Origin of the sequence: Phenylobacterium sp. (assembly GCF_037968635.1) — a bacterium.
Taxonomy (GTDB): Bacteria; Pseudomonadota; Alphaproteobacteria; order Caulobacterales; family Caulobacteraceae; genus Phenylobacterium.
On the sequence record NZ_JBBKVV010000044.1, the window covers coordinates 1 to 87,543 of the forward strand.

At 67.9% G+C, this 87,543-nt stretch carries 92 protein-coding genes, 1 tRNA gene and 2 pseudogenes; 51 read left to right on the forward strand and 44 right to left on the reverse strand.

The window, feature by feature from the left end:
- The coding region (locus tag AAC997_RS04490) for a response regulator (RefSeq protein ID WP_340644492.1) at window positions 1-226 on the reverse strand (226 nt) is incomplete at its 3' end.
- A 184-nt stretch (window positions 227-410) separates the two neighbouring features.
- Here AAC997_RS04490 and AAC997_RS04495 point away from each other — a divergent pair.
- Window positions 411-2,132: a hypothetical protein gene (locus tag AAC997_RS04495; protein WP_340644493.1), complete on the forward strand. Its 1,722-nt coding sequence runs from the start codon at window positions 411-413 to the stop codon at window positions 2,130-2,132.
- Here the strand turns inward: AAC997_RS04495 and pseC are convergent.
- Both pseC and pseB read right to left on the reverse strand, forming a co-directional pair.
- Entirely contained in the window at window positions 2,129-3,292 is a 1,164-nt protein-coding gene (gene pseC / locus AAC997_RS04500; protein WP_340644494.1) for a UDP-4-amino-4,6-dideoxy-N-acetyl-beta-L-altrosamine transaminase, read from the reverse strand. The two genes, AAC997_RS04495 and pseC, sit on opposite strands and share 4 nt — an antisense overlap.
- Window positions 3,292-4,356, reverse strand: a complete 1,065-nt coding sequence (gene pseB, locus AAC997_RS04505) for a UDP-N-acetylglucosamine 4,6-dehydratase (inverting) (protein ID WP_340644495.1) — start codon at window positions 4,354-4,356, stop codon at window positions 3,292-3,294. Before pseB ends, pseC begins: the two co-directional genes overlap by 1 nt.
- 148 nt (window positions 4,357-4,504) lie before the next feature.
- Between pseB and AAC997_RS04510 the strand changes: the two genes are divergently transcribed.
- Window positions 4,505-4,897 (forward strand): Tat pathway signal protein, encoded by a 393-nt coding sequence (locus AAC997_RS04510; RefSeq protein WP_340644496.1) that lies wholly within the window; start codon window positions 4,505-4,507, stop codon window positions 4,895-4,897.
- Here AAC997_RS04510 and AAC997_RS04515 read toward each other — a convergent pair.
- Both AAC997_RS04515 and AAC997_RS04520 read right to left on the reverse strand, forming a co-directional pair.
- Window positions 4,894-5,202, reverse strand: coding sequence for a 4a-hydroxytetrahydrobiopterin dehydratase (locus AAC997_RS04515; RefSeq protein ID WP_340644497.1), 309 nt, complete (start codon window positions 5,200-5,202; stop codon window positions 4,894-4,896). The two genes, AAC997_RS04510 and AAC997_RS04515, sit on opposite strands and share 4 nt — an antisense overlap.
- Entirely contained in the window at window positions 5,199-5,855 is a 657-nt protein-coding gene (locus AAC997_RS04520) for an HAD-IA family hydrolase (RefSeq protein WP_340644498.1), read from the reverse strand. Before AAC997_RS04520 ends, AAC997_RS04515 begins: the two co-directional genes overlap by 4 nt.
- A 67-nt stretch (window positions 5,856-5,922) precedes the next feature.
- Here AAC997_RS04520 and AAC997_RS04525 point away from each other — a divergent pair, with 67 nt between their 5' ends.
- The 6 genes from AAC997_RS04525 to AAC997_RS04550 all read left to right on the forward strand — a co-directional run bounded on the left by AAC997_RS04525 (window position 5,923) and on the right by AAC997_RS04550 (window position 9,272).
- The gene (locus tag AAC997_RS04525) at window positions 5,923-6,279 is read left to right on the forward strand and encodes a VanZ family protein (protein ID WP_340644499.1); all 357 of its coding nucleotides are present in this window, start codon (window positions 5,923-5,925) and stop codon (window positions 6,277-6,279) included.
- A complete protein-coding gene (locus AAC997_RS04530) occupies window positions 6,276-7,088 on the forward strand; it encodes a heme-dependent oxidative N-demethylase subunit alpha family protein (protein WP_340644500.1) in 813 nt (270 codons plus the stop codon). The genes AAC997_RS04525 and AAC997_RS04530 overlap by 4 nt, the downstream gene beginning before the upstream one ends.
- A 50-nt stretch (window positions 7,089-7,138) precedes the next feature.
- The gene (locus AAC997_RS04535; protein WP_340644501.1) at window positions 7,139-7,774 is read left to right on the forward strand and encodes a hypothetical protein; all 636 of its coding nucleotides are present in this window, start codon (window positions 7,139-7,141) and stop codon (window positions 7,772-7,774) included.
- 64 nt (window positions 7,775-7,838) lie between these two features.
- Window positions 7,839-7,943 carry a hypothetical protein gene (locus AAC997_RS04540; protein WP_249778006.1) on the forward strand — a complete coding sequence of 35 codons (105 nt, stop codon included), beginning with the start codon at window positions 7,839-7,841 and terminating at the stop codon, window positions 7,941-7,943.
- A 285-nt stretch (window positions 7,944-8,228) separates the two neighbouring features.
- Complete coding sequence (locus AAC997_RS04545) at window positions 8,229-8,441, forward strand: hypothetical protein (protein ID WP_340644502.1); 213 nt, start codon at window positions 8,229-8,231, stop codon at window positions 8,439-8,441.
- 54 nt (window positions 8,442-8,495) lie between these two features.
- Entirely contained in the window at window positions 8,496-9,272 is a 777-nt protein-coding gene (locus tag AAC997_RS04550; RefSeq protein WP_340644503.1) for a tyrosine-protein phosphatase, read from the forward strand.
- Between the two features lie 44 nt (window positions 9,273-9,316).
- On the opposite strand, the gene AAC997_RS04555 is transcribed toward AAC997_RS04550, so the two are convergent.
- Entirely contained in the window at window positions 9,317-10,831 is a 1,515-nt protein-coding gene (locus AAC997_RS04555; protein ID WP_340644504.1) for an MFS transporter, read from the reverse strand.
- Window positions 10,832-11,012: 181 nt separating this feature from the next.
- Entirely contained in the window at window positions 11,013-12,038 is a 1,026-nt protein-coding gene (locus tag AAC997_RS04560; protein WP_340644505.1) for an AraC family transcriptional regulator, read from the reverse strand.
- A gap of 162 nt (window positions 12,039-12,200) precedes the next feature.
- Between AAC997_RS04560 and AAC997_RS04565 the strand changes: the two are divergent.
- Together AAC997_RS04565 and AAC997_RS04570 are read left to right on the forward strand one after the other, a co-directional pair.
- A pseudogene (locus tag AAC997_RS04565) lies at window positions 12,201-12,947 on the forward strand (sterol desaturase family protein); the annotation flags it as partial.
- 99 nt (window positions 12,948-13,046) lie between these two features.
- Window positions 13,047-13,382, forward strand: a complete 336-nt coding sequence (locus tag AAC997_RS04570; RefSeq protein ID WP_340644577.1) for a DUF2147 domain-containing protein — start codon at window positions 13,047-13,049, stop codon at window positions 13,380-13,382.
- A 92-nt stretch (window positions 13,383-13,474) separates the two neighbouring features.
- On the opposite strand, the gene AAC997_RS04575 is transcribed toward AAC997_RS04570, so the two are convergent.
- Window positions 13,475-13,551 (reverse strand) — tRNA-Arg (locus AAC997_RS04575).
- A 47-nt stretch (window positions 13,552-13,598) separates the two neighbouring features.
- Complete coding sequence (locus tag AAC997_RS04580; protein WP_340644506.1) at window positions 13,599-14,549, reverse strand: ABC transporter ATP-binding protein; 951 nt, start codon at window positions 14,547-14,549, stop codon at window positions 13,599-13,601.
- 154 nt (window positions 14,550-14,703) lie between these two features.
- Here AAC997_RS04580 and AAC997_RS04585 point away from each other — a divergent pair, with 154 nt between their 5' ends.
- Together AAC997_RS04585 and AAC997_RS04590 are read left to right on the forward strand one after the other, a co-directional pair.
- Complete coding sequence (locus tag AAC997_RS04585) at window positions 14,704-14,952, forward strand: zinc-finger domain-containing protein (RefSeq protein ID WP_340644578.1); 249 nt, start codon at window positions 14,704-14,706, stop codon at window positions 14,950-14,952.
- An 85-nt stretch (window positions 14,953-15,037) separates the two neighbouring features.
- Window positions 15,038-15,835 (forward strand): isocitrate lyase/phosphoenolpyruvate mutase family protein, encoded by a 798-nt coding sequence (locus AAC997_RS04590; RefSeq protein WP_340644507.1) that lies wholly within the window; start codon window positions 15,038-15,040, stop codon window positions 15,833-15,835.
- A gap of 81 nt (window positions 15,836-15,916) precedes the next feature.
- Here the strand turns inward: AAC997_RS04590 and rimM are convergent, their stop codons facing one another.
- The 6 genes from rimM to AAC997_RS04620 form a co-directional block, all read right to left on the reverse strand.
- Window positions 15,917-16,453: a ribosome maturation factor RimM gene (gene rimM, locus AAC997_RS04595; RefSeq protein WP_340644508.1), complete on the reverse strand. Its 537-nt coding sequence runs from the start codon at window positions 16,451-16,453 to the stop codon at window positions 15,917-15,919.
- A gap of 26 nt (window positions 16,454-16,479) precedes the next feature.
- Window positions 16,480-17,034, reverse strand: coding sequence for a 30S ribosomal protein S16 (gene rpsP / locus AAC997_RS04600; RefSeq protein WP_340644509.1), 555 nt, complete (start codon window positions 17,032-17,034; stop codon window positions 16,480-16,482).
- A gap of 19 nt (window positions 17,035-17,053) precedes the next feature.
- On the reverse strand, window positions 17,054-18,589 hold the full coding sequence (gene ffh / locus AAC997_RS04605) for a signal recognition particle protein (protein WP_340644510.1): 1,536 nt from the start codon (window positions 18,587-18,589) through the stop codon (window positions 17,054-17,056).
- Window positions 18,590-18,785: 196 nt separating this feature from the next.
- On the reverse strand, window positions 18,786-20,906 hold the full coding sequence (locus AAC997_RS04610) for a M3 family metallopeptidase (protein ID WP_340644511.1): 2,121 nt from the start codon (window positions 20,904-20,906) through the stop codon (window positions 18,786-18,788).
- Window positions 20,907-20,991: 85 nt separating this feature from the next.
- The gene (locus AAC997_RS04615) at window positions 20,992-21,645 is read right to left on the reverse strand and encodes a TetR/AcrR family transcriptional regulator (protein WP_340644512.1); all 654 of its coding nucleotides are present in this window, start codon (window positions 21,643-21,645) and stop codon (window positions 20,992-20,994) included.
- Window positions 21,646-21,659: 14 nt separating this feature from the next.
- Window positions 21,660-21,923 (reverse strand): hypothetical protein, encoded by a 264-nt coding sequence (locus AAC997_RS04620; protein ID WP_340644513.1) that lies wholly within the window; start codon window positions 21,921-21,923, stop codon window positions 21,660-21,662.
- Window positions 21,924-22,097: 174 nt separating this feature from the next.
- Here AAC997_RS04620 and AAC997_RS04625 point away from each other — a divergent pair, with 174 nt between their 5' ends.
- From AAC997_RS04625 to AAC997_RS04655, 7 genes are all read left to right on the forward strand, one after another.
- On the forward strand, window positions 22,098-22,949 hold the full coding sequence (locus tag AAC997_RS04625) for an aspartate/glutamate racemase family protein (protein WP_340644514.1): 852 nt from the start codon (window positions 22,098-22,100) through the stop codon (window positions 22,947-22,949).
- 13 nt (window positions 22,950-22,962) lie between these two features.
- Window positions 22,963-23,490, forward strand: coding sequence for an SRPBCC family protein (locus AAC997_RS04630; protein WP_340644515.1), 528 nt, complete (start codon window positions 22,963-22,965; stop codon window positions 23,488-23,490).
- 238 nt (window positions 23,491-23,728) lie between these two features.
- A complete protein-coding gene (gene ahpC / locus AAC997_RS04635) occupies window positions 23,729-24,292 on the forward strand; it encodes an alkyl hydroperoxide reductase subunit C (RefSeq protein WP_340644516.1) in 564 nt (187 codons plus the stop codon).
- 81 nt (window positions 24,293-24,373) lie between these two features.
- A complete protein-coding gene (ahpF, locus tag AAC997_RS04640) occupies window positions 24,374-25,957 on the forward strand; it encodes an alkyl hydroperoxide reductase subunit F (RefSeq protein ID WP_340644517.1) in 1,584 nt (527 codons plus the stop codon).
- Window positions 25,958-26,010: 53 nt separating this feature from the next.
- On the forward strand, window positions 26,011-26,907 hold the full coding sequence (locus AAC997_RS04645; RefSeq protein ID WP_340644518.1) for a LysR substrate-binding domain-containing protein: 897 nt from the start codon (window positions 26,011-26,013) through the stop codon (window positions 26,905-26,907).
- 84 nt (window positions 26,908-26,991) lie between these two features.
- Complete coding sequence (locus tag AAC997_RS04650; protein ID WP_340644519.1) at window positions 26,992-27,396, forward strand: host attachment protein; 405 nt, start codon at window positions 26,992-26,994, stop codon at window positions 27,394-27,396.
- 123 nt (window positions 27,397-27,519) lie between these two features.
- The gene (locus tag AAC997_RS04655) at window positions 27,520-28,089 is read left to right on the forward strand and encodes a PadR family transcriptional regulator (protein WP_340644520.1); all 570 of its coding nucleotides are present in this window, start codon (window positions 27,520-27,522) and stop codon (window positions 28,087-28,089) included.
- A gap of 55 nt (window positions 28,090-28,144) precedes the next feature.
- Here the strand turns inward: AAC997_RS04655 and AAC997_RS04660 are convergent, their stop codons facing one another.
- Together AAC997_RS04660 and AAC997_RS04665 are read right to left on the reverse strand one after the other, a co-directional pair.
- On the reverse strand, window positions 28,145-28,669 hold the full coding sequence (locus tag AAC997_RS04660) for a GNAT family N-acetyltransferase (protein WP_340644521.1): 525 nt from the start codon (window positions 28,667-28,669) through the stop codon (window positions 28,145-28,147).
- 2 nt (window positions 28,670-28,671) lie between these two features.
- Window positions 28,672-30,738 carry a prolyl oligopeptidase family serine peptidase gene (locus tag AAC997_RS04665; RefSeq protein WP_340644522.1) on the reverse strand — a complete coding sequence of 689 codons (2,067 nt, stop codon included), beginning with the start codon at window positions 30,736-30,738 and terminating at the stop codon, window positions 28,672-28,674.
- Between the two features lie 81 nt (window positions 30,739-30,819).
- Here AAC997_RS04665 and dapF point away from each other — a divergent pair, with 81 nt between their 5' ends.
- The 4 genes from dapF to AAC997_RS04685 are packed head-to-tail and all read left to right on the forward strand — an operon-like array spanning window position 30,820 to window position 34,165.
- Complete coding sequence (gene dapF, locus AAC997_RS04670; protein ID WP_340644523.1) at window positions 30,820-31,647, forward strand: diaminopimelate epimerase; 828 nt, start codon at window positions 30,820-30,822, stop codon at window positions 31,645-31,647.
- Window positions 31,644-32,912 (forward strand): tRNA (N(6)-L-threonylcarbamoyladenosine(37)-C(2))-methylthiotransferase MtaB, encoded by a 1,269-nt coding sequence (gene mtaB / locus AAC997_RS04675; protein ID WP_340644524.1) that lies wholly within the window; start codon window positions 31,644-31,646, stop codon window positions 32,910-32,912. The genes dapF and mtaB overlap by 4 nt, the downstream gene beginning before the upstream one ends.
- Complete coding sequence (locus tag AAC997_RS04680; RefSeq protein ID WP_340644525.1) at window positions 32,909-33,373, forward strand: GFA family protein; 465 nt, start codon at window positions 32,909-32,911, stop codon at window positions 33,371-33,373. Before mtaB ends, AAC997_RS04680 begins: the two co-directional genes overlap by 4 nt.
- A 33-nt stretch (window positions 33,374-33,406) precedes the next feature.
- Complete coding sequence (locus AAC997_RS04685) at window positions 33,407-34,165, forward strand: hypothetical protein (RefSeq protein WP_340644526.1); 759 nt, start codon at window positions 33,407-33,409, stop codon at window positions 34,163-34,165.
- 4 nt (window positions 34,166-34,169) lie between these two features.
- Here AAC997_RS04685 and AAC997_RS04690 read toward each other — a convergent pair whose 3' ends face one another.
- The gene (locus AAC997_RS04690; RefSeq protein WP_340644527.1) at window positions 34,170-34,799 is read right to left on the reverse strand and encodes a trimeric intracellular cation channel family protein; all 630 of its coding nucleotides are present in this window, start codon (window positions 34,797-34,799) and stop codon (window positions 34,170-34,172) included.
- 46 nt (window positions 34,800-34,845) lie between these two features.
- Here AAC997_RS04690 and ftsY point away from each other — a divergent pair, with 46 nt between their 5' ends.
- The 3 genes from ftsY (at window position 34,846) to AAC997_RS04705 (ending at window position 37,066) form a co-directional block, all read left to right on the forward strand.
- Window positions 34,846-35,781 carry a signal recognition particle-docking protein FtsY gene (gene ftsY / locus AAC997_RS04695; RefSeq protein WP_340644528.1) on the forward strand — a complete coding sequence of 312 codons (936 nt, stop codon included), beginning with the start codon at window positions 34,846-34,848 and terminating at the stop codon, window positions 35,779-35,781.
- The gene (locus AAC997_RS04700) at window positions 35,778-36,365 is read left to right on the forward strand and encodes an inner membrane-spanning protein YciB (RefSeq protein ID WP_340644529.1); all 588 of its coding nucleotides are present in this window, start codon (window positions 35,778-35,780) and stop codon (window positions 36,363-36,365) included. The genes ftsY and AAC997_RS04700 overlap by 4 nt, the downstream gene beginning before the upstream one ends.
- Window positions 36,366-36,451: 86 nt before the next feature.
- Window positions 36,452-37,066: a MarR family winged helix-turn-helix transcriptional regulator gene (locus tag AAC997_RS04705; RefSeq protein WP_340644530.1), complete on the forward strand. Its 615-nt coding sequence runs from the start codon at window positions 36,452-36,454 to the stop codon at window positions 37,064-37,066.
- Between the two features lie 4 nt (window positions 37,067-37,070).
- Here AAC997_RS04705 and AAC997_RS04710 read toward each other — a convergent pair whose 3' ends face one another.
- The 7 genes from AAC997_RS04710 to ccmA all read right to left on the reverse strand — a co-directional run bounded on the left by AAC997_RS04710 (window position 37,071) and on the right by ccmA (window position 40,677).
- Window positions 37,071-37,322, reverse strand: a complete 252-nt coding sequence (locus AAC997_RS04710) for a hypothetical protein (protein ID WP_340644531.1) — start codon at window positions 37,320-37,322, stop codon at window positions 37,071-37,073.
- Window positions 37,323-37,380: 58 nt separating this feature from the next.
- Window positions 37,381-37,896, reverse strand: coding sequence for a DsbE family thiol:disulfide interchange protein (locus tag AAC997_RS04715; protein WP_340644532.1), 516 nt, complete (start codon window positions 37,894-37,896; stop codon window positions 37,381-37,383).
- Window positions 37,893-38,051, reverse strand: coding sequence for a heme exporter protein CcmD (ccmD, locus tag AAC997_RS04720; protein ID WP_340644533.1), 159 nt, complete (start codon window positions 38,049-38,051; stop codon window positions 37,893-37,895). The genes AAC997_RS04715 and ccmD overlap by 4 nt, the downstream gene beginning before the upstream one ends.
- Before the next feature lies 1 nt (window position 38,052).
- Window positions 38,053-38,781, reverse strand: a complete 729-nt coding sequence (ccmC, locus tag AAC997_RS04725; protein ID WP_340644534.1) for a heme ABC transporter permease CcmC — start codon at window positions 38,779-38,781, stop codon at window positions 38,053-38,055.
- Window positions 38,782-38,844: 63 nt separating this feature from the next.
- Window positions 38,845-39,339, reverse strand: coding sequence for a Spy/CpxP family protein refolding chaperone (locus AAC997_RS04730; RefSeq protein ID WP_340644535.1), 495 nt, complete (start codon window positions 39,337-39,339; stop codon window positions 38,845-38,847).
- 73 nt (window positions 39,340-39,412) lie between these two features.
- Window positions 39,413-40,078, reverse strand: coding sequence for a heme exporter protein CcmB (gene ccmB, locus AAC997_RS04735; RefSeq protein WP_340644536.1), 666 nt, complete (start codon window positions 40,076-40,078; stop codon window positions 39,413-39,415).
- A complete protein-coding gene (gene ccmA / locus AAC997_RS04740) occupies window positions 40,075-40,677 on the reverse strand; it encodes a heme ABC exporter ATP-binding protein CcmA (protein ID WP_340644579.1) in 603 nt (200 codons plus the stop codon). Before ccmA ends, ccmB begins: the two co-directional genes overlap by 4 nt.
- A gap of 177 nt (window positions 40,678-40,854) precedes the next feature.
- Here ccmA and acnA point away from each other — a divergent pair, with 177 nt between their 5' ends.
- From acnA to AAC997_RS04755, 3 genes are all read left to right on the forward strand, one after another.
- Complete coding sequence (acnA, locus tag AAC997_RS04745; RefSeq protein ID WP_340644537.1) at window positions 40,855-43,551, forward strand: aconitate hydratase AcnA; 2,697 nt, start codon at window positions 40,855-40,857, stop codon at window positions 43,549-43,551.
- Window positions 43,552-43,643: 92 nt separating this feature from the next.
- Window positions 43,644-44,336, forward strand: coding sequence for a DUF1223 domain-containing protein (locus AAC997_RS04750; protein WP_340644538.1), 693 nt, complete (start codon window positions 43,644-43,646; stop codon window positions 44,334-44,336).
- A gap of 337 nt (window positions 44,337-44,673) precedes the next feature.
- Window positions 44,674-45,009, forward strand: coding sequence for a DUF2794 domain-containing protein (locus tag AAC997_RS04755; protein WP_340644539.1), 336 nt, complete (start codon window positions 44,674-44,676; stop codon window positions 45,007-45,009).
- A gap of 80 nt (window positions 45,010-45,089) precedes the next feature.
- Here the strand turns inward: AAC997_RS04755 and AAC997_RS04760 are convergent, their stop codons facing one another.
- Window positions 45,090-45,833, reverse strand: coding sequence for a Bax inhibitor-1/YccA family protein (locus AAC997_RS04760; RefSeq protein ID WP_340644540.1), 744 nt, complete (start codon window positions 45,831-45,833; stop codon window positions 45,090-45,092).
- 143 nt (window positions 45,834-45,976) lie between these two features.
- On the opposite strand from AAC997_RS04760, the gene thpR reads away from it, so the two are divergent.
- Window positions 45,977-46,513: an RNA 2',3'-cyclic phosphodiesterase gene (thpR, locus tag AAC997_RS04765; RefSeq protein ID WP_340644541.1), complete on the forward strand. Its 537-nt coding sequence runs from the start codon at window positions 45,977-45,979 to the stop codon at window positions 46,511-46,513.
- 2 nt (window positions 46,514-46,515) lie between these two features.
- Here thpR and AAC997_RS04770 read toward each other — a convergent pair whose 3' ends face one another.
- Entirely contained in the window at window positions 46,516-46,899 is a 384-nt protein-coding gene (locus AAC997_RS04770; RefSeq protein ID WP_340644542.1) for a DUF2237 domain-containing protein, read from the reverse strand.
- A 55-nt stretch (window positions 46,900-46,954) separates the two neighbouring features.
- Between AAC997_RS04770 and AAC997_RS04775 the strand changes: the two genes are divergently transcribed.
- Entirely contained in the window at window positions 46,955-47,812 is an 858-nt protein-coding gene (locus tag AAC997_RS04775; RefSeq protein ID WP_340644543.1) for a CoA ester lyase, read from the forward strand.
- Between the two features lie 20 nt (window positions 47,813-47,832).
- Window positions 47,833-48,603 carry a hypothetical protein gene (locus AAC997_RS04780; protein WP_340644544.1) on the forward strand — a complete coding sequence of 257 codons (771 nt, stop codon included), beginning with the start codon at window positions 47,833-47,835 and terminating at the stop codon, window positions 48,601-48,603.
- A 62-nt stretch (window positions 48,604-48,665) separates the two neighbouring features.
- On the opposite strand, the gene AAC997_RS04785 is transcribed toward AAC997_RS04780, so the two are convergent.
- Together AAC997_RS04785 and AAC997_RS04790 are read right to left on the reverse strand one after the other, a co-directional pair.
- Window positions 48,666-49,955 carry a hypothetical protein gene (locus tag AAC997_RS04785; RefSeq protein WP_340644545.1) on the reverse strand — a complete coding sequence of 430 codons (1,290 nt, stop codon included), beginning with the start codon at window positions 49,953-49,955 and terminating at the stop codon, window positions 48,666-48,668.
- A gap of 85 nt (window positions 49,956-50,040) precedes the next feature.
- Window positions 50,041-50,460: an HIT domain-containing protein gene (locus AAC997_RS04790; RefSeq protein WP_340644546.1), complete on the reverse strand. Its 420-nt coding sequence runs from the start codon at window positions 50,458-50,460 to the stop codon at window positions 50,041-50,043.
- Between the two features lie 140 nt (window positions 50,461-50,600).
- Between AAC997_RS04790 and AAC997_RS04795 the strand changes: the two genes are divergently transcribed.
- Window positions 50,601-51,587, forward strand: coding sequence for a malate dehydrogenase (locus tag AAC997_RS04795; RefSeq protein WP_340644547.1), 987 nt, complete (start codon window positions 50,601-50,603; stop codon window positions 51,585-51,587).
- Between the two features lie 112 nt (window positions 51,588-51,699).
- On the opposite strand, the gene AAC997_RS04800 is transcribed toward AAC997_RS04795, so the two are convergent.
- A complete protein-coding gene (locus AAC997_RS04800) occupies window positions 51,700-52,332 on the reverse strand; it encodes a hypothetical protein (RefSeq protein ID WP_340644548.1) in 633 nt (210 codons plus the stop codon).
- A 140-nt stretch (window positions 52,333-52,472) separates the two neighbouring features.
- Between AAC997_RS04800 and AAC997_RS04805 the strand changes: the two genes are divergently transcribed.
- Complete coding sequence (locus tag AAC997_RS04805) at window positions 52,473-53,024, forward strand: GNAT family N-acetyltransferase (RefSeq protein ID WP_340644549.1); 552 nt, start codon at window positions 52,473-52,475, stop codon at window positions 53,022-53,024.
- 53 nt (window positions 53,025-53,077) lie between these two features.
- Here the strand turns inward: AAC997_RS04805 and AAC997_RS04810 are convergent, their stop codons facing one another.
- Window positions 53,078-53,866: a LytTR family DNA-binding domain-containing protein gene (locus AAC997_RS04810; RefSeq protein WP_340644550.1), complete on the reverse strand. Its 789-nt coding sequence runs from the start codon at window positions 53,864-53,866 to the stop codon at window positions 53,078-53,080.
- A gap of 87 nt (window positions 53,867-53,953) precedes the next feature.
- Here AAC997_RS04810 and AAC997_RS04815 point away from each other — a divergent pair, with 87 nt between their 5' ends.
- The 8 genes from AAC997_RS04815 (at window position 53,954) to AAC997_RS04850 (ending at window position 63,717) form a co-directional block, all read left to right on the forward strand.
- Complete coding sequence (locus AAC997_RS04815; protein ID WP_340644551.1) at window positions 53,954-54,505, forward strand: DUF2306 domain-containing protein; 552 nt, start codon at window positions 53,954-53,956, stop codon at window positions 54,503-54,505.
- Window positions 54,506-54,674: 169 nt separating this feature from the next.
- Complete coding sequence (gene sucC, locus AAC997_RS04820) at window positions 54,675-55,874, forward strand: ADP-forming succinate--CoA ligase subunit beta (protein ID WP_340644552.1); 1,200 nt, start codon at window positions 54,675-54,677, stop codon at window positions 55,872-55,874.
- A complete protein-coding gene (sucD, locus tag AAC997_RS04825) occupies window positions 55,874-56,752 on the forward strand; it encodes a succinate--CoA ligase subunit alpha (protein ID WP_340644553.1) in 879 nt (292 codons plus the stop codon). Before sucC ends, sucD begins: the two co-directional genes overlap by 1 nt.
- Window positions 56,753-56,916: 164 nt before the next feature.
- The gene (locus AAC997_RS04830) at window positions 56,917-59,871 is read left to right on the forward strand and encodes a 2-oxoglutarate dehydrogenase E1 component (protein WP_340644554.1); all 2,955 of its coding nucleotides are present in this window, start codon (window positions 56,917-56,919) and stop codon (window positions 59,869-59,871) included.
- Between the two features lie 35 nt (window positions 59,872-59,906).
- Window positions 59,907-61,136 (forward strand): 2-oxoglutarate dehydrogenase complex dihydrolipoyllysine-residue succinyltransferase, encoded by a 1,230-nt coding sequence (gene odhB, locus AAC997_RS04835; RefSeq protein ID WP_340644555.1) that lies wholly within the window; start codon window positions 59,907-59,909, stop codon window positions 61,134-61,136.
- Between the two features lie 58 nt (window positions 61,137-61,194).
- Window positions 61,195-62,592, forward strand: coding sequence for a dihydrolipoyl dehydrogenase (gene lpdA, locus AAC997_RS04840; protein WP_340644556.1), 1,398 nt, complete (start codon window positions 61,195-61,197; stop codon window positions 62,590-62,592).
- On the forward strand, window positions 62,589-63,002 hold the full coding sequence (locus AAC997_RS04845) for a GNAT family N-acetyltransferase (protein ID WP_340644557.1): 414 nt from the start codon (window positions 62,589-62,591) through the stop codon (window positions 63,000-63,002). The genes lpdA and AAC997_RS04845 overlap by 4 nt, the downstream gene beginning before the upstream one ends.
- Before the next feature lie 82 nt (window positions 63,003-63,084).
- Complete coding sequence (locus AAC997_RS04850; protein ID WP_340644558.1) at window positions 63,085-63,717, forward strand: histidine phosphatase family protein; 633 nt, start codon at window positions 63,085-63,087, stop codon at window positions 63,715-63,717.
- Between the two features lie 105 nt (window positions 63,718-63,822).
- On the opposite strand, the gene AAC997_RS04855 is transcribed toward AAC997_RS04850, so the two are convergent.
- From AAC997_RS04855 to fsa, 3 genes are read right to left on the reverse strand one after another with little or no spacing between them, the layout of a single operon-like run.
- Window positions 63,823-64,752, reverse strand: coding sequence for a tyrosine recombinase XerC (locus AAC997_RS04855; RefSeq protein WP_340644559.1), 930 nt, complete (start codon window positions 64,750-64,752; stop codon window positions 63,823-63,825).
- On the reverse strand, window positions 64,737-65,414 hold the full coding sequence (locus AAC997_RS04860) for a DUF484 family protein (RefSeq protein ID WP_340644560.1): 678 nt from the start codon (window positions 65,412-65,414) through the stop codon (window positions 64,737-64,739). Before AAC997_RS04860 ends, AAC997_RS04855 begins: the two co-directional genes overlap by 16 nt.
- A gap of 18 nt (window positions 65,415-65,432) precedes the next feature.
- Window positions 65,433-66,086, reverse strand: a complete 654-nt coding sequence (gene fsa / locus AAC997_RS04865; RefSeq protein ID WP_340644561.1) for a fructose-6-phosphate aldolase — start codon at window positions 66,084-66,086, stop codon at window positions 65,433-65,435.
- Window positions 66,087-66,278: 192 nt separating this feature from the next.
- On the opposite strand from fsa, the pseudogene AAC997_RS04870 reads away from it, so the two are divergent.
- Window positions 66,279-66,371 (forward strand): annotated as a pseudogene (locus AAC997_RS04870) (hypothetical protein); the annotation flags it as partial.
- 89 nt (window positions 66,372-66,460) lie between these two features.
- Window positions 66,461-68,626: a primosomal protein N' gene (locus AAC997_RS04875; RefSeq protein WP_340644562.1), complete on the forward strand. Its 2,166-nt coding sequence runs from the start codon at window positions 66,461-66,463 to the stop codon at window positions 68,624-68,626.
- 60 nt (window positions 68,627-68,686) lie between these two features.
- On the opposite strand, the gene AAC997_RS04880 is transcribed toward AAC997_RS04875, so the two are convergent.
- The 3 genes from AAC997_RS04880 to AAC997_RS04890 form a co-directional block, all read right to left on the reverse strand.
- The gene (locus tag AAC997_RS04880) at window positions 68,687-70,888 is read right to left on the reverse strand and encodes an ATP-binding protein (protein WP_340644563.1); all 2,202 of its coding nucleotides are present in this window, start codon (window positions 70,886-70,888) and stop codon (window positions 68,687-68,689) included.
- Window positions 70,889-71,050: 162 nt separating this feature from the next.
- Window positions 71,051-72,718, reverse strand: a complete 1,668-nt coding sequence (locus AAC997_RS04885; protein WP_340644564.1) for an MDR family MFS transporter — start codon at window positions 72,716-72,718, stop codon at window positions 71,051-71,053.
- 102 nt (window positions 72,719-72,820) lie between these two features.
- Window positions 72,821-73,639, reverse strand: a complete 819-nt coding sequence (locus AAC997_RS04890; RefSeq protein ID WP_340644565.1) for a TerC family protein — start codon at window positions 73,637-73,639, stop codon at window positions 72,821-72,823.
- 565 nt (window positions 73,640-74,204) lie between these two features.
- Here AAC997_RS04890 and AAC997_RS04895 point away from each other — a divergent pair.
- Together AAC997_RS04895 and AAC997_RS04900 are read left to right on the forward strand one after the other, a co-directional pair.
- Window positions 74,205-74,879, forward strand: coding sequence for a CHAP domain-containing protein (locus AAC997_RS04895; protein ID WP_340644566.1), 675 nt, complete (start codon window positions 74,205-74,207; stop codon window positions 74,877-74,879).
- A 147-nt stretch (window positions 74,880-75,026) separates the two neighbouring features.
- Entirely contained in the window at window positions 75,027-76,241 is a 1,215-nt protein-coding gene (locus AAC997_RS04900; RefSeq protein WP_340644567.1) for a pentapeptide repeat-containing protein, read from the forward strand.
- Window positions 76,242-76,419: 178 nt separating this feature from the next.
- Here the strand turns inward: AAC997_RS04900 and AAC997_RS04905 are convergent, their stop codons facing one another.
- Both AAC997_RS04905 and AAC997_RS04910 read right to left on the reverse strand, forming a co-directional pair.
- Entirely contained in the window at window positions 76,420-77,274 is an 855-nt protein-coding gene (locus AAC997_RS04905) for a crotonase/enoyl-CoA hydratase family protein (RefSeq protein WP_340644568.1), read from the reverse strand.
- A gap of 380 nt (window positions 77,275-77,654) precedes the next feature.
- A complete protein-coding gene (locus AAC997_RS04910) occupies window positions 77,655-78,293 on the reverse strand; it encodes a COQ9 family protein (protein WP_340644569.1) in 639 nt (212 codons plus the stop codon).
- A 175-nt stretch (window positions 78,294-78,468) separates the two neighbouring features.
- Between AAC997_RS04910 and rpsU the strand changes: the two genes are divergently transcribed.
- Both rpsU and ftsH read left to right on the forward strand, forming a co-directional pair.
- The gene (rpsU, locus tag AAC997_RS04915) at window positions 78,469-78,708 is read left to right on the forward strand and encodes a 30S ribosomal protein S21 (protein ID WP_215342650.1); all 240 of its coding nucleotides are present in this window, start codon (window positions 78,469-78,471) and stop codon (window positions 78,706-78,708) included.
- Window positions 78,709-78,898: 190 nt separating this feature from the next.
- Window positions 78,899-80,779 (forward strand): ATP-dependent zinc metalloprotease FtsH, encoded by a 1,881-nt coding sequence (gene ftsH, locus AAC997_RS04920; protein WP_340644570.1) that lies wholly within the window; start codon window positions 78,899-78,901, stop codon window positions 80,777-80,779.
- Window positions 80,780-80,856: 77 nt separating this feature from the next.
- Here the strand turns inward: ftsH and AAC997_RS04925 are convergent, their stop codons facing one another.
- Complete coding sequence (locus AAC997_RS04925) at window positions 80,857-81,054, reverse strand: hypothetical protein (protein WP_340644571.1); 198 nt, start codon at window positions 81,052-81,054, stop codon at window positions 80,857-80,859.
- Between the two features lie 331 nt (window positions 81,055-81,385).
- On the opposite strand from AAC997_RS04925, the gene folP reads away from it, so the two are divergent.
- On the forward strand, window positions 81,386-82,162 hold the full coding sequence (gene folP, locus AAC997_RS04930; RefSeq protein WP_340644580.1) for a dihydropteroate synthase: 777 nt from the start codon (window positions 81,386-81,388) through the stop codon (window positions 82,160-82,162).
- A 54-nt stretch (window positions 82,163-82,216) separates the two neighbouring features.
- On the opposite strand, the gene AAC997_RS04935 is transcribed toward folP, so the two are convergent.
- Window positions 82,217-82,969, reverse strand: a complete 753-nt coding sequence (locus tag AAC997_RS04935; protein ID WP_340644572.1) for an SDR family oxidoreductase — start codon at window positions 82,967-82,969, stop codon at window positions 82,217-82,219.
- A 61-nt stretch (window positions 82,970-83,030) separates the two neighbouring features.
- On the opposite strand from AAC997_RS04935, the gene thiD reads away from it, so the two are divergent.
- Window positions 83,031-83,834 (forward strand): bifunctional hydroxymethylpyrimidine kinase/phosphomethylpyrimidine kinase, encoded by an 804-nt coding sequence (thiD, locus tag AAC997_RS04940; RefSeq protein WP_340644573.1) that lies wholly within the window; start codon window positions 83,031-83,033, stop codon window positions 83,832-83,834.
- 47 nt (window positions 83,835-83,881) lie between these two features.
- The gene (locus tag AAC997_RS04945) at window positions 83,882-84,400 is read left to right on the forward strand and encodes a nucleotidyltransferase family protein (protein ID WP_340644581.1); all 519 of its coding nucleotides are present in this window, start codon (window positions 83,882-83,884) and stop codon (window positions 84,398-84,400) included.
- Here AAC997_RS04945 and AAC997_RS04950 read toward each other — a convergent pair.
- The 3 genes from AAC997_RS04950 to AAC997_RS04960 form a co-directional block, all read right to left on the reverse strand.
- Window positions 84,391-84,822 carry a GNAT family N-acetyltransferase gene (locus AAC997_RS04950; protein ID WP_340644574.1) on the reverse strand — a complete coding sequence of 144 codons (432 nt, stop codon included), beginning with the start codon at window positions 84,820-84,822 and terminating at the stop codon, window positions 84,391-84,393. The genes AAC997_RS04945 and AAC997_RS04950 overlap by 10 nt on opposite strands.
- A gap of 50 nt (window positions 84,823-84,872) precedes the next feature.
- Entirely contained in the window at window positions 84,873-86,582 is a 1,710-nt protein-coding gene (locus AAC997_RS04955; protein ID WP_340644575.1) for an ATP-binding protein, read from the reverse strand.
- A gap of 105 nt (window positions 86,583-86,687) precedes the next feature.
- Entirely contained in the window at window positions 86,688-87,287 is a 600-nt protein-coding gene (locus AAC997_RS04960) for a hypothetical protein (protein ID WP_340644576.1), read from the reverse strand.
- Window positions 87,288-87,543 lie beyond the last annotated feature (256 nt).

Below are 87,543 nucleotides of genomic sequence, written 5' to 3' on the forward strand. Positions count from 1 at the left end.
TCACCGGCAGGTCCGATGTCCGGCGCAGGCGGCGCAGCACCTCCATGCCGTCCATGCGGGGCATCTTCACGTCGAGGATGGCGAGGTCCGGCGGATCGTTTTCCAGCGCAGCGAGACCCGCCGCGCCGTCAAAATACGCCTTCACGGTATGGCCGTGGCTTTCGAGGGCGAGGCTGACCGACGTGACGATGTTTTCGTCGTCGTCCACCAGGGTGATCTTGGCCATGATCGGGGATGATTTCCTTGCGAGTGCGTCGGTGAAGCTAGTCGCCCCTCAGCGTGGCCTCAATGGGGCAGGCATGCGGAGAAGCTCCGGCGCAGGTAACGCGTCAGAGGGCCACGGGCGCCCAATCGTCGCAGTAAACTGTTTTTAGGGTTGTTGCGTCACACTGTTCTCTCTTGGGGGAACGATGACCGGCGCACAGGTTCATTACGAGGTCTTCAGCAAGAAGACGCCCAGCAGTGGCTGGGCGCTCGATCTCGCCACGGAGAACCGCGCCACGGCGCTGGCGACCGCCAACGACATGATGAAAGAGGGCAAGGTGGCCGCGGTCCGCGTCACCAAGGAAACTCTCGACGCCGAGACCCGCGAATTCCAGTCGGTGGGCATCCTCAACCTCGGCAACGCCGAGCCGCCGAAGAAGTCCAAGGTCAAGGAAGACAACGATCCGCTCTGCGTCAGCCCGCAGGACCTCTACACCATCCACGCCCGCGACCGGATCGGCCGTCTGCTGGAGGGCTTCCTGGAGCGCAAGGGCGCGACCCCCTTCGAACTGCTGCACCGCGCCGACCTGGTGGAGGAGCTCGAAGCCTCCGGCACCGACCTGCAGCACGCCATCCAGAAGCTGGCCATTCCCGAGGCCCAGGCCCGGGGCCTATCTGTCCATGAGCTGATCCGGGTGTTTCAGAGCCTGGTGGAGCGCGCCATCGAGCGGCTGCTCAAGGACGCCCGCAAGGGCGACCTGCCCAATCTCGACAAGGAAGGCTTCGCCCGCGCCGCCGAGCGCGTGGCCCAGCACCCGGAGCGCGCCTACCTGCTAGGCGCCGGTGTGGCGGTCTCCATCGCGCCCGCGCGCAGCTGGACCGAGAAGGTCACCCGCCTGCTGGACCTGGCCGATTCCGCGCCCCCGGCCGGCCCGCCGCGCGGCCTGGCCCTGGCGGTCATCGAACAGCCCCTGGCCGAGATCCTCGGCTCGAAATCCGGCCTCGACGACATCATCGGCAAGGACCTGGACCTGGGCGCGCGCCTGGCGGCCATGACCCGGCTGGTGGCCTGCGATCCGGTTGAGGCCCTGATGCGCATCGAGCCGTCGGTGCAGCGGATGATGCCGCCGCTGTCGGACACCGCCGAGCGCCTGGCCAAGTGGCTCTCCACCGAGGACTTCGGCGCCGTGCGCCTGGCCATCGCCAAGCGGGTGGTCCGCGAACTCACCGGCCCCCGCCGCCTGCGTCCCGGCGACGCCGCCGGCGAGATCGCGGTCATGCGGGCGCTGGCCATGGCGTTGACCTGCGCGGCCGGGACAATGATCTCCCTGGACGACGTGCAGGAGGCCTTCGTCACCCGTTCACGGATGTTGGTCACCGGCGATTTCGTCGAATCCTATCTGGGAACCAACCAGACCTCCCGCCAGGAGGTCGAGGCCCTGATGTGGCTGGTGGAAAACGTCATCGGCGCGGCCAACAAGCGCCAGGCCGGCCGCTACCTCTCGGCCAATGTCAGCGGGATGCGCTTCGAGAAGGAATTCCGGCTCAGCTCCGACAGCCCCGCCGTGAAACTGGAAGTCCTGGCCAAGCTGCAGAAACAGGCGGCCCGCGCCGGCCTGGCGGCGGAGGACTACGGCCCGATTCAGGCCAAGATCGGCGATGTCGGCGGCCTGGTGGAGGCCGATTCCAAGATCGTCTCCATCGTCGCCAAGTCGTCCCAGGGTCCTGTCCAGCGGCTGATGATCCTGTTGCGCATGGCCATTGGTGACACCGCGCCGACCGGCCCCACCGCCGACCGCGCCCGCGCCGAGGCCTTGAAACTGGTCCGCCGTGACGACACCCGCGCAGAACTGGCCAGAGCCCCGGAACGCATGGGCCAGGTCCGCGAACTGCTGCAGGCCATGACCGCCGTCGCCGCGGCCGCCTAGAGGTTCAGGGTCGCTTTCAGGCCGGCCACGACCCGATCCACATCCTCGTCGGCCATGCCGGGATAGAACGGCAGGGAGAGGCAGGTCTCGTACCAGGCCTGCGCGCCCGGCAGGCTGAGCGGCCCGTATCGTTCGCGGTAATAGGGTTGGCTGTGGACGGGGATGTAGTGGACCTGGGTTCCCACCCCGCGCGCCTTCAACCCGTCCACCACCTGGCGTCGGGTCTTGCCGGTCGCCGGAAAGTCGATCAGGGCCACCATCAGATGCAGGACCGGGTCGCTCCAGTCGGGCCGGGCGGCGGGCGTCACCAGGGGGGCCAGCGGTTTCAAGGCTTCCAGGTAGCGGGCGGCCAAGGCCCTGCGTCGGGCGGCGAACCGGTCGAGCTTGGCGAGTTGCGAGAGGCCCAGCGCGCAGAGGATGTCTGGCAGGCGGTAGTTGAAGCCCGGCTCGGCCATCTCGTAGATCCAGGGATCGGCCTCCGCCGGGCGCATCATGCCGTGGCTGCGCAGGGTCTTCAGGCGCTGGGCCAGGGCGTCGTCATTGGTGGTGACCATGCCGCCCTCGCCGGTGGCGATGGTCTTGACCGGGTGGAAGGAGAAGGTGGCCATGGCCGCGTGGCGCCCGTCGCCCACCCGCTCGGCTGTATTGCCGAAGGTCATGGTGGAGCCCAGGGCATGGGGAGCGTCCTCCACCAGCACCGCTCCGGCGTCCCGCGCCAACGCGGCCAGGGCCGGCAGCTCGGCGGTGTCGCCGCGCAGGTGAACCGGCAGGACGGCGCGCAGCCGGCGATCCCCGACCCGGCTGATCGCCTCGGCCAAGGTGTCTGGCGTCATCAGTCCGGTCAGAGGATCGACGTCGGCGAACACCACCTCGGCGCCGACATAGCGGGCGCAGTTGGCGGTGGCGAGAAAGGTGATGGAGGGGGCGATGCAGACCTCGCCGGGCTGCACGTCCAGGGCCAGCATGGCCAGGTGCAGGGCCGCCGTGCCGTTGGCGCAGGCCACGGCGTGGCGCGCACCGACCTTGTCGGCGAAGGCGGACTCGAACGCCTCCACCAGGGGGCCGGTGGTCAGGAAGTCGCCACGCAGGGCCTCGGCGACGGCGGCGATGTCGTCGTCCTCGATGGTCTGGCGGCCGTAGGGGAGCGCAGACCCCGTCATCAGTCGGTCAGCCTCCGGCGCATGGGCGGGGCCGCCGGGGCGGGATCGTTGATCAACGCCATGAGCCCCTCGCCGCTCAGCCATTCGTCATTGGTGTCGCTGGCGTAGGAGAAACCGTCCGGCGTCAGGGGATGGGTCTTGGCGTAGCTCTCGCGGGTATACTCCACGAAGGCCGGCTCGATGGCGTAGCGGTCGCCGAGGTCTACGGTGGTCCGCGCATCATCCACCGAGATCATCATCTCGTGCAGCTTCTCGCCCGGCCGGATGCCGATCACCTTGATGGGCACGCCCGGCGCCATGGCTTCGGCCAGGGCCGTCATCTTCATCGAAGGAATCTTGGGCACGAAGATCTCCCCGCCGCGCATCAGCGACAGGGACGAAAGCACGAAGTCGACGCCCTGGTTCAGGGTGATCCAGAACCGGGTCATGCGCGGATCGGTGATCGGCAGCTCCGTCGCGCCCCGCGCCAGCAGCCGCTGGAAGACCGGCGCGACCGAGCCCCGCGAGCCAACCACATTGCCGTAGCGGACCACCGAGAACTTGGCGCCGATGTCGCCCGACAGGTTGTTGGCCGCCACGAAGGTCTTGTCCGAGGCCAGCTTGGTGGCGCCGTAAAGGTTGGCCGGGTTGCAGGCCTTGTCGGTGGAGAGCGCGATCACCCGCTGCACCCGGTTGGCCAGACAGGCCCAGACCACGTTCTCCGCGCCCATGATATTGGTGTGGATGCACTCCGAGGGATTGTATTCCGCCGCCGGCACCTGTTTCAGGGCCGCGGCATGGATCACGATGTCGACGCCGCGCAGGGCGAGGGTCAGGCGCTCGCGGTCGCGCACGTCGCCCAGGAAAAAGCGCATGCAGGTGAGTTGGTCGGCCGGGAACTTCTCGGCCAGGTCGGTCTGCATCTCGCTCTGCTTCAGCTCGTCGCGGGAATAGACGATGAGTTTGCGCGGCTTGGCCCGCAGCAGGACGGTCTCGATGAAGCGTTTGCCGAAGGACCCCGTGCCGCCGGTGACCAGGATCACCTTGCCGTCGAGGTCGAGAGAGGTTGGCGCAAAGCGGCCCAAGGGCGTGCTCCTACAAGAGCGGGCGACGAGGAATTGACCACCTCGGTGATCGGTCATGCGAATCTTCGCCGCACTGTCGGCCGCCGCGCGTAAAGAGACCGCTAACCATAATGCGGCACACCGTCACGTTATGGATCGTCGCCGCCTGATGAGTCTCGCCGCCCTCGCCGCCGCCCTGCCGGTGGCCGCCCAAGCGTCGGGAGGCGGGGAGAAGACCGAGAAGAAGAAGGGGGGCGGGCTTTCCTACCTGCAGCTTCCGACCCTGACGGCCACCATCATGCGGGTTGACGGACGGCGCGGCGTGCTCACCGTCGAGACCGGCATCGACCTTCCCGACGCCGACCTGCGCGCCAAGGCTGACCTGCTCGTGCCGCGTTTCCGGGCTGGCTTCGTCCAGGCCCTGCAGATCTACGCCTCGGGCCTCGACCCCGCCAACGCCCCCAATGCCGACTTCATCGCCCGCGAACTGCAGCGCGAGACCGATCGGGTTCTGGGCCGGCCCGGTGGCAAGCTGCTGCTGGGCACCATCCTGGTGAACTAGTTCTTCAGGCCCGCGTGGTGGGCGGCCTCGTCCATGAAGCTGGCGAGCGTCACATCCAGTTCGGTGACGCCGTCAGCGTCGTGGGTCGCCAGAGTCACCTCGACGCGGTTGTAGACATTGAACCACTCCGGATGGTGATCCAGCTTCTCGGCCATCAGCGAAACCCGGGCCATGAAGCCGAAGGCGGTGTTGAAGTCCGGGAACAGGTAGGTCCGGGTGATGGCGTCGCGGTCGGCCCCCAGGGCGTTCCAGCCGGGAAGCTTCGCCAGCGCGGCGGCCGCGCCGATCTTGCCCGGCCGGCTCACGCGGCGACCTCGTCGAAGGTCAGGCCCGTGGCGGCGGCAAGGTCGGCCAGGGTCTGGTCGACATCCACCACCTTGATGGCCTTCATCCCGAGCGCCGCGGCCGGTTTGCAGTTGATGCCCAGGTCGTCGAGATAGACGCAGTTGGCGGGGTCAACCGACAGCGCTTCGCACATCATCAGGTAGATTTTCGGGTCGGGCTTGCGCACACCGGCCTTGGAGCTTTCGATGATGTGGTCGAACAGCGGCATGATCTGACCCATGGCGCCCGGCGGGCGCTGCGTCGCGTCGGGCCCCGGGGAGTGCATGCTGACCATGTTGTTGGTGATGCAACCGACCTTGAAGTGTTGCTTGCAGGCCTTCAGCGCAGCCACCATCCGGGGCCGCACCATGCCCGACAACAGGGGCAGGACGTGGCTGCCGGGGATCGGATGGCCGAGCGCCGTGGATTCCTCCAGGAACAGGGCGTCGAAGCCCTTGGTGTCGATCTCGTTACGCTCGAACAACGCCCAGGCGTTGGTGTCGGGATTGGTGGAATTGACCTTGCGGATCAGGTCCTTGGGGACGCCGTTCTCGCTCTCATAACGGGCGAAGGCCTCGAAGGGCGAGGAGGTGAACACCCCGCCGAAATCCCAAATCACCGCCTCGATCGCCATTATCCGCTCCACCTTGAAATGCGGCGCGACGCTAGAGAGGCGCGGGCGGACGTGCAAGTTAGGGCGCATGTTTCTCGCGTCGTTGCCTCGCCCGCTCCGCCTCGCGCTCTACGCGCTGGCGACCGCTATCCTGCTGGCCATGTGCCTGGTTCCGCAGCAGGACCTGCCCTCGGCCCATATGGGTGACAAGATCGAACACAGCATCGCCTGGTTCGTCCTGACAATGACGGGCCTGCTGCTCTCGCACCATCGGCCGCTGGCGATCGCCGCCTTCGCGATCGGCCTGGGTGTGGCGGTGGAGCTGCTGCAGGCGATCATGGGCTTCGGGCGCCATGGCGACTGGCGCGACCTGGTGGCCGACACCCTCGGCGTCGCGGTGGCGCTGGTGATCTACGCCCTGGTCCGGAGGCTGCGGCGGCGATGAGGCATCGGCCCTGGGAGGAGTCCGCCGACTTCGCCATCGGGCTGGCGCCCATCGAGGAGGCCCGCTGGCTGGAGGGGGGCGAGGCCGATCCCGCCGCTCGGAAGGACCCGCTCTACAGCGAACATCACGACCTGGTCTGGGGCGAAACCGAGGGGTCGCGGCCCGGCCAGTTGGAGGTCGCCGCTCTGCTCGGGGTGACGCCGGGACGCGACCTGCCGCCCCTCTATGCCGCTGCGCGCACGGTGGCCGACGACCTGGTGCTGGTGGAGAAGACGAACGGCCAGTGGCGGGTCAGAGCCATCAGCCTCTCGGCGCCCACCTTCTTCACCGCCCGGGAGGTCCTGGGGCAGGACCTGGCGCACATCCACGCGCCTGTGAACGGGTTCAATGACCGCTTCCTGGCGCGGCTCTTGCGCATCTTCGACGGCCTGCGTCCCGGGCTGATCCTGCAGCGGCGCAACTGGTCGGTGGTGAACTCCGACCAGTCCTTCACGCCCTTCTCCGCCCCGATCCGCGCCGGGATCGGCGAGATCGCGTCGGGCGATGTGGGGCGAGCCTTGTTCACCCGGGTGGAGCGCCAGACGGTGCGTCGGCTGCCGCAGACCGGCGGAGTCCTGTTCACCATCCGGGTCTGGCTGACCCCCTTTCAGGCGCTCACCGAGAGCCCGGAACGGCTGGCGGCCTTCGCGGGGGCCTGGCGCGCGGCGGCCCCGGAGTTCGCCGCCTATAAGGGATTTCACCTCTACGCCGAGTTGGTGGAGGGCTTTCTTCGCGCTCACGGTGAAAGTCACAGCGTTAACGGCGCCTGATCTCCAACGCTGTCTCCGACCCTGGTTTTCGGGCCGCCGGAAGACCTCAAATGCGCCTGCCCTCTCTGATTCCCGCCCTGGCCGTCCTTGCCCTCGCCGCCTGTGATTCCACCGGCGCGCTGAAGATCGCCCAGGCGCCCGCGGCCAAGCCCGCCGACTGCTGCTGCAAGCCGGTCACGACGACCGCCTCCTGCCCGCCGGTGGACGCGCCCACCCCCGTCGCGGCCCAGCCGGCAGCCATGACGCCGGAGCCTGAGCGGGTGGTCCATCGTCCCGCCGCGCCGCATCGGCCCGCGCGGCCCGCCGCTCGCCGCATGGCCCCCGTGCAGCGCGATCATGTCCAGCGGGAATACGCCGAGGTGCGCCAATACGGCGCGGCCCAGCAACGGACCTACGTGGCCGCCCCGGAACCCGTCTATGAGACCTATGTCGAGGTCCCCGACCTCCGCGGCCAGGTCCGCGTGGTGAGCGCCGAGGCGCACGAAACCTACGGCGAACGCTATGCCGAGCAATCGGAGGGCTACGGCTCCGGCGACCACCGCTACGCCGGCGGCTATGAGGCGCGTGGCGGCTACGAACAACGAGGCGGCGGCCGGGGCTGCGGCGGTTGCGCGCCGCGCGAGGCCGCCGGTCGTGACCGCAACGGCTTCCTCACCTGGCCCGGCAAGGTTCCGGCCCGCCCTTGAGGCTGGCCTGACGTTTGCCCTGACCGATCCTCGGTGTCCCACTCGGGGACGGCTGGAGATCAAGATGCGCTCGCCGAACGGCCCCCTCTTCAAACGCTACGAAATCCTCGCGGTGATCCTGTTCCTCACCGCCGCCGCCGCGCTGGCGAGCTTCAACCTGGTCTACTAGGCTTCGGTCTGGTCGGGGGCTCCGGTCGGCGCCTTGATCAGACCGGCGAGACACCCAAGGCCGAGGGCCTCGAACAGGGACGTTTCGTGGCCCGGCGGGTTGATCGTCTTCGTGGCGCCCGGACATGTTGCGTCGCCCAAGTTGGCTATGCGTCAGGCGACCACCCGCCTTTCTGTACAAGGCTTCACGGTTGTCATTGCATTGCAGCAAATGATCCTCATAACCCTGGATATTACAGGGGCGGATCGAGACCCCGTGAGCTTGAGCCATAGTGAGGCGATTTCGATGATCATGACTTCGATGCGTGTGTTCCCCAGCCTGTTCATCGGCCGCCGCGACCTGGTGGAGGCCGTCGCCATCGACCTGGAAAAGACCCCCGGCATCGGCGCGGCCTTTACCTGTGGCGCCTGCGACGAGGTGATCCTCACCGGCCAGGACGCGGCCTCGGCGCGGGAAGTCGTCGTGAAGTGCCGCTGCGGCGAATACAACCAGCTCTAGGCGCGTAGACCGTCACACTTGCCGTCTAGCGTCGTGGGCCTCATGGAGAGGCTCATGACCCACCCCCGTATCCTGCCCCTCGAAGGCGTCGAGAATTTCCGCGACTACGGCGGTTACGCCGTGCGTGGCGGACGCATCGCGGCGGGCCAACTGTTCCGTGCCGCCCACCAGGCCCGCGCCACGCCGGCCGACCTGGCGGCCATGGCGGACCTGAAGCTCGCCACGGTGGTGGACCTGCGCCGTCCCCGCGAGCGGGAAAGTGATCCCAGCCTGCGGCGCCAGGGCTTCGCGGCCCAGGTTATCCAGTGCGACCTGGGCGACCAGGCCGAGGCCCCCCACGTGGCCTTCCTGAGGCAGACCGACCTGACCCCGGAGAGCGCCAGGGCCTTCTTCCTGGACTATTACGCCAAGGCGCCCTTCGAGCCGCGTCACCTGGAGCTGTTCGGGCGCTATTTCGCGGCGCTGGCGGCGGGCGATGGGCCGATCCTGATCCACTGCACGGCGGGCAAGGACCGCACGGGCCTGCTGGCGGCGCTCACCCACCACATCCTGGGGGTCCACGACGACGATATTCGGGACGACTACCTGCTGACCAATGTGGCCGCCCGGGTCGACGCCCGGTTGCCGATGGTCACCGAGGCTCTGGAAAAATCCCTGGGCAAGCGGCCCTCGGAGACGGCGGTGCGCGCCTTTCTGGGGGTCGATGGGGTCTATCTGGACGCCGCCCTTGGCGCGATCCGCGCCCGCGCCGGTTCAGTGGCGGCCTATCTGGCGACGATCGGCGCGCCCGCGGCGGCCTGCGAGGCCATCCGCGCCCGGCTGATCGTCTAGAGCCCAATGGCTTCTCTCGAAGCCTGAATCCGACTCTAAACTTTCTAGGTCACCTCAGAGATCATCCCGTCCGGCTCGGCGCCTGGCTGACCGGCCGGCGCGGCCTTGGCGGCCCGCTCGCGGCGCAGTTCCTTGAGCTGGGCCTGGGTCGCGTCGTAGCTCTGCCGGTTGATCTTGTAGCGGGCATAGAAGAACACAGCGATCAGGCCAGGAATGGCCGCGATGGGCGCGTCCACCAGGGCCAGGTCCATCAGTGTCTGGCGATCCACCTGCCCAGGCTGGGCCTTTTCCGGGAAGGCCACGATGTCCAGGGCGACGCCGGCGAAGAAGTGGCCGATGGCGGCGTCGATCTTGGAGAACAGCGCCCGGGTCGAGTAGAGCACGCCCTCCTGCCGATAGCCGTAGCGGACCTCGTTCTCGTCGGCGATGTCGGCCAGGGCCGACATGACGCTGATGCTCATGATGCTGGCCACACAGGACCCCAGGCCTGTGAAGATGATGATCAGGGGCAGCAGCATCGGCTGTCCCGGTTCGGGGAAGACGCCGAGAATCCGCAGGGTCGGCGCGATGGCCGGGATCGTCGAAAGCAGCACGCAGGTGACGATGATGGCGATCTTCTTGTCGAACCGCCCATGCAGCCGGGCCGCTGTGGCGAAGCCCAGGAAATAGCCGCTGATCGTGCCGATCACGAACCAGCGGATCTGCTCCGAGGTGAACTCCCAGAAGAAGGTGTTCATGTAGAGCCCGAGCCCCTGGCGGATGCCCAGCATCAGGGACAGGAAGAAGTAGGCGATCAGCAGATAGACATAGTTCCGGTTCGAAAACGCGCTGCCCATGTCCTTCAGGAATTCGAAGGGGCTGAAGGCCGGCAGGTCGTCGGGAGTCTTGGGCAACAGCGCGATACGGTCGCGGGTGAACCAGGCCGACGCCAACAGCAGCAGCATGCCTGAGCCCGCCACCGCCATGGCGAAGGGCGTGTAGGCGTGAGGGTTGAGCAGGCCTCGCGGATACTCCGCGGTCTTGTGGAAGAAGAAGGTCAAGGCGACGAAGCTCGTGCCGGCCGCGCCGATCATGCCCAGCAGGTTGTTCCAGCTCATCACCCGGCTGCGCTCGGTATAGTCGCTGGAAAGCTCTCCCCCCAGCGCCAGGTGCGGCACGTGATAGATGGCCATGAACACCCGCAGGGTGACGATGAACCCTGAGAACCAGACAAACAGCCAAAGGTGCGAGAACGCGGCGGGCGGGTTGAACAGGGCCAGGATGCAGAGCGCCACGGGCAAGGGGGCCAGATACATATAGGGGTGCCGGCGGCCCAGCTTGCCGCGGGTGCGGTCCGACAGCGAGCCGACGATGGGATCGGCGAAACCGTCCAGCACCAGGCTGACGGTGATGGCCAGACCCGCCAGGGTGGCCGGCAGGCCCAGGACCTGATTGTAGTAGAACATGGCGTAGCCGCCGACAGCGGCGAGGGTGATGCTCTCGGCTGTGGCGCCGAGGCCGAAGAAGAATTTGGTGCGAAGAGGTACGCGTGCGCCGGGAATCTGCGCCGAGCTGGCCATTATGGTTTCCTACAAAATGAACGCCGGTCGTAACGCCGGATGAATTCACCCATCAGTGGGGGCGGCGTGCAGAGTGTCAATCGGCCCCGACGTCAGGCGCCGGCCGGTGGTCGAAGATTGGCATCCTCCGCCCGGGAATCTGATTCACAGGACGTGATGGGAGCGCCGGGCCGTTGCGAGATCAGCTTTGCGCCTGCACGCGCCAGTCTGACGGCGTGGCGCCCGTCGCGGCCTTGAATGCGCGGTTGAATGGCCCGAGCGAGGCGAAGCCGACTTCGTAGGCGATGCTGGAAACGGGTTTCAGGGCGTGATCGGCGTCGGCCAGCGCAGTCTTCGCGGCATGGACCCGGCGTTCGTTCAGATAGGCGCTGAAGTTTCGGTAGCCGAGCTCGGTGTTGATGAGGCGGCGCAGCCGGTGCTCCGGCGCGCCGACCTGAGTGGCGAGATCGAACATCGTCAGGGCCTCTGTGCGCCAGGTTTCTTCCTCGTCCATGGCCCTGTTCAGGCGCGCAAGCAGGGCGCGGTCCGCCGCATTCTTGCGCGGCGCCGACGCACGGGGCGCGGACTGCAGGAGATCGCTGTTCACGCTGAGGAAAACCGCCATGCCCGACAGGCTCAAGAGCAATAGCGCCGTGGCGCCGACGGGCGCGAGCTCAGGCATCGGCCGCCAGAGCATCTGGGTGACTTCAAGCAGCACCACCATCAGGCCGTAGCCCGCCGCGCTGGCCAGCATCGGCCCCCGCAACTTCCGACGGCTTTCGACCAGATCGTCCCGCCAGCCCCGCGCGATCACATAGAGCGCGTGTCCAATCATGGCGACGGAGACGATGGAGTAGACCACCCATGCGACATGGCTGAATGGCGGCCAGATCAGAAGCGCCGACAGCGCGAGAATAAGGTTCAGGGCGGCGGGCGCGAACCGGCGCTGGCGCGACCGCGCCTCGTCGGAAAACAGGTCGGTGGCGAAGGCCCAGAAGAGGCCGGCCCCCGTGATCGAGAGCAGCCAGATGACAGGGAAGGCCGCGCCGGTCACCAGCCGCCCGGACGGCGACTGGGTCAGCACGTGACCTGCACAGGATAGGCAGAACAGGACCCCGCTCAGGCGCAACCGCGCCGGGTCGGCCCGACCAAGGCAAAGCGCCAGGCCAAGGAAGCCGCCGACGGCGGCGCCGCGCACCAGAAGTTCGATCGACGCCAGTTCGTCCATGGTTCCTCTTAGAGGCTCGGCGGGCAGGAAAGTCGCCGCCGCAGGCTCGCCGATTTTTGCGGAGCTTCGCCGGAAATGAAATCTCTAGCCGATTTTCGTCCACGGCGAGCGGCGGCGCGGCGGCGAGTTCAGGGATGGGCCATCAAAAAGGAGGCCTATCCCATGTCTAATGTCGAAGAACTCGCCAGCGAGTGGCTGCGCTTACTGAACGGCGACCTGATCCGCTACGCGGTCTTTGCTGTCGCGACCTGGTTTTCGCTCTGGGTCGTGCTTGCGCGGCCATTGGCCGGGCGAAAGCTCAGGGCTGAGCGGCCACCCGCGCGGCGGATGATCGTCGAATTTCTCATCTCCCTCCGGTCCGTGGCGATCTTCTCCACGGTCGCCCTCTCGCTGGCTGTGCTGGATCGGGTCGGCCTGGTTTGGGGGCCCGCGGTCGCCGAAGGGCTGGGGCCGATGTGGTTCTGGGCGTCGCTTGGGTTGATGATTGTGGCGCACGACGCCTGGTTCTACTGGGCGCACCGGCTGATGCATCGGCCGACCCTGTTCCGCATCTTCCATCGCCGACATCACCGGTCGAACAACCCGTCACCGTTCACCGCCTATAGCTTCGATCTGGCTGAAGCGGCGGTGCAGGCCGCCTTCGTCCCGCTTTGGATGCTGGCCACGCCGACGCCGTGGGGCGTGATCGGTCTGTTCATGCTGCACCAGATCTTCCGCAACACCATCGGCCATTCCGGTTATGAACTGTTTCCTGCGCGCCAGGACGGACGGCCGCTGATCCCGTTTTTGACCACGGTCACGCACCACGACCTGCATCATGCGCAGGCGGGCTGGAATTACGGCCTTTACTTCACCTGGTGGGACCGGTGGATGGGCACCGAGCATCCCGAATATCTGGCGCGTTTCGCCAGGGCCGCCGGTCGCATGCCGTCCATGAAGCCGGCGGTGGTCGCGATCCTCGCCCTGTGCCTGGTGGTCGTCGCGCCTGCGCCGTCCCAAGCCCAGACGATGAAGGCGTTTGAGGGCGATTGGGCGGCGGAGGGACTTGGCGGAGTCGTCAGGCTTGGCGCCTGCGCGGACGACGAAACGAAACTTTGCGGGCGCCTGCTCTGGGTCTGGGACAGGAGCCGGGTGAAGGAAGGGATGGTCGGAGCCGAGATCATGAAGGGCTTCGTCTGGCGCGACGGCGCCTGGCGGGGCGGGACGATGGTGAACCCTGTGAATGGCGAGACTCATAAGGGCTCGATCCGGATCGGCACGGGGGCGGCCCGGGTGTCTGGATGCCTCGGGCATTGGTGCGAGAAGCAAGTTTGGAGGGCGCTGGGGCCGCCGCCCGGGCCCTAGGGAGCTTTCACCGCGAGGGGGCTCCCTAGTCTTGGAGGGCCCCCTCCTGCCTCTGAGGTGCGGGAGAGGATTCACTAGGGTGCTGAAAAGAGTGGCGCACCCGACACGATTCGAACGTGTGACCTTTGCCTTCGGAGGGCAACGCTCTATCCAGCTGAGCTACGGGTGCGTTTGACGAAACGCGCTTCTAGCGGAAAGCCGCGCGGAACGAAAGGCTCAGGCGTCGATGGGGGCAGGGGCGGAGGTGAGGGACACGAAAACGTCCTCCAGGTCCGGGTCCTCGGTGGCGATATCCTTGATGTGCAGGCCCGTGGCGCGCACGGCGGCCAGCACCTGCTCCACGCTGGACTGGCCGGTGCGGTAGGAGACGGCGAAGGCCCCGGCGGCGCGCAGCTTTGTGTCGAAGCCCGGCAGGCTGGGGGCCGCGGTCACCGGCTCCTCCGGCGTCACCACGACGTGGCGCATGTCCATGCGGGCCAGCAGGGTCCCGGTGGGCTCGCAGGCCACCACCTGACCGCGGTTGACAATGGCGATCTGGTCGCACAGCTCCTGGGCTTCTTCCAGGTAGTGGGTGGTGAGCACGATGGTCACGCCCTTGCGGTTCAGCTCCACCACATAGGCCCAGAGTTGCTTGCGCAGTTCGACGTCCACGCCCGCAGTGGGTTCGTCGAGGATCAGCACCGGCGGATTGTGGGTCATGGCCTTGGCCACCATCAGCCGGCGCTTCATGCCCCCAGACAGCTGGCGGACATAGGCGTTGGCCTTGTCGCCGAGGCCGAGCGCATTGAGCAGCTCCATGGTCCGGCGCTCGCTGGCGGGCACGCCGTACATGCCGGCCTGGACCTCCAGGCTCTCACGCGGGGTGAAGAAGGGGTCGGCGGCGATCTCCTGCGGCACCACCCCGATGGCGGCGCGTGCGTCGCGGGGCCGCTCGTCGATATCCCGTCCCCAGATGGACACCGTGCCGGAGGTCTTCTTGCAGAGCCCCGCCAGGATGTTGATGAAGGTCGACTTCCCGGCGCCATTGGGTCCCAGCAAGCCAAAGATCGAGCCGCGCGGGATGACCAGGTCGATCCCCTTCAGGGCCTGCATCTCACTTGTCGTCTTGGTGGCGGGATAGGTCTTCACCAGGCCCTTGGCCTCGATGGCGTAGTCGGGAAGGGTCATGCCGGACTTTTCGAAAACAGGCGCGATTGACGCGTAAAGCTATGGTCGCATACCTAGGCCCGCGTGGGCGTATCTCCAAGGCCCGCCGCCGGAGAGTTTGCATATGGCCCGTAAAGCCGTTCCCGTCCCTAACCAGGGCGCCCACGTCGAACCGATGCCCGCCAAGCCGGCCCTGGCCGCCAACCTGCCCGCGCCCGAGGTTGTGGTGGTGCGGACCGGCCGCGTCGCCTGTGACGGCGTCGGCGGAGCCCTGGGCCATCCCCGGGTCTGGCTGGAGATGGGTGAGGCGACTTTCGTCGAGTGCCCCTATTGCGATCGCCGCTTCGTGCTGGCCGCCGGGACCGAAGGCCCCGAGGATGAGCGCCTGGCGCCGGGCGTCTATGAAGGGCCGCACGGGCACTAAGCTTCGGCCGCTGTCAGAGTCCGATATCCGCGAGCATGTCACGGTGACGCTTCCTATATCGTCCGGACGATAGGAGGAGATTCCCATGAGCCAAGCCGCCGCTTTCAAAGCCCTGCACGCCGGTCCCGACATCCTGGTCCTGCCCAACGCCTGGGACGCGGCCAGCGCCGCCATCATGGAGGACGCCGGGGCCAAGGCCGTGGCCACCTCCAGCGCCGCCGTCGCCTGGGCCCACGGCTATGCCGATGGGGATTTCTTCCCCGTGCCGCTGCTGCTGACCGCCATCGCCGAGATCAGCCGCGTCCTGAAGGTCCCGCTGACGGCCGATATCGAGGGTGGCTACACCGACGACCTGACGGAACTGGCCGAGACCATCAAGGCGGTGGTGGGCGCGGGCGCCGTGGGGGTGAACCTGGAGGATGGCCGCCGCGACGCGACCCTGCACGCCCGCAAGATCGAGGCGACCCGCAGGACCGCCGACCAGGCCGGCGTCGCCCTGTTCATCAACGCCCGCACCGACGTCTATCTGAAGGGCCTGGCCGCCGGCGACGCCGCCCTGGCCGAGGTGCTGGCGCGGTCCAAGACCTACGCCGCCGCCGGCGCTGACGGCATCTTCGTGCCCGGCCCCACCGACGAGGCCCTACTGACGGCCCTGGCGCGCGAGATCGCCCTGCCGCTCAACGCCATGGCGCGCGGCGGCCTGCCCAACGCCGCCAAGCTGCAGGCGGCGGGTGTCCGGCGGCTGTCCTCGGGCGGCGGCCTGTTCGCGGCCGCCTACGGGACGCTGGCGCGGGCCACGGCGGCCTATCTGAAGGATGGGGCGTCCGATCCCCTGACGCCGCTGTCGGAAGGCCTGCCCAGCTTCAACAAGCGGTTCGGGTAGACAAAGACCCGCTCATCCCGGCGAAGGCCGGGAGCTGAGTTGTCAAACGAGGTGCGACACCTTGCGTTAGCGGAGGAGGGGTTACGAGCCTTCTTCCGCTTCATCGGTCGCGTCGCCTTCGATCTCGGTGGGGCGAACGGCGATCAGCTTGCCGTCGGCGATGCGCACCTGCGGCACCGCCTCGCGAGTGAAGGGCAGCCACCAGCTGGCGCCCATGGGGGGCTGGACCTCGATGAGGTCGCCGGCCCCGAAATCCTGGACCGTCTTGACCTTGCCCATGGGCTCGCCCTCGGCGGTCTCGATGGAAAGGCCGATCAGGTCGGCATGATAGAATTCGTCCTCGTCGGGCGCGGGCAGGGCCTCGCGGGCGATGAACAGCTTGAGGCCGCGCAGGGCCTCGGCCTGGTCGCGGGTGTCGATGCCGGCGGCCCTGGCGATCACAGCCCCCTTCACCGCCCGCGCCGTGGTGATGGTCAGGCCGGCTGAGCCGTCCTCGCGGGTCAGGACCCTGTAGGCGGCGAGCGCCAGCGGGTCCTCGGTGAAGGTGGTGATGCGGATCTCCCCGCGCACGCCGAAGGCTCCGGCGACGCGGGCGACCTGGAGGAGGCGGTCAGCCATGGGACTTACCGCCTCCGTCGCAAGGCTTAGGCTTGTTCCGGGGTCGCGTCGTCGGCGGCCTCGGCGGCCGGTTCGACAGCGGCTTCCTCGGCGGCGGCTGGGGCTTCTTCAGCGGCCGGAGCAGCTTCGGCGGCAGGCGCCTCTTCAGCAGCGGGAGCTTCAGCGGCAGCTTCTTCAACCGGAGCAGGTTCGGGTTCCGGCGCGGGCGCCGGGGCGTTCTTGGCTTCTTCCAGGGCGGCGGCGGCGGCGGCGTCGCGCTGGGCGCGCTCTTCCGTACGCTCAACGGCCTTCTTGTGGGGCTTGCCCTTGTTGGGGTTGTTGCCGTGTTCCCACTTCACGACGCCGGCCTGGGCCAGGAAACGCGCGACGCGGTCGGTGGGCTGGGCGCCCTTGGCGATCCAGGCCTGAATGCTTTCCAGCTTCAGGGTGACGCGGGTCGGGTCGTCACGCTTCAGCAGCGGGTTGTAGGTGCCCACCTTCTCGATGAAGCGGCCATCGCGGGGCGAATGGCTGTCGGCGACGACGATGGAGTAGTAGGGGCGCTTCTTGGCGCCGCCACGGGCGAGACGGATCTTCAGCATAGTTTAGTCCTTGTTATCTCTAGGATTTCTTGAAGGGATTGAAGCCGGGGGGCAGGCCGCCGCCTAGGCCGGGAAGTTTGGGGAGCCCGTCGCCGAGGCCGGGCAGCTTGCCCCCGCCCGCGGCCATCTTGCCGAGCTCTTCGAGTTGGTTCTGATCGGGCGCGGCCAGCTTGCCGCCGCCCATCGACTTCAGCCGGTCCGCCGCGCCGCCGCCGCCCATCATGCCGGCCATGCGGGCAAAGCCCTTGCCGCCGTCCTTGCTCATCATCTTGAAGGCGTCGGCCATCTGGCGGTGCTGCTTGAGCAGACGGTTGACCTCGGAGACATCGACGCCGGCGCCCTTGGCGATGCGGCGCTTGCGCGAGGCGGCCAGAATGTCGGGCTTCTTGCGCTCCAGCTTGGTCATCGAGGAGATGATCGCCGCCTGCCGGTCCAGCGCCTTATCGGAGATGTTGGCTTCGGCGATCTGCTTCTTCATCTTCTGGACGCCGGGGAGGAAGCCCATCAGCCCCTCCATGCCGCCCATCTTCTTCATCTGGGCGAACTGGTCGGCCATCATGTCCAGGTCGAACTGGCCCTTGGCCAGCTTCTTGGCCATGGCCTCGGCCTTGGCGACGTCCAGGTCGGCGCTGGCCTTCTCCACCAGGGCGACGACGTCCCCCTGGCCCAGGATCCGGCCGGCCACGCGAGCGGCGTCGAAGACGTCCAGGCCATCGATCTTTTCCGAGACGCCCAGGAACTTGATGGGCAGGCCGGTGACCGCGCGCATGGAGAGCGCCGCGCCGCCTCGGCCGTCGCCGTCGGCTCGGGTCAGCACCAGGCCGGTGAGCGGCAGGCGCTCGTGGAAGGCCTTGGCGGTGCGGACCGCGTCCTGGCCGGTGAGGCTGTCGGCCACCAGCAGGGTTTCCGACGGGTTGGCGATCCGCGCGATCTCGGCGGCCTCGCTCATCATCGCCTCGTCGAGCGTCGTGCGCCCGGCGGTGTCGAGGATGAGGATATCGTAGCCCTGCAGCTTGGCGGCGCTCATGGCGCGCCGGGCGATGTCGGGCGCGCTCTGGCCGGCCACGATGGGCAGGGAGTCGACGCCGGCCGCGACGGCCAGGGTCGCCAGCTGCTCCATGGCGGCGGGTCGGCGGGTGTCCAGCGAGGCCAGCAGGACCTTCTTGCGGTCCTTGCCGAGCTTGAGGCCCAGCTTGGCCGCCGTGGTGGTCTTGCCCGAGCCCTGCAGGCCGGCCATCAGGATCACGGTGGGCGGGTTGAGGCTGATGTTCAGCCCCTCGGCGCCGCCCTCGCCGCCCAGCATCTCCACCAGGCCGTCATAGGTGATCTTCACCACCTGGTCGGCGGGACGGATCGAGCGGATCACGTCCTGGCCGGCGGCTTTTTCCTTGGCCTTGGCGATGAACTCGCGGACGACGGGCAGGGCGACGTCGGCCTCGAGCAGGGCGACGCGGACCTCGCGCAGCGCCTCGTCGATGTCCTTCTCGGACAGCACGCCGCGACCGGAAAGCCGGTCGAAGACGGATGACAGCCGATCAGTTAGCGCGTCGAACATCAATTCACCCTGTGGCCCAAACGCAATCGACCCCCGTGGACGATCACGTCGACGGGGGGCCTCGCCGCTCTCGTCCCAGATAAGACCTGGGGGCCGTAGCGGTAGAGGGCGCGATTGCTCTGCGCCGGAAGGGCGCGCTTATGCGCTCGCGGGGCCGAAAGGTCAAGGAAGCCGGGGCCTCCGGCGGCGGTCCGTCTCAGGCCGTCGGGAATCCCTTGTCGCGGAGATAGGCCTTCACGTCCGGATCGCGGCCGCGGAAGTCGCGATAGGCCTGCGCTGGATCGACCGTGTTGCCGATGCTCATGACCTTGTCGTGCAGGCGCTTGGCGACGGCCTTGTCATAGGGGCCCCCGGCCTCGGTAAAGGCGCCGTAGGCGTCGTGGGCCAGGACTTCCGACCAGAGGTAGCTGTAGTAGCCGGCCGAATAGCCGTCGCTGGCGAAGACGTGCTGGAACTGCGGCGTGCGGTGGCGCATCGGCAGCTCGCGGGGCATGTCCAGCTTCTTCAGCTCCTCGCGCTCGAAGGCGTCCGGGTCGATGTCGGCGTTGCCAGCCAGGTGCAGTTTCATGTCGATCAAGGCCGAGGACAGGTACTCGGTCACCTCGAAGCCCTGGCGGAAAGTGTGGGCCTTCTCGATCTTGGCCACCAGGGCCGCGGGGATCGGTTTGCCGGTCTGGTGGTGCAGGGCGAAGCGGTTCAGCACCTCCGGCGTCGCCAGCCACTCCTCGTTCACCTGGCTGGGAAACTCCACATAGTCCCGCGCCACGGCGGTGCCCGCGAGGGAGGGATAGTTCACGTCGGAGTTCAGGCCGTGCAGGGCGTGGCCGAACTCGTGGAACAGGGTGGTGGCGTCGTCCCAGCTGATCAGCACCGGCTCGCCGGGGGCGCCCTTCACGAAGTTGGAGTTGTTGGAGACGATCGTGGTGATCTTGCCGCGGAACTTCTCCTGACGCCGGTAGGCGTTCATCCAGGCGCCCGAGCGCTTGCCCTGACGCGCATAGGGATCGAAGTACCAGAGTCCGACATGGCTCCCGTCGGCGGCCTTCACCTCCCAGACCTTGATGTCGGGATGGGCCACGGGCAGGTCGGTCACCGGGTGATAGGTAAAGCCGTAGATCTGGCCCGAGGCCCAGAACATGCCCTCGCGCAGCTTGTCGAGCTGCAGGTAGGCCTTCACCTCGTTCATATCGAGGTTGTAGCGGTCGGCCCGGACCTTCTCGGCGTAGAAGCGGTAGTCCCAGGGCTCGATCTTCACCCCGGCCTTTTCCTTGTCGGCGATCGCCTGCATCTCGGCCACCTCCTGGCGGACGCGGGCGATGGCCGAGGGCCAGACCCGCATCATCAGGGCCATGGCGTTCTCCGGCGTCTTGGCCATGGCGTTGTCCAGTCGCCAATGGGCGTGGGTCGGATAGCCCAACAGCCTGGCTCGCTCGACCCGCAGCTTGAGGATCGTCTTGATGATGGCGTTGTTGTCGTGAGCGTCGCCGTTGTCGCCGCGGCTATAGAAGGTGCGCCAGACTTTTTCGCGCAGGTCCCGTCGCGTCGAGTAGGTCAGGAACGGATCGATGGAGGAGCGGGTGTTGAGGACAGCGAACTCGCCCTTGTGGCCGCGTTCCTCGGCGGCGCCGGCCGCGGCGGCGCGCACATCCTCGGGCAGGCCCTTCAGCTCGCTCTCGGTGCGCAGGTAGAGGACGTAGTCGGTCTCGTCGGCCAGCAGGTTCTGGCTGAAGGCGGTGAAGTTCTGCGCCAATTCCTGATTGATCGCCCCGACCCGGGCCTTGGCTTCGGGGGTAAGGCGGGCGCCGGCGCGCACGAAGCGGTTCCAGTAGAGCCAGGTCAGGCGCTGCTGCTCGGGCGTCAGGCCTGAGCTCTCGCGGGCCTCGTAGACGGCCTCGATACGTTTGAAGAGCGGGGCGTTCTGCAGGATCTTGTCGCCATGGGCCGCGGCCTTGGGCGCCAGCTCCTTGTCCACCGCCCGCATTTCCGGGGTCGACAGCGTGCCGCTCCAGATGCCGGTCAGAGTGTCGACCCGGTTCTTCGCGCCGCCGGTGCGCTCCAGGGCCTCGATGGTGTTGGCGAAGGTGGGCGGCGCGGCATTGGCCGCGATGGCCTCGACCTCCGCCAGTTCCTGCGCCATCGCCGCCTCGACGGCAGGGGCGAAGTCGGCGACCTGGACCTTGTCGAAGGGCGGGACCCCGCCATAGGGCCCGGTCCAGGGCGCGGAAAGGAGGCCGGCGTCGGCGGCGAGGCTCACGGCAGGAACCAGGGTCGAGGCGGCCAGGGCGCTGGACGTGGCGAGAAACGTGCGCCGATGCATGGAGACTCCGGAAAATGGCTCAAGGAAAGGCGACCTTAGGCAGGATGTAACAGGCCGTCACATGACAGGCGCGTAATCTTGCCGGCTATTGACCCGCCGGGGTCGACTCTCTGGCGGCGCTGAAGGCTTCGCGGCTGATTTTCAGGCTCTCGTCGGGGGTCAACCCGAAGGCGATCAGGATCAGGGATACCAGGTCCACGGCGTGATCGGGTCCGACCGCCCCCAGGACCATGTCCCGCTGGCCCATGCGGAACGCGCCGAAGGCCAGGTTGCGAGCGGCCGCGACATCACAGGGGCGGAACCGCCCAGTGGCCACGGCGGATTTGTAGACGGCGTCGAAGCGGGCCTCGAACACGGCCTGGCGCGGGATCGTCGTCGACTCGATCTTCAGGGCCAGCCAGCCGCGGACGGGATCGAGGGTATAGGCTGCGAAGATCCGGTGGGTGACCGTGGCCAGCAGGACGGCAGGGTCGTCGATCCCCGACCGGGCGGGGCCCAGGGTCTTGTCCAGGGCCTCGGAGATTTCGGTGTTGAGGGCGTGGAGCAGGTCTTCGAAGGTGGGGAAGTAGTTGTAGAAGGTGCCCCGCGAAACGCCGGCGGCGGCCACGAAGTCCTCGATGGACGAGGCCTCCGGGCCCTTGTCGGCGATCACGGTCATCGCCGCCTCGATCAGGCGCGCGCGGGTTTGCGCGCGACGGCTTTCGGCCGTTGCTGCGCGGGCTTCATGATTGACCCGCATAGGACGTCGGGGGGTCAGGCGGCCTCCGGCAGGTACTGCTTGAGGGCCTGGGCCGCCGCCACCGAAAGCGGGTCGCGCTGGGCCTCCAGAACGTCGATCTCGTGGGCCAGGGCCGAGCTGATCTCTCGGTGGGCCAGGGGGGACAGTTCCAGCATCGCCTTGGTCGACGCGCGCGCCAGGGCGAGCGCCGTGGCCAGGTCGACCTCGACACCGACGATCCAGGTGGACTCGGGATCGTCCTTGGGAAGTCCGGGACGCGCGGAGAGGGGTATAGCCATGACGTGGAGTTGATCTCGGGAAGAAGGGTCAAGCCAGGCGGGGGAGGCTGGCCAATTGGGAATGACAGTTATGTCAGCCTGACATTAATGTCAATAGTGAGTAACCATGTTCAGTGAACTTGTCCGCCCGAGACCATGCTGGACGCTGCCGTCCCGGAAGGCTAAGCGCGACCCATGGCGATTGGCGTTTTCGATTCCGGGGTGGGCGGGCTGACGGTGCATCGTCACCTGGTGGACCGCTTTCCGCAGGCCGACCTCATCTACCTCGCCGATCAGGCCAATACGCCCTACGGGGGCCGCGAGGGGGAAGAGATCGTCGATCTCACCCGCGCAGGCTGCGAGGCCCTGTTCGACCGGGGCTGCGACCTGGTGGTCCTGGCCTGCAACACCGCCTCAGGCGTCGCTCTGCGGCGCCTGCAGCAGACCTGGCTGCCCGGCTATCGCAAAGAAAAACAGCGCTCGGTGAATGTGCTCGGCATCATCGTGCCTACCATCGAGGCGGCTACGGGCCTGCCCTGGGAGCACGAGGCTGACCGCCGCGGGGACAAGGTGGAGAAACTGGACGTGCTGGCGGTGTTCGCCACGCCCGCCACCGCCCGCTCGCGGGTCTACGAGATCGAGATCGACAAGCGCCGCCAGGATGTGGCGGTGTTCTCCGAGCCCTGCCCGGACCTGGCCCGCATGATCGAGACCGGCGCGGGGGCTGTGGAGCTGGCCACGGTTGTGGAGGGCCACGTCAGAGCCATCAGCACCCGCATCGGCCGCGCCCCCGACCGCGCCATCCTCGGATGCACTCACTACGAGATCGTGGCTGACATGTTCCGCGCGGCGCTGAAGCCCGGCACGCCGCTGATCCACCAGCCCAACGCCACCGCCGACGCGCTGGAGGCCTATCTGGCCAAGCACCCGGAATACACCTCCGGCGACACGGGCCGCCGTGTCTTCCTCACCACCGGCCAGGCCGGCGCCCAGAACACCTTGGTGGAGACTTTCTGGGGGGCTCCGCTAAGCTTCGAGCAAGCTTAAGCGAGGGTTCTCAATGAAGACCGTGCTGGCGGCCCTGGCCGCCCTGTCTCTAGCCGGCGCCGCGCGCGCCGAGGTGGTCGACCAATCCGCCCAGGGCTTCGAGGTTCGCCATGTCGTCACCATCGCCGGCCCGCCGGCAAAGGTGCGCGCCGCCGCCCTGCGGCCGGCCGCGTGGTGGAACTCCGCCCACAGCTGGTCGGGGGATGCGAAGAACCTCTCCATCGACTTGGCGAGCGGCTGCTTCTGCGAGACGCTGAAGGACGGCTTCGTCCGCCACATGACCGTGGTCTATGCCGGGGCTGACGCCGTGCGGCTCTCGGGCGCGCTGGGGCCGCTGCAGTTCACCGGCGCCAGCGGCCACCTGGCCTTCACCTTCACCCCCGGCGCCGACCCCGCCACCACGGTGCTCACCGTCACCTACGACGTCGGTGGCTACGCCAAGGGTGGGCTGGCGGAGCAGTGGGCGAAGCCGGTGGACGGGGTGATCGGCGAACAGGTCGGCCGCCTGAAGAAGCAGATCGAGACCGGCAAGCCTGACTGACGCGTCGCCGCCCTGCCTCTGCTGCGCTGCGGTCGATACAGCCAAGCTGTTGTTTTGGCAGCAAAGTGTGGCGCCGACGGGTTCCGCTGCCAAAATCCCTTGTTCCGCAAGGAAACGCGAACCACTCGCCAGGGATGTTTTGATAGATAAAATCTATCAACAGAACTTATATAATCAATTTCCCCAATGTTGCAGCGCCATATAGAACCCCAGCTCCATTCCGAACCAAGGAGCTCGCGTGTCTCTCATCAATACCGAAGTTAAGCCGTTCAAAGCCGAAGCCCTGAAGAAGGGCAAGTTCGTCTCCGTCAGCGAAGCCGATCTGAAGGGCAAGTGGTCGGTGGTGTTCTTCTACCCGGCCGATTTCACCTTCGTCTGCCCCACCGAGCTCGAGGACCTGGCCGACAACTACGTCGAGTTCAAGAAGCTGGGCGTCGAGATCTACAGCGTCTCCACCGACACCCACTTCGCCCACAAGGCCTGGCACGACACTTCCGAAGCCGTGAAGAAGATCGACTATTTCATGGTCGGCGATCCTACCGGCGCGATCTGCCGCAATTTCGATGTGATGATCGAAGAGGCCGGCCTCGCCGACCGCGGCACCTTCGTGGTGGACCCCGACGGCAAGATCCAGATCGTCGAGATCACGGCCGGCGGCATCGGCCGTGACGCCTTGGAACTGCTGCGCAAGGTCAAGGCCGCCCAGTACGTCGCCTCGCACCCCGGCGAGGTCTGCCCCGCCAAGTGGCAGGAAGGCGAAGCCACCCTGGCCCCGTCCCTGGACCTCGTCGGCAAGATCTAAAGCCTGCCCGCGCGACCGCCGCTCTTGGGAGCGGCGGTCGCGCCCCTCCCCACATTCCCGCGTCCCCTACCGGAGTCCGTCATGTTGGACCAAGGCCTGAAGTCTCAGCTCAAGACCTATCTGGAAAACCTGCGCCATCCCGTGGCCCTGGTCGCCAGCCTCGACACCTCGGGGAAGTCGGCGGAGCTCAAGGCCCTGCTGGCCGAGATCGCTGACGCGTCCGACAAGGTCATTGTGCGTGAGGACGGGACCGACGCCCGCAAGCCCTCCTTCACGGTGGGCGCCGAGGGCTCCGAGGCTCGCGTGACCTTCGCGGGGCTCCCGATGGGCCACGAGTTCACTTCGCTGGTGCTGGCCCTGCTGCAGGCCGGAGGCCACCCGCCGCGCGTGGAGGCGCAGGTCATCGAGCAGGTGAAGGCGCTCGACGCCGACCTCACCTTCGAGACCTATTTCTCGCTCACCTGCCAGAACTGCCCCGACGTGGTGCAGGCGCTCAACCTGATGAGCGTACTGAACCCGCGCATCCGTCACACCGCCATCGACGGCGGCCTGTTCCAGGACGAGGTGGAGGCCCGCAAGATCATGGCCGTGCCCACCGTGCTGGTGAACGGCGAGGCCTTCGACCAGGGCCGCATGAGCCTGGAGCAGATTCTGGCCAAGCTGGACACCGGGGCCGCGGCCCGCGACGCCGAGAAGATCGCCGCCAAGGGCGTCTTCGACGTGCTGGTGGTGGGCGGTGGCCCGGCCGGCGCGGCCGCGGCGGTCTATGCCGCCCGCAAGGGCATCGTCACGGGTCTCGCGGCCGAGCGTTTCGGGGGCCAGGTGCTGGACACCATGGCTATCGAGAACTTCATCTCCGTGCCCCGCACCGAAGGCCCGAAGTTCGTTTCCGGCCTGGAGCAGCACGTCGGCGACTACGCCGTCGATGTGATGAACCTGCAGAAGGCGGAAAAGCTGATCCCGGCCCGCGCACCCGGCGACCTCAACGAGATCGTGCTGGAGAACGGTGCGGTGCTCAGGGCCAAGACCCTGATCCTGGCTCCCGGCGCCCGCTGGCGGCAGATGGGGGTGCCCGGCGAGGAACAGTATCGCAATCAGGGCGTGGCCTATTGCCCGCACTGCGACGGGCCGTTGTTCAAGGGCAAGCGCGTGGCGGTGATCGGCGGCGGCAACTCCGGCGTCGAGGCGGCCATCGACCTGGCCGGCATCGTCGCCCACGTCACCCTGATCGAATACGACAGCCAGCTGCGGGCCGACGCCGTCCTGCAACGCAAGCTGGCCAGCCTGCGCAACGTGACGATCATCACCTCCGCCCTCACGACGGAGGTGCTGGGCGACGGGGCCAAGGTCAGCGGCCTGGTCTATCGCGACCGCGCAACCGAGGGCCTGCATGCGGTCGAACTCGAGGGGATTTTCGTGCAGATCGGCCTGGTTCCCAACACCGAGTGGCTGGAGGGCGCCATGGCGCTATCCCCGCGCGGCGAGATCGAGGTGGACGGTCACGGCGCGACCTCGGTCCCGGGCGTGTTCGCGGCCGGCGACGCCACCACCACGCCCTTCAAGCAGATCGTGATCGCCGCCGGCGACGGGGCCAAGGCCGCGCTGTCAGCCTTCGACTACCTCATCCGCCTGCCCACCGAAGCGACGGAGGCCGTGGCGGCCTGACGGTGATTTCAATCCCCGTTGGGTTTTCCATAGACTGAGCCCATGGTGGCCGCATGCTCCCGACCATCCGCCAGCTGCAGTACCTGAAGCTCCTCGCCGAGCAGGGGGCGTTCGGGAAGGCCGCCGAGGCCGCCCACGTCACCCAGCCCACCCTCTCGGCGGGAATTCAGGAACTGGAGCGCACGCTGGGCGCCCCGGTGGTGGACCGCGCCCGCTCCGGCGTGATCCTCACGGCGGTGGGGGAGGCGGCGCTCAGTCGCGCCAACACCATCCTCAACGAAGCCGAGGAACTGATGCAGGCGGCCAAGAACGCCAGCCAGCCGCTGACCGGCCGCTTCCGCCTCGGCGTCATTCCCACCATCGCGCCCTTCCTGCTGCCCAAGGCCCTGCCTCTGCTGAGGTCGCGGTTCCCAATGCTGAAGCTCTACCTGCGCGAGGACCTGACCCAGCGCCTGATCGCGGCGCTCAAGGCCGGTCAGCTTGACGCCGCCCTGATCGCCCTGCCCTTCGAGATGCAGGGCCTGGCCCACGCCCATGTCTCGGACGATGAACTGCTGGCCGCGATTCCGGCCGACCACCCCCTGGCCAACCGGCTGGAGTTCCCGCCCTCGGCCATGGAGGGCGAGGATCTCATCCTGCTGGAGGACGGCCACTGCCTGCGCGACCATGTGCTGTCGGCCTGTGGTCTGAAGCCGCCGAAGGCCACCGGCGATGAGGAGGCCTTCGCCGCCACCTCCCTGCCGACCCTTGTGCAGATGGTGGGGTCGGGCCTGGGGGTCACCTACCTGCCGGCCATGGCGGTGGAGGCGGGCCTGACCTCGGCGGCCCACGTCGCCGTGCGCCACTTGCAGGCCGACCATCCTAGCCGCGAGATCGTGGTGGCCTGGCGCTCCGGCTCCAGCCGAGGCGCGGAGGGCCGCCTGCTCGCCGAAACGCTTCGCGAGGCGTGACCTTCGGCTTGAGGCAGATCATGGCGGGACCGATCGGCGGTGTCAGACGTTCCGGAGAGGACCTTCCTTTTACCGGAGCAAGATATGCAACTTCCCAAGGGCGCGACTGTCGCGGTCGCTGACGGCGCCACCTTCCACATCTACCGCAATGGCGGCGACGAACTTAACCCCAAGCTGAGCCTCCAGCCGGCGGCCGAACTGGCGCTCGTGGACGGGAGCGGCGGAAGCCATCACCAATCCAGCGCCGGCAATCCCGATGACAGCACCCAGATCGAGGACGGATTCGCGGCCTCCACCGCCGCCTGGCTCAATACTCAGGTGCTTGGCGGCAAGATCGACAACCTGTTCATCATCGCGGCGCCCAAGACCCTGGGCGAGCTTCGTCGGCACTACCACAAGGCCCTGCAGGCCAAGCTGCTGGGCGAGCTGGCCAAGGACCTGACCGGCCACGCCGTCGGCGACATCGAGACCGCCATCGCCAACGCCTGATCGTCCGGGGCGGGTCGCACCCGCCCCGGCTCGTGGAAGGCGATCTATTTCGATATATCTCTATTGAATTCCGATCCGGGTTAGATATATCTGCAATATCGATATGACTAAATAGGATCGAATATGCACAGACACTTCGCTCACAAACACGAACATCGCAGCCGCCATGGCTTCGGCGGACACTTGCGCGAGCACCTTCGCGGCCATGGCGGGCGCGGAGAACGCGGCGGCCGTATCGGGCGGCTGCTGGAACACGGGGACCTGCGGTTCCTGGTCCTGGCCCTGCTGGCCGAGAAACCCCGCCATGGCTACGAGGTCATGCGCGAACTGGAAGACCGCACCGGCGGCGCCTATCGGCCCTCGCCCGGCGTCATCTACCCCACACTCTCCCTTCTGGAAGACGAGAGCTTCGTGGTTCCGATCGCCGCCGAAGGCGGACGCAAGGCCTATGAAGCCACGGCCGCCGGCAAGGAGGCCCTCGAGGCCAACCGCACGGCTGTGGACGCCATCTTCGCCCGCCTGGACGAGGCCGCTGAACACTCCTCCGGCGCCCGGCCCAAGCTGCAGCGCGCCATGCAGAACCTCAGCACTGCGCTGCGGCTGCGCATGCAGCGCGGCGGCGTGACCGAGGAGCAGGTGGACGCCATCGCCGCGGCTATCGACGAGGCCGCCTCGAAGATCGAGCGGATCTAGGGAAGCGTGACAGCCGAAAGTGGACGCCGGTTTCGGCGCCTGTCACGCGACCAAGCTAAGACCTTCGCCCGGCGCCTGAACCCAGGTCCCGCGTGAAGTAGAGCGCCAGGTCGTCGTCGACCGTGACCTGCTGCATCGGCGTGACGTTCATGCCGTTCCAGGCGATGCCGCGGCCATCCGGCAGGTAGCCTCTCAACACATAGAGGCGCTGGGCTGGACCGTAGTCGGGATAGAGCCCGACCCCGATGCCGGCGATCCTGCCGCGGGTGGCGATCAGAGCCTCGGCGGCGTCCATCAGGGCGGCGCCGATCCCCCGGCGGCGGTGTTGCGGCAGGACGTTGAAGTCCTGGATTTCCGGAATCCCCGCCTCCCGGAAAGGGGGGTACTGCGAGACCCAGACCACGGTCAGATAGCCCGCGAAGGTCCCGTCCACCCGCGCCACCAGCACCGGCCGGTCGTCGGCGGTCTGTTCATCCAGATAACGGACGTACTGCGCCTCCGGCTTGTCCCAGCCGATGTCGGTGAAGGCCTGCGCGATAAGCGGCGGGTCTTCGGGCCGGAGGGACGTGATCTCCAGCATCGTCAGTCCATCAGCTTCTGGGCCAGGTAAACATAGTGCCGGGCCCAGCGGCGGGCGTTCAGCTCGGGATCGGCGTCGTTGGCGTGACCGCCGAAGGTCTGCTCGTAATAGAGGTAGGGGACGCCCATGGCCTCCAGCCGGGCGGCGAACTTGCGCGCATGGCCGGGGTGGACCCGGTCGTCGCGGGTGTTGGTGGTGATGTAGGGCTCGGGATATTTCACGCCGGGCTTGAGGTTCTGATAGGCCGAGTACCTGGCGATGAAGGCCCGGTCGGCCGGAACGTCGGGATCGCCATACTCCCCGATCCACGAGGCCCCCGCCGACAGCTTGTGATAGCGCAGCATGTCGATCAGCGGGCTCTCCACCACGATGGCGTTCCACAGCTCCGGGTGCTGGGTCATGGAGACCGTGGTCAGCACTCCGCCGTTGGAACGGCCATAGATGCCGAGTCTGCGGGCCGAAGTGATCTTGCGGGCCGCCAGGTCCTGCGCCACGGCCGCGAAGTCGTCGAAGGACAGCTGGCGCTTCTCCCGCAGCACGCTGTCGTGCCAGGCGGGGCCGAACTCGCCGCCGCCGCGGATATTGGCGATCACATAGGCGCCGCCCCGCTCCAGCCAGATCTTGCCCATCTCCGGCAGATAGATCGGCGGCTTGGACACTTCGAAGCCGCCATAGCCGTACATGATGGTGGGCAGGGAGCCGTCCAGCTTCGCGGTCTTCGGCAACACCACGAAATAGGGAATCTTCGCCCCGTCGGTGGAGGTCGCCCAGTACTGCTTCACTTCATGGGCCGAGGCTTTGAAGCGGGCGGGCAGGGCCTTCACCTGTTCGGCCTTGCCGGTGGCCGCGTCGGCCAGCCACAGGCTGGTGGGGTCGAGGAAACCCTCGGCGGCCACGAACAGTCGGTCGTCGTCGCCCGAGACCGAGCGCACCGTGAAGGTGGCGTCCTTGGGCAGGGCCAGCCGCGTGGCGGTCCACTTGCCGTCTTTCAGATCATAGGCGTCGATCGCGCCCTTCACCTCGTCCAGCAGGGTCACCACCAGCCGGCCGTGGGTGTCGTCGACCTCGGTGATCGTCTGGCGCGGGCCGGGCTGGAAGATCAGAACCGGCTTGGCGGTTCCGGCCTTGAGCGCCTTCAGGTCATAGGCGATCAGGGCGCCGGCGCCGTATCCGCCCCAGGCCTCCTTGAGCTGGAAGATCGCCTGGCCGTCGACATAGGCCTGATACTCCGCCTTCTGCGGCAGGGGAACCGACAGGGTCCTGCCGTCATCCAGCAGGACGAATTCGTTCTCGAAGAAGGTCAGGCCGCGCCGCGCCAGCAGCCCGTCGGCCTTGCCGCCCGCCCCGCGCAGGACGATGGGGGTGACCCCGACATCGCTCTTCCGGCCGCGATAGAGTTCGCGGGCCACGCCATCACGGGTCACGGTCCGCACGATGTAGGCGTAGCCCGAGGGCGTCTCGTCGCCGGGGGTCCAGATGCGGCTGACGACCAGGGTGTCGGGGCTGATCCAGGCCACGTTCTGCTTGCCCTGGGAGAAGCGGAAGCCCCCCGTCACGAAGGCTTTCTTGGCGGTATCGAACTCGCGCACCTCCACGGCGTCGCCGCCGCCGTCGGAAAGCTGCACCAGGCAGAGGGTCTCGGCGGGCTTCAGACAGGTCGCGCCCTTCCAGATCCAGTTTTTACCCTCGGCCTTGGACAGCGCGTCGAGGTCCAGCAGCGTCTCCCAGGCGGGCTCCGCCCTGCGATAGGAGGCCAGCGTCGCGTGGCGCCAGACACCATGGATGTGGGCGCCGTCCTGCCAGAGGTTGTCCACCCCGCCGGCCCGGAAGGTGGGCCAGGGGATACGGTCCTTGGCGGTGAAGATGGCGCGGGCCTCGGCCAGGAACGTCGCGTAGCGGGGATCGGTCTCCAGCCGCTTGGCCGACTTGGCGTTCTGGCCCTCGACCCAGGTCAGGGCCTTGGGCCCGTCCACCTCCTCCAGCCAGCTGAAGGGGTCGACGGGGGTCTGGGCATGCGCCATGGGAGCCAGCAGCAGGGCGCCGGTCAGCGCCGTCAAAAGCAGTTTCATGGGCCAAATCTAGGACCCGGCGGCAGGTCCTGTCTCGCCAAAGGTGATCGGCGGGGATTTCTCGCCTATATAGCCGCCACCATGAGCCGTCCGTTCCTGAAGATGAACGGGCTCGGCAACGACTTCGTCGTCGTCGAGGCCCGATCCGCGACCTTCGCGCCGAGCGCGGAAGACGTGCGCGCGATCGCCGACCGCGAGCGTGGGATCGGCTGCGACCAGCTGGTCTCCATTGATCCGTCGACGCGCGCGGACGCCGCCGTCCGTTTCTGGAACGCCGACGGCGAGGAGGTGGGCGCCTGCGGCAACGCCAGCCGTTGCGTGGGCTGGCTGCTGATGGAGGCGTCGGGCAAGGACGAGGCAAGCTTCGAGACCCAGGCGGGAATCCTCACCGCGCGCCGGGCCGGCGAGAAGCGCATCAGCGTCGACATGGGCGTCCCCGGCCTCGACTGGACCCAGATTCCCCTGGAGGAAGAGATGGACACCCGGGGCGTCGAGCTCCAGGTCGGCCCCATCGACGCCCCTCTGCTGCACACGCCCGGCTGCGTCTCCATGGGCAATCCCCACGTGGTGTTCTTCGTCGAGGACGCCGAGACCGCGCCGGTGCGCGAGGTCGGCCCGATGATCGAGCATCACCGGCTGTTCCCGGAGGGCGTCAATGTCGGCTTCGCCCAGATCAAGGCCCGCGACCACATCCGTCTGAAGGTCTGGGAGCGCGGCGCGGGTCTCACCAAGGCCTGCGGCACCGGCGCTTGCGCGGCCTTGGTGGCGGCCAGCCGTCGCGGCCTCACCGACCGCAAGGCGACCCTGGAGCTGGACGGCGGCGACCTGGTGATCGAGTGGCGCGAGAGCGACGGCCACGTGATCATGACCGGCGGCCTGGAACTCGAATTCACCGGGGTCCTGCCATGAGCGACCAGGTCGACATCGTCACCTTCGGCTGCCGCCTCAACGCCTATGAGAGCGAGGTCATCCGCGCGCGCGCCGCCGAGGACGGGCTCTCCAACGCCATCGTCTTCAACACCTGCGCGGTGACCGGCGAGGCGGTGCGGCAGGCGCGCCAGGCGATCCGCAAGGCCCGCCGCGAACGTCCCGACGCCAAGCTGATCGTCACCGGCTGCGCGGCCCAGATCGACCCCGCCGCCTTCGCCGCCATGGCCGAGGTGGACCTGGTGCTGGGCAATGCGGAGAAAGCCGCCGCCGGCGCCTATGCCGCCACCGCCCCGGAAGGCCGGGTGCGGGTCAACGACATCATGAGCGTGCGCGAGACCGCCGGCCATCTGATCGACGGGCTGAAGGACCGGGCGCGCGCCTATGTCGAGGTCCAAAACGGCTGCGACCACCGCTGCACCTTCTGCATCATCCCCTTCGGCCGCGGCAATTCCCGCTCGGCGGCGGCCGGCGAGGTGGTGGAGCAGGTCCGCAAGCTGACGGCCCAGGGCTATCTCGAGGTGGTGCTCACCGGCGTGGACATCACCAGCTGGGGTTCGGACCTGCCGGGTCAGCCGACGCTGGGCCAACTGGTGGCCCGCATCCTGAAGCTGGTTCCGGAGCTGCCGCGCCTGCGGCTCTCCTCCATCGACGCCGCCGAGATCGATCCTGATTTGATGCGCTGCCTGGCGGAGGACCCGCGCCTCATGCCCTATCTGCACCTGTCGCTGCAGGCCGGCGACGACATGATCCTCAAGCGGATGAAGCGCCGCCACAGCCGCGCCGACGCCCTCAAGCTGATCGCCGATGTACGGGCCGTGCGGCCCGACGTGGCCTTCGGCGCCGACTTCATCGCCGGCTTCCCGACGGAGACGGAGGCGATGTTCGAGAACACCGTGCGCCTCGTCGAGGACGGCGAGCTCGCCTTCCTGCACGTCTTCCCGTTCAGCCCGCGCCCCGGCACGCCAGCCGCCCGCATGCCGCAACTGCAGCGCCCGGTGATCAAGGACCGCGCCGCGCGCTTGCGCGCCGCCGGCCAACGGGCCCTGGAGCGTCATCTGCAGCGCCAGGTCGGCCGGGTCATCACCGGCCTGGTGGAACGCGACGGCGTGGCTCGGGCCGAGGACTTCACCGAGATCGCCTATGTTGGCGAGGCCGCCGTGGGGGCCATCGTCCCCGTGCGGATCACCGGCCACGACGGGACCCGCGCGTTGGGCGAGGTGGCGGTTCTGGAGGCGGCGGAATGAGCGGGTGGTCGGGCGGTTGCCAATGCGGCGCAGTGCGCTTCCACGCGCAGAGTCTCGGCCGCGCCAGCATCTGCCATTGCCGAATGTGCCAGAAGGCCTTCGGCGGCTTCTACGGCCCCTATGTCGACGCCAACGGGTTCGCGTGGACGCGAGGCGCGCCGAAGTACTTCCAGAGCTCCAACCTGATCAAGCGCGGCTTCTGCGGCGACTGCGGCACGCAGCTGTCGTTTGAGTCGCCGAAGTGGACGATCAACATCGCCATTGGCGCCTTCGACCGCGCCGCCGAGATCGTACCGGCCCTGCAGGTGGGGATGGAATCCCTACTACCCTACGTGAATGACCTGCCGCGTCTGCCAGAGCGGCCGCCGGAACAGGCGTCGAAGATGGCGGAGTTCTACGCCGCCCTGGTCAGCTACCAGCACCCGGACCACGACACCGCCTTGTGGCCGCCGCAAACCTAGAGCGTCCCTGGAAGGCCGCCAAGGAGACGCGTCGTGACACAAGACCCCAGGGACCTCGCCAGCAAGGTCGCCCACGTCACCTTCGCCTTCTGGATCATGAAGATCTGCGCCACCACGGCGGGCGAGACCGGCGGCGACCTGCTCTCCATGACCCTGAACGTCGGCTACCTGGTCAGCACCCTGATCCTGGTAGGCTTCTTCCTTGTGGTGCTGGTTTTCCAGCTGCGGGCCAAACGCTTCCACCCGTTTCTCTATTGGGCGGTGATCCTGGCCACCAGCACGGCGGGCACGACGATGTCCGACTACATGGACCGCACCCTGGGACTCGGCTACGCGATGGGGGCGACCATCCTGGTCAGCCTGCTCGCGGCCGTCCTGCTCATCTGGCGCGTGGCCCTGGGGTCGATCGCCGCGGATCATATCCGCGACCCGAAGGCCGAAAGCTTCTACTGGGCCGCCATCCTGGTCTCCAACACCCTGGGTACGGCGCTTGGCGACTATCTCGCCGACAGCTCGGGCCTTGGCTACGGCCTCAGTAATCTGCTGATCGCCGGGGGCATCGCGCTCACCATCGTCGGCTGGCGGTTCACGAAGATCTCGCCGACGGTGCTGTTCTGGATCGCCTTCGTCCTGACCCGTCCCTTCGGCGCCACCATGGGCGATCTGCTGACCAAGGCGCCGGAAAAGGGCGGGCTGGGGATCGGCACCCTGGGCTCGACCCTCGTCCTGCTGGCCATTCTCGTCGGTGTGTTGATCTTCAGCATCCGGCGTGATCGCCGTCTGGCCGCTTAAAGTACTAGTCTCCAGGCGGCCCGCGACCGGGGAAGCTCGGCAGGGCCCAGCCCTTGAGGATCGCCCCGCCGCGGATGGCGAAGGCGATGCAGAACCCGGCCAGACCCGCCGGCAAGCCGGGTACGCCGAGCAGCTGCAGGATGATGAACACCCCGGCCCCCACCACGGCGGCGGAGACGTAGATCTCGCGCCGCATCAGGATCGAAGGCTCGTTGGCCAGGACGTCGCGGATCATCCCGCCGACACAGGCCGTCAGCGTCCCCATCACCACCGCTGAAAAGGGGGCGACGCCCAGCGAGGCCGCCTTGGCGGCCCCCACCACGCAATAGGCGGCCACCCCCAGGGCGTCGAGCCACAGCAGGACCCGCATCCGTCGGTTTCCCGTCCCGAACACCCAGACGGCCACGGCGGCGGCCAGGCAGGCCAGGATGTAGGCGGGCTTCTGGACCCAGAAGACCGGAGCCCCGATCAGCAGGTCGCGCAGCGTGCCGCCGCCCACCCCGGTCACCGCGGCGAAGAATCCGAAGGTGACGATGTCGTGCTTGCGCCGTGCGGCGGCCAGGGCCCCGGTGGCGCCGAACACGGCGACGGCGGCATAGTCTAGCCAGACCAGGGTGGTGGTGAGGGCGTCCATGCCCCATCCTCTATCGCGCGCGCCCTTGAGCCGCTAGAAGCCGCCTATGACTGAACCCAAGAAGGGCTGGCTGCAGCGCCTCGCCGGCGGCCTCACCCGGTCGTCCAAGGCGCTGACGGAACAGGTTTCGGCGACCTTCACCAAGACGCCGCTCGACCAGGCCAAGCTCGACGAACTGGAAGAGATGCTGATCGAGGCCGATCTCGGCCCGCATTCGGCCGCCCGCATCACCCAGCGCTTCTCCGACGCCAAGTTTGGCAAGAGCGTCGACGAGCTGGAAATCAAGGAGGCCCTGGCCGAGGCCATCGGCGACGAGCTCGCGAGCCGCCAGGGGACCTTCGATCCGCTGTCCGGCCCCAAGCCCTATGTGGTCCTCTTCATCGGGGTCAATGGCTCGGGCAAGACCACGACGCTCGGCAAGATCGCCGCTGACCTCACCTCCAAGGGCGCCAAGGTGCTGGTGGTGGCCGGCGACACCTTCCGCGCCGCGGCCGTCGAGCAGCTCAAGGTCTGGGCGGAGCGCGCGGGGGCCGACTTCATGTCCCGGCCGCCCAATTCAGACGCCGCCGGCCTGGCCTTCGACGCCATCGCCAGCGCCAAGGAGAAGGGCCACGACGTGGTCCTCATCGACACCGCGGGCCGGCTGCAGAACAAGCAGGGCCTGATGGACGAACTGCTCAAGGTCATCCGGGTGGTGAAGAAGATCGACCCCGAGGCGCCGCACGAGACTCTGCTGGTGCTCGACGCCACGGTGGGTCGCAATGCGCTGGCCCAGGAAAATATCTTCGGCAACCAGATCGGCGTCTCGGGCATCGTCATGACCAAGCTGGACGGCACCGCCCGCGGCGGGGTGCTTGTGCCTGTGGCCCAGGCTTCGGACAGCCCCATCAAGCTTATTGGCGTGGGCGAGGGGATCGAGGATCTTCAGCCCTTCAACGCCCGGGCCTTCGCCCGTTCCCTCGTCGGTCTGGAGGACGCATGACCCTGTCGCCTGGCGCCAAGAAGTTCGTCACCGGGTTCGTCGACTACGGTTGGCCGGTGGGCTTCGTCATCGCCTATTTCATCACCCACGACACGGTCCAGGCGACCTGGGGCATGGTGGCCGGCGCGGCGATCGCCCTGATCGTCGGCTATGTCGTGGAGAAGCGGATCGCTCCCATGCCCCTCGTGGCGGGATTGATCGCGGTGCTTTTCGGCTGCCTGACCCTGTTCTTCCACGACGACCGCTTCATCAAGATCAAGCCGACCGTCACCTCGGTGGCCTTCGGGCTGTTCCTGATCGGCGGCATGGTGCTGCGCAAGAATCCGCTGAAGATCCTGCTGGGCAAGGCGTTCCAGATGCCCGATGAGGGCTGGCGCAAGCTTTCCTGGCGCTACGGAATCTTCTTCCTCTGCGTGGCGGCCCTCAACGAGTTCATCTGGCGCACCCAGCCTGACGCCACCTGGGTGCTGTTCCGCTTTCCGGGCCTCTCGATCATCCACGTGCTGTTCGGCTTCTCACAGGTCCCGCTGATGATGAAATATGCCCACGTCGAAGAGATCCCACCGGTGCCTCCGGTCGAATAGGCCGTCCACGGACGTCTGTCGTCAAAACGACGCGATCGGCCTATAGCTTGACCGCCTGATCCAACGGGACGGGCGGGGACGACCTCATGGCGAAATCGAAGTCAGGCGCGAAATCGGGCGGGCTTCCAGCCCTGGACAAGTCTCCCAGCCACCTGCTGCATCGCGCGCTGCAGCTCTCCCTCGACATCTATGCCGAGACCTTCGAGGCCGGTGGCCCGACCCAGCGCCAGTATGCGGTGCTGGCCGCCGTCGAGGCTCAGGAGGGGCTGACTCAGACCGACCTGGTCCGGATCACCGGCATCGATCGCTCGACCCTGGCCGACATGGCCGCGCGCATGATCACCAAGGGCCTGCTGGAGCGCCAGCGCTCCGCCGCCGACGCCCGCGCCAACGCCGTCAGCCTGACCCCGGCCGGTCGCGAGCTGCTGGAGGCGGCCAAGCCGAAAATGGCCGCCGCCGACGCCAGGCTGCTGAAGCTGTTGTCGTCGGGAAAGCGCGAGGGCCTGGTCAACGTCCTGCGCGATCTGATCGCCGCCGGCGACGCCGTGGCCCAGCCGCCGGTGGAGAAGGCCCCCAAGAAGGCCAAGCCGGAAAAGTCCGCCAAGCTGAAGAAGTCGAAGCCCGAAAAGGCGCCCAAGCCCGAGAAGGCCCCGAAGGCCGAGAAGCCGAAGAAAGACAAGAAGGCCAAGAAGGCGGCCTGATCCCCTAGACCTTGATATCCAGCAGCGAGCCTGGGCGCAGCAGGCGCTCCGGCGGTTCGACGGGAAGGTTCGTCGGGATGCGGCCCAGCGGATGAGGCCGGGTGATCGGGTTGGCGGCGGCCTGGGTCGCGGCGGCCTGCTGCTGGCCGCCGAGCGCGGCCTCGAAGAAGGCGCGCTGGCCGGCGTTGCGGGCGGGGTCAGCCCGCTGGATCGGGGCGGCGGCCTGCGGGAAGCCGGGTCGGATCGGAAGCGCCACGGGGCCGCCTTATGGTTAATGCGCGTCAACCTATCGCGCGTGCAGCGTCAATGTATGGTTAACGCGCGGCCTTGGCCCAGAGATCCTTGGCGTCCTGTTCCGTCAGCGGCCCGGTGTGCTTGGCCAGGATCAGGCCGTCAGCGCCCACCAGATAGGTTTCGGGCACCCCGGTGACGCCGAGCTCGATGCCGGCCCGTCCGTCGCGGTCCACCAGTCGGGTCGTGAAGGGGTCCCCCAAGCGATTCAAGAAGGCCTTCGTGTTGTCGGGCGCGTCCTTGTAGGCGACGCCAACCAGAGGGACGCCCTGCGCCTTCAGCGCCACCAGAGCCGGGTGTTCGATTTCGCAGGGCGCGCACCAGGAGGCGAAGATGTTCACCAGCACCGGGCCCTTCGCGGCGTCGCGCAGGCGCACCGGGCGGCCGTCGTCCAGGCTGGGCAGCACGAGGTCGGGGGTGGGTTTGCCGACCAGGGCCTGAGGTTCCACCCGGGGGTCATGCTTGAGGGCGAAGAGGCCGAACAACAGGGCCAGCGCCACAAGCGCGATCAGCGGCAAGGCCGCCAGCCAACGGCTCACGCCTCGGGGCCCTGCTGCGACAGGGCCTGGGCCTTCTTCCGCCAGCGCCGGGCGTGGTTGAGGCTGCCGACGATCATCAAGGCGAAGACCAGGGCCGTGAGGCCGTAGGCGGGCCACAGGAAGGCGGCGTAAGGGCCGGGATCGAGGTCGAGCATCCTATCCCCTCGCCGCGCGCAGGGCGGCCGCCTCGGCGCGGCGGCGCCAGACCTCGGCGCGAATCCGCACCAGCCACAGTGATCCGAAGGCCGCCATATAGGCCAAGCCCAGAAGCAGCAGAGGATAGAGGTAGTCCACCGTCATGGTCGGCCCGCCCTTGCGGAACACCGAGGCCCCCTGGTGCAGGGTGTTCCACCAGTTCACCGACCAGTGGACGACGGGCAGGTTCACGACCCCCACCAAGGCCAGGATCGCCCCGGCGCGGGCCGCCTTGGTTTCGTCGTCCAGCGAGGCGCGCAGGGCCATGTAGGCCAGATAGAACAGCAGCAGCACCAACACCGAGGTCAGGCGCGCGTCCCAGACCCACCACGTCCCCCACATCGGCCGGCCCCAGAGCGAGCCGGTGGCGAGCGCCAGGACCGTGAAAGCGGCGCCGAGCGGGGCGGCGGCCTGGGCGGCGGCGTCAGCCAGGGCGTGGCGAAACACCAGGGCCAGGAAGCTCGCCCCGCCGAGGCAGGCATAGACAAACATGCTCATCCAGGCGGCGGGCACATGGATGAACATGATCCGCACCGTGTCGCCCTGCTGGTAGTCCTCCGGCGCGGTGAAGCCCAGCCAGAGACCGGCCAGGGCCAGGAGCGCGGCGATGACGCCGAACATCGGCGCGGCCCAGCGCGAGAACGCCATGAAGCGCTCGGGATTCGAAAGGAAGGCGGGCGCCGGGAACATGCCCAGGCGAATTAGACCCCGGCGTCGCCTTGGGCAAGCCGGGGTCGTCTTCAGGGCCTAAGTCTAGCCGTGACCGCCGCCACGGTGGCCACCGTGCTTGCCGCCGTGGCCGCCCATGGGACGCATGGCGTCGAAGGCTTTCTTCTGGGAAGGCGAGAGCTGAGCGTAGAAGCGCATCGTCGCATCCGCCCGGCGGGCGAACTGGACCTGGCGGTCAGCCATCCGGGCCTTCATGCGGTCCAGACGCTCCGGGGTGGTCAGGGCGGCGCGCTCACCACGGTTCTCACGCATCTTCTCGCGAGCGCCGGCCGGCGGCGCCATGGACGCGACGAAGGCGGTCAGGGCCGGCTCCTGGGCGGCGGTGAGCTGCAGGGTGTCACGCAGGTGCTGGGTGCGGCGGGCGGCCATCTCGGCGGGGTCGCGATGGGGGCGATCGCCGCGCTCGTGACGATGACCGGCCTCCTGCGCGGCGACGGGCGCCGGCTGGGCGATCGCCGCGCCGCCGAGGCCCAGGGTGAGGATCGCGCCGCTCAGCAGCAACGGGGTGGTGAATTTCATGGGGTCTTGGCCTCCGGAGTTTGTTTCCCTCGAAGGGTTGAACGAGGCCGGCCGGCGTTTCCGTCGCGGATTTCTAGGACAGGGCGTTGCGGCAGGCCGCGGCCATGGCCAGGGGGCCGAGCGCCACGGCGGCGGCGGCATAGGCGCACAGCAGGGCGAACCCGGCATGCCAGGGCAGGTCATTGCCAAACGCGTCGAGCGCCGCGCCGCCGAAGATCACCGGCGGCACGAACAATGGCAGGACAATCACGGCGGTCAGCAGCCCGCCGCGTCGGGCCCCCAGGCTGAGCGCGGCCCCGATCCCGCCTGTGAAGGCGAAGGCCAAGCCTCCCACCAGGGCGCAGGCCAGGATCAGTGGGGCGAGCCGCGGTTGGGCTCCCAGCGCGATGGCGGCCACCGGCGCGGCCAGGGCCAGGGGCGCGCCGGTGGCGATCCATTGCCCCAGGCATTTGAGGGCGCAGGTGATCTCCAACGGGACCGGCGACAGCACGATCAGATCCAGCGCCCCGTCCTCGTAATCCCGCTCGAACAGCCGCTCCAGCGACAGCAGGGCCGCCAGCGCCAGGGCGACCCAGGCCATGCCGGTGGCGATGGCCGCCAGCCGCGCGGGCTCAGGGCCGGTGGCCAGCGGCAGCAGGGTGGCGGTTCCGGCATAGAAGCCCAGCGCCACCAGCGGCCCGCCGCCCTTGCCCCAGGCCAGCGTCACCTCGCGCGCCAGCAGGGCGCCTGCCCGGCTCACGCGCCGATCTCCAGGGTCTTGTGGGCCACGGGCAGGGGATCATGGACCGCCGCCACGATCAGGCCGCCGGTTTCCAGGTGATCGGCCATGACCCGTCCGAATCGCTCGCGCCATCCGGCGTCCAGCGGGCTCAGCGGCTCGTCCAGCAGCCACAGGGGCCGAGGAGCGGCGATGAGCCGCGCCAGGGCCAGGCGTCGCCGCTGTCCCGCCGACAGCCGCCGGACCTCCAGGTCCAGCAGGGTGGAAAGCTCCAGGCTGTTGATGGCGTTGGCGGTGGAGTTGTCGTCGCCCCCCGTCCACCGGCTCCAGAAGGTAAGCTCCTCGTGGGCGGTCCGCGTCGGCTTCAAGCCGTCCAGGTGGCCGATCAGGTGCAGCGCTTCGGCCCTTGCCGTGACGGGGTCCAGCGCGCCGAAGCGGACCGTTCCGGCCTCGGTCTGCACAAGCCCTGAGATGGCGCGCAGCAGGCTGGTCTTGCCCGCGCCGTTGCGGCCGGTGAGCGCCGCGGCCTCGCCGGCGGCCAGCGTCAGGTTCAGGCCCTCAAAAAGCAGCCGCCCGCCTCGCCGAACCGCAAGGTTTTCGAGCTGCAGGTGCGAGATCACCACGTCAAGGTTCCCACCGCATGGACGTGAGCCGAGCCAGGGTCTATGACGCGCGCGGCCGACGCCGCCTTGGGGGGCGTACGCGGCGCGGGGACGGACGCTGTGTGTCCGTCTCGAAAAGCGCGCGATCCCCGAAGCGGTGGTGTAGCGGCCGTGAACAGAGGAAGGATCCCTTATATGGCGTCGCTCGACAGCCTGAAGACCCGCCGCGAATTGACGGTGGGCGACAAGACCTACGTCTACTACAGCCTTCCCGCCGCCGAGGAAGCCGGACTTTCGGGCGTTTCGCGCCTGCCGGCCTCCATGAAGGTGCTGCTGGAAAACCTGCTCCGCAACGAAGACGGCCTCTCGGTCGGCCCCGAAGACCTGACGGCCCTGGCCGCCTGGATGGTGAACAAGGGATCGGTGGAGCACGAGATCAGCTTCCGCCCGGCCCGGGTCCTGATGCAGGACTTCACCGGCGTCCCCGCCGTGGTGGACCTGGCCGCGATGCGCGACGCCATGACCCATCTCGGCGCCGACCCCGAGAAGATCAACCCGCTGAACCCCGTCGACCTGGTGATCGACCACTCGGTGATGGTCGACCACTTCGGCACCTCCAAGGCCTTCGGCGAGAACGTCGAGCGCGAGTATGAGCGCAACATCGAGCGTTACCGCTTCCTGCGCTGGGGCTCGTCGGCCTTCAACAACTTCCGCGTCGTGCCCCCCGGCACCGGGATCTGCCACCAGGTGAACCTGGAGTACCTGGCCCAGACCGTCTGGACCCTGGATGAGGCCGGCGCCACCGTCGCCTATCCCGACACCGTGGTCGGCACCGACAGCCACACCACCATGGTCAACGGCCTTTCGGTTCTGGGCTGGGGCGTGGGCGGCATCGAGGCCGAGGCGGCCATGCTGGGCCAGCCGATCCCGATGCTGATCCCAGAGGTCATCGGCTTCCGCGTCACCGGCGCCATGCCCGAGGGCGCGACGGCCACCGACCTGGTGCTCACCGTCACCCAGATGCTGCGCAAGCGCGGCGTGGTGGGCAAGTTCGTCGAGTTCTTCGGCCCGGGCCTCGCCGGTCTCACCCTGGAAGACCAGGCGACCATCGCCAACATGGCCCCGGAATACGGCGCCACCTGCGGCTTCTTCCCGGTCACCAAGGCCACCATCGACTATCTCACCGCCACCGGCCGCGAGCCCGACCGGGTCGCGCTGGTGGAAGCCTATGCCAAGGCCCAGGGGATGTGGTTCGAGCCCGGCGACGCCGATCCCGAATTCACCGACACCCTGGACCTGGACCTGGGCAGCGTCCTGCCCTCCCTGGCCGGCCCCAAGCGCCCCCAGGACCGCGTCCTGCTCTCCGACGCCGCCGCCGAGTTCAAGGCCGGCCTCAGCAAGGAGTTCGGCAAGCTCGACGCCGACAGCGCCAATGTGCGCATGCCGGTGGCCGGTGAGAAGTTCGACGTCGGCAACGGCGACGTGGTCATCGCCGCCATCACCTCCTGCACCAACACCTCCAACCCCTCGGTGCTGATCGCCGCCGGCCTGGTGGCCAAGAAGGCCATCGAAAAGGGCCTGAAGGTGAAGCCCTGGGTGAAGACCTCCCTGGCCCCCGGCTCGCAGGTGGTCACCGACTATCTGAAGAGCGCGGGCCTCACCAAGAGCCTGGACGCCCTGGGCTTCAACCTGGTGGGCTACGGCTGCACCACCTGCATCGGCAATTCCGGCCCCCTGCCGGAAGCCATCTCCGAAGCGGTTCAGAAGGGCGACCTGGTCGCCTGCTCGGTGCTGTCGGGCAACCGCAACTTCGAGGGCCGGGTGAACCCTGACGTGCGGGCCAACTACCTGGCCTCGCCGCCCCTGGTGGTGGCCTACGCCCTGGCCGGCTCGATGAACATCGACCTGGCCACCGAGCCGCTCGGCGAGGGCAAGGACGGCAAGCCGGTCTATCTGAAGGACATCTGGCCGACCTCCGAAGAGATCGCCACGCTGCAGCGCAAGCACGTCACCCAGAAGATGTTCGCCACCCGCTATTCGGACGTCTTCAAGGGCGACAAGAATTGGCAGGGCATCAAGGTGGCCGGCGGCCAGACCTACGCCTGGGACATGGGCTCCACCTATGTGCAGAACCCGCCCTACTTCCGGGACATGAAGATGGAGCCGACCCCGGTCACCGACATCGTCGAGGCCCGGGTCCTGTCGGTGTTCGGCGACTCGATCACCACCGACCACATCTCGCCGGCCGGTTCGATCAAGGCCAGCTCCCCGGCCGGGGTTTATCTCCGCGACCACCAGGTGCCGACGACAGACTTCAACTCCTACGGCGCCCGCCGCGGCAACCACGAGATCATGATGCGCGGCACCTTCGCCAACATCCGGATCCGCAACAAGATCACCCCGGACATCGAAGGCGGGGTCACCAAGCACTTCCCCTCCGGCGACGTGATGGCGATCTATGACGCAGCCATGCGCTACCAGGGCGAAGGCCGCCCGCTGGTGGTGTTCGCCGGCAAGGAATATGGCACGGGTTCCTCCCGTGACTGGGCGGCCAAGGGCACCAAGCTCCTGGGTGTCCGCGCGGTGATCGCCGAAAGCTTCGAGCGCATCCACCGTTCGAACCTGGTGGGCATGGGCGTCCTGCCGCTGCAGTTCCTGCAGGAAGGCTGGCAGAAGCTGAACCTGACCGGCGAAGAGATCGTCACCATCCGCGGTTTGACCGAACTCTCGCCGCGCCGTCAGCTGACCATCGAGATGTACCGCCCGTCGGACGGCCGCATCGCGCGCTTCCCGGTCCGTTGCCGGATCGATACGCCCACCGAGCTTGAGTATTTCAAGAATGGCGGCGTGCTGAACTACGTGCTGCGCAACCTCGCCAGCACGGCCGCCTAAGGCTGTTTCACCAGACGGCGGGTGAGCGCCCGCCGTCTGGTCACACCTTGTTGAAACCCAACCCCCAACGAAGTCCGGTTAAGTGCGCGCCCATGCGTAACGTCGCGCTTTTCAGCCTGCTGGTCTCCGCCCTGCCGCTCTGCGCGCAGGCCAGGTCGCCCGTGGTCGTCGAACTGTTCACCGCCCAGGGGTGCGCCTCCTGTGGCGACGCCAACGCCTATGTCGGCAAGCTGGCGGAGAAGCCGGGCGTGCTCGCCCTGACCTTCGCGGTGGATTACTGGAACTATCTCGGCTGGGAAGACACCTTCGCCAAGCCCGCCTTCGCCGAGCGCCAGAAGGCCTATGTGGCCCGCCTGGACCTTCCCGAACCCTACACCCCCCAGGTGGTCATCGACGGCCGCGCCCAGGTGGGAGGGTTGCAGGACGACAAGATCGACAGGTTGGTCTCCGACGCCGTGGAGAGCCCGCGCCGGGATCCGGACATGGCCTTCATCGGCCAGCGGCGGGTGGATGTGGGATCTGGTCCTGTTCCGAGAGGCGGCGCCGAGGTTTGGCTGGTGCGCTACGACCCGCGCGAGCAGGACGTCACCGTCCGCAAGGGCGACAACCGCGGTCAGACCGTGTCCCACCGAAACGTCGTGGTGGAGATCAAGCGCCTGGGCGCCTGGCGCGGCCGCCCCACTGCCTACCGGATGCCCGCAGCCTCAGCAGAGGGCTTGGCCACGGCTGTCATCGTCCAGGGCCCGCACGGCGGCCGGGTGATCGCTGCGGCGCAGCGGGACTGACCTCCAGACACGACGAAGCCCGCACGGAGGAGGGGGGATCCATGCGGGCTCGTCTTGGGGCTCGTTCTCTTGGAGAGAACTAGGGTGTCGGCTGGCCGAAGCCCGCGATCCAGGGGGGCTGGGGGGGCTGTTCAGGATCCGGGACCAGCAAGGTTCCGACCAACCGACAGTGACTTTATCGGGGACGCATCAGGCGGCGGCTGGGCCGGATTAAGGTCTTTTCACGGCGCGAGATTACGGTTGTTTTAGTTTGAGCCTGGGCGTTGCGGCCATGACACGGCGCGACGTTCGCGGCGGATTGTCGAACGGCGCGGATTGGGTCTAACCTCGACCTCGCATGGCGTTGGATCAGCCCTTCCAGACCCCCTCGACCGCGAGCGTCTTTTTCGAGCGCCGCGAGTTTCAGCGTATCCTCAACCTCTATGGCCGCATGGTCGCCGCCGGGGAATGGCGCGACTACGCCATCGACGCTCAGACCGAGGCCTGCTCGTTCTCTGTGTTCCGAAAGGCCACCGAGGCGCCGCTCTACCGCATCGAGAAGCGGCCGGCCCTGGCGCAGCGCCAGGGGGCCTGGGCCGTCATCGGGCAGGGCGGGGTGATCCTCAAGCGCGGCCACGACCTGGAACAGGTGCTGCGGGTGTTCGACAAGGGCCGCTTCAAGGTGGTGGACTAAGCCTTCCAGCCTGGCTTTAGCCAAGCAAAAGCCCCGGCGGTTTCCCGCCGGGGCTTCGTCAGATCGTAGCTGCGTCGCGCTTAGCGGCGGTTGCCGAGCAGGGCGAGCAGGAACTGGAACATGTTGATGAAGTCCAGGTAGAGGCTGAGCGCGCCGAAGTTGGTGGCCACGCTCATGGCCGCCTGGTTCCCGCCCAGCTCGTGATAGGTCATCTTCAGGCGCTGGGTGTCATAGGCCGTGAGGCCGGCGAAGATCAGCAGGCCGATCACGTTGATCAGCAGGCTCATCATCGAGTTCTGCAGGAACATGTTGATGAGCATGGCGCCCAGCAGGCCCCAGACGCCCATGATCAGGAAGCTGCCCATGCCGGTCAGGTTCTTCTTGGTGGTGTAACCCACCAGCGACAGGGCGCCGAAGGCCGTGGCCGTCAGCAGGAAGGTCGAGGCGATGGAGGCGCCGGTGTAGCGCAGAACCAGCACGCCCATGGACGCGCCGATCAGGCTGACGATCGCCCAGTAGGTGATGCCGGCCATCTTCGGCGTGACGTTCTTGGTGAAGGACGTGAACAGGATCACCGCCAGGGGCGCGAAGGCCACCACCATGCCCAGGATCGAGTAGCCCACGCGGCCGTTGGCGACCGTGAACATCAGATCGCGGACCGGGGCGAAGGACCCGGTCAGGAAGGCGAGGGCGGCGGACACAACCAGGCCCAGGGCCACCTTGTTGTAGACGCCGAGCATGAAGCTGCGAAGTCCCGCATCCACCGACATGTCGGCGCGATCCGCGGGGATCGTGCGCGCAGCGTCGCGGTTGAAGTCGCTCATCTCAGCATAGCCTTTTGTTGCAACGCCCCAGACGGGCGCATCCACGAATATCGTGCGCCATGGGCTTCAACGCAAGCCGGCGCCCGATTACGATTGCGTCAGGGCCATCTTGCCACGCCTGACAGGCGTTCTAGGCTCCCGGCATGATCCGTCTGTTCGCCGCTGTCGCCGTCCCGCCTGAGCTGGGAGCTGTTCTGCAAGCCCGCCAGAGCGGCCTGGCGGGCGCCAACTGGCGGCCGCTGGAGGCCTTCCATGTCACCCTGCGGTTCTTTGGTGAGGTGCGCGAGGATGTGGCCGACGACCTGCATCTGGAGCTGGAGCGCATCGCCGCCGGACCCATGACTTTGGAACTGGAGGGGGTCGGCGCCTTCGGCGAAGGCCCTGACCTGCACGCCGTCTGGGCCGGGGTGAAGGAAAACGACTCCCTGCGCCGTCTTGCCAAGGCCTGCGAGACCGCCGCGCGCCGGTCTGGTCTGAAGGCTGAGGCCCGTGCCTACCGGCCCCACGTGACGCTCGCCTATCTGAAACGGCCTGATCCGGGAGAGGTGGCGGCCTGGCTGTCGGCCAACGGCCTGCTGAAATCCCCGCCCTTCGATGTGAAAAGCTTCGGCCTCTATTCCAGCCTGTTGCTGAGCGGGGGCTCGCGGTATCAGCCGGAGCAGATCTACAGGCTGCGGTAGGCTCAGGCCTTGACCGCGTGGTCCTTGAGAATCCCCAGGGGCACGATGGCCAGGGTTTCCTCGTGGGTCGCCTCCAGCACCAGGTGCGGGGCCGCGCCGGCGTCCAGCGCCTCCTTCCAGCGCGGAGCGCAGAGGCACCAGCGGTCGCCGGGCTTCAGGCCCGGGAATGCGTAGTCGGGAACCGGCGTCGAGAGATCGTTGCCCATCGATTTTGAGTAGGCGAGGAAATCGGCCGTCATCACGGCGCAGACCGTGTGGATGCCGGTGTCCTGCGGCCCGGTCTCGCAGCAGCCGTTGCGGAAGAAGCCGGTGACCGGATCGAGCGAGCAGGGGATCAGCTCCCCGCCCAGCACGTTTTTTGCATCCTCGTCATATCGAATGGTCATGGCCCTACCCTAGCGCCTAAGAGAGGCCCTCGCCCATGCAAAACGGAGCCCGCCCGTGATCGCCGCCCGGCCGCGCCGCAGCGCCCTCTACATGCCCGCCGCCAACGCCCGGGCCATCGAGAAGGCGCGCGACCTGGCCTGCGACGTGGTGATCCTGGACCTGGAGGACGCCGTCGCCCCGGACGCCAAGGATGTGGCCCGCCAGCAGGCGGTGGAGGCTGTGAAGGCGGGGGGTTTTGGCCGCCGCGAGGTGGTGATCCGGGTGAACGGCCTCGACACCCCCTGGGGCGCCGACGACCTGGCCGCCGCGTCCGCGGCCCGTCCCGCCGCCATCCTGGCGCCCAAGGTCTCCAGTCCCATCGACGTGGCGGCCTATGACGCGGCGCTCTCTGGCGACACCCGCCTGTGGGTGATGATCGAGACCTGCGCCGCCCTCTTCGCCCTGGACGCCATCGCCGCCTGCGCCGGATCGAGCCGCCTGGAGGCCTTCGTCATCGGGACCAATGACCTGGCCAAGGAGATGCGCTGCCGGCTCACCGTCGATCGCGCGCCGCTGGTGGCGCCCCTGTCGCTCAGCGTCGCCGCCGCCCGCGCTCACGGCCTGACCATCCTGGACGGGGTCTATAACGGCATCGAGGACGAGGACGGCCTGGCCCGCCAGTGCGCGCAGGGCTCGGAGTTCGGATTCGACGGCAAGACCCTGATCCATCCCAAGCAGATCGAGGCCGCCAACAGCGCCTTTTCGCCGGCTCCGGATGAGGTGCATTGGGCGCGCATAATTGTGGCCGCCTTCGATTCGCCGGAAAACAACTCTAAGGGCGTGCTTCGAGTCGAGGGACGCATGGTGGAGCGGTTGCATCTGGCCGAGGCGCAGCGCCTGATCGCTGTGGCCGAGGCGATCGCCGCGGCGTGAGGCAGGATTTGGAAACCCGGGTGTCGAGAGTCTGGCGCGTCGCCGCGGCCTTCATGGCCGTGAGCCTGAGCGCGTCGATGGCCGCCGCGCAGGAGGTCGATGCTATCGGCGCCCTGCTGCAGCAGAGCCAGGCGCAGCCGCCCGCCGAGGCCATACCGACCTCGCCGGCCGCGACGGCGCCCAGCGCTCCGCTGGCGACCGCGCCACCGGTCAGCACGTCACCCACGGCCTATGCCCCGCAGCCGGTCTATAGCCGCCCGGCCGCGGCTCAGACGCCGCTGCCCTACGTGAACACCCCGCCGTCCTACACGCCGTCGCCCTATGCGCCGCCGGCCTATGTCCCGCCGCGTCCCCGGCGTCCGCAGCTCACCGAACCGGTCCATATCGATGAGATCGGCAAGACGCCCGAGGCGCCGCCGACCGCCACCGACCTCAGCTACGAGGCGCGCATGCGCTCGTCCTTCAACTCCGCCCAGGGGATGCAGGGACCGCTCGACGGCGCCTGGAGCCTGAAGGCCGCCGGCTCGGACCTCTACGACCTGCAGCTGGTGGACAGCGGCTCCGGTAGCCTGGAGGGGGCCTGGCGCGATCCCCGCAGGCGTGGTGCCACCGACGCCTCAGGCTTCATCGACAGCATCAGACGGATCGGCGGCCAGCTCACCATCCGCATCACCCCGCGTCCGGGCGCCGAGCCCTCGGTCTTGATGCTCAACGCCGACCTGACCGGGACCTGGTCGGGGGAGCTCACCGAACGCGGCGAGCGCCGGTCGGTGACGATGCGCCGGAACTAGAGCGCGTCAGGGTTAGGTGGAAGCCGGTCAACCCGTCCGACGCGCCCTGTCTTCCCGAGGCTCTAGGGCCGCGACGGCGTCGAGAGCGTCACCGGCGGATTGTTGCCCGGGCTGATGGCCAGCACCGACCGTTCATTCTCGCCCTTGAAGTAGGTCGCTGCGGCGATCGCGGCGTTGATCTCGTCGGTCAGGGCGTTGACCACCCGGACGCGCGGTCTCCAGTCCGCCGGCGCCACGGGAGCCTCCAGTGCGGCGCCTAGCGCTGCGGGCACCTCGGCGTCCGGCACGCGACCCAGGTTCAAACTATAGGTGGAGGTGAAGACCGGCAGGTTCCGGCCGGTGTACTCCGGCGGCGCGGTCTGGCCGCCTACGAGGTTCGAAGCCAGGTTGAAGGGCGCCTTCAGCACCACCGACAAGGTCTCCTTCGATGTCGCCCGCATGCTGCGGTCGAGCCGCGCGATGGTGTCGTCGAGGATGGCGGTGTCGGCCGCGAGGCTGCGCGACGCCTGATCCCCGCCGAAGGACCAGATGCTGGCGGCGTTCACCAGCTTGCGGGCGGCGGTGGTGAGGTCGTCGCAGCGCGCCGAGACGGTCGCGCTGAGTTTCTCAGCGGCCTTCTTGGCGTCGTCCTTCAGATTGGGCCTGACCTTGGCCGGGTCGAAAGCGGCCGGATCGCACGCGCTCCGCACCCGCTGCTGGAGATCGCCCAGCTGATCGTCTCTTCCCCGCATCCGTTCGGTCACGGCGCTGAGCGCGGCATGCTGCGACTCCGCCCGGACGACGGTCATGGTCATGGCGATGGCGGCGACATTGTACAGCCGCGCTCGCGGGCCCGGAGACGCCAGGTCGTCGGCGATCAACGGCAGGAGGCCCACGGCGCTCCAGGCGTTGAGGCTATCCTTGGCGGCGTGCCCCACGCCAATGGCCACGACGGTCAGGCCGGCCGCGGACCCGGCGGTGAAGGCGTCGGTCTCCCATTGGCGGACGCCCGCCAGACGGCGATAGGACCGGGCGGCCGTCCGGGTCGATCGCGCCACGCAGGCGAACTTGTCCACCGCGTCATCGGGCCAGAGGCAGCCGTCGAGCCGCTCCGACAGCAGTGGAATCTGTTCCCCGGCCTGATCCTTCTTCTTGCCGAGAGGCCGGTCGCTCAAGGTGTCGGCGCCGACCCGGACCAGTTCACGGTTGGGCGGCGGGCGGCGGACATAGCCGATGTGGTCGTTGATCGCGACATGATGATCCGCCGCCGCAATCCTCGCGTCGTCGGCAGGGCGTGGCGGTTGAGCCGCGGCGGTCCCGCCCGTCAGCAGCGCGGCGCCCAGGGCGCTCGCCGCGGTTCGTCTGAAATGCATCCCAGTCCCCCGACCGATGTTATCTGAACCGCGACAATAGGGCTCAGCTCCCGGGAGTTTTCAACATAATTGCAACTTCAGGGGGTTAAATGTCCAGCGCGCGGCGGGTTGTTTCGGTGGCATAGGCCAGGACATCGGCCGGGTAGGGCTCCGCGGCGCCGAACCCCCAGACCGGCCCTGGCCAGGCCGGGTCATCGCGACGGCGGCCCACGACATGGACATGAAGCTGCGGCGTCACATTCCCCAGCGCGCCGACGTTCAGCTTCTCCGGCGGCGCCCCCAGCGCCTCTCCCAGCACCCTCAGCGCCTGACCGACCCGGACGATCTCCTCCATCAGTTCGGCGCGGTCGCCCGCCGTCAGGTCCTCGATCTCCCGCAACCCCTCTCCTTTCGGAATCAGCACCAGCCAGGGATAGCGCGCGTCGTCCTGCAGCCGCACATGGCACAGGGTCAGGTCCCCCACGGCGTGGGAGGTGGCGACAAAGGCGGGGTCGATCTGGGGCATGGCGGCAGGATGACCACGCGTCCGCGCCGCCGCAAAGGGCCTAAACTCCGCGTGCGGCATTGCAGCAAGGCGGTGGTTTGAGCTACGGGGACCCCCGACCTGGCGCACCTGCCGTCCCGCAACAGCTATCGGAGCAGTCCATGACCACCAAGACCCCCATCCGCGTGGCGGTCACCGGCGCGGCCGGCAACATCGGCTACGCCCTCCTCTTCCGCATCGCCTCGGGCGAGATGTTCGGCAAGGATCAGCCGCTGATCCTGCAACTGCTGGAAATCCCGGTCGAAGGTCCGCAGAAAGCCCTGAAGGGCGTGGCCATGGAGCTCGAGGACTGCGCCTTCCCGCTGCTGAAGGACATGGTCCTGACCGGCGAGGCCGACGTGGCCTTCAAGGATGTGAACTGGGCCCTGCTGGTGGGCTCCAAGCCCCGCGGTCCCGGCATGGAGCGCGCCGACCTGTTGAAGGACAACGGCAAGATCTTCATCGCCCAGGGCCAGTCCATCGACAAGGTGGCAGCCGACGACGCCCGCGTCGCCGTGGTGGGCAACCCCTGCAACACCAACGTCATGATCGCCGCCAGCCAGGCCAAGCGCCTGCCGAAGGATCGTTTCACCGCCATGGTGCGCCTGGACGAGAACCGCGGCCGCGCCCAGCTGGCCAAGAAGGCCGGCGTGGACATCGGCCAGGTCTCCGACCTGTTCATCTACGGCAACCACAGCCCGACCATGTTCGCCGACTTCACCCATGCCAAGATCGGCGGCAAGGCCGCCGCCGACGTCATCGGTGACGAAGCCTGGCTGAAGAACGACTTCCTGCCGGCGGTGGGCAAGCGCGGCGCGGCCATCATCGAGGCTCGCGGCGTCTCCTCGGCCGCTTCGGCCGCCAACGCCCTGGTTGATCACGTCCACGACCTGGTGACCCCGGGCAAGATCCACTCGGTGGCTGTCGAGAGCCAAGGCCGCTACGGCTTCGCCGACGGCGTCTGGGCCGGCATGCCGGTGAAGACCACCGCCACCGGCTACGACGTCATCACCTCCTATGAGATGGACGACTTCGCCAAGAGCAAGATCGCCCTGACCAACGAAGAGCTGGTGGGCGAGCGCGACACCGTGAAGGACATGATCGGCTAGGCCCGATCAGGAGACAGGCTGGGCGTCCGCGCCTGCCAAACGAACGTCTTGAACCCCGCTCGGCGCAGGCCGGGCGGGGTTTTCGTTGGGCGTCAGTTGGGCTCTCCGCGTCTCAGCGACCGTACATCGCCGCCTCGTCAAGCTCCTGGATGCGCTGGTCGTAGAGGTCGGCGACCTCGTCGGGCGCATTGCGGGCGGCGTCCTCCCGGGCGTCCAGCCAGCGCTGCTGCTGACGGCGTAGCCGCCAGGCGGGGATGCCGGAGTCCAGGGCGCGGCGCCAGGAGGCCGCCAGGGTCCGATCCTGGGCCGCCAGCTCCGCGTCGTTGCACACGAGTTCTTCGGCGGCGCTGGCGCTCTGCGTGCAGTCGAAACTGGGACCCTGGGCCCTGGGGCCTGGGGAGCGGGACGGCGCCTCGACGTCGCTGACCGGCGGAGCGGGAGGCTTGACCGCCCCCGTGACGCGCGGCGTCCCCGCGGGCAACAACTCCAGCTTTCCGCCCTCCACGGCGGGCAGGGGCTCGTCCTGGTCGATCTGGATCTGGACCTGCTCCACCGGCTGCATGGAGCCCGGCGTGCGGCTGTCGGGCGCCAACTGCGGCCGCGCCAGCAGGCCGAGCGCCAGGCCCAGGACGCAGGCGCCACCGACTCCGGCCAGCACCATCGGCTTGGCGAAGGCGGCCATGGCGGCCTCCAGGCGTGACGGCGAACTGACGGTGGGCGCTAGCGGCGGAGTCTCGATGGTCATGGCGCTTGTCCTCAGGTCCCTGGCCTCCTGAATCCGCGAGGCGGGCCGATCGTTGCAAGGAACGGCCTGAACGGCGACTGAACCGCCATTGCGAGGCGGGTCGCCCAGACGGTATGCCGGGCTGCGCATAGGAGACGCCCATGACCGCCATCGGCCCGACCCTGGAAACCGACCGTCTGATCCTGCGCCCGCCCTGCGCGGACGATTTCGAACCGTGGTGCGCCTTCATGGCCGACGAGCAGGCCGCCCAGTACATCGGCGGTTTGCAGACGCCGTCGGTGGTCTGGCGGGCCCTGTGTTCGGTGACCGGCGCCTGGACGATCAGCGGGTTTTCGATGTTCAGCGTCATCGAGAAGGCCACCGGCGACTGGGTCGGGCGGCTGGGCCCCTGGTATCCCGAGGGCTGGCCGGGGACCGAGGTGGGCTGGGGCATTGTCCGCGACCGCTGGGGCAAGGGCTATGCGACGGAGGGCGCCATCGCCTCCACCGACTGGGCCTTCGACAATTTCGACTGGCATGAGGTGGTGCACACCATCGACCCGGCCAACGCCGCCTCTGCGGCGGTGGCCAAGCGCCTGGGCTCCACCATCCTGAGACAGGCCGCCATGCCCGCGCCCTACGAGCATCTCACCGTCGATGTCTGGGGACAGAGCCGCGAGGCGTGGATGGCGCGCAGAGCGGCCAGAGCGTGACAGCCTGAAGTGGCCACCGGTTCCGGCGCCCGTCAGGCTCTGCAAAATGAAAGCTAGATCCAGCCGGCCTCGCGGATCAGCTTGGCGTAGGTGCGGCTGACCGGAACGTCCGAGCCGTCCTTCAGCTTCAGGGTCGCCCGGCCGTCGCCGCGTCGGGCGTCGGCTACGGCGTCGCGCGCCACCCACCAGGAGCGGTGCACCTGGGCCCCCTCGATCCCCTGCAGTTCGGCGACGGCGTCGGCCAGCCGCATCAGGATCAGGTCCTGGCCCTTGGAGGTGTGGAGGCGCAGGTAATGGTCCTGCGCTTCCACGGCCCAGATCTCGGCCCCGCGCAGCTTCAACGGCAGGCGCTCCAGGAATTTCACCGGCGCCGGCGTTGGCGTGGCGGCGGCCTGACGGCGGTACGACAAGAAGATCGCGAACCCGCTCATCGCCAGGCACATGATCCAGGTGATCAGCAGGTACTGCGGCAGCTGGTGAACGTAGGCCAGACCGCCCGAGACCAGCCAGACCGACCCCCAGACGAGCAGGCCCATGAGCGGGGTCATCAGGGTGCCGCTGACCAAGGTGTGCACCACCAGGCCCCGGCGCGAGATCGGAAACAGCCCCGCCACCCGGAAACTCAGCATGCCCAGGGTGGCGCCGATCATCCCCACGGCCACCATGAAGGCGGTGCGCGGCAGCAAGGCGACCCGGCCGCTGTCGAAGGCCTCCACGAAGCTGAGGAAGATCCCCACCAGGATCGCCATCAGCAGGGTGCGACGGGTCCCCGCCCAACTCAGGGGCTCCAGTCGCGAAGCGTGAACGGCGGCGGTCCGCGTTTGGCGCAGGCGATCTGTCATTCGACGTATCGTCCTTTGCGCATGGGCCGTCCGGTTCTCCACACAGTCGCCAGCGGGCCGCGAGGGCCCTTGAAGCGGAGATAAAGGATGTCGCTGGTTTCTCAAACGTCGGCGCAGGCGGGCCGGAGTCGGATCGAAACGACTCGCAGGATCGTTCTGCCGGTGGCCGGGGTCGGGCTGCTGATCGCCCTGGCGCCCTTCGCCGGTCGCCTGGTCAGCGCCGGGAGCCGGGGAAGGCTCCATGCGCCGGACTGGTCCCTGCTCGCCGCCCAGCCCCTGGTCATCCAGCTGCACCTGGGCGCGGCGCTGGCGGCCCTGGTGATCGGGGCCATGCTGATGACGATGCGCAAGGGGGTCACCTTCCACCGCCGGGCCGGCTGGCTGTGGGTGGGGACCATGTCCATCGCCGCCGGGTCATCAGTCTTCATCACCGGGGTGAACGGTGACCGCTGGTCCTTCATCCACATGATCACCGGCTGGACCCTGATCGCCCTGCCCCTGGCCGTCATCGCCGCCCGCCGTCACAACGTTAAGCAACACCGCCGTTTCATGATGGGCATGTTTTACGGTGGGCTGATCATCGCCGGGGGCCTGACCTTCATCCCCGGCCGCACGATGTGGAACGTGTTTTTCGCCTGACGCGGCGGCGCCCGCCCGAGGTGTTCACCACGAGGGAACACCTCGGGCGGACAATTGGACGCCACCGTTATTTTTCTGACCGTGGCGCGGTTGCAACGGTCCGGAACGGCGCTTATACCCCGGCTTCTCGCCGCACTGGGCGGGCCCAAACAGCGCGTTTCGCGACCTCATGAATATACACGAGCATCAAGCCAAAGCCGTCCTCTCCGAGTTCGGCGTGGCGGTCCCGCGTGGCTACCCCGCCTTCACCGTCGAAGAGGCCGTCAAGGCCGCCGAAACGCTCGGAGGTCCGGTCTTCGTGGTGAAGTCCCAGATTCACGCCGGCGGGCGCGGCAAGGGCAAGTTCGAGGGCCTCGGCCCCGACGCCAAGGGCGGCGTCCGGGTGGTCAAGACCGTCGAGGACGTCCGCGCCAACGCGACCGAGATGCTCGGCCGAGTGCTGGTGACCCATCAGACCGGTCCCAAGGGCAAGCAGGTCAACCGCCTCTACATCGAAGAGGGCGCGGCGATCGCCAAGGAATTCTACCTGTCCCTGCTGGTGGACCGCGAAACGAGCCGGGTCTCGGTCGTGGCTTCGACCGAAGGCGGCATGGACATCGAGGAGGTGGCCCACTCCACCCCTGAGAAGATCATCACCTTCTCGATCGACCCGGCGACCGGCATCTGGAACCACCACGGCCTGAAGCTCTCCAAGGCTCTGGGCCTGAAGGGTGACCTCGCCAAGCAGGCCGGAAAGCTGCTGCGCCAGCTCTATGCGGCGTTCCTGGCCAAGGACATGGCCATGCTGGAGATCAACCCGCTGATCGTCACCGCCGACGATCAGCTGCGCGTGCTCGACGCCAAGGTGTCCTTCGATAGCAACGCCCTCTACCGCCATCCCGACGTCGTCGCCCTGCGTGACGAGACCGAGGAGGACCCCAAGGAGATCGAGGCCTCGAAGTTCGACCTCAGCTACATCGCCCTCGACGGCGAGATCGGCTGCATGGTCAACGGCGCCGGCCTGGCCATGGCCACCATGGACATCATCAAGCTCTACGGCGCTGAGCCCGCCAACTTCCTCGACGTCGGCGGCGGCGCCGATGAGGCCAAGGTGACGGCGGCCTTCAAGATCATCATGGCCGACCCCAACGTGAAGGGCATCCTGGTGAACATCTTCGGCGGCATCGCCCGTTGCGACGTCCTGGCCCAGGGTGTGGTCGCCGCGGTCAAGCAGGTGGGGCTGACGGTTCCCCTGGTGGTGCGCCTGGAAGGCACCAACGCCGAGCTGGGCAAGAAGATCATCAATGAGAGCGGCCTGAACGTGATCGCGGCCAACGACCTCTCCGATGGCGCCGAGAAGATTGTCGCCGCCGTGCGGGGAGCCGCCTGATGTCCATTCTCATCGACAAGAACACGCGGGTCATCTGCCAGGGCCTGACGGGCGCCCAGGGCACCTTCCATTCCGAGCAGGCCATCGCCTTCGGCACCAGGATGGTGGGCGGCGTCACCCCCGGTAAGGGCGGAACCAGCCATATCGGCCTGCCGGTCTTCGACACCGTTGACGAAGCTGTCCGCGCCACCGGCGCCGACGCCAGCGTGATTTATGTGCCGCCGGCTTTCGCCGCGGACTCGATCCTGGAAGCCATCGACGCCGAGGTCCCCCTGGTGATCTGCATCACCGAGGGCATCCCGGTGCTGGACATGGTGCAGGTCAAGCGCGCCCTGGTCGGCTCAAAAACCAGGCTGATCGGCCCCAACTGCCCCGGTGTGCTCACCCCGGAAGCCTGCAAGATCGGCATCATGCCGGCCAATATCTTCAAGAAGGGCTCGGTGGGTGTTGTCTCGCGCTCGGGCACGCTTACCTACGAAGCCGTGTTCCAGACCACTCAGGTGGGCCTGGGCCAATCCACGGCGGTCGGTATCGGCGGCGATCCGGTGAAGGGCACCGAGTTCATCGACATGCTCGACATGTTCCTGAAGGATCCGGAGACGGAGTCGATCATCATGATCGGCGAAATCGGCGGGTCGGCCGAGGAAGACGCGGCTGAGTTCATTAAGAATTCAGCAATCAAGAAGCCTATGGTCGGCTTCATCGCGGGACGCACCGCACCGCCCGGGCGGCGCATGGGTCACGCGGGCGCGATCATCTCCGGCGGCAAGGGCGGCGCCGAAGACAAGATCGCCGCGATGGAGGCCGCGGGCATCCGCGTGTCACCGTCTCCGGCGAAGCTGGGCGAAACCCTCCTTGAGGTCCTCAAGGGCGCCTAAGACCCTTCCCGCCGAAGTGGTGGCCGGTTCGGCGTTGGGAAGGGTCTCACGAAGTGTCTGACCGAACTCCTGGGAGTTCGATCGGGCGCACATTTTAAAGCGTAGGGCGGTCCGCGCTCGGCTCCTTTCATGAAGCTTCGCGGTCCCCTGGGAAAGCGGACGACATGGCGGACGATGCAGGTCTGATCAACGAGGTGCTCGCCGAGACCTCCTTCCTGTATGGCGGCAACACCGCCTTCGTGGAGGACCTCTACGCGAAATGGGCCGCTGACCCGAACGCGGTCGAGGCCTCGTGGCGCGCCTTCTTCGCCTCCCTTCAGGAACGCGCCGACGAAGTGAAGGCCGCGGCGGTCAAGCCCGGCTGGACCCACAAGTCAGCCCCGGCCGCCCGTCCCGATTGGCTGTCGGCCATCGACGGCCTCTGGCCGGCGGTTGAAGCCAAGGTCGGCGCCAAGGTCGCCGAGCGCGCCGCGCCGGCCGCCAATCCCGAATCCGTCCGCGCCGCGACCCTGGATTCCCTGCGCGCCATCATGATGATCCGGGCCTACCGGATGCGCGGCCACCTGCGGGCGAACCTCGATCCCCTGGGCATCGCCATTCCCGAGGGCGACGCCAGCGAGCTGGACCCCGCCTCCTACGGCTTCACCGAGGCCGACTACGACCGCCCGATCTTCCTGGACTTCGTGCTGGGCCTGGAGACCGGGACCATCAGCGAGATCCTGGCGATCCTGCGCCGCACCTACTGCAACGACATCGGCGTGCAGTACATGCACATCTCCGATCCGACCCAGAAGGCCTGGCTGCAGGAGCGCATCGAGGGGCGCGACAAGGAGATCAACTTCACCAAGGAGGGCAAGGTCGCCATCCTGAAGAAGCTGATCGAGGCCGAGGGCTTCGAGAAGTTCCTGCACAAGCGCTTCCCCGGCACCAAGCGGTTCGGCCTGGACGGCGGCGAGGCCATGGTCCCGGCCCTGGAGCAGATCATCAAGCGCGGCGGCGCGCTCGGCGTGAAGGACATCGTCATCGGCATGCCCCACCGGGGCCGCCTGAACGTCCTGGCCGCCGTGATGGCCAAGCCCTACCAGGTGATCTTCCACGAATTCCAGGGCGGCTCCAGCCTGCCCTCGGACGTGGAGGGGTCCGGCGACGTGAAGTACCATATGGGCGCTTCCTCGGACCGCGCCTTCGACGGCAACAACGTCCACCTGTCGCTGACCGCCAACCCGTCCCACCTGGAGATCGTCAACCCGGTGGTGCTGGGCAAGGCGCGCGCCAAGCAGGCGAGCAATCTGCGCGAGAGCCCCGACTCCGGCCGCACCCATGTCCTGCCGCTGCTGCTTCACGGCGACGCCGCCTTCGCCGGCCAGGGCGTGATCGCCGAGTGCTTCACCATCTCGGGCGTCAAGGGCTACCGCACCGGCGGGACGATCCACTTCATCGTCAACAACCAGATCGGCTTCACCACGGCCCCAGCCTTCAGCCGTTCGTCGCCCTATCCTTCGGACGTGGCCCTGATGGTGGAAGCCCCGATCTTCCACGTGAACGGGGACGACCCCGAGGCCGTGACCTACGTCGCCAAGGTGGCCACCGAGTTCCGCCAGCAGTTCGGCAAGGACGTGGTCATCGACATGTTCTGCTACCGCCGGTTCGGTCACAACGAGGGTGACGACCCGACGATGACCTCGCCCTTGATGTACGCCAAGATCAAGGACCACCCCTCGACCCGTGAACTCTATTCCCGCCAGCTGATCGGCGAGGGCGTGATCACCGAGGACGACGTCACCGTCTGGATGAAGGAATTCGACGACTTTCTCGACCAGGAGATGGAGTCCGGCAAGACCTACAAGGCCAACAAGGCCGACTGGCTGGACGGCAAGTGGGCGGGCCTGGCCCTGCCCGACGGCGATGACCGCCGGGGCGACACCAGCGTGCCCTTGCAGAAGCTGCTGGACCTGGGCTCCCGGATGACCGCCATCCCGGCCGACCTGGATGTCCACAAGACCGTCAAGCGCGCCATCGACAACCGCCGCGCCGCCATTGAGACCGGCGAGGGGCTGGACTGGGGCACGGGCGAACACCTGGCCTTCGCCACGCTGCTCGACGACGGCTTCCCCGTCCGCCTGGCGGGCCAGGACAGCGTGCGCGGCACCTTTGTGCAGCGCCACTGCGACCTGGTGGACCAGACCACCGAGGCCCACTACCAGCCGCTCTCCAACCTGCGCCCCGGCCAGGCGCATTTCGAGGTCATCGATAGCGCCCTCTCCGAAGAGGCGGTGCTGGGCTTCGAGTACGGCTTCTCGCTGGCCGACCCCAAGACCCTGGTGCTGTGGGAAGCCCAGTTCGGCGACTTCGCCAACGGCGCCCAGGTGGTGATCGACCAGTTCATCTCCTCAGGGGAGCGGAAGTGGCTCCGCATGAGTGGGCTGGTTCTGCTGCTGCCCCACGGTTACGAGGGCCAGGGCCCGGAACACTCCTCGGCCCGCCTGGAGCGTTTCCTGCAGCTCTGCGCCGAGGACAACCTCCAGGTCGTCAACTGCTCGACCCCGGCCAACTATTTCCACGCCCTGCGCCGCCAGATGCGCCGGGAGTTCCGCAAGCCGCTGATCGTCATGACGCCCAAGTCGCTGCTGCGGCACAAGAAGGCGACGTCGCGGCTGACCGACATGGCCGAGGGTTCGTCCTTCCACCGCGTGCTGCACGACGACGCCGAGCGCGGCGTCAACACCGCCGTCAAGCTGGTGGAGCCGGAGAAGATCCGCCGCGTCGTGCTGTGCTCGGGCAAGGTCTATTACGACCTGCTGGACGCGCGCGAGGAAAAGGGCGTCGACGACGTCTATCTGATGCGCCTGGAGCAGTTCTATCCCTGGCCGGTGAAGTCGCTGTCCACCGAGCTCTCGCGCTTCCCCAACGCCGAGCTGGTCTGGTGCCAGGAAGAACCGAAGAACATGGGCGGCTGGACCTTCGTCGATCCGTGGCTGGAACTCACCCTCGACCGCCTGAAGATCAAGGCCAAGCGCGCCCGCTATGTCGGGCGCCCGGCCTCGGCCTCCACCGCCGCCGGCCAGATGAGCCGGCACATGAAGGAACTTCAGACGTTCCTTGCTGAAGCCTTCGCCTAAACCGACCGCCCGAAAGAACAGGAAGAACCTCCCCAATGGCCGACATCATGACGCCCACGCTCGGCGAATCCGTCACCGAGGCGACTGTGGCGCGCTGGGCCAAGAAGCCCGGGGACACGGTCCGCAAGGATGAGATTCTGGTCGAACTCGAGACCGACAAGGTCAGCCTGGAAGTCGCCGCCCCCGCCGACGGGGTGCTGGCCTCCATCAGCGCCGAGGAAGGCGCCACGGTCGAACCCGGCGCGGTCCTGGGTCATGTGACCGAGGGCGCGGTCGCCGCCGCGCCGGCCAAGCCTGCGGCTCCCAAGGCCGAAGCCGCCAAGGCTGAAGCTCCCAAGGCTGTCGCCCCGGCTCCCGCGCCCAAGCCCGCCCCGGCCGCCGCCGCGGCCGCGCCGCTCGCGCCCTCCGCCCAACGCATCGTGGCCGAAAACAAGCTCGACGCTGGCGCCATCTCCGGCACCGGCAAGGACGGCCGGGTCACCAAGGGCGATGCGCTCGCCGCCCTGGAAGCCCGCGCCAACGCCCCGGCGCCTGCCGCCGCCGCCGCCGCGCCGCGTGAGATCCATGAGCGTGAGGAGCGGGTCCGCATGACCCGCCTGCGCCAGACCATCGCGCGCCGGCTGAAGGAAGCCCAGAACGCCGCGGCCATGCTGACGACCTTCAACGAGGTCGACATGACCAACGTCATGGCCCTGCGCACCAAGTACAAGGACGTCTTCGAGAAGACCCACGGGGTGAAGCTCGGCTTCATGAGCTTCTTCGTGGCCGCCGTGGTCCACGCCCTGAAGCAGGTGCCCGAGGTCAACGCCGAGATCGAGGGCCAGGACCTCATCTACAAGAACCACTACGACATCGGCGTCGCCGTCGGCACCGAGCGTGGCCTGGTGGTCCCCGTGGTCCGCGACGCTGACGCGCTCGGCCTGGCCGGCGTGGAAAAGGCCATCGGCGCCCTGGGCAAGAAGGCCCGCGACGGGGCCCTGGCCATGGAAGACCTGCAGGGCGGCACCTTCACCATCTCCAACGGCGGGGTCTACGGCTCGCTGATGTCGACGCCGATCCTCAACGCCCCGCAATCGGGCATCCTGGGCATGCACAAGATCCAGGACCGGCCCATGGCCATCGGCGGCCAGGTGGTGATCCGGCCGATGATGTATCTGGCGCTGAGCTACGACCACCGCGTGGTGGACGGCCAGGGCGCGGTGACCTTCCTGGTCCACGTCAAGGACGCCATCGAGAACCCGGAACGCCTGCTGCTGGATATCTAAGGGACCTCCGCGTCCCCATATCCTTGCCCAGCACCTCTCAATTCGGAAGACCAGGCTCATGGCCCAATACGACGTCGTCATCATCGGGGGCGGTCCCGCCGGCTACAACGGCGCGATCCGCGCCGGGCAACTCGGCCTGTCGGTGGCCGTGGTGGAAAAGCGCGAGACCCTGGGCGGCACCTGCCTGAACGTCGGCTGCATGCCCTCCAAGGCGTTGCTGCACGCCTCGGAGATGTTTGATCTGGCCAACAAGGACTTCGCCACCCTCGGCATCGAGGTGACCCCCACCCTCAACCTGCCGCAGATGATGAAGCAGAAGGCCGAGAGCGTGACGGCGCTCACCAAGGGCATCGAGTTCCTGTTCAAGAAGAACAAGGTCGACTGGATCAAGGGCATGGGCCGCATCAGTGGCCCCGGCAAGGTCGAGGTCACCGGCCCCGACGGCTCGGTCACCGTGCTGGAGACCAAGAACATCGTCATCGCCACCGGCTCGGAGCCCTCGGGCCTGCCCGGCGTCGTGGTCGACAACAAGCGCATCGTCGATTCCACCGGCGCGCTCTCGCTGCCGGAAGTCCCCAAGAGCCTGATCGTCATCGGGGCCGGCATCATCGGCCTGGAACTGGGTTCGGTCTGGCGGCGACTGGGCGCCGAGGTCACGGTGGTCGAGTTCCTCGACCGCATCACGCCGGGCATGGACGCCGAGACCGCCAAGACCTTCCAGCGTTCGCTCACCAAGCAGGGCATGGCCTTCAAGCTGGGCGCCAAGGTCACCGGCGCCAAGGCGTCGAAAACCGGCGTCACCCTCACCGTCGAGCCGGTGGCCGGCGGCGAGATCGAGACGCTCACCGCCGACTACGTCCTGCTGGCCATCGGCCGCCGCCCCTTCACCCAGGGCCTGGGCCTGGAGAGCGTCGGCGTGGTCCCCGACAAGCGCGGCTTCATCGAGACCGACAACTTCAAGACCTCGGCGCCTGGCGTCTGGGCCATCGGCGACGCCATCCATGGCCCGATGCTGGCTCACAAGGCCGAGGAAGACGCCGTGGCGGTGATCGAGACCATCGCCGGCAAGTACGCCCACGTGGACTACAATCTGGTCCCGAGCGTGGTCTACACCTACCCGGAGGTCGCCTGGGTCGGGAAGACCGAGGAGCAGCTGAAGGAGGCCGGGATCGCCTACAAGTCCGGCAAGTTCCCCTTCACCGCCAACAGCCGCGCCAAGATCAACCATGAGACCGAGGGCTTTGCAAAAGTCCTGGCCGACGCGGCGACCGACGAAATCCTCGGCGTCCACATCATCGGCCCCCAGGCCGGCGAGATGATCGGCGAGTACTGCGTGGCCATGGCCTTCCGCGCCGCCAGCGAGGATGTCGCCCGCACCGTCCACCCCCACCCGACCCGCTCCGAGGCCGGCCGCCAGGCCGCCATGGGCGTCGAGGGCTGGACCATGCAGGCTTGATCGTCGTCCGCCGGGTCCGCCCGGAGGAGCTGCCCATCGCCGCGGCCGTCTACCAGAAGGTCCTGCGGGAAACCTTCACCTGGCTGCCGGCGGCCCGCCACAACGCCCAGGTCTTCCTGCGCGACGCCCGCGAGGAGGACGTCTATGTGGCGGTGGCCGATCACCGCATCGTCGGCGTCGCGGCCCTCTTCACCGTCGACAGCTTCCTCCACTCCCTCTACGCGGCGCAGCGGGGCCAGGGCGTCGGCAAGGCCCTGCTGGACCACCTGACCCACGTGGCGCCGGGTCCGCTGTCCCTGAAGTGCCAGATGGCCAACACCCGCGCCCGGGCCTTCTACCGCCGCGAGGGCTTCCGTGAACTGGACGAGGGTGACGACGGCACGCACTGGGTGCGCATGGCGCGGCGTTAGGGCCCGCCAACCAGCCCTCAACCCTTGCGGTGCGCCCGAAAATCGGTCCCTTGGATGCCAAAGCGTCCGGGGAAGGAAACCGATGGAACTCGTGCTCATCCGCCATGGCCTGCCGGTCCGCAGCGACCAGAGCGCCGATCCGCCGCTGCACGACGAGGGCCACGACCAGTCGCGCAAGGTGGCGCAGTGGCTGGCGGGCGAGACCTTCGACGCGGTCTATTCCAGCCCCATGCTGCGCGCCATCGAGACCGCCGCGCCGCTGCTGGCCCACAGCGGCCACGCGCTGCGTCACCACGACGGCATCGCCGAGTTCGACCGCGACTCAGGCGCCTATGTCCCCATGGAGGAGCTGAAGCGCGAGGATTACGCCGCCTGGAAGGCCATGGCTGACGGCGAGCACGGGGTCGATATCGGCGTCTTCCAGCAGGCCGTCGTCGCGGCCCTGGAGGAGATCATCGAGAGCCATCCCGGCCAGCGGGTGGCGGTGTTCTGCCACGGCGGGGTGATCAATGTCTGGACGGCCCACGTCCTCGATATGGCTCCCCGCCTGTTCTTCGAACCCCGCTACACCAGCATCCACCGCTACATGTGCGCCCGCAGCGGCCAGCGGAACGTGGTCAGCCTGAATGAGACGGCGCATTTGCGGAGTTGGGTTCCTTCTCCCCTTGCGGGAGAAGGTGGCCCTGCGGAGCAGGGTCGGATGAGGGGTCGATAGGCCTCTCGGGTTGGGGCGTAGCGGACTGCGCGGAGAGGGGAGCGCGACCCCTCATCCGACCGGTCGCTGACCGGCCACCTTCTCCCGCAAGGGGAGAAGGATAAATCAGGCGTGCGGGTGGGCGCTGTTGTAGGCGCTCAGCAGGGCCGCCGCGTCGACATCGGTATAGCGTTGGGTCGTCGACAGCGAGGCGTGGCCCAGCAGTTCCTGGATGGAGCGCAGGTCGGCGCCGGCCCCCAGCAGGTGGGTGGCGAAGGAGTGGCGCAGGGCATGCGGCGTGGCGCTGGCGGGCAGGCCCAGCCGGCCCCGCAGCGACTGCACCGTCGCCTGCACATGGCGTGGACTTAAGGGCCCGCCCCGCTTGGCGCGGAACAGCGGCTCGTCAGGCGCCAGGGCGAAGGGCGCGGACGCCACATAGGCGTCGATGGCCTCGCGCACGGCGGGCAACACCGGCACGATCCGGGTCTTGGAGCCCTTGCCGACGATGCGCAGACTGTCCCCCAGCGGCGCGTCCGACCGCTTCAGCGACAGGCCCTCGGAAATCCGCAGGCCGCAGCCATAGAGCAGGGTCAGCACCGCCTCGTCGCGGGCGACTTCCCAGTCCTCGCGATCGGAGTCCATCGAGGGTTCGGCGATCAGGCCGCGCGCCTGGTCCTCGGTGACCGGGCGCGGCGCCGACGGCTTGACCCGAGGCCCGCGCACCAGGGCCAGGTGGGCGTTGGGGGTGTCGTGGCGGCGGTCGAGGTAGCGGTGGAAGGTGCGGATCGCCGACAGTGACTGCGACAGCGACCGGGGCGACAGCGGATGGTCGCCGGACCGCAGGTGGGCCAGCCAGGCGCGGATCTCACCGGCGGTCAGCTCACCGCAGGCCGCGAGCGTCAGGGTCTCGCCCCGATGCCCCTCCTGGAACGTGATGTAGCGGCCCGCCGCGAAGCCATAGGCCTCCACCGTGCGCGGCGAGGCGCGGCGCTCCTGGGCCAGGTGGACCAGCCACTCCGCCAGGACCTGCCGGGCGGTGGTCACAGGACCGGCCATCGCTCCGCCGTGCGTTCGACGACTCGGGCCAGGAAGGCCACCAGCTCGGCGCCCATGTCCTCGGTGAAGCCGTGTGCGTCGGACGAGCCGAAAGCCAGCAGGCCGGTGCGGGCCGGCTCCCAGATCGCCATGCGCACCATGGCCATAGACTTGATCTCCCCCGATCGCTCGCCGAACAGGCCCAGCGCCGTGGGCTGGAAGCCCATCAGGGCCACGCGCTGGTGGCCGATCACCAGGTCGATCTGACCTTCCGCCATCACCCGCCATCCGGCCGGGGTGCGGTCAGGGCCTTCCAGGGCCACCACCCCGGCGGCCAGGCCAAAGCGCAGCTGCGCCAGCTCGTCCACCCGGCGGGCCAGGTCGGCGTGATTGCGGGCGTCCAGCAGGTCGACCACCGCGCCGTGGGTCTGGGCCTGGGCGGCGAAATTGGCGCGCGCCGTGGCCTCCAGGTGCTTGCGGGCCTTGGACTCGTTCTTGTGCGCCTCATGCACACGGGCCAGCGCCGCCGGGCCGAAGTCCACCACATTGGCGGCGTCGGGGCGCAGGCCCAGTTCCGCCATCAGGGCGGTGTCGTGCAGCAGGAAATCGCGATTGTCGGAAAGGAAGCGGCGCACCTCGTCGGGGCCTAGCGTCTGATCCTTCAGCCCGGCCCCGAGATCCATCTATCCGCCCCTGCAGTTCTACAGAATGGACTGACCCGTTTTGGCCCAGTCGCTCATGAACTGTTCAAGACCCTTCTCGGTTAACGGGTGCTTGAAGAGGTCCAAGAAAACCCCGGGTGGAATCGTCGCGCAGTCGGCGCCCGACAGGGCCGCGGCGGTCACATGGGCGGGATTGCGGATCGAGGCGGCCAGGATCTCGGTGTCGAAATCATAGTTGTCGTAGATGGCGCGGATCTCGCGGATCAGGTCCATCCCGTCCATGCCGTAGTCGTCCAGCCGGCCGATAAAGGGCGAGATGTAGGTGGCGCCGGCCTTGGCGGCCAGCATGGCCTGGGCGGCGGAGAAGCAAAGGGTGACATTGGTGGCGATGCCCTGCACCGCGAACTCGGCGGTGGCGATCAGGCCCTCGCGGGTCAGGGGCAGCTTGACCACGACATTGGTGGCGATGGCGGCCAGCTTGGCGCCCTCCTTCAGCATGCCCTCGACGTCGGTGGCGGCGACCTCGGCGCTCACCGGGCCCTCGACGAGATCGCAAATCTCAGCGATGACCTCCAGCATGGGCCGGCCGGACTTGGCGATCAGGGTGGGATTGGTGGTGACGCCGTCCACCAGGCCTGTCGAGGCCAGGTCCTTCAGGACCGCGGTGTCCGTGGTGTCGAGAAAGAGCTGCATGAAGGGCCTCTGCGCAGGAATGAACGGGGCCTCCTTAGCCGTTGTGCTCCGGCGCGGCCAGCCTATGTGCGGAGCGTGATGAACCAACTCCCGCTTATCTATTCGCGTCCTTCTCCCCTTGCGGGAGAAGGTGGCCCTGCGGAGCAGGGTCGGATGAGGGGTCGAAAGAACTCTCCAGCAAACTCACTGCGTCATCCCGGCCGTAGCGCAGCGGAGAGCCGGGACCCAGGGGCGGTGCGCTTGGCCCCTGGGTCACGGATCGGCCTGTCGGCCGTCCGGGATGACGAGAATTATTTGAAAGCGAAGCGCGACCCCTCATCCGACCGGTCCCTGACCGGCCACCTTTTCCCGCAAGGGGAGAAGGGGTTCACATCATGACCCGCCGCATCGCCTCGATCCTCCTGCCCATGCCCCTGCCCGAGGCCTTCGACTACGAGGAGCCGGAGGGCATGGACCTGGCGGTTGGCGATCAGGTGTCCGCGCCGCTGGGCCCCCGCCTGCTGCGCGGCGTGGTCACCGCCCTGCGCGACGGGACCGGCGGCAACCGGCCGCTGAAGGTGGTGGAGGCCAGGCTCGACGAGCCGCCCCTACCGCTTCGCGCCATCGAATTCATCCAGTGGGCCGCCCGCTACTCGGTGGACTCGCCTGGCTCGCCCCTGGCCATCACCCTGCGTGGCGCACGCGCCCAGAAGGCGCGCCCAGAGAAGATCGTCGAGGCCACCGGCGCCCCGCCCGCTCGCGCCACCCCGGCCCGAACCAAGGTGCTGGAAACGGTCGCCGCCCAGCGCCTCTCGCCCCCTGACCTGGCCCGCGCCGCCGGTGTCTCGTCGGGCGTCATCAAGGGGCTGGTGGACGAGGGCGTGCTCGCCGTCCGCCTCATCGAGGCCCCCGTCGCCTTTGATCCGCCCGACCTGTCGCGCGAGGGCCACCCCCTCAACCCCAGCCAGGACGCCGCCGCCAAGGCCCTGGTCGCGATGCTGGGGGAGGGGGGGTTCAACGTCGCCCTGCTGGACGGGGTCACCGGCTCGGGCAAGACCGAGGTCTATCTGGAGGCCGTGGCCGCGGCGCTCGCCGCCGATCCGGAGGCCCAGGTGCTGATCCTGCTGCCGGAGATCGCGCTGACCCAGGCGGTCATCGCCCGGGTCGCCGCCCGCTTCGGTTCAGCCCCGGCCGAGTGGCACTCCGACATCACCCCGCCCGCCCGCCGCCAGGTCTGGGACGCGGTGGCGACAAGCCAGTGCCGCATCGTCATCGGCGCCCGCTCGGCCCTGTTCCTGCCCTTCGCCAAGCTGGCGCTCATCGTCGTCGATGAGGAGCACGACGCCTCCTACAAGCAGGAGGAGGGCTTCATCTACCAGGCCCGGGACATGGCGGTGGCTCGCGGCAAGATCGAGGACGCCGCCGTCATCCTGGCCTCGGCCACGCCGTCGCTGGAATCCCTGCGCAACGCCGAGACCGGCCGCTATCGCTGGCTGCGCCTGACCTCCCGCCACGGGATCGCCGTCCTGCCCGACATCACTTTGATCGACATGCGCGAGACCCCGCCCGACAACGGCCGCTGGCTCTCAGCGCCCCTGGTGAAGGCCATGGGCGAGACCTGGGCGCGGGGCGAGCAGACCCTATTGTTCCTCAACCGCCGGGGCTACGCACCCCTGGTGCTGTGCAAGGCCTGCGGCGAGCGGATGACCTCGCCCGACACCGACAGCTGGCTGGTGGAGCACCGCTATTCCGGCCGCCTGGTCTGTCACCTCACCGGCTTTTCCATGCCCAAGCCGCTGGCCTGTCCCCACTGCGGCGCCAAGGACAGCCTGACCGCCATCGGCCCCGGGGTGGAGCGGGTGGAGGAGGAGGCCAAGAATCTCTTCCCCGACGCCCGGGTGGCGATCTTCTCCTCCGACACGGTCTGGGACGCCCGCGAAGCCAAGCGCCTGATCCAGGCCATGGAGGAGGGGCAGATCGATATCCTGGTCGCCACCCAGGCCGCCGCCAAGGGACACAACTTCCCGGGCCTGACCCTGGTCGGCGTGGTGGACGCCGACCTTGGTCTGCGCGGCGGCGACCTGCGGGCCGCCGAGCGCACTTATCAGTTGCTGGCCCAGGCCACCGGCCGCGCCGGACGCAAGGACCGTCCTGGCCGCGCCATGCTGCAGACCTACGCCCCGGAGCACCCGGTCATGCAGGCGCTCAAGGCCCAAGACCGCGACGCCTTCACCACCGCCGAGCTGGAGGAGCGCGAGATCGCCGGCCTGCCGCCCTATGGCCGACTGGCCGCCCTGATCGTCTCAGGGCCGGACGCGGTCCAGCTGGAGGCCTTCGTGGAAAAGATGGCCCAGACGGCGCCCAACGCCGAGGGCGTCGCCGTCTACGGTCCCGCCGACGCCCCGCTCGGCCTGATCCGCGGCCGCCGCCGCAAACGCTTCCTCATCCGCGCCGACCGAACGGTGGATCTCTCCGCCTACCTCGCCGCCTGGCGCGCCCGCTTCCGCCCCCCCGGCATGATCCGCGTGGCCATCGACGTGGACCCCTACAGCTTCCTGTGACGGGAAGTGGCGGACGAAGGCTATCTTGCTCCTGCGCGGCCCTCGACGGCCCGAGAGGGGCTAGGCGGCGTGTTCATCAGGCAGTTCGCCAGGGGCCTCAAGGCAGCTCTGAATGGCGTCGATCAAGCGTCCCACATCGATGGGCTTTGCAACGACGTTGTCCATTCCGGCCGCGAGATAGGCTTCTATCTGTTGCGCCATCACGTTCGCGGTTAGCGCCAGTATGGGTGTCCGGCCAGGCCCACGGCGCGGTTCCTCGCAGCGGATGGTTCGGGTGGCGGTTAAGCCGTCCATCTCCGGCATCTGGATATCCATGAGGATCAGATCCCAGACTTCGGCGCGCCATGCCGCCACGGCAAGGGCGCCGTTGGCGACGATGACAGGCTCAATGCCCACCTGTTGCAGGAGCGTGCGAAGCACCAGCTGATTTACCGCGTTGTCCTCCGCCACCAGCAGCCGCAGCGGCGCAGGTTCGGCTTGCGGAGATTCGTTCGAGCCACTAGCGGCGTCGACGGTGGCGGGGGTATCCCGCAATCGGGCAAGGGGCAGTTCAACGGTGAATTGAGATCCTTGGCCCGCCTCGCTTTGCGCCCCGATGGTCCCGCCCATGGCGCAGACCAGCTGGCGACAAATGGTCAGCCCCAGGCCCGACCCTCCGAAACGGCGGGTCACTGACGCGTCAGCCTGGACGAACTTTTCGAACACCGCCTCGAGCTGATCTGGAGACATTCCGATGCCGGTGTCCCGGACCGTGATGATCAGCCTGGCGTCCTGTCGCAGGACGCGGACATTCACCGCCCCGCGGGGTGTGAACTTCACTGCGTTTGAGACGAGATTGTAGATCACTTGGCTGAGGCGCGCGGAATCCCCTGCATAGACCCCTTCCGCCTCGGGCTGGATATGCAGGGAGAGGGCGACGCCTTTGTCGTCAGCTTCCGCGCCAAACGCGTCGAGGGCCGCCTGAACAAGGCTTGCGATTTGAACCTCGCCCTCATCCAGCTTGAACTTGCCCGCCTCGATCTTTGAGAGATCCAGCACGCTGTTGAGCAGGATGAGCAGCGATTCACCTGACTTGCGGATCACGTCGAGGCGCTCGCGCTGGGTGGCGCTGAGTTCGTCACGCGCCATGGCCTGAGCCATACCCAGCACACCGTTCAGCGGCGTGCGAATCTCATGGCTCATGATCGCCAGGAATTCGCTTTTGGCGTGACTGCCGGCCTCGGCGCGCGCCAGGGCGTCGGTAAGGTCAATCTCGCTGCGTTTCCGCTCGGTGATTTCGTGCATCGCGCCGACGAGCGACAATGGGGTCCCGTTCTCATCACGCGTGATCTCGGCGGCGGCGAAGGCCCAGGCCTCGCTGCCGTCCGACCGCTTGATCCGGTATTCCGCCCTGTAGGGCTCCTTGCCCGCTTCGTAACGATCCCACGCGGCCTTCGTGCCGGGGACGTCCTCGGGGGCGACAGCAAACCAGGGATCTTTCCAGAACTGCGTATAGGTCAGCGGCCTCTCAAAGAAGGCCGCTTCCGCGCCAAGGCTGACCAGTTCGCGCTTCTGATAGTCGACCTCGTAGACATAAAGATCGGTGATATCCATCGCGACCCTCAGTCGCCGCTCGGCCGCTTCCGAACGGGTGAGCGCCGCCTTCATCTCGGCCAGGATTTCAAGCGTGCGCCTACTGGCGTGACTCCACTCCAAGACTGTTTTGTTGGTCCCGATCGAAATCAGCAGCAGCGTTGCGGCCAAGCTCACCAGGCTCACCATCACCCCGAGCGCGGCTTGTGTTCCAAGATGCGCAACGGCGGCCACGGCGACGGCCAGGAGCGACGGCCCCACCATCGCTAGGAACATGCGTCGGGACGTCCAGCCCACCGCGACGCCGAGCGCGGTGATTGAAATTGCGGTCACGGCCACAAAGGCGAAGCTCGATGGAGTCGGGGACGCTAGGGCATGCCCCAGCGGCGCGACAAACCAGAGACTCGTTCTGAGAAACACGGCGCCGCTTAGCCGGCGGAGGCCAAGCGCGCTGTCCAGGTTCGCAGCCGACTGCGACCAGGTGCGATAGCACCGCGTGAGCACCACGTCGGCCGCGCACAGGGCGACCGTCCAGATCGCTGCGATGAGGGGCGCCCCCACCAGCGCCAGTCCAATTCCCGCCGCGACGTTGAAAACCGCATGCACGGCCCAAGGCACAACCATCCCCGAGAGGGTCATCTGGTAGGGCGTGACGTCTTTGATCCGTCCGTCGTCCGGCTGCATTGACATCGGCGATGGCTCCCCTGGCGCGCACCAAATCGCGGCCCGTCTTGATGCAGGCTCGGCTATTAGTGGCGCTGTTTGATTAAGCCTTGTCGAAGGGGTGTGCGACGAGACGTCGCATCGCGAAGCGCCAGAGCGCATGGAGGTCGGCGAAACCTTGTTGAGTCCCTACGCCTCCCCCGTCTCCGCCGCGATATCCCCGCCAGGCTCGGCCGCCTTGGCCGCCGCGATGGGCCGCTCGCGCAGGGGCGCCACCGGGATGAACAGCATCAGCAGGAAGCCCGCGATCAGCGAGCACAGGGCGAAGATCATCCCGTGGACGATGGCCACCGAGAAGCTGGTGCGGATCGTCCGCTCCATCGCCACCTGCTTGGGATCGGCGGCCCGCGCGGCGGCCTGTTCGGGGTGCAGGTTGCGCGCCATGGCCATGGCCTGCAGGTCCGACAGCTCCAGGGTGCGCACCACAGCCCCTGGCTCGGCCGGCGCATGCTTGGCCAGTTCGCTGGCGAGTCCTGAGGTCAGCAGGGCGCCGAACAGGGCCACCCCCATGGTGGAGCCGATCTGGCGCACGAACTGGCCCGAACTGGTGGCCACCCCCAGCTGATGGAAGGGCACGGCGTTCTGCACCGCCAGGCCAAACAGGCTCTGGCCCGGACCAAGCCCGATGCCGACGATCAGCAGCCGCCAGGCCAGGTCCCAGGTGGTGGTGTCGGGCCCGATGAAGCACATCAGGAAGACCCCGAGGATCAGCACCACCCCGCCGCCGATCATGAACGGCTTGTAGAGGCCCGTCTTGGTCACCAGCTGCCCGTTGATCGTGGAGCTGGCGATCATGCCCCCCATCAGGGCCAGCATGGTCAGGCCGCTGGTGGTGGCCGGGATGCCCTGGCCCACCTGCATGTAGAGCGGCAGGAAGCTGGTGACCCCCATGAAGGCCATGGAATAGACGAAGGCCGCGCCGTTGGCGGTGGTGAAGGTCAGGTTCTTGAACAGCTCCAGCGGGATGATCGGGTCCCGCACCTTCTTCTCCACGAAGACGAAGGCGGTCAGGGCGGCGATGGCGAAGCCCAGCATCCCCAGGATCAGGGGCGAGGCCCAGGCATACTCCCGCCCGCCCCAGGTGATGGCCAGCAGCAGGGGCACGAAGCCGGCGATGATCAAGGCCGCGCCGCCCCAGTCGATACGCCCCACGCCACGGATCGGCAGGGTCGGCATCTTGACGAGGATCATGGCCACGGCCGCCAGGGCGAAGGGGATGTTGCAGTAGAACACCCAGCGCCAGCCGGCGATGACGTGTCCGAACAGGGTCACCGTGCCGTGGTCGGTGAAGAAACCGCCCACCACGGGCCCGAACACGCTGGCGATCCCGAACACCGAGCCGAACAGGCCCGAGAACTTCGCCCGCTCGCGCGGGGCGAACAGGTCGGCGATGATGGCGAAGGCGGTGGTGAACAACGCCCCGCCGCCCAGGCCCTGGACCGCGCGGAAAATGATCAGCTGGGTCATGCCGCCGCCGAGCAGGGGCAGGTCTCCGAACTCGCCGGCCAGGCCCGCCAGCCAGGACCCCGCCAGGAAGATGGCGATGCCGATCAGCAGGATCGGCTTGCGCCCGTAGAGGTCCCCCAGCTTGCCCCAGATCGGCACCATGACCGTCGAGGCCAGCAGGTAGGCGGTGGTGGCCCAGGCATAGAGGTGCAGGCCCGACAGCTCGGCGATGATCCGCGGCATGGCCGTGCCGACGATGGTCTGGCTCATGGCCGACAGCAGGAAGACGATCATGACGGAGATGAGCGTCAGCCGGCGCTCCTCGTCGCTATAGGCGTGAGGTTCGTTCAATTGTCGTTTTCCCGGCGACGAGGGGCCGCCCCTAATGCTTCAATTTTCTAAGTCGTCGAAGTCCGGGGGCGGGCGGAAATATCGCCGTCCCCTTACCGGCTTCTACGGAACGGTATCAGACTTTTCGGCCGCCGCATGCCCCGCCGCCTTGCGCTGCTGGGCCCTGCGCGAGGCCATGTTCAGCGCCTCCACCAGGCCGGAGAAGGCCATGGCCGCGTAGATGTAGCCCTTGGGCACGTGGACCCCGAAGCCGTCGGCGATCAGGGTGGCGCCGATCATCAGCAGGAAGCCGAGCGCCAGCATCACCACGGTGGGGTTGTCATTGATGAACTTGGCCAGGGGATCGGCGGCCAGCAGCATCACCGCCACGGCGATCACCACGGCGATCACCATGATCGGCAGGTGGTCGGTCATGCCCACCGCCGTCAGGATCGAGTCGATGGAGAAGACGATGTCCAGCAGCAGGATTTGCACGATCGCGGCGCCGAAGTTCATGGCGACAGCCTGCTCCTTGTTCAGCAGGTCGTCGCTGGGGGCGGGGTCCATGGTGTGGTGGACCTCGGTGGTGGCCTTCCACACCAGGAACAGGCCGCCGGCGATCAGGATCAGGTCGCGCCAGGAGAAGGCCAGTTCGAAGGCGGGGTGGCCGTCGGCGTTCAGCGGCCCCGTCCAGGGCAGCTCGAACACCGGGGCGGTCAGGCCGACGATGAAGGCGATGGTCGACAGCAGGGCCAGCCGCATGATCAGGGCCAGGCCGATGCCCAGCCGCCGGGCCTTGGCCTGCTGATGCTCGGGCAGCTTGTTCGACAGGATGGAGATGAAGACCAGATTATCGATGCCGAGCACCACCTCCATGATGACGAGGGTGATCAGGGCGGCCCAGGCGGCCGGGTCGGCGGCCAGGATCAAAAGGCTGTCCATGGGGGTTCTCAAGGAGTGGGAGTTGGCTCCTTCTAGCCTATCCCGCCGCGTCGACTACTGCGAATGGTTCGCAGGTGAGATGGGCGCCGCCGTGAGTCGCGCCAGGCCTTGTGTCGGCCACCGCCATTTTTCCAGGCGCCGGATGGTCAATATCTGGAATGTGACCGGCGGCCTGGGGGGCGGCCTCTCTTCTTGGCGACGGCGGCCGATCTCACGCCGAGGTCTTGGCGCGCCGGCCGCTGGTCTGTTTCTGATTGTTTCACGCGTGCCGAATCTAGGTTCTCGGCGAGACATTTTCAGCATTCATGAATGACACGGTCATGAAATTCCAGCTTAACAACGGGAATCTCGCGTCGACATCGTGATTAGGTTCCTAAAGGTTAAGGGTTCGACTTGACGAACTGAGAGCTTGTCTTGATCGGAGATCGCCTATCGGCCCAGTGAAGCTGCTGGTCGATGCGTGGGAGTCTCGGCGACCTTCCGCCGCACGGGCCGAAAAGCTCTTTGCTTTCGCGTCCAGGGTGAGTATCCCTAATGGCAGTTCGCGTGGGGAGCCCCTCTTAACATGCTGAAACGGACCAGAACCGCCCTCGGTTCCCTGGCCGCCGCGGCGGTTATGACGCTGGCGCCCGCTGGCGCGGTGGCTGACACCTACTGGCAGTGCGTGCCCTTCGCGCGGCTGATTTCCGGCGTCCAGATCTTCGGCGACGCCTGGACCTGGTGGAAACAGGCCGCCGGCAAGTACGAGACCGGCTTCTCCCCCAAGGCCGGCGCGGTCCTCTGCTTTAAACCGAACGGCAAGATGCAGCTCGGCCACGTCGCCGTGGTCAGCCAGGTGCTCACCGACCGGGTCATCCAGATCACCCACGCCAACTGGTCGCGTATCGGCGGGTCCCGTGGGCAGGTCGAGAAGGACGTCACCGTGATCGACGTCTCGCCCGCCGGCGACTGGTCCCAGGTCAAGGTCTGGTACGATCCCATCCGTGACCTCGGCTCGACCACCTACCCCACCCACGGCTTCATCTACCAGGACGCCAACGCCCAGCGCGTGGCCAACTCGGGTCTGAACGCCGCGGGCAACACCGCCATCGCCATGGCCCAGGGCGCCGCCACCCAGATGGCCCAGGCCGTCCGTCCCGGCGCCGGTCCCTTCTCCATGCTCAGCCAGGCGGCCGACTCCACCGACAAGATCGCCGCCCTGATCATGGCCGCGACCCAGGGCCCGCCCGAAGCCAAATAGGCCGGTCGCCGCAGGCTGCGGGCGGCCAGGGCGAAGGGCTGACGGCCGACGCTGTGAGTCGCGTTTCGACGGAAAACACCCCTGTGGCGCATTGACGCAACGGTTCCTTAAACGCGTTGGGTGACGATAGCGGATTCAGGGAATTCCATGCCGCCCGCCGTCCTCGTCCTCAAGCCGCTCGACACCGATGGCCTGCGCCTGGCGCTGGACAAGCACCGGCGATTCCTTGAGGGCCGCAGCGGCGGCCGCCGCGCCAACCTGGCCTATGTCGACCTCACCAACCGTCAACTCGACGGCCTGGACCTGCGCGACGCCGACCTCACCGGCGCGCGGCTGAACGGCGCCTCCCTGGTGGGGACCCGGCTCGCCGGGGCAGTTCTGTTCGGCGCCGACCTGCGCGACACCGACCTGCGCCAGGCCGATCTTTCCAAGGCTGATCTGCGCGGCGCCTGCCTGCGCGGCGCCAACCTTTCGGGCGCCGACCTCTCGGGCTGTGACCTGCGCGAAGGCCGCATCGCCCTGCAGGACAAGGCCGAGGGCTTTCGCATCCTGCAGCATGAGGAGCGGCCGGGTGAGCTGACCTTCGCCGTGCTGGCCGGGGCCAACCTGGCCGGCGCCCACATGCACGGGCTTTCGGCCATGGCCGCCGACTTCACCGACGCCGACCTGTCGGGCGCGACGCTTGGCGGCGCCAAGCTGATCAAGGCGGTGATGGACGGCGCCAATCTGACGGGGGCCGACCTCTCGGGCGCCGACCTGTCGGGCGCGTCGCTCAAGCACGCCATCATGGTCCGCTGCGATATCGGCATGGCCAACATCAGCAACGCCGATCTCACCGGGGTGCTGAAGGCGCCGCCAGTGGCGGTCTATATCGACGACAAGCCGTTGGAGGCGATCCTGGCGGCCCACGAGGCCTTCTGCGATTCCGCCGGCAAGAGCGGCCAGCACGTGCGTCTGCCCGACACCGACTTCCGTTCCGTGCCAGGCGGCCTGAAGGGGCGCAGGCTCAGCGGGCTCTCGGCCTCGGGCTCGGTCTTCTTCGGCATGAACCTGCAGGGGGTCCAGCTCCAGGGCGCCGACCTCTCGGGCTGTGATCTGCGCGGCGCCAACCTGAAGATGGCCGACCTGCGCGGCGCCCGGCTCACCAACGCCCTGCTGACCCGCGCCGACCTGCGCGGCGCCAAGCTGGGGCCGCTCGCCATCGATGACGGCCGCATGCTCCGCACCGACCTGTCGCGCGCCACCCTGCGCGGCGCCGACCTCACCGGCGCCTCGGCCCCCCGCGCCCGCTTCCTGGAGGCCGACCTCGCCGGCGCCAAGCTCGAGGGCTGCAACCTCAAGGGCGCGGAGCTGGAGGCCTGATCTGAGTCCTTCTCCCCTTGCGGGAGAAGGTGGCCGGTCAGCGACCGGTCGGATGAGGGGTCACGCTCCCCCATCCGCTGATCCTGCAACGCCCTAACCCGAGAGGTCAGCACGACCCCTCATCCGACCCTGCTCCGCAGGGCCACCTTCTCCCGCAAGGGGAGAAGGCCCTCCCTCTCTACATCCCGTGCTTCAGCGGCTGCAGGTCCTGGAACACCGCTTCGCGCTTCTCGGCCTTGGCGGCGAAGGCCTCGCCCATGTGGGGCCCGGAGAACATGCCGGTCTGCCAGACGGCGATATAGTCCAGCCCATCGCGGATGGTATGGTCGCGGGCATAGTTGATCATCACCTTGGACCCGGTGACGGCCAGGGGGGCCTTGCCGGCGATCTCGCGGGCGGTGGCCAGCGCGTGGGCCACGCACTGCTCCTGGGTCTCGAAGACCTCGTTGACCCAGCCGATCTCCTTGGCCTTGGCCGCCCCCATGCGCCGCCCCGTATAGGCCATCTCGCGGACCCACCCCTCGGGGATCAGCTTGCACAGCCGCGGGAAGGTGCCGACGTCGGCCGTCATGCCGATATTGATCTCCTGGATACAGAAGAAGGCGTCGGCGCTGGCGTAGCGGATGTCGCAGGCGCTGGTCATGTCGACGGCGCCGCCGATGCAGCCGCCCTGGATCGCCACGATCACCGGGATCCGCGCGTCGTCCAGGCAGCCGAAACAGTCCTGCAGCCACAGGATATGATGCCGCTGCTGCTCGGCGTTCAGATGGCGATCCTGAACCTGGTTGGCCGAGGTCGAGCCCCCGCCGCCGAACACCGCCAGGTCCATGCCGGCGGAGAAGTGCTTGCCGGTCGAGCTGATCACGATGCAGCGAGCCCGCGCATTGTGGTCGATGTCCTTCACGATCACCGGCAGCTCGTTCCAGAACTCCCGGCTCATGGAGTTCATGGCCTCGGGTCGCTTGAGCTGGATATGGGCGACCCCGTCCTCGATGGTGACGTTGAAGCAGGCGAAGTCGGCGGTGTCGGTCATGGTGTTTCCTCTCGTTGGAAACATCATGGGTGCGTGACGCTGTGGAAGGGAAGGGGCGCAAATGTCCTTCTCCCCTTGCGGGAGAAGGTGGCCCTGCGGAGCAGGGTCGGATGAGGGGTCGATCAGCTCATCAGGTAAGCCCGCTCATCGCGGCGCAGCCGGGACCTGGATGCAGCACGTCACCTTGGCTTGATCCACCGTTCGTGTGGTTCGTGAGGTTCGTGGTTCCAATTCTTCAGGCCGTGACGCCGCGAGGCGGCACAAGATTGTCCACGAACCTCACGAACGTCACGAACAGTAGCCCGTCGAGGGGAGCGCGACCCCTCATCCGACCGGTCTCCGACCGGCCACCTTCTCCCGCAAGGGGAGAAGGACGTTTGCTACCCGTACCGCATCTTCCCCAGGGCGGCGGCCACATCCCGCAGCAGGTCCCCGCCCTTGCGGCCGGCCTTCCATTTTTCATAGGTCATGACGTTGTCGATGCGGCTGTCGACGAAGGCCATGGCGTCGGCCTTGCCGCTCGCCAGTCGGATCGTCAGGCCCGAGACCAGGATGCCCGACAGGATGGCGCGCTTGGAATAGTGGTTCTCGTCGGTGGCCGTGTCGCCGGCCCAGCGCCACAGGGTATCGGCGCTCTCCCAGAGCAGCTTCACGGCCAGGGGAATCCGGGTCGGCAGGGCCAGATACCCCGCCCAGCGCCGCACGGCGCCTTCATCGGCGGCCGCGGCGTCCAGCCGCGCCTCGACCCCGGCCCGGATGCGCTCGCGGATCTTCAGGGTTTTGGGATCGGTCCCCGCCAACCGTTCCAGCGCGGCGCCGTCGTGCCGGCGCGAGAGCAGGGCCGCCAGGTCGGCCGGGCCGTGCGGAACCAGCAGTTCGGTCTCCGCGACGGAGAGCCCGCAGGCCTTGCCCGCCGCCCGCACCATCGGCCAGGTCCATCCCTGGGTCGGGGCAAGGTTAAGGGCCGCGTCCAGAATCTGTTGTTCGGTGGCCTCAGCCCAGTCGGTTTCGTGCGCCATACCTTACAATATAGCGCCTAAAGGCTCCTGTCCGCCGTGGACATCGCCTCCCGTCTCTGGTATTTCGCCGCCCTCATCCCGGAGGCTCCAGCCTACGGGTGCAAGGCTATTGTCCGTTCGCCGCCGCCTGACCCCAGGACTGGCCGAGCGGGAACGGGTAACAGGAGAGATAACTCTGGTTCAGATTTTCGTCCGCGACAACAACGTCGATCAGGCCCTGAAGGCGCTGAAGAAGAAGATGCAGCGCGAGGGCTCGTTCCGCGAAATGAAGCGGCACGTGCATTACGAAAAGCCGAGCGAGAAGCGCGCCCGTCAAAAGGCCGAAGCTGTTCGCCGCGCCCGCAAGCTGGCCCGCAAGCGCGCCCAGCGTGAAGGCCTGATCCCGGCCCCGAAGAAGGCTCCCGGCGCCCGGTAGGGTCCCGATCCTCTTCGAAGCTTAAGTATTTGAAAGGCCGCGCGGATCACCGCGCGGCCTTTTGTTTTCGCCCCTATTTCACGGCAGCGCTGCGAACTTCCGTCGCGTGGCGCCGTGCTTGCTGGTGAAACCGTGTCCGCCCCCCTATCTTAGGGTCTGACGGACACTTTCCGGGACGGTCTGAACCAATATGAACCTGCGCAATCTCGCCATCTGGGGCGTCATCGTCGTCGTCCTCATCGGGCTCTACAGCATGACGACCGGGGGCGGCCACGGGGCCAACTCGGGCCAGATCACCTATAGCCAGCTGCTGTCCAAGGTGGCGTCGGGCGAGGTGAAGAAGGCCACGATCCGCGGCCCCAGCGTCGAGGTGACGGACGGCGCGGGCAAGACCTTCGGGGCCATGACCCCCAACAACCAGGACGACCTGGTCAAGCGCCTGGAGAGCCAGGGCGCGGACATCGAGGTCAAGCAGATGGGCGGCGGCCTGGTGGGCCTGCTGGTCCAGAGCCTGCCGATCCTGCTGCTGGTGGGTGTCTGGATCTTCTTCATGCGCCAGATGCAGGGCGGGGCCCGCGGCGCCATGGGCTTTGGCAAGTCCAAGGCCAAGATGCTCACCGAGAACAAGAACCGCATCACCTTCGAGGATGTGGCCGGGGTCGACGAGGCCAAGGAAGAGCTCACCGAGATCGTCGAGTTCCTGAAGGACCCGCAGAAGTACCAGCGTCTGGGCGGCAAGATTCCCAAGGGCGCCCTGATGGTGGGCCCTCCCGGCACCGGCAAGACCCTGCTCGGCCGCGCCGTGGCCGGCGAGGCCGGCGTGCCGTTCTTCTATATTTCCGGCTCCGACTTCGTGGAGATGTTCGTCGGCGTCGGCGCCAGCCGCGTGCGCGACATGTTCGAGCAGGCCAAGAAGAACAGCCCCTGCATCATCTTCATCGACGAAATCGACGCCGTCGGCCGCCACCGTGGCGCGGGCCTCGGCGGTGGCAATGACGAGCGCGAGCAGACCCTCAACCAGTTGCTGGTGGAGATGGACGGTTTCGATCCGTCCGAGGCCATCATCGTCATCGCCTCCACCAACCGTCCTGACGTGCTGGACCCGGCCCTGCTGCGTCCGGGCCGCTTCGACCGTCAGGTCGTGGTGCCCAATCCCGATGTCGGCGGCCGCGAACGCATCCTGCGCGTCCACATGAAGAACGTGCCCCTGGCGGCCGATGTCGACGTCAAGACCATCGCCCGCGGCACGCCCGGCTTCTCCGGCGCCGATCTGGCCAACCTGGTCAATGAAGCCGCCCTGATGGCCGCCCGCAAGAACCGCCGCATGGTCCTGCAGCGCGACTTCGAGGACGCCAAGGACAAGGTCATGATGGGCGCCGAGCGCAAGTCCATGGCCATGACCGAGGATGAAAAGCGCCTGACCGCCTATCACGAGGGCGGCCACGCCCTGCTGGCCCTGACGGTTCCCGCCACCGACCCGGTGCACAAGGCCACCATCATTCCGCGCGGCCGGGCGCTCGGCATGGTCATCCAGCTGCCGGAGCGCGACCAGCTCTCCATGTCCTATGAGCAGATGACCTCGCGTCTGGTGGTCCTCATGGGCGGCCGGATGGCCGAGGAGATCATCTTCGGAAAGCACAAGATCACCTCGGGCGCCTCGTCGGACATCGACCAGGCCACCCGTCTGGCGCGGGCCATGGTCACCAAGTGGGGCTTCTCCGACAAGCTCGGCGTCGTCTCCTATGGCGAGAACCAGGATGAGGTCTTCCTCGGCCACTCCGTCTCCCGCACCCAGAGCGTCTCGGAAAAGACCGCCAACATCATCGATGAGGAGGTCAAGAAGCTGGTGCAGGGCGCCTTCGACGAGGCGCGCCGCATCCTCACCGAGAGGCTGGATGATCTGCACACCCTGGCCAAGGCCCTGCTGGAATATGAAACCCTCTCGGGCGACGAGATCATCGCCGTGCTGAAGGGGGTCGCCCCCAACCGCGACGAGAGCGACTCAAAGCGCCCCGCCGGCCCCGTCGCCTCGGTGCCCCTCTCGCCCCGGACCGATCCCGAACCAGCCTGAGCCCCATGATCGGCCTACGCAAAGGGGAGCCTCACGGCTCCCCTTTGTCGTTCTGGGTGGGATGAGCGTCTGAGGCGCTAAGCCTTCTCCAGCGTCTTCACCGTCTCCTGCATCACCCGCCGACCCCAGGAACTCAGGTCAGCTCGGGTGAGCTTGGCTCGGGCGGCCTCCAGGGCCTCGTCGCCGTGGCGTCGACGCAGCATCTGCGCCTCCTCGAGGGCTTCGCCGCGCATGCGGAGCCAGCGATTGTACAGACGAACGGGGTTAAGGATCATCGCAGCCTCCTTTGCCGCCTGCTTGTACCGCCTGCAACGTGACGAAAAGAGGACAGCCCCCCAATTTGGGGCTGGAGCCGACCCAGACATTCCTCGGGCGCCCGTTAATCATGCGTCGACGCTTGGATATGCCTCACCGATCCGGGCATGGCCCTGCCCTTGCGTCCTCTGCCGCCGCCCGCCCTCGACGCCGTCCAGGTGCGCCTGGACCTCGACTCCCGGCGCAGGTCTGCTAGCTGCACGGCCTATGACCTCGCCACCGCCTGGACCCTCGCCCCGACCGGCGCGACCCGCGCCACCGCCCGCCAGGGCCGTGACCGCCGTCCGCGTGATGGGAATCGTCAACGCGACTCCCGACAGCTTCTCCGATGGCGGCCTCTTCCTCGATCCCGACGCGGGTCTCGATCACGCCTTGCGGCTGGTGGGGCAGGGCGCCGACATCCTCGACATCGGCGGCGAGTCCTCCCGCCCCGGAGCCGAGCCCGTCTCGCAAGTCGAGGAGATCGCCCGCGTCGCCCCGCTGATCACAAGCCTCCGCGCTCGCACCAGCGTCCCCATCTCCATCGACACCGTGAAGCCCGGCGTGGCCCGCGCCGCCGTCGGTGCGGGCGCTTCGATCTGGAACGATATCGCCGCCCTCGCGGCGCCTGGCGCGCCGGAGACCGCCGCCGAACTCGGGTGCGAGGTGATCCTCATGCACATGCAGGGCGAACCCCGCACCATGCAGGCCGCGCCCCATTACGAGGACGTGGTCGCCGAGGTCTGCGCCTTCCTGCTGGCCCGCGTCGAGGTGGTCCTGGCCGCCGGAGTGGCGCGTGATCGGATCTGGCTCGACCCCGGCATCGGCTTTGGCAAGACGCTCGCCCACAACCTCGCCCTGCTGGCTGCCCTGGACAGGATCGTGGCCCTGGGCTTCCCCGTCCTGCTGGGCGCCAGCCGCAAGAGCTTCCTGGCCCGCCTGGACCCGGCCGCCAAGGACCCCGCCCACCGCCTCGGCGGCTCCCTCGCCGCGGCCCTGGCCGGCGCCTTGGCCGGCGTCACGGCGGTGCGCGTCCACGACGTGGCCGAAACGGTCCAGGCTCTAAGGGTCTGGGAAGCGATGCGCTGAGGGGCGCGCCTCAATACCGCTCATCCCGGCCTTCGCCGGGATGAGCGGGTTTTTTCACCCCCGCCCGATGAACGGCATCTTTGTCGCCATCACCGTCATGAACTGGACATTGGCGTCGAGCGGCAGGCCGGCCATGAACACCACGGCGTCGGCGACGGCCTTCACATCCATCATCGGTTCGGGCGCGAGCGTCCCGTCGGCCTGGGGCACGCCCTTGGCCATGGCCGCGGTCATCTCGGTGGCGGCGTTGCCGATGTCGATCTGGCCGCAGACGATGTCGAAGGGCCGGCCGTCCAGCGAGGTGGACTTGGTCAGGCCGGTGATGGCGTGCTTGGTCGCCGTATAGGCCACCGAGCGGGGCCTCGGGCTATGGGCCGAGATCGAGCCGTTGTTGATGATCCGTCCGCCCCGGGGGTCCTGGGCCTTCATCAGACGGATGGCGCCCTGGGTGCAGAGGAAGGCGCCGGTCAGGTTGATGTCCACCACCCGCTTCCAGTGGGCGAGGCTGAGCTCCTCCATCGGCACGGGCGGCGCCCCGGTCCCGGCGTTGTTGAACAGCAGGTCCAGCCTTCCGAACTTGGATTTCACCGCCTCGAACAGCGCCAGGACCTGGGCCTCGTCGCTCACATCAACGGACATCAACGAGCACTTATCGGCCATAGTCCGCCGGGCGGTCTCCTCCAGCGCGTCCAGTCTTCTCCCGGCCAGGAAAACGTGAAACCCCGCCTCCACAAGGGCCAGCGCGCTGGCGCGGCCGATGCCGGAGCCGGCTCCGGTGACGATGGCGGTCTTGATGTCAGTGCTCATGGGGCCAGACCACCCGAGTCTTCCATCCACGACAACCGACGAATCCTGTATTTCCCTTGAGATGGCTGACTCTCGCGGACGCGTCCTGATCATCGCCGGCTCCGACTCCGGTGGCGGAGCCGGGATCCAGGCCGATATCAAGACGGTCACCGCGCTCGGCGGCTACGCCGCCACCGCCATCACCGCCGTCACCATCCAGAACACCCTCGGCGTCCACGGCGTGCATGCGATATCCCCCGCCGTGGTGGAGGCCCAGGCCCGCGCCGTCCTCGACGACATCGGCGCCGACGCCGTCAAGACCGGCATGCTGGGCGACGTGGAAATGGTCACCCGCGTCGCCGCAATCCTCGACACCGTAAGGGTTCCAGTGATCGTCGACCCGGTCATGGTGGCCAAGGGCGGCTCCAATCTGCTGGCCCCCAGCGCCGTCGACGCGGTGCGCACCCTGATGATTCCTCGGGCCACTGTACTCACCCCCAACGCCCCCGAGGCCGAGGCCCTCAGCGGCCTGCCGGTCCATACCACCGACGACCTGCGCCGCGCCGGCGAGCGCCTGCTGGCCCTGGGGGCCCAGGCCGTGCTGATGAAGGGCGGCCATGTGGCCGGCGACATCGTGGTGGACGTGCTGATGACCCCGCAGGGGGAGACCACCTTCGAGGGCGAGCGCCTCGACACCCGCCACACCCACGGCACCGGCTGCACCCTGGCCTCGGCGGTGGCGGCGGGCCTGGCCCAGGGGTTGAGCCTGCCGGACGCCGTCGCCCGGGCCTGGGCCTATGTCCACGAAGCCATGCGCCGGGCCCCCGGCTTCGGCGCCGGCCACGGCCCCCTCGACCACGCCTGGCCCTTGCGGGGTAAGGCGTGAAGCATCGTGATGACCTGGAAGCCATCCTGCGGGCCGCCCCCAGCCTGATGGCGGTGATGGAGACCGCGCGCGCGCTGGCCCTGCCCGACTGGCTGATCTTTTCCGGGGCCATCTACCAGCGGGTCCTGAACCACCTGACGGGACGCGACCCCGACCACGGGATCAAGGACTACGACCTGGCCTATTTCGATCCCGACACCTCCTGGGACGCCGAGGACGTGGTGATCGCCCGGGTGGCGGCGGCCTTCCAGCCGCCGGTCCGCGAGATGGTGGAGGTGCGCAACCAGGCCCGGGTCCATCTGTGGTTCGAGGCCAAGTTCGGCGAGCCCTACGCTCCCCTGAGCTCCAGCGCCGAGGCCCTGACCCGGTTCGCCAGCCCGCTGAACGCTGTCGCCGCGCGGCTGGAGCCCGACGGCTCCATGACCATCGTCGCCCCCTTCGGCCTGGAGGACCTGTTCTCGATGACCTATCGCGAGAACCCCAACCGCCGGGTCTCGGGCTTTGCGCGTACCGCCGAGGGCGCGCGCAGCCGCTGGCCCGAGCTGACCATCATTCCTCAGGTATAGGTCTTGCGGATCTCCATCCAGCGGTCGGCGCCTGTGAGCGGGCCAAAGCCGTACTGGGCGTAGAGGCCGTGGGCGTCGCGGGTGGCCAGGTGCATGCGCCGCAAGCCCTGCAGGTCCGGGTGGTCGGTGATGAAGCCCATGATCGCCTTGCCCAGGCCCGCCCCGCGATGGGCCTCGTCGACGAAGACGTCGCAGACCCAGCCGAAGGTGGCCCGGTCGGTGACCACCCGGGCCATGGCGGCCATCTGGCCGTCCGCCGCATAGACCCCGATCGTCAGGCTGCCGGCCACGGCCTTCTCGAAGGTCTCGCGCGGGATGCCCGTGCCCCAGTAGCTCTGCGCGGAAATCCAGCGATAGGCGCGTGCGATGTCGAACCGCGTGGCGTCGTCGCTCACCGTGTAGCCGTTGTGCCGGGTTTCCATGGCGATCCCTCCCTAGAGGGGGGCCAGATAGGAGGAATCGGCCGCCGCCGCTAGGCCACCGCGGCGACAGCCACGTCGTGGGCGTCCAAGACCCGCTCGATGGCCCCGAACAGCTCGGCGGCCTCGACGGGCTTCATGACGAAGGCGTTCATGCCGACGGCCAGGCAGACGTCGATCTCGCTGCGGGCGGCCGAGGCGGTGAGCGCGATCACCGGGGTGGTCTGGTTTGGGCCTGCCGTGGCGCGCAGGGCGCGCGTGCAGTCCAGCCCACCCATCTTCGGCATGTTGAGGTCCATCAGCACGACGTCGAAGGGCTGTTGGGCCAGGATGTCCAGGGCGTCCTGGCCGTTTTCGGCGGTGACGATGGCGTCCACCGCGCCCTGCAGGATCAGGGTGAAGGCCCGACGGTTGATCTCGTGGTCGTCGACGATCAGCACACGCAGGCCGGTCTGTTCCTGGGGGGCGTCGCCGGCCGGGGTCTCGGCCTGACCCAGGGCCAGGTCCAGGGACAGGCGGAAGGTCGCGCCCCGGCCCGGCGCACTTTCCGCCACCAGATCCCCGCCCATCAGGCGGGCCAATTCGCGGCTGATGTTGAGACCGAGGCCCGTACCGCCATGGGTCCGTGCGACGCTGTTGCTGAGCTGACCATAGGCGGTGAAGAGGCCGCCGATCTGCTCGTCGGTCATGCCGGGCCCGGTATCCATGACCTCTAGGGTCAGGCCGCAGGTCCCGTCGGCCCGGCGCACTGAGGTCATGCGCAGGGTGATGGTCCCTTGCGGCGTGAACTTCAGGGCGTTGGAGAGCAGGTTGTTGAGGACCTGACGAATGCGGGTGGGATCGCCCTCGACCCAGGCCGGGAGGCTGTGGGCGCCCTCCAGGCGGAAGGTCAGGTTCCCCCTGCGGGCCACCGGGCCCCAGAATCGCACCGTCTCCAGCATCAGGCGGCGCAGGTCGAAGGCGGTCACCTCCACCCCCATGCGCCCGGCCTCGATCTTGGACATGTCGAGCAGGTCGTCCAGCAGGGTGCGCATCATGCGGGCCGAGGAGGAGATCAGGTCGAGGTTGGAACTCCGCGCCGAGGCGCTGCGCGCATCGTTGGCCTCGACGGCCCCGGCCAGGATAGCGCTGATCGGGGTGCGCAGCTCATGGCTGACCATAGCCACGAAGGCCGACTTGGCGGCGTCGGCGGCTTCGGCCTGGGCGCGGGCCTCGCTCTCGGCGGTAAGCGCGCGGGCTGCGGCGCGCCAGATCAGGTGAGTGAAGATCACGATCAGGACCGCCGAGGCCGCGATGGCCGCGGCCTGGCGTGGCGCGCCCCCCAGCCACAAGGCGACGAAGGGGGTCGCGGCCAGGTAGATTGCAAAGGGGGTCGAGGCGGCCAGAAAGCCGGCCTGCGACTTCTGGCTGGTCAGGGCCGAGTTCAGCTGACCGCCGCATAGCAGGCAGATCCAGCAGGCCAGGCCGAAGACGCCTTCATTGACCGGCCCGTCGGCCGCGAAGGCGCCGAAGACCAAGCTGTTGGTGAAGAGCAAGGCGAGTGCAAGCCAGGGGGGAGGCGTGCGTTTGGCGAACACGAAGTATTCGACCATTTGCAGCGCGCCGTAGCAGGCCAGCCAGACGAAAGCCCAGACCCAGCCGGTGATGGCGCCAAAGCCGAAGGTGAGGCCCACGGCGAGGCCGACGCGCATACGCACCTGGGCGCGGCGCACGGCGATGACCTCCATCAGGTCAGACGAGAAAGTCGCGGCCGATGGCGGCATGCAAGGTCCTGGCGAAGCTTGAGCCTCTCACAGAACACGGTTGGGATAATTCTGAGTAAATCTGGGTCGTGCAGGGGCGCGACCTCTGGCCGCGCCCCCGACAACTTAGCGGCGTGCGCCGTAGCCGGCGCCGTAGCGGTTGGAGTCATTGGCCTCGATCCGGATTCGGGCCGAGAGGGTGTCGAAACGGCGGTCCAGATCGGCCCGCTCCCAGTTCGACAAGCCATTGGCGCGATAGCGGTTTTCGAGACGCGCGATGGTCTGGAAGTCCGCCCGCAGGCGGTAGGCTTCGGCCCGTGTGATCTTGCCGCTGCGGATGCCCTGGTCGATGCGGTGATCGAGGTTGGCCTGGCGTTGGTTGATGTTCATCCAACCCCCGCCGTTGCGGTCCTGACGGTCCTGACGGTCGTGGCGCTCATAGCGGATGCGGTTCGACAGGGCGTCGAAGCGGCGGTCCAGGTCAGTCCGTTCCCAGGTCGACAGACCGTTGCGGCGATAGTTGGCCTCCAGCTTGGCCACCGTGCGGAAATCGCTGCGCAGGCTGGTGGCTTCCTGACGGGTGAGATCACCGCTGCGCACGCCGGCGTCGATGCGGGCATCGAGACTGGCCTGGCGCTGGTTGATCGACATCCATCCCTGGGCGGACGCGGCGCCGGCCGAAAGGGCCAGGACGGACGCGGCGGCTAGCATGGTGAGCGTTTTCATGAGGTGGTCTCCTTGAATATCTCTTGTCGCCCCTGTCCTCAGACTGGGGTGAAACGACTTTGGTCTAAAAGGGTTCTGGCAAAGCTTGGTCCTTTGCGCAGTCCGCCGCCCCAGTGGCGACGTTGACCCTAGATGACCACGCAGCCCATGACGCTGATCTGAGCGCGGCGTTATTCTCGGTTCATCACATTTCCGCTCCGCAACACCTTGGGGTCGCCAACGAAAACGGCCCCGCCGGGGAGGGCGGGGCCGTTCG

What these genes read in the sequence shown, in the direction of transcription:
- AAC997_RS04950 (WP_340644574.1), bottom strand. Translation starts at nt 84,822, where the DNA reads ATGGAAACCCGGCACAACGGCTACACGGTGAGCGACGACGCCACGCGG.
- AAC997_RS04945 (WP_340644581.1), top strand. Translation starts at nt 83,882, where the DNA reads ATGGCGGTGATGGAGACCGCGCGCGCGCTGGCCCTGCCCGACTGGCTG.
- AAC997_RS04540 (WP_249778006.1), top strand. Translation starts at nt 7,839, where the DNA reads ATGCGCTCGCCGAACGGCCCCCTCTTCAAACGCTACGAAATCCTCGCG.
- AAC997_RS04590 (WP_340644507.1), top strand. Translation starts at nt 15,038, where the DNA reads ATGAGCCAAGCCGCCGCTTTCAAAGCCCTGCACGCCGGTCCCGACATC.
- AAC997_RS04875 (WP_340644562.1), top strand. Translation starts at nt 66,461, where the DNA reads ATGACCCGCCGCATCGCCTCGATCCTCCTGCCCATGCCCCTGCCCGAG.
- AAC997_RS04585 (WP_340644578.1), top strand. Translation starts at nt 14,704, where the DNA reads ATGCCCGCCAAGCCGGCCCTGGCCGCCAACCTGCCCGCGCCCGAGGTT.
- AAC997_RS04550 (WP_340644503.1), top strand. Translation starts at nt 8,496, where the DNA reads ATGACCCACCCCCGTATCCTGCCCCTCGAAGGCGTCGAGAATTTCCGC.
- AAC997_RS04545 (WP_340644502.1), top strand. Translation starts at nt 8,229, where the DNA reads ATGATCATGACTTCGATGCGTGTGTTCCCCAGCCTGTTCATCGGCCGC.
- ftsH (WP_340644570.1), top strand. Translation starts at nt 78,899, where the DNA reads ATGAACCTGCGCAATCTCGCCATCTGGGGCGTCATCGTCGTCGTCCTC.
- folP (WP_340644580.1), top strand. Translation starts at nt 81,386, where the DNA reads ATGGGAATCGTCAACGCGACTCCCGACAGCTTCTCCGATGGCGGCCTC.
- ahpF (WP_340644517.1), top strand. Translation starts at nt 24,374, where the DNA reads ATGTTGGACCAAGGCCTGAAGTCTCAGCTCAAGACCTATCTGGAAAAC.
- AAC997_RS04860 (WP_340644560.1), bottom strand. Translation starts at nt 65,414, where the DNA reads ATGGATCTCGGGGCCGGGCTGAAGGATCAGACGCTAGGCCCCGACGAG.
- AAC997_RS04520 (WP_340644498.1), bottom strand. Translation starts at nt 5,855, where the DNA reads ATGGCGATCGAGGCGGTGATTTGGGATTTCGGCGGGGTGTTCACCTCC.
- rimM (WP_340644508.1), bottom strand. Translation starts at nt 16,453, where the DNA reads ATGGCTGACCGCCTCCTCCAGGTCGCCCGCGTCGCCGGAGCCTTCGGC.
- fsa (WP_340644561.1), bottom strand. Translation starts at nt 66,086, where the DNA reads ATGCAGCTCTTTCTCGACACCACGGACACCGCGGTCCTGAAGGACCTG.
- AAC997_RS04650 (WP_340644519.1), top strand. Translation starts at nt 26,992, where the DNA reads ATGCAACTTCCCAAGGGCGCGACTGTCGCGGTCGCTGACGGCGCCACC.
- AAC997_RS04660 (WP_340644521.1), bottom strand. Translation starts at nt 28,669, where the DNA reads ATGCTGGAGATCACGTCCCTCCGGCCCGAAGACCCGCCGCTTATCGCG.
- AAC997_RS04560 (WP_340644505.1), bottom strand. Translation starts at nt 12,038, where the DNA reads ATGGACGAACTGGCGTCGATCGAACTTCTGGTGCGCGGCGCCGCCGTC.
- rpsP (WP_340644509.1), bottom strand. Translation starts at nt 17,034, where the DNA reads ATGCTGAAGATCCGTCTCGCCCGTGGCGGCGCCAAGAAGCGCCCCTAC.
- AAC997_RS04880 (WP_340644563.1), bottom strand. Translation starts at nt 70,888, where the DNA reads ATGTCAATGCAGCCGGACGACGGACGGATCAAAGACGTCACGCCCTAC.
- ccmC (WP_340644534.1), bottom strand. Translation starts at nt 38,781, where the DNA reads ATGTTCCCGGCGCCCGCCTTCCTTTCGAATCCCGAGCGCTTCATGGCG.
- AAC997_RS04795 (WP_340644547.1), top strand. Translation starts at nt 50,601, where the DNA reads ATGACCACCAAGACCCCCATCCGCGTGGCGGTCACCGGCGCGGCCGGC.
- AAC997_RS04570 (WP_340644577.1), top strand. Translation starts at nt 13,047, where the DNA reads ATGAAGGCGTTTGAGGGCGATTGGGCGGCGGAGGGACTTGGCGGAGTC.
- AAC997_RS04955 (WP_340644575.1), bottom strand. Translation starts at nt 86,582, where the DNA reads ATGCCGCCATCGGCCGCGACTTTCTCGTCTGACCTGATGGAGGTCATC.
- AAC997_RS04830 (WP_340644554.1), top strand. Translation starts at nt 56,917, where the DNA reads ATGGCGGACGATGCAGGTCTGATCAACGAGGTGCTCGCCGAGACCTCC.
- lpdA (WP_340644556.1), top strand. Translation starts at nt 61,195, where the DNA reads ATGGCCCAATACGACGTCGTCATCATCGGGGGCGGTCCCGCCGGCTAC.
- dapF (WP_340644523.1), top strand. Translation starts at nt 30,820, where the DNA reads ATGAGCCGTCCGTTCCTGAAGATGAACGGGCTCGGCAACGACTTCGTC.
- ftsY (WP_340644528.1), top strand. Translation starts at nt 34,846, where the DNA reads ATGACTGAACCCAAGAAGGGCTGGCTGCAGCGCCTCGCCGGCGGCCTC.
- pseC (WP_340644494.1), bottom strand. Translation starts at nt 3,292, where the DNA reads ATGACGGGGTCTGCGCTCCCCTACGGCCGCCAGACCATCGAGGACGAC.
- AAC997_RS04620 (WP_340644513.1), bottom strand. Translation starts at nt 21,923, where the DNA reads ATGGCTATACCCCTCTCCGCGCGTCCCGGACTTCCCAAGGACGATCCC.
- mtaB (WP_340644524.1), top strand. Translation starts at nt 31,644, where the DNA reads ATGAGCGACCAGGTCGACATCGTCACCTTCGGCTGCCGCCTCAACGCC.
- AAC997_RS04785 (WP_340644545.1), bottom strand. Translation starts at nt 49,955, where the DNA reads ATGCATTTCAGACGAACCGCGGCGAGCGCCCTGGGCGCCGCGCTGCTG.
- AAC997_RS04905 (WP_340644568.1), bottom strand. Translation starts at nt 77,274, where the DNA reads ATGACCGACACCGCCGACTTCGCCTGCTTCAACGTCACCATCGAGGAC.
- AAC997_RS04510 (WP_340644496.1), top strand. Translation starts at nt 4,505, where the DNA reads ATGAGTCTCGCCGCCCTCGCCGCCGCCCTGCCGGTGGCCGCCCAAGCG.
- AAC997_RS04530 (WP_340644500.1), top strand. Translation starts at nt 6,276, where the DNA reads ATGAGGCATCGGCCCTGGGAGGAGTCCGCCGACTTCGCCATCGGGCTG.
- AAC997_RS04810 (WP_340644550.1), bottom strand. Translation starts at nt 53,866, where the DNA reads ATGACAGATCGCCTGCGCCAAACGCGGACCGCCGCCGTTCACGCTTCG.
- AAC997_RS04495 (WP_340644493.1), top strand. Translation starts at nt 411, where the DNA reads ATGACCGGCGCACAGGTTCATTACGAGGTCTTCAGCAAGAAGACGCCC.
- AAC997_RS04680 (WP_340644525.1), top strand. Translation starts at nt 32,909, where the DNA reads ATGAGCGGGTGGTCGGGCGGTTGCCAATGCGGCGCAGTGCGCTTCCAC.
- AAC997_RS04790 (WP_340644546.1), bottom strand. Translation starts at nt 50,460, where the DNA reads ATGCCCCAGATCGACCCCGCCTTTGTCGCCACCTCCCACGCCGTGGGG.
- sucC (WP_340644552.1), top strand. Translation starts at nt 54,675, where the DNA reads ATGAATATACACGAGCATCAAGCCAAAGCCGTCCTCTCCGAGTTCGGC.
- AAC997_RS04610 (WP_340644511.1), bottom strand. Translation starts at nt 20,906, where the DNA reads ATGCATCGGCGCACGTTTCTCGCCACGTCCAGCGCCCTGGCCGCCTCG.
- AAC997_RS04630 (WP_340644515.1), top strand. Translation starts at nt 22,963, where the DNA reads ATGAAGACCGTGCTGGCGGCCCTGGCCGCCCTGTCTCTAGCCGGCGCC.
- AAC997_RS04935 (WP_340644572.1), bottom strand. Translation starts at nt 82,969, where the DNA reads ATGAGCACTGACATCAAGACCGCCATCGTCACCGGAGCCGGCTCCGGC.
- AAC997_RS04800 (WP_340644548.1), bottom strand. Translation starts at nt 52,332, where the DNA reads ATGACCATCGAGACTCCGCCGCTAGCGCCCACCGTCAGTTCGCCGTCA.
- AAC997_RS04580 (WP_340644506.1), bottom strand. Translation starts at nt 14,549, where the DNA reads ATGACCCTTCCCGACTACGCCATCGAGGCCAAGGGCCTGGTGAAGACC.
- thiD (WP_340644573.1), top strand. Translation starts at nt 83,031, where the DNA reads ATGGCTGACTCTCGCGGACGCGTCCTGATCATCGCCGGCTCCGACTCC.
- AAC997_RS04770 (WP_340644542.1), bottom strand. Translation starts at nt 46,899, where the DNA reads ATGACCATTCGATATGACGAGGATGCAAAAAACGTGCTGGGCGGGGAG.
- ffh (WP_340644510.1), bottom strand. Translation starts at nt 18,589, where the DNA reads ATGTTCGACGCGCTAACTGATCGGCTGTCATCCGTCTTCGACCGGCTT.
- thpR (WP_340644541.1), top strand. Translation starts at nt 45,977, where the DNA reads ATGATCCGTCTGTTCGCCGCTGTCGCCGTCCCGCCTGAGCTGGGAGCT.
- AAC997_RS04900 (WP_340644567.1), top strand. Translation starts at nt 75,027, where the DNA reads ATGCCGCCCGCCGTCCTCGTCCTCAAGCCGCTCGACACCGATGGCCTG.
- AAC997_RS04890 (WP_340644565.1), bottom strand. Translation starts at nt 73,639, where the DNA reads ATGGACAGCCTTTTGATCCTGGCCGCCGACCCGGCCGCCTGGGCCGCC.
- AAC997_RS04615 (WP_340644512.1), bottom strand. Translation starts at nt 21,645, where the DNA reads ATGCGGGTCAATCATGAAGCCCGCGCAGCAACGGCCGAAAGCCGTCGC.
- AAC997_RS04645 (WP_340644518.1), top strand. Translation starts at nt 26,011, where the DNA reads ATGCTCCCGACCATCCGCCAGCTGCAGTACCTGAAGCTCCTCGCCGAG.
- AAC997_RS04960 (WP_340644576.1), bottom strand. Translation starts at nt 87,287, where the DNA reads ATGAAAACGCTCACCATGCTAGCCGCCGCGTCCGTCCTGGCCCTTTCG.
- AAC997_RS04815 (WP_340644551.1), top strand. Translation starts at nt 53,954, where the DNA reads ATGTCGCTGGTTTCTCAAACGTCGGCGCAGGCGGGCCGGAGTCGGATC.
- AAC997_RS04555 (WP_340644504.1), bottom strand. Translation starts at nt 10,831, where the DNA reads ATGGCCAGCTCGGCGCAGATTCCCGGCGCACGCGTACCTCTTCGCACC.
- AAC997_RS04665 (WP_340644522.1), bottom strand. Translation starts at nt 30,738, where the DNA reads ATGAAACTGCTTTTGACGGCGCTGACCGGCGCCCTGCTGCTGGCTCCC.
- AAC997_RS04805 (WP_340644549.1), top strand. Translation starts at nt 52,473, where the DNA reads ATGACCGCCATCGGCCCGACCCTGGAAACCGACCGTCTGATCCTGCGC.
- AAC997_RS04760 (WP_340644540.1), bottom strand. Translation starts at nt 45,833, where the DNA reads ATGAGCGACTTCAACCGCGACGCTGCGCGCACGATCCCCGCGGATCGC.
- AAC997_RS04625 (WP_340644514.1), top strand. Translation starts at nt 22,098, where the DNA reads ATGGCGATTGGCGTTTTCGATTCCGGGGTGGGCGGGCTGACGGTGCAT.
- ccmD (WP_340644533.1), bottom strand. Translation starts at nt 38,051, where the DNA reads ATGCTCGACCTCGATCCCGGCCCTTACGCCGCCTTCCTGTGGCCCGCC.
- AAC997_RS04750 (WP_340644538.1), top strand. Translation starts at nt 43,644, where the DNA reads ATGCGTAACGTCGCGCTTTTCAGCCTGCTGGTCTCCGCCCTGCCGCTC.
- odhB (WP_340644555.1), top strand. Translation starts at nt 59,907, where the DNA reads ATGGCCGACATCATGACGCCCACGCTCGGCGAATCCGTCACCGAGGCG.
- sucD (WP_340644553.1), top strand. Translation starts at nt 55,874, where the DNA reads ATGTCCATTCTCATCGACAAGAACACGCGGGTCATCTGCCAGGGCCTG.
- AAC997_RS04755 (WP_340644539.1), top strand. Translation starts at nt 44,674, where the DNA reads ATGGCGTTGGATCAGCCCTTCCAGACCCCCTCGACCGCGAGCGTCTTT.
- AAC997_RS04730 (WP_340644535.1), bottom strand. Translation starts at nt 39,339, where the DNA reads ATGAAATTCACCACCCCGTTGCTGCTGAGCGGCGCGATCCTCACCCTG.
- AAC997_RS04850 (WP_340644558.1), top strand. Translation starts at nt 63,085, where the DNA reads ATGGAACTCGTGCTCATCCGCCATGGCCTGCCGGTCCGCAGCGACCAG.
- acnA (WP_340644537.1), top strand. Translation starts at nt 40,855, where the DNA reads ATGGCGTCGCTCGACAGCCTGAAGACCCGCCGCGAATTGACGGTGGGC.
- AAC997_RS04690 (WP_340644527.1), bottom strand. Translation starts at nt 34,799, where the DNA reads ATGGACGCCCTCACCACCACCCTGGTCTGGCTAGACTATGCCGCCGTC.
- AAC997_RS04855 (WP_340644559.1), bottom strand. Translation starts at nt 64,752, where the DNA reads ATGGCCGGTCCTGTGACCACCGCCCGGCAGGTCCTGGCGGAGTGGCTG.
- AAC997_RS04895 (WP_340644566.1), top strand. Translation starts at nt 74,205, where the DNA reads ATGCTGAAACGGACCAGAACCGCCCTCGGTTCCCTGGCCGCCGCGGCG.
- AAC997_RS04535 (WP_340644501.1), top strand. Translation starts at nt 7,139, where the DNA reads ATGCGCCTGCCCTCTCTGATTCCCGCCCTGGCCGTCCTTGCCCTCGCC.
- AAC997_RS04705 (WP_340644530.1), top strand. Translation starts at nt 36,452, where the DNA reads ATGGCGAAATCGAAGTCAGGCGCGAAATCGGGCGGGCTTCCAGCCCTG.
- AAC997_RS04700 (WP_340644529.1), top strand. Translation starts at nt 35,778, where the DNA reads ATGACCCTGTCGCCTGGCGCCAAGAAGTTCGTCACCGGGTTCGTCGAC.
- AAC997_RS04655 (WP_340644520.1), top strand. Translation starts at nt 27,520, where the DNA reads ATGCACAGACACTTCGCTCACAAACACGAACATCGCAGCCGCCATGGC.
- AAC997_RS04925 (WP_340644571.1), bottom strand. Translation starts at nt 81,054, where the DNA reads ATGATCCTTAACCCCGTTCGTCTGTACAATCGCTGGCTCCGCATGCGC.
- AAC997_RS04525 (WP_340644499.1), top strand. Translation starts at nt 5,923, where the DNA reads ATGTTTCTCGCGTCGTTGCCTCGCCCGCTCCGCCTCGCGCTCTACGCG.
- AAC997_RS04910 (WP_340644569.1), bottom strand. Translation starts at nt 78,293, where the DNA reads ATGGCGCACGAAACCGACTGGGCTGAGGCCACCGAACAACAGATTCTG.